Here is a 114,179-nt window from a genome sequence, read left to right on the forward strand (position 1 = left end):
CGCAGTCGTGCCGTGGTCAACAGCGGCAGTCTAGGGGCGTTTGGCATGGTGTCCGTCTCCGGGCAGGTGAGGATGACTTTGTCGAATATCTTCAGCCTATCAATGAGTTATCGCCAAGAGAAGGGGGCCTGCTCAGTTCCTGAACTGTTTTGGTCGCCTTATCGCAGGGACTCCAGATGAATGACGTAGGAACAGAGGATGGCGAAAACGTGGTGGCTGGCAGCCGCGCTCTCTTTCGGGCTGACAGGCTGCGGCAATGCCGAGCAGCAACGACTGGCCATGGCGGTAACCCAGGGCGATTTGGTGGCGATCCAGGCCTCGGAGCTGAGCGGCAGTGAGGTGCTCAATGCGGCCGGTGAGACCGGCCTGCACCTGGCGGTGCAGCAGGGCAACGCTGAGGCGCTGCAGTTGCTGATGGCGACCAGCCATAACCTGGACCGTGCCGATGCCGCCGGGCGCACCCCGCTGGCCCTGGCGCTGCAGTCCCAGGTTGAGCTGGTGATCCCGCTGCTGCAAAACGGCGCCGATCCTTATGCCGGCGTGGCCCCTCATGGCACGATGGCGTTGGGGCTGGCCCACAGGGATGCTCGGATCCAGAGCTGGTTTGCCCAGCGACGGGCGCAGGATGAGCCGCGCCACCAGGCCGCGTTAACGGCCCTGCTGGCAGGGGATATTGATGCCCTTGAAGTGCTTCGCACTGAGGGGCTGCAGCTGGACAGCACCGACTTACATGGCGCCAGCTGGCTGCATCGGACGGTGCAGGCGCAGCAGGCCGCGTCGCTGGACTGGTTGCTGAAGCAGGGGGCGGATCCGACCCAAACGGATCACAAAGACCGGGTGCCACTGGTGCTGGCACTGAGTCAAAGCGATAACCTCAAGCGCGACCCCCTGCTCAAGACATTTCGACGTCACCCCGCCACCCTGGAGGCTCCAAATCAACAAGGTCAGACTCCTCTGATGGTGGCTGCTGAGCTGAATGACGGTGCCGAGGCACTGCGCTGGGCCAACTGGCTGCTGGATTCCAAGGTGGCGCTTTCGGCCCGGGACCGCGGCGGCCAAACCGCTCTCCATCTTGCTCTTGAGAACAATCATCACCAGTTGGCCGGCCGGTTGCTGGCCAAAGGGGCGCAGGTCAATCCGGCGGACCGGCTGGGCCAAACCCCGCTGCTGGCCGCGTTGGCCGCCCACCGACTGGACGATGGGCTGATCAGCAAGCTGATCCGCCAGACCCAGGCGCTGGATCAACAAAACTACCAGGGCCAGACCGCCCTGGCGTTGGCGGTAAGCCGCAGTCGCCCGGACTGGGTCGCGCAGTTACTGCAGCGGGGCGCCAACCCAGCGATCGGCAGTCGCGATCTGAGCCTGCTGCACCTGGCCGCACAGGGGCTGGACCCGGAACTGGGCCACGCCGGCAGCGACTGGAAGAACCGCGAGGTGGTAGCCCAGCTGGCCGGCCGAGGCCTGGCGCTGGATGCCCAGACCCACGACGGCTTCAGCCCCCTGATGCTGGCGGTACAGCACCGCTATCCGGAAACCGCCAAGCAGCTGCTGCAGCTGGGCGCCGATCCTAACCTCATCAGCCGCTATGACGTTACCGCCCTGAAACGGGCACTAGAGCTGCAGCAGGATGATCTGGCCCTGGCGTTGCTTGAGCAGGGCGCCGATCCCAACCTGGCCGGTTCACAGCAGGTTACCGCGCTGCATGTGCTGGCACAGAGCAGCGATCTGCCTGCCGCAGACACCGAGCAGCTGATCTCAGCGTTGGTGGCGGCGGGGGCGGACCCCAATGCCACCACCCGGCCGCAACGATTCACCCCACTGCACCTGGCGGTCTATGGCCGTAATGCGGTGATGGTGGAGAGTCTGCTGGTGCAGGGGGCGGATCCCCACCAGCGGGATGCAGATGGTCACAGCGCGTTGGCGCTGGCCCAACGCCAGGGCAACGAGGCCCTGCTGGCGCTGCTGCAAAACGCTGCCATTGTAGCGATGCAGTGAGGGAATAGGCCGGGCTGAGCCCGGTCAATGCGCCAAAGGTCGGATCTACTTCCGTGGCCCAAGGCCGTATCTTGTTGTTCCATCCAGGGAGGGAAGGGACGATGAGTGACAGGTTGAAGCGCTGGTGGCTGGGCTTGCCCGCCCATGAGCGCTCACCCCTGAAGGTGCTGGCGGCGATCCTGGCTGGGATCGCGCTGATGGTGCTGGGGGTTGAGCTGGGGATGGCCCTGAACTAAAAAAAACGCCGCTGAACTCAGCGGCGTTTTTTGTTGCTTGCTAATCAGGCTGCCTGCAGTCGGGCGGCGCACACCTTGAATTCGGGGATCTTGGCATCCGGGTCCAGGGCGGCGTGAGTCAGCACGTTGGCCGCAGCCTCAGCGAAGTGGAACGGCACGAACACCAGCCCCTGCTGCATCCGCTTGGTGATGAACACCGGCAGCTGGATCTCGCCGCGGCGAGTCGCCAGCTTGGCCATCTGGCCGTTGTGCAGGCCCAACGCCTGGGCGTCGTCTACCGAGATCACCACCACCGGCTGAGCCATCTCATCCAGTCCCGGGGTCTTGCGACTCATGGTACCGGTATGGAACTGGGCCAGCTGACGGCCGGTGGACAACACCAGCGGATACTCGTCACAGGGCAGCTCGGCGCTGGCCCGGTAGGGCACGGCGGCGAAACAGGCCTGACCGATCTTCAAAAACTCCGATTGGTGCAGGATGGGGGTACCCGGGTGGCTCGGATCCGGGCAAGGCCATTGCAGGCTCTCCTGCTCGGTACGATCCCAGCGGATGCCGCCGTAGCTCGGGGTGACCTTGCAGATCTCCTCGGTGATCGCCGCAGTGTCGGAGAAGGCCCAGCTCTGACCCATGGTCGCCGCTACCTGCTGCAGGATCCACCAGTCTGGTTTGGCCTGACCCGGTGCAGTCAGGGCCGGACGCAGGCGCTGAACCCGACGCTCGGTGTTGGTGAAGTGGCCCTCTTTCTCCGCGTAGGCGAAGGCCGGCAGCACCACGTCCGCCAACTTGGCGGTTTCGGTGAGGAAGATGTCCTGTACGACCAAGAACTCCAGCTGGTCGAACGCCGCCAACACGTGGTGCTGATCCGGATCGGACAACACCGGGTTTTCGCCCATCACGTAGAGCCCTTTCAGCTGCCCCTCGGCCATGGCATCCACCATCTCGGTCAGCTTCAGACCCGGCTCGGCGGACAGGGCGGTTTGCCAGTGACGCTCGAACCGCTCGGTGACCTCGGCATTGGGCAGCTTCTGGTAGCCCGGCAGGTAGTTGGGCAGGGCGCCCATGTCACAGGCCCCCTGGACGTTGCTCTGACCGCGCAGCGGGTTGAGGCCGCCGCCACGGATACCGATGTTACCCAGCATCAGCTGCAGGTTGGCCAGGGAGCGGACGTTGTTGGTGCCGTTACTGTGTTGGGTGATCCCCATGGCGTAGTAGATGGCGGTGCGCTCGGCCTGACCCAGCATGCGGGCCAGGGTTTGCAGGGTCTCAGTGTCGACACCGGTGACGGCGGCGACGTTGTCCAGCTGGTACTCATCCCGCATCAGCTCGGCTTGCAGCTGGTCAAAGTCCTCGGTGCGCTGGTCGATGTAGTGCTGATCCTGCCAGCCGTTCTCCAGGATCAATCGCATCAGGCCGTTGAGCAGCATCACGTCGGTGCCGGGGCGCTGGGCCACGTACAGCTCGGCGTGGTTGGCCATGTCGATCTGGCGCGGATCAATCACCACCAGGCGGGCACTGCCCTGGGACACCACCTGCTTGAGGCGGCTGGCGATGATCGGGTGGGCGTTGCTGGTGTCGGAGCCGATCACCACAATCAGATCGGAATCGGCGATGCTATCCAGATCGTTGGTCATGGCGCCGCTGCCGACCGCCGGCTCCATGCCGGTCACCGTGGTGGCGTGGCACAAGCGGGCACAGTGGTCGACGTTGTTGCTGCCCAACGCGGTGCGGACAAACTTCTGGAACACGTAGTTGTCTTCGTTGGTGGTCTTGGCAGAGGAGAGCCCCGCCAGGGCCTGACCACCGTGCTGGGCCTTAAGCTGACCCATGCGCTCCGCCACCAGGGCGATCGCTTCCTGCCAGCCGGCAGGCTGCAGCTCGCCGTTACGGCGGATCAGCGGCTGGGTCAGGCGGGCCTGATCGCCCAGGAAGTCAAAGCCGAAGCGGCCCTTGACGCACAGCATACCCTGGTTGACCGGTGAGCCTTCGACGCCGGTGATCTTGACCACCTTGTTGGCCGCCCGGTCGACATGCAGACGCACGCCACAGCCGACGCCACAGTAGGTACAGATGGTATCGACAGCTTCCAGTTGCGGCTTCTGACCGTGTTGATGCAGGGTCTTCTCGGTCAGTGCACCCACCGGACAGGCCTGGATACACATGCCGCACTGGGCGCATTGCGAGGAGCTGAGCAGCTCACCCTGGCCCACCCTGACACGGTTTTGCGCATCCTGGTTTTCAAAGTTGAGGACATTGTGCACGCCCTGCTGGCGGCAGGCCTGGACACACTGACCACAGCTGATGCAGCGGTTGGCATCCAGACGAATAAAGGGGGTGGACTCATCCAGCACCCGCTGGGGCCGGTGTACCTGCTCCAGATCGCTGTCCTGGATGCGGTATTCGCTGGCGTAGTCGCGCAGATCGCAGCTTTGGCTCTTTTGGCAGCCGCAAGCGAGGCAGCGGGCCGCTTCCTCGATCGCCTGGGCCTCGTTGAAGCCCAGCTCGACCTCGTCAAAGCCGGTGATCCGCTCCTTGCTGTCCCGCTCCGGCATCACCAGGCGGTTTTTGAAGGGCACCTGGTCCAGGTAGCGGGCTTCCACATCCGCCAGATCCTTGGCCTTGCGGGCGTTGAACTGGGGGCTGGGGGCGGCCAGCTGACCGGTCTTAAACAGGGTCAGCATCGCCTCGGCACCGCGGCGACCTTCGCCGATCGCCTCGACGGCGGTGGCCGGACCCAGGCGGAAGTCACCGATGGCAAACAGGTTGCCCTGACCCAGCTGCAGGGTCTCCGGGCTGGCATCGGCGGTGTTCCAGCGGGTCAGCGGCAGGGTGTCCTTGGGCAGCACCGACAAGTCGGTCTGCTGACTGACCGCCGGGATCACGGTGTCAAAGGCGTACCACAGGGTCTCGCCGGTGGGCACCGGGCGTCGACGGCCGCTGTCGTCCGGCTCACCCAGGGTGAGGCGTTCGATCTTAACCCGGTTGACCCGGCCGGCGTCGTCCGCCTGGTTCTCCACCGGGTTGGCGAGGAACAGGAAGTGCACGCCCTCTTGCTCGGCCTCGTGGATCTCGTAATCCTCCGCCGGCATCTCTTCCTTGGTACGGCGGTAGATCAGGGTGACCTCAGCGCCCTGGCGCAGCGCGGTGCGGGCACAATCGATGGCGGTGTTGCCGCCGCCGATCACCGCTACCTTGCGGCCGGTGGCCATGGGTTCGCCGTGGTTGAAGGCTCGCAGGTAGTCGACCCCGAGGAACACCCCGTCCAGATCGGAACCGGGGTAGTGCATTGGCATCGCTTTCTGTACGCCGATGGCCAGGCACACCGCATCGTACTGCTGCTGCAGGCTCTCCAGCTGGATCTCACGACCCAACTTGACGTTAGTGTGGATGGTCATCCCCGCCCGGCACATCTGCTCGATCTCCTGGGCCAGGGTGGCCTTGGGCAGGCGGTACTCGGGGATGCCGTAGCGCAGCCAGCCACCGGCCTCGGGCATGGACTCAAACAGGTCCACCTCGACCCCGGCGTGGCTCAGGTAGTAGCCGGCGGACAGGCCGGCGGGTCCGGCACCGATGATCGCAACCCGCTTACCCATGGGTTCGGCGATGGGGGCCAGGTGAGGTTGTTCAGTGCTGTTATCAATGTCTGCCGCGTGGCGTTTGAGCTGACGGATCGCCAACGGTTCATCCACCAGGCTGCGGCGACACTGGGACTCACAAAAGGCGGGGCAAACCCGACCAATGGACAGCGGCATCGGCAGCCGCTCCTTGACCACCGCATTGGCTTTAACCGCGTCGCCTTGGGCGATGTGGTAGAGGTAACTTTGCACATCGACCTGGGCCGGACAGGCGGTGGAGCAGGGGGCCTCGCAATCGGCCGCATGGTCGGACAGGATCTTCTTCAGTGCGCTGCGACGATGCTCGGTGATCGCCGGGGTGTCGGTGCGCACGGTGATCGGCTGCGCCAGGGTCAACTCACAGCTGCGCTTGAGCTCACCATCCACCTCGAGCACACAGAGATCACAGGGGGTCTTGGGCCCGTCCGTGTTGTGTTGGCACAGCGCCGGAACGGTGATGCCTTGGGCCTGGACCCAGTCAATCAGCCGGACGCCGGGCGTGACTTGGTGCAGGGTCTCATCGAGTTGGACTTCAATCTTCATGGGGGATCCAGTTACGCGGGGAAACTTCACAAAACTTTACGGATGCTAACACTGCTGGACCGCTGAGGGGCCCAGAACCCCTGGGGATGTGATGGGTATCACGCCGAAATCGCGCTGGTCTGATGACCGGGCTCGAATCCGTCTCAGTGCCGTTGCGCAGGCCTTGCCAGTGGTGAGGAGGTGTGGGGAAAGCGGTTGGTTTCGGGGGCGAATTCGCCCTATCCGCGGGGCTAACGACCGAACAGGATGCAGTCGCGAGTGGGTGGGTCTAAATCGCCCATTATGGCGTCAATTTTCGCCCGGTCAAAGCAAAAAATTTTGATCGCAAAGAGAGGAAATTTTTGTTTTTAAACTGTCATTTGCCGCGACTATATTCTGCCGAAAATCGAACCTTTCGGGAGCGTAAGCAATGAGCCTAGCCATAACGGTAGAGAGCTTTCAGTGTAAAGGCATTTTCAGCGACCGCCGCTTTCCCCGCGGTCTGGCCAGAGCGGGCATGTTCACCCTGACCGAGGCGCAACTGCTGGAGCGCCATGGGCGGGCCTACCAGGCACTGTCTGAAGGGACCCAGGCGCCACAAGATGAGACCGAGCAACACTTTGTTCAGGTTGCCCACGGCGAAGCGGAGCCACAATCCATGCATGAGAAGGTGTGGCTGAAGTACCAGAAGTCATTGACTCGTCGCAGCTACTGCCTGACCTCGTCCAATCGCCAGGACGCTGAAGAGAGCCGCTACCAAAGCGAGCCGCTGGATCTGGACTGATCGCTACAGGCCGTCCAGGTTGTCCAGGCAGTGCTGGGCGTGGTCCAGTACTGCCTGGCGCTGTTCCGGCTCGCGGTTGTCCCAACCCCGATAGACCATGCGGGTGCGGGGATTGCGGTCCAGCACCTCACGGTGACGTACCATAAAGTGCCAGTACAGGCTGTTCCAGGGGCAGGCATGCGGGCCGGTTTTCTCCTGTACCCGGTAGCGACAGCTCTGACAGTGATCACTCATCTTGTTGAGGTAGTTGCCGCTGGCGGCGTAGGGCTTGGAGGCCAGCAGGCCACCATCGGCGTACTGGCTCATCCCCCGGGTGTTGGGTAGCTCAACCCATTCGATGGCATCCAGGTAGATCCCCAGGTACCACTGGTCGACCTCATCCGGATCGGCGCCGATCAACAGGGCAAAGGTGCCGGTCACCATCAGCCGCTGGATATGATGGGCGTAGCCCCATTCCAGTGACTGACCGATGGCCTGGCTAAGGCAGCGCATCTGGGTTTCGCCACTCCAGTAGAAGGCGGGTAGCGCTCGCTGGGCATTGAAGAAGTTGAGCCGCTCGTAGCCGGGCATATTGGCCCAGTAGATCCCCCGCACGTACTCCCGCCACCCCAGGATCTGACGAACAAAGCCCTCCACCTGGGCCAAAGTGATGGCCTCGTCTTGGCGGTATTGACCGATGACGGCCTCGATCACCTCCATCGGGTGCAGCATCTTGGTATTGAGAGAGAAGCTCAACCGGGCGTGAAACAGGCTCCAGCTGTGGGGCGACTGATCGGTCATGGCGTCCTGGTAGGTGCCGAAGTGTCGCAGCCGGTGCTGGCAAAAGTCCTCAAGCATCTGCAGCGACTGGTCCCGGTTGATGGGCCAGGCCAGCCGCTCTGGCGCCGCACCAAAGCGGGCCACCTTATGGCGATCCAGCCGCTGCAAGATATCCCCCACCGGGTTGTCAAAACACAGCGGCGCGGGCACCTGGGCCAGAGCCTCGGCATTGAGGGCATGGCGGTTGTCCTGATCGTAGTTCCACTTTCCTCCCTCGGGCTTGTCGCCAGTCATCAGCAGGTTGTAGCGCTGGCGCATACGCCGATAGAAGGGCTCCATGCGGTGGGCCTTGCCACGCTGAAACTGGCGCTCGATCTCCTCAAAGGGCAGCAGGAAGTGTTCGCTGTCGCACATGCTAATGGACACCGGCAGGGTCATATCGGCCAGCTGGGCCAGCAGGCGGTATTCATCAGGTCGTTGGCACTCGATGCGCGTCACCCGGTGCTGCTCGGCCAGGGCGGCCAGTAGGGCGGGCAGGTCAGGGTAGGCGGCGGTGTCATCCAGGGTCAGGTGCAGCACCCTATGCCCCTGCTGGGTCAGCTGCTGCGCGAAGGCCGCCATGGCGGCGAAGAAGGCGCAGAGTTTCTGGCTGTGATGGCGGACATAGCCGGTCTCCTGGTGCAACTCGGCGACCAGGTAAAGCACGCCGTCATCGACCTGCTGGAACCAGCTGTGCTGCAGATTGAGCTGATCCCCCAGGATCAATCGCAGGCAGTGAGTGTGGGGCATTGCCGGTTCCTCTGTTGTCGACATCGATGTGAACAGTAGCGTACCTCGTCCCAACAGCGGGCCCAACGGCGGCGCCAAAGAAAGGGGCGGCGGCACACCGGACAGGTCTTGCTGGGCCGCTCGCTGGGCTTCATCGCCTCACCCCACTGCCGGGATTGACGTGACGGGACAGGATCCGCTGGGCCTCATGCTGCACCGCGGGGCGCTGACGCCACTGCCACAGCCGCTCGCTGGCATTGCGGCCACTTTGCTGAGGGTCGAACAAGGGAGCTGGATAGCTCTGGCCCGGGGTGAAGCGATACCAGCTTTGCTCCATCGGTGTCAGGGTCCAGGGCTGGAGCATCAGTTCGGTGGGCAGATGACGCAGCTCCGGCAGCCAGCGCCGGACAAACTCACCCTTGGCGTCGTGCAACAGGGCCTGGCGGGTCGGGTTGTAGACCCGCAGCGCGTGGGTCCCCACCAGTCCGGCCTGCATCTGCACCTGGGGGTAGTGGATCCCCGGCTCGAAGTCGAGAAACAGCCGGGCAAGGTGTCTGGCGCCGGCCTGCCAGGGCAGGTTCAGGTGGTGGCACAACACGCTCACCAGCATCGCCCGCAGGCGAAAGTTGATGAAGCCGGTGTGTTGCAGGCAGCGCATCGCCGCATCCACCAGGGGCAGACCGGTTTGGCCCTTCTGCCAGGCGCGCAACAGGGCGTCGGCCTTAGTATCGTCACGGAACTGCCAGCCCAGGTAGCCCCGGTTGACCGGCCGGTGCTCCATGGCGCACTCGCTTTCGAACTTCTGGATAAAGTGGCTGCGCCACTGCAGGCGGTCGACAAAGGCCCGTCGGCCCGGGTGGGCAAAGGCGCGACTGGCCTGCACCAGCTGGCGCACGCTGAGATTTCCCCAGGCTAAATAGGGCGAGAGCCGGGAGCTATGACTGCGGCTGCTTTGTGGCGTACTCAGGGTGGCAGGGTAGGCCTGGCAGCGGTAGTGCTGAAACTCCCTCAGCCACTGGCGCGCCTGCAGTTCGCCGCCCTGCTGGAACTGACTATCGTTGCCCAGCTGCGGCAATGGCTGTTGCAGGGACTCAACTGGGGCCGGACGCAGTCGCCAAAGTGCGGGATGGGCCTGTGGCGCGTGCTGTACCTGCTGCCAGTGCTGGCGCCAGTGGCGCCGATGGCGCAGGCCTCGAACGACGCCATCGCTGGGCCACTCCTGCCAGGGGATCCCCTGCTGCTGGCACCAGCGGGCGACCTCACGGTCCCGCTGGAAGGTGACCGCCAGGCCGGTCTCCTGGTGGCTGAGCAGCCGTGCGATGCCAAGCCGCTGATGGAGCAGAGCGAGGGTGCGCAGGGCACTGTCGTTGCGCACCAGCAACTGGGCACCGAAGGGGGCTAACTGCTGCTGCATCTGCTGCAGCGATTGGCGGACGAAGCGCCAGTGGCGAAGGCTGTAGTGGGGATCGGCCAGCAACTCCGGCTCGAAGCAGTAGAGCAGCACCGTGGGCAGCTCGCTTTGGCAGGCTTGCCTCAGCGGTTCATGATCCGCCAGGCGCAGATCGCGCTTGAACCACACCACCTGGACCGCGCTCACTGGGCGGCGCTCCTTGGCCAGTCGGCGGCGTCCATTGAGTCCAGCTGTGGCGGCGCGATTTGCCCGGCCCAGCGGGCGACGAAGTCCCCGTCAGGGTCGTAGATCGCCTGCTGCTTATCCAAATCAAAGTGTCGCCAGCCACGGGGATCGGCCCCCACCCCGGCCAGGTACTGCCAGTTGCCCCAGTTGCTGCCCACGTCGTAATCGATCAGCTGCTGTTGGAAGAAGGCGGCACCGTAACGCCAGTCTAATCCCAACTCATGGACAAAGGCGCTGGCGGCCCACTGCCGACCGCGGTTGGAGAGGTAACCGGTCTGGTTAAGCTGACGCATGCAGGCGTTGATCACCGGATAGGGGGTCTGGCCCTGGCACCACTTGGCAAAGCGCTCCGGGTAGAAGCTGGAGGGGGGCGCCGAGGCTTTCAGCCCGCGCTTTCGAAACAGCGCAGCACCGTGGCGCAGCGCATACCACTGGAAGTACTCCCGCCACAGCAGCTCAAACCGGATCCATTGGGTCGATTCGTTCTGGCCCTGGTCCTGCTCGTGACGCTGCAGTGCCTGCTGTACCTGGACAGGGGAGAGGCAGCCGTGACTCAGCCACAGCGACAGCTTGGTGGAGTTGTGCCAGCCCAGCAGGGCATTACGGGTTTCTTTGTAGGTTTGTGGCTGGGGGCCGGTGAAATAACGATTGAGCTGCAGCAGGGCAGCGCCTTCCCCGCCCCGGGGGCCGTCACCCTCGGGATTGAACGCCTGATAGCTTGGCAGCGGCGGTGGTGGTGGCAGTACCGACACCGGCACCGCCCGGGCACGATCCGGCCAGTCCTGCGTGCGGCGGCGGAACTTACTGAAAGTATCGGGCAGTTGTTCCAGCTCAAACGGCAGGTTGTCGAACAGGCCGCGACCGGGCACCTCGAGCCACTGCACATCCGGCCAGCGAGCCGTCAGCCGCTGCCACAGCTGTTGTTCATCCCAACCCACCGCCTGGGTGCGTACCACCCGGGAAACCCGGTGTTCGGCAATCAGCTTGTCGAGTGCGTGCTCTAGTGGCTGTGGGCACAACAGTAGGCGTTGGCCGCGGGTCTCCAGCCTCAGTGCCAGGTCATCCAAACACTGCTGCAGGAAGCGGCGACGATGGGGCCCGATAGACTGCAGGCCATAGCGGTTGGGTCGGGTTGTTGTGGCGGGGGAGGGGGCGACACACAGTAGCTGATCGGTACGCTGTATCGCCTCGACCAGGGCCGGATTGTCATCCAGCCTCAGATCTTCGCTGAACCAGAATAGGGTGGTGTGTGCCATAGCTGCTCCTGTTGCCTCTGCCCCTGTTACGCGGTGGCAGGGGGTTTGGCTCAGGCACACCCACCCGGGTGCGAGTTTTGCGGTTACAGGGCGCGGATGATGCCACCTTCTACCCGCAGCCCCTGGCCATTCATGGCGCGGTTGCTGGTCAGGTAGACAGTGGCGCTGGCCACCTCGTCAGTGGACACAAAGCGCTGCAGCAGCGAGGTGGGCTCATGGTCGGCAAAGTAGTTTTCCATCAGCGCCTCCACCGGCTTGCCCTCTTTTTCCGCCAGGGTATCGAAGTAGTTTTCCACCCCTTCGGTCCAGGTCGGTCCCGGCAGCACGGAGTTGACGGTGACGTTCTTGCCCTTGGTCAGCTCGGCCAGGGCACGGGACAGGCTCAGCAGCGCGGTCTTTGTGACCGAGTAATGCACCATCTGACCCAGCGGCTTGATCGCACACTCGGAGGAGATGTTGACGATACGGCCGAAATCACGCTCCAGCATCTTCGGCAGCAGGGCACGGGACAGGCGTACCGCAGAGAGGATGTTGACGTTGAAGTAGTGCATCCACTCGTCGTCGCTGATCTGCTCAAACGCCTTAACCTCGAAGATCCCGGTGTTGTTGATCAGGATGTCGATGCCCCCCTCCTGCTCAAGCCGGGCGACCAACGCCTCGGTTTGCGGCCCGTCGGACAGATCCGCCGCAGCGGCTCGGGCGTCACCGGCGGTGGCCTGGGCCAGCTCCTGGGCAATCGCCTCACAGCGCTCTTCAGAGCGGCCATTGATGTAGACCACCGCGCCTTCGCGCAGGTAGTGCTCGGCCAGGGTCTTGCCGATGCCGCCGGTGGAGCCGGTAACCAGTACGCGCTTGTCTTTCAGTTGCAAATCCATGGTGTTGTCCTCTGGGAATGGCGTCGTTGGGCTTCAGTGTAGTGAGCCAGAGTGAGATGAAAAATGATGTCTGGTGATGATTTTCATAACGTGAAGTTATCTAAAGGCTGGGGTTTGAGCCCTTTGCGTTGATACAGCGGGTGCAGCGGCTCGCCCACCGCCGTCATCCCCAGGCAATAAAGCGGGGCTAGGTTGGCTCGCAACCAGCTTGAGCGGTGTTGCCAGGCGCCATGATTGCCCCAGGCGGCCAGGCTGAGATCGCAGCGTTGATGCAGTGCCCGCAACCAGGCGTCGTTGTCCGGCCCGCAAGGCTGGGATTGCTGTTTCAAGATATGCGGGCTGACGGTCCGAAAGGCAAACAGGTTGGCCAGCACCAGGCCATGAAAGCCCCAGTCCCGGGCATAGCCGATACAGCGCCGCACCGTGGGATCGTCTTGCTGGCCATCCGCCCGGGAAGGGTTGAGGCCGATCACCAGCAACAGCGGGCCACCCGGCTGCCAGCGCCGCCACAGGGCGTAGCGGTAGCCCTGGCAGGGTGAGAGATGGGCGTGGCCCCGTACCGGGGATGATCTGTCTTTGACCAATGGTGCGTATCCGAAACGGGATTAACTTGAGGGAAAGCGTAGATGAGTGCTCGATTGACGGTGTTTTATGACAGCCACTGCCCACTGTGCGTCAAGGAGATGCGCCGCCTGGCCCAGCGTGACCGCAAGGGCTGGATCGCTCTGCAGGACATCAACCAACCGGATTTTTCCCGCCACTTCCCACATGTGGATCCGGTGCTGGCTAACAAGGTGCTGCACGGGGTGACAGAGGACGGCAGGATGTTGCTCGGTCTGGACGTCACCCACGCTGCCTGGCGCCTGGTTGGCTTGGGCTGGCTGGTGGCGCCGCTGCGCTGGCCTGTGATCCGTCCGCTGGCGGACCGCGCCTATCTCTGGTTTGCCGCCAATCGTTACCGGGTATCCCGCTGGTTGACCGGCAGCGCCCGCTGTCGAACCTGCCGCATTGAGCACGACCCCGGATGAGGCCTCATGCCTGGGTTGTTGGGGCCAGCGGTGGTCTCGGCCGCGCCACGGTTGAGGCACTGGTAGCCTCCGGTCGGTTTGAACAAGTGGTGGCGGTCTCCCGCCAACGACCGGCGGGGGAGGTGACCGACTCGGCCCAGACCGCTGTCCGATATCGGCTGTGTGACCACAGCGAGCAGCAGATAGCACAGCTGGCTGACAGCGAGAAAGACAGCCTGGCACACACCACCCACCTGGTGATCTGCAACGGCATCCTGCACCGCCCGGAACTGCAACCCGAGAAGCGGCTGGAGCAGTGGAGCTGGGATGCCATGGCCCAGGTGATGGCGGTTAACCTCGGTGTCCCTTTGGGCTACCTGCAGCAGCTACTGCCCAGGCTGCCATCCAAAGCCCACACTTCGTTGCCTACATACCAGTTTGGTGTTGTCGCGGTACTGAGCGCCCGTGTTGGCTCCATCGGTGACAATGGACTGGGGGGCTGGTACAGCTACCGGGCCAGCAAGGCGGCGCTGAATATGGCGCTGCAGACTGCCGCGGTGGAGTGGGGGCGACGCAATCCCAGCCTCAAGTTGATGGCCTTCCACCCGGGCACCGTCGAGACCCCACTGTCCGAGCCGTTCCGCACCAACCTGGCACCGGGCCAGTTGCGCCAGCCCAGCGAGGTGGCTCAGGGGTTGGTGGCTTTAATGGGCCGTCAGCGCCCCGACGGCCAGCTTAGCTACCTGGACTGGCGAGGCGACACCATCCCTTGGTGATGCACAGATGCCAGCCTAAGTAAGAAGAGCATTGTCGAGATTTCCGTAAACACTCCATAGGTTCTTTGGCATTTTGCTAAATCCGAACGGACTAGTGTATTTAGCCCTCATGGGTATGGTGAACCACCGGCTCTTGTACCGACTTTGAGGTGCCCGAGTAAAGACGTCATCGGTAAGGTTGAAGGCCAGGATGGCCTGAGTGACCAGCGGAGACAGGGATGTCGACTCTGGTCTGTGCCGCTAGCCGATGCCGTCGGAGCGAGGAACCAGCACCGATGGGAGGTAACGGGGGTTCCAAGGGGGCGGAACGCCCCTTTGGTTGTTGTCGCCAACGCGACAAAGCTACAAAGCCAAGATTGGCAACTCTCACTAGTGAGAGTTAAACCCGCAAATTTGCGAAGAACAAAACAAAAGGGGCATCCAATCTGGATGCCCCTTTGATTTGCGCTGCGCTGCGTCACGCGCGACTAGTAACCCGCGGCCATACCATCCTTGCGACTTTCCGACGCGCCGATATAGGTCTGATTGGCCTCGTCCCACAGGATCGCCTGGTAGCCGCCATAGGCTCCCAGGCTGTCTTGCAGGGTGTGACCGCGCGCCATCAACTGGCGACGGATCAGGTAGGGCAGGCCGGACTCCAGGCTGACCACACCGCCATCGGTCATCTGCTCACCGGTGGGCTGGCTAGAGCCGGTATGCAGGATCCGTGGTGCGTCGCCGGTCTCTTGCAGGTTAAGACCGAAATCCACCAGGTTGATGATGATCTGGGCGTGAGCCTGGGGCTGGGTCGCGCCGCCCATTACGCCAAAGCTAAGCCAGGGCTTGCCGTCCTTGGTGGCGAAAGCAGGGATGATGGTGTGGAAGGGGCGTTTACCCGGGGCGTAGCTATTGGCCTCTCCCGGTGTCAGTGAGAACAGCTCGCCCCGGTCTTGCAGCACAAAGCCCAGACCTGGTGGGGTCATGCCACTGCCCATGCCGCGGTAGTTGCTCTGGATCAGTGACACCATGTTGCCGTCGCTGTCGGCGGTGGTCAGGTAGATGGTGTCACCGTGATAGAGCGCCGGATTACCGGCATCCAAGCGCTTGGCGGCCTTAGGCCCGATCAACGCCGCCCGCTCTTTAGAGTATTCATCGCTGATAAGCCCAGCCACCGGCACCTCGACAAAATCGGGGTCGGCGTAGTAGCGGGCCCGATCCTCAAACGCCAGCTTCTTGGCCTCGACAAAGGTGTGAACGTACTCGCTGCTCTCTCGCCCCATGGCGGCCAGGTCGTAGCCCTCCAGCATCTTCAGGATCTGCAACGCGGCGATCCCCTGGCCCGGAGGCGGCAGCTCCCACACGTCGACACCCCGGTAGTTGACGCTGACCGGGTCAACCCATTCGCTGGTGTGGGCGGCCAGGTCGGCCTTGGTCAGGTAGCCGCCCTGTTCGGCCATGTACTGGTCGATGCGCTCGGCGATCTCACCACGATAGAAGGCATCCCGGCCCTGTTCTGCCAGCAAACGGTAGCTGTAGGCCAGCCCTGGGTTTTTGAAGATCTCGCCGGTTTTGGGCATCTGGCCATCGGGCATAAAGGTCTCCTTGAAGCCGGGGTATTGCCCCAGTCTGGAGACACTGCGATCCAGGTAGTAGGCGATCAGATCCGATACCGGGAAGCCCTGCTCGGCGTAGCCGATGGCCGGGGCCAGCAGGGTCGCCATCGGCAACTTGCCAAAGCGCTGATGCAGTTCGAACCAGCCATCCACCGCACCGGGGACGGAGACCGGCAGGGGGCCATAAGGGGGAATACTGTCCAATCCCTGTTGCTGGAACACCTCCATGGTGAGGCTCTGCGGGCTGCGTCCGGAGGCGTTGAGGCCATGCAGGCGCTGGTCCTTACTGTCCCAAACAATGGCGAACAGGTCGCCACCGATACCACAACCGGTGGGCTCCACCAGGCCGAGCACAGCGTTGGCGGCAATGGCAGCGTCGACCGCCGAGCCCCCTTGTTTGAGGATATCCAGGGCGACCTGGGTCGCCAGGGGTTGGCTGGTGGCGGCCATGCCATTTTGGGCATAAACCGGAGAACGGGAGGCGAAGGGTTGACCGGAGACACGATCAAAGGCCTGAGTGGTGAAACTCAGGCCGGCGAACAGTGCGGTCAGGATAAGTTGTCGAGTGCGAGCCATGGCTTCCTGCCTATTTTTATTAACAAACTGCAGGTTACCACGGTTTAACTGGTCGTTGGCTAGTCGCTGATCAGGTAGGGCTGGGTCAGGCTGATACGTTGCAGATCGAAGTCGATGCTGGCCTCCACCCCCAAAGGCAGGGTGAACATCGGATGGGTATGGCAGCAGTCGAAGCCGTTGACGATGGGCAGGGCCTGGCCATCGAGCACCTCCAGCAGCACATCCAGTGGCGTCCGACCGGTGGCCATATCATTGAACAGCTCATGCTTGCCCAGGATCACCGCTTTAACCCGATCAAACACGCCGTTGAGCTTGAGGAAGGCGAAGCTACGCTCCACCGTGGCGATGTCCTTCAGACTGTCTTCGATAAACAGCAGATCGCCCTGTTCTATGCTGGGCATATAGGGGCTGCCCCAGATCCCACCTATGGTATTGAGGTTACCGCCAATCAGCCGGCCGCGGATTAAGCCGCTGCCCAGGTAGTCGCAGGCATTGTCGTAGAGTGCCTTAGCCCGGGTCTGCTGCTCCCAGTCGATCCGTTCATCGGTCCAGTAGGGCAAGCGGGGGTAGTCGTAGGGCAGGGCAGGCGGCTGACACAGGATCTGTTCAAAGCTGGCGTAGGTTTCATCCACCAATGGCGCCATCTCGCCGAAGGAGGCCACCAGGGCGGGGCCGTAGAAGGTGACCAGCCCGGTTTGTGCCTGGATCCCCAGCAGCAGTGCGGTGACGTCGGAGTAGCCAACGATGATCTTAGGATCGGCTCGCAGGGCATCGTAATCCAGGTAGGGCAGCAGCGCGTTACTGTTGGAGCCGCCAATGGTGGAGATGATGCAACGCACCTCGGGATCCCTGGCCAGGGCGTTGAACTCCTCAGCCCGGGCCTGAATGCTGCCGGAGCGGTAGCCGTCGCACTGTCCTGTCAGTTGGCCGGCTTTGAGACGAAATCCTTTCTGTTGCAAAAAAGCCTTGGCGCGGGCAAAGCGGCCAGGGGCATAGACCGTCGCGGGGGATGAGGGTGAAAAGAACCCGATGGTATCCCCGGGGGATAGAGGGGCAGGGTGCAGCAAGCGTGCTCTCCTTGTCGTACGCATTCTTGTTGTCGGTGAGCGGTAAAACGCTGTCCTTGACCTGGTGTCGTTGCCAGTGGCTCCAAAAGGGGAGCCTAAGGGGCTTACCTTCTTCATTTTACGATCCGCTGTCAATGGTTGTTTTGCTTTATTTATTAGTGACTAATAGTGAAAGCCGTGGGCAATTATGCCAGTGTGATGAACACACCAAGAGCAATAGGGTGAGAGCCAATGAAAAGGATTGGACTGCTGGTGCTGGGTGGCTTGCTGTTGTCCGGCTGCCAACCGCAGCACGGGTCGATGGCACTGGGCACGCTGGAGCGGGAGCGGGTGACCCACCCGGCGACCGTCAGTGAGGTGGTGGTCGCCCTGCCTGTGGCCCAGGGCAGCCAGGTCACCGAAGGCGAGGTTCTGGCTAGGTTGGACGACCGCCAACAACAGGCGGTGGTCGCCCGCTCCCGGGCCGATGTGGCCAGGGCCGAGGCCCAGTTGGATAAGCTGCGCAACGGCGCCCGACCTGAGGAAGTGGCAGCGGCCCAGGCCGAGGTGGCTGGCAACCAGGCCTCATTGCTGGAGGCGGAGAAGAGCTTCAGTCGGGCGCAAAACCTGCTGGATCGCAAGCTGGCCAGCCAGGCGGACCTGGACAGTGCCCTGGCCAATCGGGATGCCGCCAGTGCCCGGCTTCGCAGCGCTCAGCAGCAGCTGGCGGAGCTGACCAACGGCACCCGGGAGGAGGATCTTCGCATCGCCGAGGCGGAGCTGGAGGCAGCCCAGGCGGTGTTGGCCAGCGAACAGAAACGGCTGGCGGATTTGACCATCACCGCCACCCGATCCGGCCGGCTGGATAACCTGCCCTGGAACCTCGGTGAGCGGGTGCAGGTGGGCAGCCCGGTGGCAGTACTCTTAGTCGGTGATGCGCCCTATGCCCGGGTGTATGTGCCGGAGCCGGTGCGGGTCCGGATCGCCACCGGCGATGCCCTTACCGTCTGGGTGGACGGCATTGAGAGTTCCTTCCAGGGCCAGGTGCGCTGGATCGCCGCCGAGCCCTCCTTCACTCCTTATTATGCCCTCAATGAAACCGACCGAAGTCGCCTGATGTACGTGATGGAGGTGCAGCTGCCGGATGAGGCAGCCACTCTGCCCAACGGGGTGCCGGCCCAGGTTGTGCTGCCATGAACACAGCGGTGATCTCGGCCCAGGGCCTGGGCCGGCGCTTTGGCGAGCATTGGGCGGTCAGGCAACTGGACCTGTCGGTGCAGGCGGGCATGATCTATGGCTTTCTCGGCCCCAATGGCTGCGGCAAGACCACCACCATCCGTATGTTGACCGGCCTGCTGACCCCCAGCGCCGGCGAGGTGGAGGTGCTGGGTCAGGCATTGCCGGCAGGGGCAGAACCCTTACGCCAGGCTATCGGTTACATGACCCAGAAGTTCTCCCTGTACGGCGATCTGACGGTAGCAGAGAACCTGCGTTTTATTGGTCAGATCTATGGCCTCAGTGGCAAAGGATTGCGCCAGCGTGTCACCGAGCTGTTGTCGCAATACTACCTTGAGGCGCAGGCAAACCAGTTGGCGGGCAGCATGAGCGGCGGCCAGCGTCAGCGCCTGGCCCTGGCCGCTGCGGTGATCCATCGCCCGCAGCTACTGTTTTTGGACGAGCCCACCTCGGCGGTAGACCCGGAATCCCGCCGCAGCTTCTGGGAGCAGTTGTTTGACCTCAGTGCCGAGGGCACCACCATCCTGGTTTCCACCCACTACATGGACGAAGCGGAGCGTTGCCACCGCCTGGCGATCCTGGAGCAGGGCCAGAAGCGAATCGATGGCGAGCCGGAGCAACTGATGGGGGCACTGGATGGCCGTGTTGTTGAGTTGGAAGGGCCGGACCTGCGCCGATGCAAGAGTACCCTGGTGGCGCTGGATGAGGTGCAGTCTGCTGCTCAGCAGGGTACCCGCTTACGGGTGCTGGTACAGCCGGGCCTGGCGGATCCTACAGCGACGATAAAGCGCGCCTTGCCGGTGGGTTACCCGGGCCAGCTTCGCCTGGCTCGGCCCAGCCTGGAGGATGTGTTCGTCAGTTGCACCCAGGGGGGCGCTTCATGACGGCATTGCGACGAGTTTGGGCAATCCTGGGCAAGGAGTGGATCCAGCTGAAGCGGGACCGGATGACCTTTGGCATGGTGGTGATGATCCCGCTGATCCAGCTGTTGCTGTTCGGCTACGCCATCAACACCAACGTTCGCCATATCCCGGTGGCGGTGGTAGACCAAAGCAACACCGGGCTGTCCCGGGTATTGACCCAGATGATCACCGCCACCCAGGTGGTCAGCTTTACCGAGCGCCACCAAACCCTGGAACCGGCCCAGCAGGCCCTGGTTAGTGGTCGGGTACGGGCGGTGCTGGTGATCCCGCAGGACCTGGCCCAACGCCTGGCCCGTCACCCGGCGGTGGGCCTGGGTACACCCCGTTCCAGCGATGAGGAGCTGGCCAGGCCGCTGGCGCAATGGCTGGTGGATGGTTCCGATACCGTGGTGGCCTCGGTGATCAAGGGGCTGCGCACCATGCCGGTGGGCGAGCTTCTGCGGCAAGACAGCAACCAGGCGGTGGCCACCTTTGAGGTAGCGCTGTTCTATAACCCGGAGCAGCGCTCGGCGGTGAACATTGTGCCGGGCCTGGTGGGGGTGATCCTGACCATGACCATGATCCTGTTCACCGCCCTCGCCATCGTGCGGGAGTATGAGCGGGGCAACATGGAGCTGCTGATAACCACGCCGGTGCGGCCGCTGGAGCTGATGCTGGGCAAGATCCTGCCCTACGTGCTGTTTGGCCTTATCCAGGTGGGCATTATCCTGGGGTTGGGCCATTGGGTGTTTGCGGTGCCACTGGCCGGGGCCTGGCATGACGTGCTGGGCCTGACCCTGTTGTTTATCGGTGCCAGTCTGTCGCTGGGGCTGGTGCTCTCTACCCTGGCCCGAAGCCAGCTGCAGGCGATGCAGATGACCATCTTTATCCTGCTGCCTTCAATCTTGTTATCGGGCTTTATGTTTCCCTACGAGGGGATGCCGAAGCCGGCGCAGTGGCTGGCGGAGCTGTTGCCCGCCACCCACTTTATCCGGGCGATCCGCGGCGTATTGCTGCGGGACGCCGATCTGGCAGCATTGGCACCGGATCTCATCTGGCTGGGGCTGTTTACCGCAGCGGGCCTGTTGCTGGCCACACTGCGGTTCAAGAAATCCCTCGACTAGGGACTGACCTCCAGGTTCAACTGCTGGGATTCCTCTCCCTCGGCAAAGACAACGGTGATCGTCAGCTGATGGTTGCCGCTGCCCAGGGCATCGAAGTCGAAGGGCAGGGCATCCCGGGCGGTGTTCTTGGCGGTACCGCCAAGGTCCCAGGGGGCCTTGCGCTCGGTCTGCACCAGACTGCCATTCACCTCGAAACGCACCTCTGTGACGTCACCTTGTGGCTCGACGAAGACGTAGCCACTACCGCTGAGGGGGCGGCTGCCGAGCAGCTGCGGCATGCTCCGGTCCGGCTGTGCCGACCACCAAACCGGGGTGGCGGTCACTTTCGGCAGCAGGGTGAGATCCACTAACAGCTCACTGTCGCCGTCACTGGTGGTGGCAATGATGCGGCCCTGGTAGCTTCCGGGTGTCAGGGCGCTGGCATCGATGGACAGGGACAGGGTCGCTGGTGTCTGCGTTGCGGTCGGGGCGACGGTCAGCCAGGGCACATCGCTGGCCAGGGTCACCGCCACGCTCTCGTTGGCACTGACGTTGCTGCTCAACACCAGCTGACTTTCTGGCGCTGCCAACTGCGCCCGCAGCGGCCCGGGGGCAAACTGGGCCAGGTTGGTGTCGACCACGTTATCGACTACCAGCTGGGCTTCGATCGGCAGTGTGCTGTTGTCCGCCAGGCGCAACATCGCCTGCAGTTGGTGCGGCCCTTCGCTAAGGGTGGTGGTGTCGAAGGGGCGCGCGCTGCGATCCGATTCGGTGCCACCGAGATCCCAGGGAGCCCGGTTCTCCTGTTGTATCTGTACCCCGTCCAGGCTGAAGACCACCTGGTTCAGCTCCTCCTCAGGCAGCACAAAGGCGTAGATGTTGCCTGCCACGCTTTGTCCATTGGCGCCCTTGGCCAGGCTGCGATCCGGCGAATCGGACAGGTAGATGCGGTATTGGTCTGTGGTGACGTTGAGGGTCACCGGAACCGAACGATTCAGGCCGGTGTTGCTGCTGATCTCTACCGAACCCAGGTACTGGCCCGGCTCCAGCCCGGTGCTGTCCACTACCACATTGAGGGAAAACTGCTCAGAGCCGCTTTCCGGCTGGACGCTGATCCAGCCTTGCTCGCTGCTGGCGATCAGCACCCCCACGCCTTCGCTCAGGCTGGCTTGCAGCGGCAGGGACAGGGTCTGATCCGGCTCCAGGCTGGCGCTGAGGCTGACCGGGTTGGTAAGGATCGCCGGGCCACAGGCCTGGGCGATGGTGAACTGGTCGACAATACGCAATGGTTGGCCGGCATTGATGCCATAGGTAGTGATCTGGATATCCCCCTGGGCATCGAAGGCGAGCTGGCTGATGTGATGGGCGTCGTTGTTACGCACCGCGGTCCAGCTGGGGGCGGGATCGTTCAGCCAGTCTGAGAAGCTGCCATTGCGGTTACTGATCTTGCCGCCGGGGCTGATCTTCATGTAGGTAGTGCCGGGCTGGTCGTAACAGGTCAGATCCTCGGTTACGGCCCGGTTGGTGGCGGGCACGTCCACCAGCGGCAGGGTGCGCTCATAGGACTGGTCGTGAGCGGTCAGCACCAGGCGAATGTCGTGCTCTTCAAACAGCGGCCCGATCTGGGCTCTGAGTTTCTCCGCCGAAGGGTGGTTGCTGCCGTCGGAGAACGGCGGGGCGTGCATAAAGGGGATCACCCAGCGGTAGTTGAGATCCTTGATGGCATCGAGGTGATCGCTGAGCCACTCCAGCGCCGAACCGCGCATCTGCTCATCTTCGTTAAAGGCGTAGACCTCGATAAAGTGCACGTCACCCACATCAAAGGCGTAGGCCTGCCCGTCACGGTAGCCGGAGGGCACAGGAAAGCGTGCGACCCAGGGTTCAAACCCTTCACCGAGCTGGATCTCGTGGTTACCCCAGGCCGGCATCATCGGTACCGTGGCCAGGGGGGCCATCTGATCAAACCAGGCGTCGATGGAGCGCTCCAGGGTGCCGTAGCGCTTGTCGGTGTTGAAGTAGGCGTAATCGCCCCCCAGTAGTAACAGGTCCGGGTCCAGCCCCACCATGGCGTCGATCACCGCCTGGGTCCCTGTAGCCAGGCCATCCTCACGGCCCACCAGGCCAGTATCGGCCACATAGAGCAGCGACCAGGGCTGACCAACGGCCGGGGCGGAGCGGGTGGTGTAGATCTCGCTGAAGGCACCGGGCTGGATCTGTACCCGGAACTGGTACTCGGTACCGGGCGTCAGAGCGTCGGTGGTGGCCTGATGGTAATCGCCATCGTCGTTGCTATGGCGCACCTCACCAATGGCCTGCTGCCAGGCCTGGGTGCCTGCCGGGCGGTACTCCAGCAGCGAGCCGGTGCCGCCAACGTCGCTGAACCACACGGCGGTGAAGCGGTCATCCCCCTGGTCCCAGGCCAGGTGAAGCTGGCGCGCCACCAGGTCGTTGACCTCTCCGCCCACCGTCAGCTCTATGGGGATGGTTAAATCGTCGTAGCCATCGGCACTGACCACCAGCTTGCCGCTGTGGCTGCCTGCGCTCAAAGAAGCGGTATCCACCTGCAGGTTCAGTTCGCTCGGGGTGGTGGTGTTGGTCTGGGTCAGAGACAGCCAGTTGTGGTTCTCGGCCAGGGCCACCGCGATGGCGGCGTTGTCACTGCTGCTGAGGCTCAGGTTAAATCGGCTCTGGCTTTGCGGCTGCAGTGACAGTGACAGGGCCGCGGGCGTGGCCACCAGGCTGGTGCGGTCGTTCTGGATGGTCACCGTGGCGGCCAGTTCCGTTTGCTGACCGTTACTCAGGCGTACCTTGGCGACCAGCTGATGAACGCCGTCGCCAAGGGTGGTGGTGTCCCATGGGTAGGCATCCAGCGTGCTGTTCTTCGCCGTGCCGGCCAGATCCCAGGGCGGCTTGTTCTCTTCCTGCACCTCTTTGCCATTGACGAAAAAGCGCACCTGGGAAATGCTGGGATCTTCCGCCACAAACACAAAGCGGTCCCCAGAGAGGACCGCTTGTTCAATCGCCGTTGCGCCGCTGCGGTCGTCCCGTGAGGCGACCTTAAGTTCGAGCGCGGAGGCAACAAAGGAGCAGAAACAGAGGATTACGCAGGCAAGCTTGGGACCCATGGTACACCTTCCTTCGAGTCGTCGTTGGCGTTGTCACTCCCTGTACTCCGTGGGAGGCTTTCACCAATGTAGACCTTCATCGGAAGGTTGCCAGTCAGTTGGCGCCGACCGCCAAACTCACCTCGATCACCACAGGATCGTAGCCCTGGGCAGTGACGTAAACCTCGGCGTCATAGAGGCCCGGGGCCAGACCGGACGGATCCACTTCAAAGGTAAGGATATCTGGGGTGGTATCCTGTTCGGTATCGATCACCAGCCAGTCGGCATAGTAGTCAAGCTCGATGGGGTGAGCGGCGCCATTGGACTCGGAGATCAGGATCTCTTCCTGAACCGGCTCCTCGCTGAAGGTGTTGAAGAACACCACGGTGTCAGAGACCAGCAGTTGGGCATCTTCATTGGCCACCAGTACGTCGGCGTGCAGCGGGATGGAGTCGCCGTTGTGCAGGTTAACCGTGGCAGCGATGCTATGACGGCCATCCTCCAGGCTCAGGGTATCGAAGGCGAAGGCATTGCCGTCGTCATCGGTGCCGGCCAGATCCCAGGGCGGGAACTCTTCGGTTTGCAGCGGGCGGCCATCCAGGGAGAAGTCGACACTGGCGATGTCCGCCTGGGCATCAACAAATACGTAGATCTCACCGTCGACCTGTTGTCCATCCAATGGCAAAGCAGGAGCCCGTTGCGCGCTGTGGGAAAGCAGCAGTTCAACGGCAGACGCAGCGGTGGTTAGGCCGCACATCAGGGTGAGCAGAATCAACAATCGTGACATGGTTACCTCATCGTCACCGCCCCTGCTGCACTTAGCTACAGCCTAGCAAGGGGGTGCGTTATTGTATTGTCGGCACCGTGGTCGGTGCGCCTTGTTATTCGATGGGGCTGCGACGTGGCGTCAGCCCGGGTCCCTTAATCACCCTGCAATTTATCTCGCTCCTCTTGGTGACAATGTCACCGGGAAGCAACCTGTTAGCGTTTGGAATGTGTGTGCAGGGTGGGGCGACTGGCAGGGCCAGTCTCAGAGGAGATGGAGCTGATCGTTGGCTTGAGTCAAAGCGTGGGTCATGGTTTCGTTTCTCCTCATGGTTCCGGTCAACGGCGAGCCATTCTAGGAAGGCAAATTCGCTTTGCATAGACCCATATCTGATAGGATTTTGTTCTAAGGGCGGATGGGAAACTGTACAAAGAGGGCAAAAAACACACTAATTGAGTTGTTTATCTCGGCAGTGTGGTTTCAGGACGAGAAGCGAAAAATGTGAACTGACTGGTGAAAAAATGGGCACCTGATGGTGCCCATTGGTCTTGAAGCTATTGAGATTGTTCCCCAATCGGCTGCTGAGTCGCGAAATACTCCCGGGTCATACGGAACACCACGGGGCTGAGCAGCAACAGCGCAATCAGGTTGGGGATCGCCATCATGGCGTTGAGGGTATCTGCCAGCAACCAGACAAAGTCCAGGGTGGCCACCGCGCCCACCGGTACCGCCAGGGTAAACACCAGGCGGAACGGCATGACCGCCTTAACCCCGAACAGGTACTGGACGCAGCGCTCGCAGTACACGCTCCAGCCCAGGATGGTGGTAAAGGCAAACACCACCAGGGAGAGAGAAACGATGACGTTGCCGTAGGGCAGGGTGGACCCGAAGGCCGAGGTGGTCAGTGCCGCGCCGCTCTCGCCGGTGGTCCACACCCCGGTGAGGATGATGGCCAGGCCGGTGATGGAGCAGACGATCAGGGTATCGATAAAGGTACCCAGCATGGCGATCAGGCCCTGGCGCACCGGATCATTGGTCTTAGCCGAGGCGTGGGCGATGGGAGCACTGCCCAGGCCCGCCTCGTTGGAGAACACGCCCCGGGCGACACCAAAGCGGATGGCGGCCCAGACTGCGGCACCGGCAAAGCCCCCTTGGGCGGCAACCGGGGTATAGGCGCTCTCTACCACCAGTGCAATAGCGGAGGGGATGGCGCTGGCGTGGAAGGCCAGCACCACCAAGCCGGCGGTGACGTAGAACACCGCCATCAGCGGCACCAGCTTACCGGCCACCACGGCGATGCGCTTGATACCGCCCATCAATACTGCGCCAACCAGCAGCATCAGCACGATACCGGTGAGCAGGGGATCGATGTGGAAGTTGGTCTCCAGCGCCTGGGCTACGGAGTTGGATTGGGTACCGTTGCCGATGCCGAAGCCGGCAATGGAGCCGAACAGGGCAAAGGCGGTGGCCAGCCAGGCCCAGCGCTTGGACAGGCCGTTCTTGATGTAGTACATCGGGCCGCCGACAAACTGGCCCTTGTCATCCACCTCACGATACTTCACCGCGCAGACCGCCTCGGCGTATTTGGTAGCCATCCCGACCAGGGCGGTACACCACATCCAGAACAGCGCACCCGGGCCGCCCATGGCGATAGCGGTGGCCACACCGGCGATGTTACCGGTGCCGATGGTGGCCGACAGTGAGGTCATCAGGGCGTTAAAGGCACTGATGTCCCCCTTGTCGTCGGTCTCTTTGCGCCCTTGCGACAACAGGCGAAAGCCCAGGCCGAGCTTGCGGATCGGCATCATCTTGAGGCCGATGGTTAAAAACAGGCCGACCCCCAGGATCAGCACCAGCATGGGTACACCCCATACCAGGCCATTCAGCCAGTTCACTGCGCTTGTCACCCACTCCATCCCTGATCTCCTTGTGTTGTTTTGCTTTGGGATCCTTATGTAAACAAGGCGTTAGCTTACACGCTATTGGCATTCATGGGGGTTATCTTTTTATCTTCGCTGCGATTGGCCAGGCACTCCGGCTTGCTGCACTCAACCAGCAACTGGGCGAAACGCTGGGCGGCGGGGCCGAGGCAGTCCGGGCTGGGGATCACCAGGTAGGTGGGGATCACCGTGGTGTGCATCTGCGCCTGGACCAGGTGATGCAGTCGGCCTTGGTCCAGCAGCGGCTGGGCGATGTGTTGGGGAACCCAGCAGAAGCCGACCCCCTGCAACAGGATCTCGATCGCCTCGTGGAAGTTGGAGAAGGTCCAGCGCTGTTCCGCCTTGAGCCACCCCAGATCCTTGTCAGCGTCACTGCCGGTGTCGCGGATCACCAGTTGCAGCTCCTGGGCCAGCCGTTTCTCATCGATCTCACCCTCCTGGCTGAGCGGGTGTTGAGGATGGCAGACCAGCAGCAGCTGGGCGTTGCCCAGGTGCTCGCCCCGGTAGCCCGGGGGAATACGACCGGAGATCACCAGGTCAAAGCTGCGTTCGGTGATCGCCTCGGTGGTGCCGCTGAGCACGTTGTCCAATACCGTTAAGCGGGTGCCGCGGCTCTCGGGGTAGAACTGCTGCATCGCATGGTAGAGCGGGGCGGTGGGGAACAGGATCTCCCGGGATAGCCGGATCTCCGGCTCCCAACCCTGCTCCAAGTTGTTGGCCAGCAGCTCCAACTGCTCGATCTCCTGGGTCAGCACCCGGGAGCGGCGCAGCATCACCCGGCCCTGGGCGGTCAGCTCGGCCTTGCGCCCCTTAACCTCAAGCAGCTGAACCCCGAGCAGCTGCTGTAGCTTGGCCACAGCGTGATTGAGCGAGGACTGGCTTTTGTTCAATGCCTGGGCGGCGTGGGCATAGCCACCATGATCAACCACCGCCTGGAGGATGCGCCACTGCTCCAGTGTAGTGTGGGGACGGTACATATCAATCACCAAAATCGAAAGGAATGTGCAGAATTATGCGGTTTAATTTCGCAATGGTGCAAGTAATCTTGGGTTGTCGATTCAATCAAGGAGAACCCTCATGACCAGCTTGCTCATCATCAACGCCAGCCCCAACCCTACTGACAGCGCCAGCCGCCAACTGGCACAGCACTTTGAACAGCAGTGGCGCGACCGTCACCCCGGCGGCAAGGTGGTCCATCGTGATCTGGCCAACACCCCGCTGCCGCACCTGGATCAGGCCACCATCGCCGCCTTCTACACCCCGGCTGAGGCTCGCTCGGAGCAACAGCAGCAGCAACTGGCGCTGTCCGACCAGCTGGTGGCGGAACTGCGCCAGGCGGATCAGGTGGTGATTGCCGCACCGATGCACAACTTCTCCATCCCCAGCAGCCTCAAGGCCTGGATCGACCAGATCTGTCGCGTTGGTGAAACCTTCCAGTACGGTGCCAACGGTCCGGAAGGGCTGCTGAGTGGACGTCAGGCCACCTTGCTGCTTACCCGCGGTGGCGACTACTCCAATCCCGCCATGGCGGCACTGAATCATCAGGACTCGGTACTGGCGACGGCAATGGGTTTCGTCGGTATCGAGGTGGTGGCCAGTATCGCTGCCGAGGGCACGGCAAAGGGGCCAGAAGGCATGGCGTTGGCCAAGCAGCAGATCAGCGCGCTGTTTCCCCAGGCTGAGCCGGCACTGGCGTAAGCCAGTCCAGTAGCAGATCGCCGCTGAGCTGGTCCTCGACCCACTGTTGGGCCAGGTAGCGGTGGTAGATAGGCAGCAGCAACTGGCCGCCGTGCAGCAGGATGCCGCTGTCGCTTTGCCAGGACAGGATGTCGGGGCGCGGCCGGTCATAGTAGTGGCGGTAGAGGGCATCCTGGCCTTGGATCAGCGCCTGGCCGGATTGGCTGGGGTAGCGCCAAAGCTGCAGCGCCAGGCGAGCTCGCAACAATTCCGAGGCGGGGTAGCGCGGCTGCTTATCCAGCGACTGGCCAAGCAGCTGTTGCTGCAGTAACGGCTGGCGGGCCCACTCCTGACCCAGGGCCCTGGCCTGCTGCAGCGACGCTGCGCCCTGCTCGATGGTCTGGCCCTGGGCGCCGACCAGGGCCTGGGTTACCAGCCCCATCCATTGCAGCCAGTGGCGCTGGCGCCAGCTGGACTGCCGATAGGTCAGGGTAGACTGGTTGGGGGTATGGCCGATCCAGTGGCGCTGGGCAATGCGCAGTCGACTGTCTGGCCCGGCTTGTAACCGAAGCTCGCCCAGGTAGCGCTGTCCGCGCCACAGTTGCCAACTTTGCTCATCCAACGGCTTCAGGGTCATTTCCAGTTGCGCCGCCTGCCAATGCAAACTGTCTGATGCCACGCTGGCTGGCTCGATGGCCAGTGGTGGCGACAGTGCAGGCTGCCAGGGCAGGCTGTCATCGTCGGTTGTCAGGTTGGCCAGGAACTGATCAGCTGGCTCGGGCTCCTGCCAGGGCAGGCTTGACAGCTGTGATGCTAAGGCATGGTGATGGCCCTGGCGCTGAGCCTGCTCGTGGCTGAGCTGCAGCCACAACTGGACTGGCGCTCCCTCCAGCGATCGTCCTCGATTCTGATGATGTTGCCACACCGCCTGACGACAGCCTGGGTGCTCGGCCTGGCGCAAGTAGCCCTGTACCGACGGACGGTTCAGGCTCAACACCAAAGGCGGCGTGGCATCCAAGCCATCCAGACAGCGAGCATCAGTGAGGGTGAGTTGACCGCCGCTGTCGCTCAGCTGGTGTTCCAGCTCGGCGCGCAGGGCCAGCCAGCGGGGATCGGTGAGATCGGTACCGGTTTGTTGCTGCAAACGATGGCGCAGCAGCAGGGCACACTGGCCCAGCTCGGCGCTGTCGCCCTCGGCGGCGGCCAGTTGAAGTTGGTCCTGCAGCAGGCGCAGCTTGAGCAGGGATTGGCGGTTGGGTTGGGACGGGATTGCCTCCAGCTGGTGCAGGCAGTATTGCAGCAGCTTGGCACTGCTGGGGGCCGAAAGCAGCAACGCCCCAGCAAAAACCAGGGCGTTGAACAGGGACAGACGGCGGTTAGGCACCGCCACCAAACCACTCCTTGGCCATGGCGATGCGCTCCTCCACCGGGTATTGCTGCTCGCCAAGGGACTCAACCTTACGCAGCCGGGGCAGCAGCCCCTGGTTGTTGGCGATCTGGATCGCCAGACCGGGGCGGGCGTTGAGCTCCAGCAGCAGCGGGCCGCGCTCGCTGTCCAAAACCATGTCGGTGCCGAGGTAGCCCAGGCCGGACATCTCGTAGCAGCCAGAGGCCAGGGTCAGCAGGCGGTCCCAATGGGGCACCTGCACCTCGTGCAGGTTGCGCCCGGTGTCCGGGTGTTCGCTGACCGGCTCATCGTACTGTACTGCGCGAATGGCCTGGCCGGTGGCGATATCGACGCCGATCCCTACCGCCCCCTGGTGCAGGTTGGCCTTGCCGTCGGAGGCGTGGGTCGAGCAGCGCAGCATCCCCATCACCGGGAAGCCTTTGAAGATGATAAGCCGGATGTCCGGTACACCCTCGTAGGAGATCCCCTCAAACACCGGGTCGAAGCGGATCAGCGACTCGATCACCGCCACATCGTTCTTACCGCCCAGACTGAACAGGCCTGCGAGGATGTTGGAGCAGTGACGCTCCATCTCGATAGCACTGACCTCGTCGCCGGAGGGCTTGAAGTAGCGACCGTCCTCAACCTTGGTGATCACCAGGATCCCCTTGCCACCAGAGCCCTGGGCAGGCTTGATGCAGAAGCCGGTCTGACCGGCCAGGCGCTGGCTCAGCTCGCTGATCTCATGTTGCTCGGAGATCACCGAGATGAGATCCGGGGTGGCGATCTCGGACTTAAGCGCCAACTGCTTGGTGATCAGCTTGTCGTCCACCTGCTTGTAGAGGCTACGGGGGTTATAACGCCCGATGTAGGAGATGTTCCGTTGGTTCATCCCCATGATGCCGCGGTTACGGAGTCGACGTGGATCGCAAAACAGCATCACTTATCCTCAGCCAGGGGGCGGAAGCGGCGCAGCTCGAGCAGACGGTAGCCGGTGTACTGGCCCATCAGCAGGATGCAGGCAACGATGATCAGGTGGATACCCAGGAAGTTGAAGGCCCAGTGGCGCACCAGGTCGTTGTCCATCGCCAGGTAGGTGATGACCGCCACCAGCAGCGAACCACCGCCCTGGATCATCACCTCTTTGGGACCTTCCTCCTCCCACAGGATCGACATCCGCTCGATGGTCCAGGCCAGGATGATCATCGGGAAGAAGGTGATGGTCAGACCCTCTGTCAGGCCCAGGTTAAAGGCCAGCAGGGTAAAGCCGGCGATGATCCCCAACACCAAGATCACCACGGCACTGATCCTGGAGATCAGCAACAGGTTGAGATTGGACAGGTAGGAGCGGATCACCAAACCACAGGCGACGATCAGCAGGAAGCCAATCAGGCCGGTGAGCAATTTGGTCTGGATGAAGGCCAGGGCGATCAGCACCGGCATAAAGGTCCCTGAGGTCTTGAGGCCAATCAGCACTCGCAGGAATACCACCACCAGTACACCGATGGGGATCAGGAACAGGCCACGCAGCAGGCTTTGCTCTTCCAGTGGCAGGTTGTACAGCGACAGGCCTCGACCGTGGCCGGCCATCATGTCGATGGCGGTGGCCAGGGCAGGGCGGCTGTCTTCAATCATGGAGAAGGTGACGTTGGAGTTGCTGCCGCCGCTCAGGTCCAGTACCGAGTTACCGTGACGCTGCCACAGCAGCACGTTGTCATCGCGCCCTTCGGCCCCGGTACGAGGGTTGAACAGGTAGCTCTTATCGCCCTCCTGTACCTCTACCCAGGGCTGCAGCTGCTGACGGCGACGACCGTCTTCCAGGTTCAGGGCGTAAACCAGCTTGGAGGGCACCTTAGCGCTGTGCAGCAAGCGGTTGAGCAGCGGGCCAGACTCGTAACGGCCCAGCAGCAGGGCCACATTCTGTTGCTGATCCGGGTTGGCCACCATCTGGGCCAGCTGACGGGCAAAGGAGCGGTTGTTGGCGCTCTGCTCCCAGGCCTTCTCGATCACGGCAGTGGCGGCGGTATCCAGCCCCTCATCCCAGACCACGTTCGGCACGGTCATGGTTTCGCTGCGGTCATTGAGCTTGTAGTTGGCGTTGGGCACCAGGTTGGCGGTGTAGTACAGCTCCTGCCGGCCCTGGGCATCGCGGGTGGTCCAGGTGGCGCGACGGGCGCCGGCCTCTTCGGTCATCGCCAGGCCGTAACCCGGGGACGCCGCAGACTCGGACAACAGAGTAAAGGCAGGATCCGAGGGCAGGGCCAGGGAGGCCTCCACCGCGCCGGAGGCGGTGTAGGTGACCCGGGCCTCAACGGTCCAGGTGGTCTGGACGCTGCCGGGGAACAGCGGAATGCCGTCGGTATGATGGCGATAGATGTTGTAGCTCAGGCCACTGGCGAAGAGCAGGAAAATCAACAGGTAAAAGGGTTTTTTAGACACGTTGCTTCCCTTATTTGTCGCCGGACAGGATGTACTGGCCGCTTACGTCCACGACGGCGATGTCTTTGAAGAACTTGCGACCCAGCAGCAGGGGGTACTCCATGTGGCTGCGGTCGGTCAGGTTCAGCTCGGTCTCAGCGACAAAGTCGCCGATCTTCAGTCGCGCCATGATCACCGGGCGTCGCTCGGACTCGGCCGCAGAAGCGCGCTTGATCAGAACAAAGCGGGCTACCTTGGCTTCGATGGTGGAGTTGGCCGGACCGGCCTGCTTAGCCTGTTCGGTCTGTTCTGCGGCGGCTTCCGCTTCACCTTCGCCATTCTCGCTGACCTCAACCGGGGCATCGGCGCCCGGCAGTGGCACGTCGAAGCGAACCCATTGATCGCCATCGCGCTCAAACAGACGGATGTTGGCAGCAGAGATGGAGGAGCTGGCGGCGCCGGTATCAACCCGGGCTTCAAACGCCTCGCCCACCTCCTGGACATAGACCCGCTCCACTTCACCCAGCACCAGCTTATCGCTGAGCGGGTCCGCGGTGACCTCAGGGCAGACCGGCACCGGGGTGGTGGTGTTGCTGTCCACCTCCGCCAGGGTGGCGTTGATGGAACGAAGTTCGGTGATCACCACCTGCTGCTGTTCCAACTGTTCCTGGTAGACCTCTTGCTGTTGGTCACAACGCTGGGCCATCAGGGTTTCCATCTTCGCCAGCTGAGCGTCCATTGCGTTATTGAGCTCATCCTGTGTGGCCGCCGGCGGGGTGGAAACACAGCCACTGAGCAGTGCGGCAGTGGTCAAGGCGAGCAGGGTTCGGCGATTCATCTGTGTTGGGTCCTTTGTTGTGATTCGGCTTTTTCTGCGATGACAATGGCCCGTTTGGGGGCCGGGTAGCCTTCAACGGTTTTGGTCTCGTCGTTGGGGTCAAGATAGTCTTTCAACGACTCATTGCCCATCCATTCGGTACTGCGCTGCTCCGCCACCGTGGTGTCGCCCTCGTCGACCACACGGACATTAATGAAGCCGCATTTTCTCAGCCAGAGCATCAAGGCTCTACTGGAAGGAATGTACCAGACATTGTTCATTTTCCCATAACGAGATTCTGGCACAAGTACCTGATTTTCATCTCCTTCAATTACCAGCGTCTCCAAAACTAATTCGCCACCGGGCTTGAGTTGCTCCTGCAACTGGTATAGGTGATCGATGGGCGAGCGGCGGTGATAGAGCACCCCCATGGAGAACACGGTATCAAAGGCGTGCAGTGGTGGCAGTTGTTGGATCCCCAGCGGCAGCAGGTGCAGGTCCTGGGGATCTCCGGCCAGCTTGCGTACCGCTTCGAACTGGGCCAGGAACAGATCCGAGGGGTCGACCCCGATCACCAGCTCAGCGCCTTCCCCCAGCATCCGCCACATGTGGTAGCCGCTGCCGCAGCCCACATCCAGTACGGTGCGGTGCTTGAGCGGGCTGATGTGGGGCAGCAGCCGGTCCCATTTCCAGTCGCTGCGCCACTCGGTGTCGATGTGGATGCCATAGAGATCGAACGGCCCCTTGCGCCAGGGCTGCAGACACTTGAGCAGGTTGTGCAGCTTTTTCTGTTCGCCGGGGGAGAGGGCCTCGGCGTCGCCGACGGTGACGCTGTGTTTCAGCTCCAGGGTCTCCGGCTGGCGCTGGGGCAGCTTGGCCAGCACCTTTTCCCACTTGGGGAAGTCGCCGTTCTTATGGAAGCGGCTCCAGTGAGCCAGCTGGGCCGGTGCGCTTTCCAGCCAGTGGTTTAGCCGGGTGCCGGCAATGCGTTTGTAGAAGGCGCTGAAATCCATCACTTGATCGCTATCATCGAGGCAAAGTTGTAACACTGGAACCAGAGCGTTGATTCCTCAAAGCCGGCCCGGGCAAAGCGGGCCTGGTGCTCCTGCCAGCTGTCGGGGCGCATCACGTTCTCCAGCGCGGTGCGCTTCTGGCTGATCTCCAGTTCGGAGTAGCCGTTGGCCCGTTTGAAATCCAGGTGCAGATCATCCAGTAGCTTGTGCAGACGGGGCTGGGGGAACACCAGCTTCTCCGATACCACCAGGATGCCGCCGGGCAGCATGCCCTGGTAGATCTTACGGATCAGCCGGTCGCGGTCGTCCGGGTTGAGGAACTGCAGGGTAAAGTTGAGCACCACCATGGAGGCGCGCTCGATCGCCACATCGCGGATGTCGGCGCATACCAGGTCAACCTCCACCGGGCTGACAAAGGCATCCAGATGCTCCTTAGCTCGCTTGATCATCGCCTCGGAGTTGTCGATGGCCACCAGGCGGACCCCCTGGGCCGAGACTTTTCGCCGCATTGCCAAACTTGCTGCCCCCAGAGAGCACCCAAGGTCGTAGACATTGCTATTCTCTGAAACAAAGCGTTGCGCTATCTCGGACAGGGTATGCAGGATCTCGCCGTAACCGGGCACCGAGCGGGAGATCATATCGGGGAAGACCGATGCGACCTTATCATCGAAACGAAAGTCCGCCACGCTGGATTGTGGCGTTGAAAAAATGCGGTCTTGCTTTGCGCTCATAACCGGTTCCTGATTGACAAGGCGGCGATAGTAACGCCGCGGCCCAGCCAGCAGCAAGATGGGCCGTCAAAAAGCGGGTTTCATTGACTAATTTTGTACCGAATTTGGCCCAGTGTCAGGAATTTATCTTTAACAGCAGCCAGTTTAGTAACGGAGTCGCCCCCAACATGCCGTGTCATCTTCTCCCCTGCGCCCTCGGCCTTGTCGCCCTGCAACCGGTCTCGGTCTGGGCCGCCGGTGCCATCGCCTTCTCTCCGGTGTCGCTGATCGCCATGGTCAGCTCAGTGCTGGTGTTGACCCTGCTGGTGGTGTGGATGTGGCGACGGGAGCGCTGGCGGCGCAAGGCGCTGGAGCAGCAGCTGGGCCAGCCCGGCGGCTACGATGCCGCCACCGGTTTGCCCGGGCGCAACCTGTTTGATGACCGCTTCGCCCACGCCATCGCCCGTCACGGTCGCAACCAGACCCACCTGGGGTTGATGGTGATCCAGGTGGACAACTACCACCCACTGTGTCGACGGCTGGGGGCCCAGACCATCAACCAGCAACTGCGTGAGCTAGTAAGCCACTGGCGCCAGTGCATCCGCCGCTCCGACACCCTGGCTCGCACCGGCCCGGACCAGTTCACCGTGTTGCTGGATCCGGTGATGGACAGCCGCGGCGCTGGCATGGTGGCCAAGGCACTGGTGTCAGCCACCAACCGCCACAACGCCACCCGGGGGGAGGGCGAGCCGGTGTGCATCAATATCGGTGTCGCGCTCTATCCACAACACGGCGCCGAGGGCATCAGTTTGCTCAAACGGGCCCACGAAGTGGTGCAACGCAGCGGCCGCCGGGGCACCAGTGGCTACAAAGTGGCCTGATGTTGCTGGATGCCGCGCCGGATAACCCGGACTGTACTTCTGATTTCAGGCACTTTTCTTTATAATGCCGGCTTTGCCAAATTGTCGCGGATTGGCGTAGGCCGGTCCGTTGTAACGCATTAAGTAACAGGAACTGTCGATGCGCAGCCATTATTGTGGACATGTCACAGAGGCCCTGAACGGCCAAGAAGTTACCCTGGTGGGTTGGGTTAATCGTCGTCGCGACCTTGGCGGCGTAGTGTTCCTGGATCTTCGTGATCGGGAAGGGATCGTACAGGTAGTGTACGACCCGGATCTGCCGGAGGTGTTTGAGACCGCATCCAGCCTGCGTGCCGAGTACTGTGTACAGGTTAAGGGTCTGGTGCGCCTGCGTCCGGACAGCCAGATCAACAAGAACATGGCCACCGGTGCCATCGAGATCCTGGGTAAAGAGCTGACCATCATCAACAAGGCGGACGTGCTGCCGATCGACTTCAACACCGATGTGTCTGAAGAGCAGCGTCTGAAGTACCGCTACCTGGACCTGCGTCGTCCGGAGATGGCCCAGAAGATGAAGTTCCGTGCCAAGTTCACCTCCGAGGTGCGCCGCTTCCTCGATGGCGAAGGCTTTATGGATGTGGAAACCCCGATCCTGACCGCCGCCACCCCGGAAGGCGCCCGCGATTACCTGGTACCGAGCCGGACCCACAAGGGCCAGTTCTTTGCCCTGCCGCAATCCCCGCAGCTGTTCAAACAGCTGCTGATGATGTCCGGCATGGATCGCTACTACCAGATCGTGAAGTGTTTCCGCGACGAAGACCTGCGTGCCGACCGCCAGCCGGAATTCACCCAGATCGATATCGAGACCTCCTTCATGAGCGCCGATGAGGTGATGGCCACCACCGAGGCGATGATCCGCACCATCTTCAAGAAGATGCTCAACGTGGATCTGCCCCAGTTCCCGCACATGAGCTACGAAGAGGCGATGCGTCGCTACGGCTCCGACAAGCCGGACCTGCGTAACCCGCTGGAGCTGGTGGACGTGGCCGACCTGATGAAGGACGTGGAGTTCAAGGTGTTCTCCGGCCCGGCCAACGATCCGGAAGGTCGTGTTGCCGCTCTGCGGATCCCCACCGGTGCCAGCCTGTCCCGTAAGCAGATCGACGAGTACACCAAGTTCGTTGGCATCTACGGTGCCAAGGGTCTGGCCTGGATGAAGATCAACGAGGCGGGTAAGGGCATCGAAGGGGTACAGTCCCCGGTGGCCAAGTTCCTGTCTGACGACATCGTCAACGGCATCGTTGAGCGCACCGGTGCCGAAGCCGGTGACATCCTGCTGTTCGGTGCCGACAGCACCAAGGTCGTTGCCGATGCCATGGGCGCGCTGCGTCTTAAGGCAGGCGAAGACTTCAACCTGGTGGCCGAGGGCTGGGCTCCGCTGTGGGTGGTGGACTTCCCGATGTTCGAGAAGGCGGACGGTCGCTACTACGCGCTGCACCACCCCTTCACTGCGCCTCGCGACATGACCCCGGCGGAGCTGGAAGCCAACCCGGACGGGGCCCTGTCCGACGCCTACGACATGGTGCTCAACGGCTGCGAAGTGGGTGGCGGTTCCGTCCGTATCCACCGCGCCGAGATGCAGGCTGCGGCGTTCCGCGTGCTGGGGATCTCCGACGAAGAGGCCCAGGAGAAGTTCGGCTTCCTGATGGACGCGCTGAAGTACGGCACCCCGCCGCACGCCGGCCTGGCCTTCGGCCTGGATCGCCTGGTGATGCTGATGGTAGGCGCGGAGTCTATCCGTGAGGTGATGGCCTTCCCGAAGACCACCACTGCTGCCTGTCCGCTGACCAACGCGCCGGGCCATGCCAACCCGGAACAGCTGGTGGAGCTGGGGATCCAGCCGATCCCGCAGGCGGACAAGTCCGACGACGCCTAAGCCCACGCTTTTTTGGCGACGCGCTGAAAGATAAAGATAAACCCGGCCCTGGTGCCGGGTTTGTTTCCCTTGGGGCTCGGGTTACCCTTGGGAACGAATGGAAAGGAGAGAGTTATGGCTGGCCACAGTAAATGGTCCAACATCAAGCACCGCAAGGCGGCGCAGGACGCCAAGCGCGGTAAGATCTTCACCAAGCTGATCCGCGAGCTGACCGTCGCGGCCCGGGAAGGGGGCTCGGATCCGGACGCCAACGCCCGTCTGCGGGCGGCGATCGATAAGGCGCTGTCCAACAACATGCCGCGGGATACCGTGGAGCGGGCGGTTAAGCGCGGTGCCGGTGAGCTGGAGGGCCAGGCGCTGGAGACCATCGTCTACGAAGGTTACGGCCCCGGTGGCACCGCGGTGATGGTGGAAACCATGACCGATAACCGCAACCGTACCGTCTCCGGGGTGCGCAGTGCCTTCTCCAAGGCCGGCGGCAACCTGGGCACCGACGGCAGCGTGGCCTACCTGTTCACCAAGACCGGGGTGATCTCCTACGGCCCCGAGGTGGATGAAGACGCGGTGATGGAAGCGGCCCTGGAGGCGGGCGCCGATGACGTGGAAACCGCCGAGGATGGCAGCAGTGACGTGCTGACCAGCCCAGAGGCCTTTGGCGCGGTCAAAGACGCCCTGGACGCCGCCGGGCTGGAATGTGCCAACGCCGAGGTCACCATGCTGCCCTCCACCAAGGCGGAGCTGGATCTCAAGACCGCCGAGAAGTTTCTGCGTCTGATCGACGTGCTGGAAGACCACGACGACGTCCAGGAGGTCTACCACAATGCGGAGATCAGCGACGACGTTATGGCGCAACTGGGCTGATGGCAGGAGCGGCATAACGTGAGCATCATCCTGGGCATCGACCCCGGCTCCCGCCTGACCGGCTATGGCGTGATCCAGTTTACCGGGCGCCATTTCCACTACCTGGGCAGCGGCTGCATCCGCCTGCCGGAAGCAGATCTGCCGGAGCGGCTCAAGATCATCTACGACGGCGTGTCGGAGCTGGTGCGCCAGTTTCAGCCCGAGGAGTTCGCGGTAGAGCGGGTGTTCATGGGCCGCAACGCCGATTCGGCCCTGAAGCTGGGCCAGGCCCGGGGCAGTGCCATCGTGGCGGCGATGAACGCCGGCTTGCCGGTGTCCGAGTACAGCCCGACCCAGATCAAGAACGCGGTGGTGGGCACCGGTGGCGCCAAGAAGGAGCAGGTGCAGCATATGGTTAAGCATCTGCTTAAGCTGCCGGCGACGCCGCAGGCAGACGCGGCGGATGCCCTGGCCATCGCCATCACCCACGCCAATATGCAACGCGGCCTGGTGGCCATGGCTGGCAAAGCCACCAGCCGAGTCGGCGGTCGCTACCGCCCCTAGTCGGCCACCCCGATACCCGGCTGTTGATTGCCCGGCTGTGGATTGCTTGGCTGGGTCCACCCCAGCCGGCATGACTCATCGACTAAGATCAATCCGGCCCCTTCCGAACCATTAGATAACCGAGTTCCCATGACCTTTTCCCAACTTGGCCTGAGCGCCGCCCTGACCGATCCCCTCGCTTCACTGGGTTACCAGGCCCCGACACCGATCCAGCAACAGGCTATTCCGCTGGTGTTGCAGGGGCGTGACCTGATCGCCGCGGCTCAAACCGGTACCGGCAAAACCGCCGCCTACCTGTTGCCACTGCTGCAGCGACTCGACCAGCAGGGCCCGGTACGCCCCAAGCGGGTTCATGCCCTGGTGCTGGTACCGACCCGGGAGCTGGCACAACAGGTGGCCAATAGTGTCCAGGCCTATGGCAAGGGGCTGTCGCTCAGTGTGCTGGCGGCCTACGGTGGCACTGACACCGATACCCAAAGCCAGGCACTGAACAAAGGCGTGGATCTGCTGGTGGCCACCCCGGGGCGGCTGCGGGATCTGCTGACCCGCCGGGCGCTGCACCTGGATGCGGTGACCGCCCTGGTGCTGGATGAGGCGGACCGGATGCTCGACCTGGGCTTTATTGATGCCATCAACGCCATCGTCGACCGCCTGCCGGATGAGCGACAGACCCTGCTGTTCTCCGCCACCCTGGGCAACCAGGTACGGGCGCTGGGCCGCTCCGCCATGGTGGATCCGGCGGAGATCACCCTGGCCAAGCACAAGGCCTCCAAGGCCCAGATTGAACAGTGGCTGGTGACGGTGGATAAGGACAAGAAGTCGGCGTTGCTCAGCCATCTGATCCAGGATCTGCAGTGGCAACAGGCGCTGATCTTTGTCGAGACAAAGCACGGCGCCGCTAAGCTTGTGACCCAACTGGCTAAGCGCGGCATCGAGGCGGACTGCATCCACAGCGGCCGCTCACAGGCGGTGCGTGAGCAGGTATTGGCGCGGTTCAAAGCCGGCGAGCTGGCCTTCCTGGTAGCCACCGGGGTAGCGGCACGCGGATTGGATGTGGCGGGGCTGGAGCGGGTGGTGAACTACGACCTGCCGTACCCGCCGGATGACTATGTTCATCGCATCGGTCGTACCGGTCGGGCGGACGCCCAGGGGGAGGCGGTGGCTCTGCTGTCCAAGGACGACTTTAAGAACCTGTGCATGATCGAGAGCCGGCTGGGCCACCTGATTGAACGCCGGGTGGTGGAGGGCTTTGAGCCGCGCAAGCCGGTGCCGGTCTCCATCCTAAATTACGTGCCCAAGGCCCGTCGCAACGACAAGGCCAAGGGTAACTAACCCAGCGGCAGTGCAGCGAAATCTAGGGCTCGCTGCGTTGTACCACCAGCTTGTCCTGGGTCATGTCCGCCATGGTATGGCCAATGCCGCCGACGCCATAGCCAGAGTGGCGGCGCCCGGCAAAGGGCATCCAGTCGACGCGAAAGGCGGTGTGGTCGTTGATCATCACCGCACTGGCGTCGATCCCCGCCACCACCTGGTTTACCACCGCCACATCCTGGCTGAAACACGCCGCCTGGAAGGCATAGGGCAGAGCGTTGGCCTGCGCTATTGCCTGGGCTAAATCGCTATAGGGGAAAACCGCCACCACCGGGCCAAACACCTCGTTCTGGCTCAGGGTGGCGCTGGCCGGTGGGTCCCAGACAACGGTGGGGGCGTAGGCGGTAGCCTCGCTGACGCCCGAAGTGGTGATCACCTTGCCGCCACACAGCAGCTCGCCGCCCTGGTCGACCGCGTCGCTGACCCAACTGGCCACCCGCGCCACCTCCCGGGGTGTGATCAGCGGCCCCACCTCGGTATCCGCCTCGACCGCATTGCCCACCTTGAGAGCCTGGGCGGCGCTGGCCAGTTGTTCTGCCAGCTGTCGGGCGATGGTGTGATGGGCAAAGACCCGCTGAACCGACACACAGACCTGGCCTGCGTGGTAGAAACCGCCCTTGAGCAGGGCGGGCAGGACCGTCGCCAGATCGGCACTGGCATCGACGATCACCGGGGCCGCGCCGCCATGTTCCAGGGCACAGCGGGTACCCGGGGCGAGCTTGGAGCGCAGCATCCAGCCCACACGGGCGGAGCCGATAAAGCTAAAGAAGGCCACCCGGGGATCGGTTACCATCCGCTCGGCGGTGTCGTTGTCGCAGGGGGCATAAAGTAGCTCCTCCACGGCCAGACCGGCCTGGTGGGCAAATTGGACAAAGCGCTCGCAGCATAGGGGCGTGGTGGCGGCGGGCTTGACCACAATTGGGCAACCCACCGCGATGGCCGGTGCCACCTGGTGTACGATCAGGTTCAGTGGATGATTAAACGCCGAGACCGCTACCACCACACCGATGGGCTCCTTCAGGCTGTAGGCGCTGCGCCCGGCGCCGGCGGCGGTGCGATCCATCGGGATCTGTGCCCCCGCCAGATGGCCCAGCTCCTCGATGCACAACCGAACCCCGTCGATGGCCCGGGCCACCTCCACCTGGGCATCCATTAGCGGCTTGCCCCCCTCTGAGGCGATCAACAGTGCCAGCTCGCCCGATTGCCCCTGCATCTGTTTAATGATCGCCTCCAGGATGGCGATCCTCTGGTGCATTGGCCGTTTTGGCTGGACCTGACGCACCTGCTGATGAGCCTGCTCAAGCCAGGCGTCGATCTGCGCCCAGGGACGTTGTGCCACCCGACCTACCGGGCTGAGATCCCAGGGATTCACCACCTCGATCCATTGGCTTGTCATAGCAGGCAGACCTTCTGTTGCAGTTGATCGATCAGCACACGCTGGTTTTCGCTGTAGTCCACCGCCACATCCACCAGGTGCACGCCGCCTTGCTCGAAGGCTCGCTCGAGCACAGGTCGAAGCTGGGCGGCGCTGTTGGGACGGTGGCCCTGGGCGCCGTAGCTTTGGGCATAGAGCAGGAAGTCGGGATTGTTAAAGGTCAGACCCCAGTCGCTTAGCCCCTGCTGGGCCTGTTTCCAGCGGATCATGCCGTAGGCGCCGTCGTTAAGGATCAACACCACCAGGTTGAGACCCAGGCGCACGGCGGTCTCCAGCTCCTGGGAATTCATCATAAAGCCGCCGTCACCGCAGATCGCCATCACCCGCCGCTGTGGATAGAGCATGGCCGCCATCATCGCCGAGGGCAGACCGGCACCCATGGTGGCCAGGGCATTGTCCAGCAACACGGTATTGGCTCGGTAGGCCGGGTAGTTGCGGGCGAACCAGATCTTGTAGATGCCGTTGTCCAGGGCGATCACATCCTCTGGCCCCATGGCGGCACGAACCTCTGCCAGCAGCCGCTGCGGCACCACAGGGAAGCGCTCATCGTCGCTGCCCTCGCTGAGCTGGGCGCGGATCTCGTCGTGGATCCGGCCAAAGTAGGCGTTGTCGATGGTCAGGCCATCCAGCCGCTGGGAAAGGGCCTCGATGGTGGCGGCCACGTCCCCCACCAGCTCAAACTGGGGGAAGTAGACCGGATCCACCTGGGCAGAGCGGTAGTTGATGTGCACCACGGTCTTGCCGCCGTGCTCCATAAAGAAGGGGGGCTTCTCCACCACGTCGTGACCGACATTGATGATCAGGTCCGCCCGGTCGATGGCGCAGTGCAGGTAATCGCCAGCGGACAGCGCCGCGGTGCCCAGACAGCGGGGATGGGCCTCATCCACCACCCCTTTGCCCATCTGGGTGGAACAGAAGTAGAGCGGCACACAGGAGAGCAGGGTACAGAGCGCATCGCCAATCTCCTGGCGGTTGGCCCCGGCACCGAGCAGCAACAGCGGGTGTTTGGCCTGACGGATGGCGTCGGCCACCTGATCGATCACCTCCGGCGAGGGCTCAGCGTAGGCGCGAACGCTGCGTTGAAACACCTCTGCGTGAACTGGCTCGCGGGCGATGTCCTCGGGCAGCTCCAACAGCACCGCACCGGGTCGCTCCTCCTCGGCCTGGCGAAATGCCTCCCGCACCTGGCTGGGGATCCGGTCGCCATGGACGATCTGGTGGGACAGCTTGGTGATGGGCTTGAACAGGTTGACCACGTCCACCACCTGGAACTGCCCCTGTTTGGAGGTCTTGATCGGCTTTTGTCCGGTGATCATCACCAAGGGGAAGCCGCCCAGCTGTGCATAAGCCGCGCAGGTGGTGAAGTTGGTGGCGCCGGGGCCCAGTGTGGCCATGCAGACCCCGGCCCGCCCGGTCAGGCGACCATAGGTGGCGGCCATAAAGGCCGCGCCCTGTTCGTGCCGGGTCAGCACCAGTTCAATATCGGAGTCGTGCAGCGCCTGCAGCAGGTCGAGGTTTTCCTCACCGGGAACGGCAAAGATCTGTTTCACCCCCTCGGCTTGCAGCGCCTGCACCATCAGCTCGGCGGCATTGGTCTGCGGAGGGTGGCGATCGTTGGATGGGTCCGGGTTTACCATGTCGACTCCTGTTGCGGTTAGAAGGACTGCGGCGCAGTTAGGGTGCTGCAACAAGCGTAGTCATTCTGGTGGCAATCCGAGCCTGGGCTGGGGTGAGAGCGGACGGGCTAGTTTAGGCTGGCGGTGGCCGCGAGCTGTGCGTTTGCCAGCGTCGGGTAGGGTATTGGGAAGAGGGCGCAGGGGCGCGGTTGACCGCGCCCCGTTTAGCTTGGGTTGCTGTGATCAGCGATCCAGGATCAATACCGCGGTGGGTGCCAGCTGATAGTAGGTCAGCGGTTCCTGCACGCTTTGTGGGTCAAAGCTCTCCCCTTGCTCTTCGGCCTGGTGGGCATAGAAGCGGCGGGTGGTGTCCAGATCCATCTGCTGCTTCTGCAGTTGGCCGGTGGCCAGGGCAGGGCGGCCCTTGGCAGAGACCGGGAACTCCATCACCCCATCCTTGACCTTGACCCGCAGGCCTTCAGGGTCGGCCTCGGTTACCAGGGTCATCCAGCAGCCGCGCTTCTTACAGACCGCTTCGATGGTACCCTGCACTGTGATGGGATCCGCCAGGTAGGCATCGGGGTCGGCCATCACCTGGCTCATGGGCACCAAAGCGGCGGCATCAACGGGCTCACCAAAGGTGAGGGGGTCGGCGGCCAGGGGCAGGCTGCAACCGAGGGCGAGCATCAGGGTCCAACGACGAAGGGACATGGGATTCTCCATAATAGGCACAAAAAGGCTTAAGCATCAGCCTATGCCTTCCATTACGTGGGTGCAACTGGGCCGGTTCAACCACGCATTTTCCGCTCCAATGCGCACAAAGGGATGACGCTTGGGATAAAAACCGATAGGATCCAAAACACTGTAAATTTGGACAGTGGTTTTTGCCGCTGGCTGTTAAGGGGAGTACGCCTGTGATTGGACGCCTGCGAGGGGTGTTGGTAGAGAAGAGCGCACCTGAGGTGTTGCTGGAGTGCGGCGGTATTGGCTACGAGGTACAGATGCCGATGACCAGCTTCTACCAACTGCCGGAGATCGGCGCTGAGGCGGTGATCGTCACCCATTTCGTGGTGCGCGAAGACGCCCAGTTGCTGTACGGCTTTGCCTCCAAGGAGGAGCGTGCCCTGTTTCGCGAGCTGATCAAGACCAACGGCGTCGGCCCCAAGATGGGTCTGGCGATCCTCTCTGGCATGTCCGCTGAGCAGTTTATCGATGCGGTTCAGGCGGAGAACATTACCAGCCTGACCAAGATCCCCGGGGTGGGTAAGAAGACCGCCGAACGCCTGGTGGTGGAGATGCGGGATCGGCTGAAGAACCTCAGCGCGCCGCTGCTGACCCCCTACGCCGATCGCCTCGCGGGTGCTGATCTGGATACCCTGGCCAGCCAGGCGCCGGATCCGCAGGAAGACGCCATTGCGGCACTGGTGGCCCTGGGTTACAAGGCCAACCAGGCCGACAAGGCTGTGGCCAAGGTGATGGCACCGGGTTTGAGCTCGGAACAACTGATCAAAGACGCCTTGAAGGCGATGCTCTGAGGGTAACCCATGATTGAAGCGGATCGCCTGGTGGCGGCCCCGGTAGTAGACCGGGAAGAGGCGGTGATCGACCGGGCCATGCGGCCTAAGATGCTGACCGACTATACCGGTCAGGCCGAGGCAAAGGCGCAGCTGGAGGTGTTTATCCAGGCCGCCCGCAACCGGGAGGAGGCGCTGGATCACCTGCTGATCTTCGGCCCGCCGGGCCTGGGTAAGACCACCCTGGCCAACATTGTGGCCAACGAGATGGGGGTGAACATCAAGTCCACTTCCGGCCCGGTGCTGGAGAAGGCCGGCGATCTGGCGGCGCTGCTGACCAATCTCGAGCCCAACGATGTGCTCTTTATCGATGAGATCCACCGTCTGAGTCCTGCCGTGGAGGAGGTGCTCTATCCGGCGATGGAAGATTACCAGTTAGACATCATGATCGGTGAGGGCCCGGCAGCCCGCTCGATCAAGCTGGATCTGCCGCCCTTCACCCTGGTGGGGGCCACCACCCGTGCCGGTGCACTGACCTCACCGCTGCGGGCCCGCTTCGGTATCCCGCTGCGGTTGGAGTTCTACAACGTGCGCGACCTGACTGGCATTGTTGAGCGCAGCGCCGAGGTGCTGGCGCTGCAGCTGGACAAGGAAGGGGCGGTGGAGATTGCCCGACGCAGTCGGGGCACGCCACGGATCGCCAACCGGCTGTTGCGCCGGGTACGGGACTTTGCCGAGGTGAAGTTCGATGGCGCCATCACCGCGGAGGTCGCGTCCAAGGCATTGGATCTGCTGGACGTGGATTCCGAGGGCTTCGATTACCTCGACCGCAAGATGCTGACCACCATCATCGACAAGTTTGCCGGCGGCCCGGTGGGGCTGGAGAACCTGGCAGCGGCCATCGGTGAGGAGCGGGAGACCATCGAGGATGTGCTGGAGCCTTACCTGATCCAGCAGGGCTTTCTGCAGCGTACTCCGCGTGGCCGCATGGCGACGGATCGGGCCTACCAGCATTTTGGCCTGAGCCGACCTGAGCCGACCTGAGCAGGCCTAAGCGCGGCTATCTGCGGACCACCAAACAAAACGCCGGGGCTCAATGCCCCGGCGTTGTCGTTCTAGCTGGCCATGCTGGCCCCGGAGAGCCGGAAGCCCGGCCCCTGCCACTGGTACAGGCACCAGAAGGCAAAATGCAGGACGACGATGCCGTAGAGCACGGCAAGGTAGCGTGTCTTGCGCGACTTATGGCGAAACACCCGGGCAGCGACAAAGGCACCGGGCCAGCCGCCGAGCAGCTCGAAGGTATGCAACACCCGCTCGGGGATGCGGCGACTGCCACGCAGGGCAAAGCGTTTGTCCAGGCCAAACAGCAGCAGGGTCAGCATACTGACCATGGCATACACGGGCAGCAGCACCATCGGGCCAAACAGCAACAGCAACAGTAGCCAAACAATGGCCAGCAGGAATCCCACCACGGTTACTGGCCCAGCCCTTCGTTGGCCTGGCTGCGCTGGATCAACTCAATCTTGTAGCCGTCCGGGTCTTCCACAAAGGCGATGTGGGTGGAGCCGCCCAGCACCGGGCCGGGCTCGCGGGTGATCTTGCCACCGGCGGCACGGATGCGGTTACAGGCCTGGTAGATGTCCTCGAAGCCCAGGGCGATGTGGCCGAAGGCGGTGCCCATCTCGTAGTTGTCCACGCCCCAGTTGTAGGTCAGCTCGATCACCGCGTGACCGTCCTTCTCATCGCCATAGCCGACGAAGGCCAGGGTGTACTTGTACTCTTCGTTGGTGGATTGGCGCAGCAACGACATCCCCAACACCTCGGTGTAGAAGGCGATGGAGCGATCCAGTTCGCCCACGCGTAGCATGGTGTGCAGCACTTGAGACATGACTTTTCCTTTGGGTAACAGTGAAACACGCAGGGCTCAGCCTACCAGAAGCACGGGCCAGATACAGGTCTGACGGCTGTCCCGCTGTGCTACTGCTCAGCCCTTAAACAACCTTGGACCAGCGCATGTGTTGTGTCCGGTTTTTGCCCTTTAGGGTGTGATCCAGCTCACGCTGCGGTGAGGCCAGATCCCATTTCACCGGGGAGTTCCTTAATCTAGGCATCGGGGGGAGATAACAACAACAATAGGGAGAGTTACGCAGTGAATACTGACGTAAAATATGCTTTGGCCACCACCGTGGCCTCTTTGAGCGTGATCGTGTTCCTTGGAGCTATGATCTTCGCCTAAAGAGAACGCCGGCATCTGCCGGCGTTTTTTTTGTTCCGAATACGAGCCGATAGCGGCTCAGCGCTTCAATGCATAAGCGCCCGTTCTGGTGCGGGCTGCGCCTCTTCTTCCGGTTCCTCGTCGCCCTGGTAGACCACACCGAGGCGATTAACCTCCGCCGCCGCCTGGCCCATTTGATCCATGCAATCCTGAACAAAATAGAGGAACTGCGACTGACTCATGCCCGGCGAAAGCGCCAGGTTGTGGCACATCAGGATGCGGGGCAGGGACTCGTCCACCATCTCGATGAAGATCTTGAGAGTGGGGAAGTGGGTATTGAGCCGCGACATCTCGGCAAAGGCGGTCATCAGGCCGGCCGGTCGCACCTCGATGGAGGCGGACAGATAAAGGAAATCGCCCTCGATCTCCACCTTGGCATCGTAGATCCCCGGGCACTCTTGCAGTTGATTGAGGTGTAACCCCTGGCAACTGCCACACAGGTAGTAGGGGATCTGACCATGATCGAGCCAGGCTTTCAGGGTTTCGTGATCCGGGATCAGCAGTGCGGGCATGGATGTGGTGTCTCTGGTAACGCTTGGCCGCACAGGATACTCCGAAGATGGCGAGATTTCACCATCTGCAGGAAACTGGTAGCGTAATGGCTTACGGACAACAAACGGAGAGTTAGGATGACGACCTGGTTGATGTTGGCGATGCTCGCTGGCGAGGTACCCCTGGAGTGCGGATTGCACCCCAAGGCACGGGAGTTAGCGGTGGCCATCATTCAAGACAGCCAGCAGCAGCGACTGCGGTTACGCTGTGATGGAATGCTGGCGGTGGTGGCGCAACGTAAGGCCAGGGAGATGGCGCAGCGGGGCAGTGTCAGTCATATCGGCGGCGGTGGTGCCAACAGCCGAGTGGTGGCCGCGGGCTACCCACTGGATAAGCGCTACGGCATCGGCATTGCCAATCAGATTGAGGCGGTGGCCGGTGGCATCGCCGATGTGGATGAGATCTGGGACGCGTTCAAGGACTCACCGGGTCATCGTGCTCACCTGTTGGGGGAGCATCCGGTCTATCTGCAGCAGGATGAAATTGCGGTGGGCTACCACCACGATTGGGAGACCCCCCACGTGGATTACTGGGTGGTTTACGTGGCACGGCGGGAGGATGGAAACCAGCAGCCGGTGGTGTTGATCAGCAAGGAGTAGGGGGCACGCCGCCGTGCCCCCGGTACTATTACTTAGTTACTTACGGGCGCCTTCGATGATCGCCTGGGCCATGTGGTCGGCGACCTCGCCGGTGGTTTGACCGCTCTTGTCGGACTCGGCAAAGATCGCCAGCAGGGTGTCGTAAATCTTACGCACCTTGGCCTCGGATGCCGCAGCGTCGTAATCCCGCTCGAACGACACGTTGATGATACCGCCGGCGTTGATGACGTAATCCGGGGCGTAGAGGATGCCACGCTCCTTCAGAGCCTGACCGTGGCGAGGCTCCGCCAGTTGGTTGTTGGCACAGCCGGCAACGATGCTGGCCTTGAGCTGCGGCAGGGTGTGGTCGTTGATGGTGGCACCCAGTGCACAGGGGGCGTAGACGTCCACGTCCTGGCTGTAGATGGCGTCCAGATCCACCACCTCGGCACCCAATTGGGTCGCCGCGCGATCCAGCTGCTCGGGGTTGAGGTCGCACACCACCAGCTTGGCACCGGCCTGGTGCAGATGCTCACACAGGTAGTAACCCACGTGGCCCAGCCCCTGAACCGCGACGCGGATCCCCTCCAGCGAGTCCAGACCGCGCTGGTGCTTGATGGCGGCCTTGATGCCCAGGAAGGTTCCCAGGGCGGTGAACGGGGAGGGATCGCCACTCTTGCCTTCCAGACCCGCCATGTAGGGGGTTTCCTGGTGGGCCATCATGATGTCACCGGTGTTGATGCCGACATCTTCCGCTGAGTAGTAACGTCCACCCAGGGCATCCACCGCACGGCCAAAGGCGCGGAACAGCGCCTCGGACTTGTCGTGCTTGGGATCGCCGATGATCACCGATTTGCCGCCACCGAAATCCAGCCCTGCCAGGGCGTTTTTGTAGGTCATGCCGCGGGAAAGACGCAGCACGTCGTTAAGCGCTTCCTCTTCGTTGGCGTAGGGCCACATGCGGCAGCCGCCTACCGCTGGGCCCAAAGTGGTGTCGTGCACCGCGATGATCGCCTTCAGGCCAGATTCTTTATCGTTTACAAACAGCACCTTCTCGTGCTGATCAAATGAGGGGTGAGAGAAAAACGCCACCTTGCCTGCTCCATAATGCCTGGGCTGCGATTGCAGTCCCGTCCTTCCAGTCTTGCCGGCAACCATACCAGCGCCGGGGCGAGAGGCCAAAAACGCTTCCCTTGGTGTTTGTAATCACAATGGAAAGCTGTCTTGACAAAAGGGTTACGCTCGGCAAAAGTGGCGACCTGGAACAGGCAAAGGATGAGAACAAGATATGGCCGACGTAATGGATCAAGAACAACAACAAGCCTGGGTACGGGAACAGTTTCAAAAGGCCAATCGCCACCTGGCGGAAAAGGGGATCCTGCCCGGCCGTGTGCTGGAGAAGGAGAGCCGCTACCTGCCGCCGCTGATTGCGCTTTGGAAGATGGAAGATCAGAGCCCGCAGAAGCGCCGTTACTGGGTGCTTTCCGGCGATCTGCCGACGGATCTGGTGGCGGACAGTGCCGCCAAGGACGCCCGCGAGGCGCTGCGTCACTTCGCCCTGTCCTGGCAGCTCAAGGGTGAGAACTTGCGCAAAAGCCAGGACAAGACCCAGCAGGACCTGGCCCGTTTGCTGATTGGCCGGGCCGAGGGGTTGTCCCAGTTGCACCAGGATGAGCGCCTGTGGGTCAACGAGGCCTGAGTAACCAACAAGTAAAAAAGCCGCCCAAGGGCGGCTTTTTTGATCGCTTTAGTGCGGCGTTTGTATGACTAAAGCACGGCCTAGGCTCAGTCCAGGTACCAGTAGCCGGCGTTGACCCACTGCAGTAGGGCATCGGCGCTGTCTCCGTCGGCCAGCAGCGGCTCAAGCTGGGCACCATTGAGGCAGTCTTCATCGGCCAGCAGGGAAGCGATGGGGCGCAGCGGCTCTGGCAGCACCCAGCATTGGCCATCAAGGAACAAGCGGTTCTGCTGGTCTCCCTCCAGCTGCAACACCTTGAGACCGCCGATCCGCTGCAATGCCTGGCCTTGCTGCAACGCGGTGTGTAACTCATCAAGGCTCAGTGGCTGCTCTGGCGGCCACAGCGCCAACTCGAACCGATTCTGGCTCAGCAGGGTGCCCAGTAGGGTGGGCCAGGTACTGGCATCGTCGACCATGGCGTGGACCAGCTCGGCCATCCCCTGTTGATGCTGCTGGCTGATCTGAGCCGGGGCCTTGGGCTCTGATTGGCTGGTAAAGCGGGTCTGGCCCAGGTCCTGGTCCAGTAGGGTGTCGGCCAGGGCGGAGATCAGCTCCTGCTGGCTAGGCGCGCGAAAGCCGACGGAGTAGGACAGGGAGGGGCTGAGGGTCTGGCCGGCATGGGGGTAGCCCGGCGGGATGTAGAGCAGATCCCCCGGCTGCATCACCGCATCGATGATGGGGGTAAAGTCCTCCACCAGTGACAGGCCCTGGCTGTTATCACGACGCGCGTAGTTACCGCGGTCACCGACCTGCCAGCGGCGTTCACCACGGCCCTGGATGATGAACACGTCGTAGTTGTCGATGTGGGGGCCAACGCCACCACCGGGCACCGCAAAGGAGGCCATCACATCGTCAAAGCGCCAGTCCGGCAGGAAACGAAAGGCCTGCGCCAGGCATTGCGCCTCCGGCAGGTAGTGGTTGATCGCCTGCACCAGCAGCTGCCAGTTTTCGCTGCCGAGGCTATCGTACTCCTCCCGGGGGCCGGACTCACCGCGCCAGGCATCACCCTCCCGGATCACGATGCGACTGGCCACGCCCTCTTCCAGCGCCAACCCGGCCAGCTCGTCCGGCTCCAGTGGGTCAACAAAGTCTTGGAAGGCGCCGGGGATCAGCACAGGCTGCTGCTGCCAGTAGCGCTGAAGGAACTCTTGGGTGTCCAGTGAAAGGCGGTAGGTCATCAGTGTCTAGGGTCTTGGTATGGAGTTAAGCCCGGCAGTGTATCCCATATGGCCATCAAATGAATGGCCATTGCCATTGGCTTTAGCGCAGCCGTAGCCGTTGCCGCCCCTGCTGCTGCGAAGCCTATCGGCTCAGTGGGGCGCTGGGTTGCTTCAGACCCATGGGCCCGGGCTGGAACAGGCGTGCATCCATGGTGGTCAGCTCGGTACTGATGCTGGGAGCAAAGGCCATCTTGGCCAGAACGTCACGCTGTAGATCCACCCCGGGGGCGATCTCCACCAGCTCCAGGCCCTCTGCGGTCAGGCGAAAAACCGCGCGCTCGGTGATGTAGAGCACCCGCTTTTGCTGGCGCGCGGCCCGGGGACCACTGAAGGTAACCTGTTCCACCTGGGGGACGAACTTGAAGGTTTCGCCGTCCTGATGAATTACCAGCTCGCCATTGGTGATCTCGAGCTGCTGTGGGCCTGCGGTGAAGGTGCCGCAGAAGATCACCTCCCGGGTACTCTGGGTGATATTGATAAAGCCGCCGCAGCCGGGCAGGCGTTCCCCGAAGCGGGACACGTTGAGGTTACCACGGGCATCGCACTGGGCCAGCCCGAGAAAGGCCTGATCCAGGCCGCCGCCGTCGTAAAAATCAAACTGCTGATCCTGGGTGACGATCGCCTCAGGGTAAGCCGAAGCGCCAAAACTCAAACCACCGGCGGGGGTGCCACCAATGGCGCCGGGCTCTACGGTCAGGGTCAGTCGTTGCAGCTGCTCCTCTGCCGCCACTTCGGCCACCCGTTCCGGCAGGCCGATCCCCAGGTTGAGGATGGCACCGGGCTTGAGCTCCATCGCTGCCCGACGGGCGATCACCTTCTTGGCGTCCAGCGGACGAGTGCGGGGACACTCTTGCTGATGGTTCTTGCCGCGACCGCAGTACTGCTCGTTATGGGCCTCGCCAAAAGTCTGCATATGCTCGGTGGGGTCGTCGCAGAGCACCACGGTATCCACCAGGATCCCGGGGATCCGCACCTGTTGGGGATCCAGCTGGCCGCATTCGACCCTGCGTTTGACCTGAACAATGACATGGCCACCCTGGTTCTTGACCAGCTGGGCGATGGCCAGGTTCTCTACGAACAGGCACTCATCCTCCATGCTGATGTTGCCGTTGGCGTCGGCGCTGGTACCGCGAAGCAGCGCCACATTGGCGTCGATGCGCCGGTAGAACAGCTGCTCCTGGCCCTGCAGTTCCACCAGCTGGACCCAATCTCCTTGGGTGGCGGCGTTGATGCGGCCGCCCTCGATGCGCGGGTCAACAAAGGTCTCCAGGCCGATGTGGGACAGGGTGCCCAGCTTGCCGGCCGCCGAGTCGCGGTAGAGCTGAGCAATCACCCCCTGGGGCAGGTTATAGCCCTGGATCTTCTGCTCCCTGGCCAGCTTTTGCAGCTGCGGGATCAACCCCCAGTGACCACCCAGGGCAAAACGAACCAGTCCCTCCTGGGCCAGATGGTTGACCGAACGCTTGCCGCCATCGCCCTGACCGCCGGCAAAGTAGAGCGACAGGTCCCGCGGCCGACCGGTGCGCTCGAAGCGCTCGCCCAGGGCCCGCTCAAGCGCCTCCGGCACCACTGAGCCGATAAAGCCCCCGAGGATCAGGTGATCGCCATCCTGTATCAGTGCCACCGCTTCCGCCGTCGAGACAAAGTTGACCGCCATGGCGTGCCCTCCCAGCGCCAATCCCAAAGAATCCATTGCTGTTAAGTTGGGCCAAGCCAGAGGCTCAGACCAGACTACTTTGGTAGGTAGTCCGGCAGGTGTGATTGGTAACGACGATCTTCGGCAAGACCTGCTTACCCTCGGTAGGGATATTCCTTCGCCGATAGCCTCGGCGTTGATTTAGGCTCAGTCGCTAGGTGGCTTGTTGGAATGGTGGCTGAGGTGCGCAGGAGAATCCGCTTCTTACATCGGTAGAGGCGGTGCAGGCGTACGCAGCGGATAAGGTGGATGCCTGAGTGCAATTTCGTATGGCACATTGCCTCGAAACGCAACGGACAACGCTAAAGCAGGGCACCGCGTCAGAGCAGCGCCTGCGTCGCGATTGGGTTGTACCGCGGCCCGAGCTAAACCGGATCGCTAGTTGGGTTTGGCTTTGTCCTTGGAAGTGGTGAGCTTTGAGCCTGCGCCCTTGGCTTTGAGCAGCGCCACCATGGCCGGTTCCAGCTCATCCTCCGCCCACTTCTTTTGTTCTGTCGGCTTGCGCTGCGCACGCCAGGCGGCAATCAGGGCAACCGCCGCTGCCGGAACCGCCAGCAACACAAAGATTTCGAACATCCCTTCTCCTTAATACAAACGGCTAGCCTGACGGACACGTTAGCAACCGCGATTGGCGGTCGCCATGACCTGAGGGGCTTTGCAGGTTTGCTGATATCAGGTAGGGCCCGGTATGGCGGCATGAGCCTCTGTGAGAATTGTGCTGTCGCTCACTTGTTGTCTTGCCAATCGATAAAAGGTTCACGCCGATCTCCGGGGAGGAGATCTAATTGAAGCTTTGATAATCAACGAAGTCCTCACGACTCCGTTCGATTAGCCATCCAAGGCCTGATGAACCAATGGCCCTTGCGCCGACTTTGAGGTGCCCGAGCAGAGTCGTCATTGGCAAGGCTGAGGGCCAGGACGGCCTGAGTGCCCAGCGGAGGCATGGGTGAAAGCCAAAGGCTTGAACGCGTAAGCAGGGATGCTGGAGCCGGCCTTTGATGCGAAGCATGGATTGCGCAGCAGCAAAGCCGACTCTGGGCTGTGCCGCCAGTTGATGTCGTCGATGCGAGGATTCAGCACCGATTGGAGGCGACGGGGGTTCCAAGGGGGCGGGACGCCCCTTTGGTTGCTGTCGCCAACGCGACAAAATTTCCGAGAGAATGGCGATTGATCTCACTAGTGAGAATCAACCCCCGAAAATCTGCGAAGAACAAAAAAACCGCCCCTGACAAGGGGCGGTTTCTGTAGTCACTGAAGCGTTAAGGCTTACAGGGACTCCACGAACTCCACGGCACGGCCGATGTAGTTGGCGGGGGTCAGCTGCTTGAGCTCTACCTTAACGGACTCCGGCAGCTCCAGGTTGTCGATGAACTCGGCCATGATCTGCTGGTTAACGCGCTTACCACGGGTCAGCTCCTTGAGCTTCTCGTAGGGCTTCTCGATGCCGTAGCGACGCATCACGGTCTGGATCGGCTCAGCCAGCAGCTCCCAGTTGCTGTCCAGTTCGTCCAGCAGCGACTGCTCGTTCACCTCCAGCTTGGAGATCCCCTTCAGGGTCGCCTGGTAGGCGATGGAGGAGTAGCCCACACCTACACCCAGGTTACGGATCACGGTGGAGTCGGTCAGGTCGCGCTGCCAGCGGGAGATCGGCAGCTTGGCGGCCAGGTGCTGGAACAGGGCGTTGGCCAGACCCAGGTTGCCTTCGGAGTTTTCGAAGTCAATCGGGTTAACCTTGTGCGGCATGGTGGAGGAACCGATCTCACCGGCGATGGTCTTCTGCTTGAAGTGACCCAGGGCGATGTAGCCCCAGATATCACGGTCGAAGTCGATCAGGATGGTGTTGAAGCGGGCCATGGCGTCGAACAGCTCGGCGATGTAGTCGTGCGGTTCAATCTGGGTGGTCCAGGGGTTCCAGGTCAGGCCCAGGCTGGTGACGAAGCGCTCGGACAGCTGGTGCCAGTCAACGTTCGGGTAGGCGGACAGGTGGGCGTTGTAGTTACCAACAGCACCGTTGATCTTACCCAGCAGCTGCACCTCAGCGATCTGCTTCACCTGACGCTCCAGACGAATAGCCACGTTGGCCATCTCTTTGCCCATGGTGGTGGGGGAGGCCGGCTGGCCGTGGGTACGGGCCATCATCGGCACCTTGGCGTAGCGCTTGGCCAGCTCGTAGATGGCGTCAACCAGCTGTTGCAGCTGCGGCAGGATCTCCTGCTCGCGGGCGTTGTGCAGCATCAGCGCGTGGGACAGGTTGTTGATGTCCTCGGAGGTGCAGGCGAAGTGAACGAACTCGCCCACGGCAGCCAGCTCGGCGTTGCCTTCCAGGCGCTCCTTGATGAAGTACTCCACCGCCTTCACGTCATGGTTGGTGGTGCGCTCAATCTCTTTCACCCGGGCCGCATCGGCTTCGCTGAACTGGTCAACGATCTGGTCCAGGTGTGCCATGGCGGCCTCGCTGAAGCAGGGGACTTCGGCGATCTCGGGGCAGGCGGCCAGCAGCTTCAGCCAGGAAATCTCAACCTGGACCCGGTACTTCACCAGGCCAAATTCACTGAAGATGCTACGCAGGCCCAGGGTGCGGCTGCCGTAGCGTCCGTCCACTGGGGAGATGGCAGTCAGGGCGGAAAGCTCCATGATAGCTCCTTGATATAGGGTTTTTAATTATCGATTTTTACAGGTGTTGGTTGGCGGTCTGCACCAGCGCGCGGCGGGCCATCACCAGGTGGCGGCGTTTGCCCCCCAATTGGCGCCACAGCACGGCGGAGCGAATGGCCGCCAACAGTAGGGTTCGGATCTTGTATTGGTTGCTGGTCTGCTGCAGCTGCATCGGGGTGCCGACCACCTGGATACGACTGCCCAGCGGGCTGATCACGTCGCTGTAAACCGAGGCCAGGTTGGACAGCACCTGCTCATCGGTCAGCTCGAAATGGTGGGTCTGGCGCTTCACCTGGGTCAGGCGTTCAGCCAACATGGACATCGCCGCCGGCTTGGCCGCCAGCTTGCGCTCCAGTGCCAGCACGCCCACCAGGTAGCGGGTCAGGTCGACGTCTTTGCGGCTGCCATCGCCCAGTTGCTCCACCACCACCTGGTAGCCGGTGGTGAGATCCACATCGGCGAATACCTGGTCCGGGGTCTCGGGATCGGTCACCAGGATGGACTGGACGCTGCCGCGCAGCATCTCTTCTTCAACGTGACCGTGGCGGGCGATATCACGTACCTGATCGATCGCCTGGCAGATGCCGGCGAAGGCCATGGTACGAAGCTCGATAGATTGACTCATTAACCGTCCTGTTAGCGGATGATGCGTTCGATGACGCCGCCACCTAGGCAGACCTCACCTTGATAGAATACGGCAGACTGGCCCGGAGTGACCGAACTGACCGGATCATGGAAGCGCACTTCCAGTTCGCCGTTGTCCAGCGGGGTCACGGTGCAGGGCACATCCTGCTGGCGGTAACGGGTCTTCACCGTCAACTCGGTGGCCTGTTGCGGCCCATTGCGATCCACCCAGTGCAGCTGGCCGGCGATCAGGCCGTTGGAGAACAGGCGAGGGTGGTTGGCACCCTGGCCTACCACCAGCACGTTGCGCTCCACGTCTTTGTCGACCACGTACCAGGGCTCTGCACCGGCGTCCTTCATGCCGCCGATGCGCAGACCTTTGCGCTGGCCCAGGGTATGGTACATCAGACCTTCGTGTTGGCCGATCACTTCGCCTTCACTGGTCTCGATGTTGCCCGGCTGCGCCGGCAGGTACTTGGCCAGGAAGTCCTTAAACTTGCGCTCACCGATAAAGCAGATGCCGGTGCTGTCTTTCTTGCCGGCGGTGATCAGGTCCTGCTCTTCGGCGATGCGACGTACCTCAGGCTTCTCCAGTTCGCCAACGGGGAACAGGGTCTGGCCCACCTGGTCTTCACCCAGGGTGTAGAGGAAGTAGCTCTGGTCCTTGTTGCCATCGAGGCCGCGTAGCATCTCGACGCTGCCATCGGCGTTATCGCGGCGACGCACGTAGTGACCGGTGGCGATGTAGTCCGCGCCCAGCGCTTCGGCGGCGAACTCCAGGAACGCCTTGAACTTGATCTCCTTGTTGCACAGGATGTCCGGGTTCGGGGTCCGGCCGGCCTTGTACTCCGCCAGGAAGTACTCGAACACGTTGTCCCAGTACTCGGCGGCGAAGTTGACGCTGTGCAACTCGATGCCCAGCTTGTCACAGACCGCCTGGGCGTCGGCCAGATCTTCCGCTGCAGCGCAGTACTCGTCGGAATCGTCCTCTTCCCAGTTCTTCATAAAGAGCCCCTCCACCTGGTAGCCCTGCTGGAGCAGCAGGTAGGCTGAGACGGAGGAGTCGACGCCGCCGGACATGCCGACGATGACCTTTTTATCGCGGTTCAGTGACATAGCTTTCTATTCGCTTGGCAAATTAAATACGGTGATTTTTGGGGCCGGTATTCTAGCACGGCGGCAGGGCCTGCCGCCAATGGCGCTTAGCCCCGATGCAGCCGTTTGTCCAGTATGGCGTCGATTGGCAGCCGCCGTCCGGCCTGGTAATCGTCGATGGACTGCAGCACCAGCGGGCTGCGCAGCGGCCAAGCGGTAATCTCCTCGCGACTGAGCCAGTGGCAGCGCTGGATCTGCGGATCCTGGGGCTGGGCCGGCAGTGGCTGGTCGAGCTCACAGCCGAAGGTGAAGCGGACAAAGGGGGTGCCATCAGCGGCAACAAACTGGTACACCGCCACCAGTTCCTTGGGTGCCAGCTGCAGCCCGGTCTCCTCCTCCAACTCCCTTTGGCAGGCGGCGGTCAGGTTCTCCTCCGCCTCCAGGTGGCCGGCGGGCTGATTGAGCGTGGATGTGCCCGCGATCAGCTCCTCCACCAGCAGGTAGCGCCCCTGGCAATGCACCACACAGGCAACGGTAACGTGGGGTAGGAAGCGTGAGCTCATGGCTTAATCCGTTGACTCCAGTTGGCGGTATTGGCCCAGGTCTAAGCCGTCCAGAGTCCAGCTGCCGATGCGGTAGCGGATCAATCGCAGCGTGGGGTGACCAATATGGGCGGTCATCCGTCGGACCTGACGATTGCGCCCCTCCACCAGGGTGACCTCCAGCCAGGTAGTGGGGATGTTCTTGCGCTCCCGGATAGGGGGATTGCGCGGCCAAAGCCAGTGTGGCTCTGTCACCACCTTCACCTTGGCCGGCAGGGTGGGGCCATCTTTCAGGGTCACCCCCTGGCACAGCTGCTTGATCGCCTCGTCACTGGGCTGGCCCTCCACCTGGACAAAGTAGGTCTTGCTGGTTTTGCGACCGGGCTGGGTCAGCTTGGCCTGCAGTTGACCGTCGTTGGTGAGCAGCACCAGGCCCTCGGAATCCCGGTCCAGGCGACCGGCGGGATAGACATCCTGCACCGGGACAAAATCCGCCAGGGTCTGTCGCCCCTGGCCATCGGTGAACTGGGTCAGCACGTCAAAAGGCTTGTTAACCAACAGGATTTTTCTCGGGCCAACGGGTCTGCGTGGCTTGGTGTGGGGGCGGCCCTGACCGGAGTTTGGCCGGGTGTTACGCCCTCTAGTGTTTCTATTACGTTGATGCATAAGGGTATTTTAACTGGAAACCGCCAGGTCCGACTAGCCTAAGCGCCCATTTCACTGACAGTGTGATTGATCTATCATGGGCGCCGAATTTGCGACCTAAGACACGCACTTCGGGTTAAGGATAATAAGGACAACGAAAACCATGTCGAAAATCATCTACACCTACACGGACGAAGCGCCCGCCCTAGCCACCCATTCACTGCTGCCCATCATCCGGGCCTACACGGAGGCGGCGGAGATCCAGGTAGAGACCCGAGACATCTCCCTGGCCGGTCGGATCCTGGCGGCGTTCCCTGAGCGCCTGAGCGAGTCTCAGCAGGTGAGCGACGCCCTGGCAGAGCTGGGTGAGCTGGCCAAGACCCCGGACGCCAACATCATCAAGTTGCCCAACATCTCCGCCTCCATCCCCCAGCTGACCGCCGCCATCGCCGAGCTGCAGCAGCAGGGCTACGATCTGCCCGCCTACCCGGAAGAGCCGAAGAGCGAGCAGGAGCATGACGTTCAGGCCCGCTACGCCAAGGTACTGGGCAGCGCAGTGAACCCGGTATTGCGTGAGGGTAACTCCGATCGCCGGGTGGCGGATGCGGTTAAGCAGTACGCCAAGGCCAATCCGCACCGGATGGGTGCCTGGTCGAGCCAATCCCGCTCCCACGTTGCCCATATGAGCGACGGCGACTTCTACAGCAGCGAGCAGTCCTACCTGAGTGAGCAGGCCGACAGCGTCACCATCCGCTGGGTGGGTAGCGACGGCGAGACCAAGCTGCTCAAGCAAGACATCAAGCTGCAAGCGGGCGAGGTGATCGATGCCGCCCGGATGGACAGCCAGGCACTCAAGCGCTTCTTTGCCGAGCAGATCGCCGATGCCAAGGCCCAGGGACTGCTGTTCTCTCTGCACCTGAAGGCCACCATGATGAAGGTGTCCGATCCCATCATGTTCGGCTACTGCGTCGAAGCGTTCTTCGCCCCGGTATTCGACAAGCACCAGGCGCTGTTTGCCGAGCTGGGTATCGAAGCCAGCCACGGCCTGGGTGAGCTCTACCGCAAGGTCGCCACCCTGCCGGCGCCGCAACGGGAAGCCGTTGAGCAAGACCTGGCCGCGGCGCTGGCGGAGGGCCCCAGCCTGGCGATGGTGGACTCCGACAAGGGGATCACCAACCTGCATGTGCCCAGCGACGTCATCATCGATGCCTCCATGCCGGCGATGATCCGCGCCTCCGGCCAGATGTGGAATGCCCAGGGCCAGCAGCAGGACACCAAGGCGGTGATCCCGGATCGCTGTTACGCCGGGGTGTACCAGGAGACCATCCGTTTCTGTCAGCAGCATGGCGCCTTTGATCCGGTGACCATGGGTAACGTCTCCAACGTTGGCCTGATGGCTCAGAAGGCCCAGGAGTACGGCTCCCACGACAAGACCTTCAAGATTGCCCAGGCCGGTGAGGTGGAGGTGATCACTCAAGGCGGTGAGGTGGTGATGCGCCACAGCGTGCAGGCCGGTGACATCTGGCGTATGTGCCAGACCAAGGCGGCGCCGGTACAGGACTGGGTCAAGCTGGCGGTCAACCGTGCCCGCGCTACCGGTCAGCCGGCGGTATTCTGGCTGGACAGCCAGCGTGCCCACGACGCCAACCTGATCGCCCTGGTGGACCGTTACCTTAACGATCACGACCTGCGCGATCTGGAGCTGAAGATCCTGGCCCCGGTGGACGCGGTACGCTTTACCCTCGAGCGGGTTAAGGCCGGCCAGGACACCATCTCGGTGACCGGCAACGTGCTGCGGGATTACCTGACCGATCTGTTCCCCATCCTGGAGCTGGGCACCTCCGCCAAGATGCTCTCCATCGTGCCGCTGCTGGCCGGTGGCGGCCTGTTCGAAACCGGTGCCGGCGGCAGTGCGCCCAAGCACGTACAGCAGTTTGTCGAGGAGAACCACCTGCGCTGGGACAGCCTGGGGGAATTCCTGGCCCTGGCGGTGTCGCTGGAGGACCTGGCGGCCAAGACCGACAACCCCAAGGCCAAGGTGCTGGCGGAGGCGCTGCACGTGGCCAACGGCCTGTTCCTGGAGAACAACAAGTCGCCGTCACGCCGGGTTAACGGGCTGGATAACCGTGGCAGCCACTTCTACCTGGCGATGTACTGGGCCCAGGTGTTGGCGGCCCAGACCAGCGACAGTGAGCTGCAGGCACTGTTTGCCCCGCTGGCGGAGGCGCTGTCTGAGCAGGAGGCGCTGATCGTCGAGGAGCTCAACAAGGTGCAGGGCCAGCCGGTCAATATCGGTGGCTACTTCCATGCGGACGCCGAGCGCCTGGCCAAGGCGATGCGACCCAGCGGTCGCTTCAACCAGGCGCTGGCGGCGTTCCAGGCGGCGGTGAAGGACAGAGTTCGACTGTCTCAGCCGGCCTGATGCCTTAAGCGCTAACGCCAAAGCGCTAACACCAAAGCAAAGCGCAAACCGCTCCCTAGGGAGCGGTTTTTCTTTTTGTCATATCGGCGTTACCCTAAGAAAGCATTCACCCCCGTGATCAATGCATCGACTGACAAGGAGAGCCAGATGGAATCCAAGATCCACGCCCCTGCGGGCGGCCAAGTGATTGCCCTAAACGACAGTGGCGCACTGTCTGTACCCAACAACCCCATCATCCCCTACATCGAGGGCGACGGCATCGGGGTGGATGTCACCCCACCGATGAAGGCCGTGCTGGATGCGGCCGTGGCCAAGGCCTACGGTGGTGAGCGTCAGATCCACTGGATGGAGATCTACTGCGGTGAGAAGGCCACTGCCACCTACGGCGCTGACACCTGGCTGCCGGAGGAGACCCTCTCTGCCGTGCAGGAGTACAAGGTGGCGATCAAGGGGCCGCTGACCACACCGGTGGGCGGTGGGATCCGATCCCTTAACGTAGCGCTGCGTCAGCAGCTCGATCTCTATATCTGTCTGCGTCCGGTGCGCTACTACCAGGGCACCCCCAGCCCGCTGAAGCAGCCGGAGCTGACCGACATGGTGATCTTCCGCGAGAACAGCGAAGACATCTATGCCGGGGTAGAGTGGCAGGCAGGTACCGCCAACGCCGACAAGGTGATCCGCTTTCTGACCGAGCAGATGGGGGTGACCAAGATCCGCTTCGAGCAGGAGTGTGGCATCGGCATTAAGCCAATCTCCCGTGCCGGTACCGAACGTCTGGTCCGTGCTGCCATTCAGTACGCCATCGACAACGATCGTGACTCTGTGACCCTGGTGCACAAGGGCAACATCATGAAGTTCACCGAGGGGGCATTCAAAGACTTCGGCTACGAGCTGGCCCAGCGCGAGTTTGGTGCCGAGCCATTGGACGGTGGCCCTTGGTGCCAGCTGACCAACCCCAACACCGGCAAGCCTATCGTGATCAAGGATGTGATTGCCGATGCCTTCCTGCAGCAGATCCTGTTGCGCCCGGCAGAGTACGATGTGATTGCCACCATGAACCTCAACGGCGATTACATCTCCGATGCCCTGGCGGCCCAGGTGGGCGGTATCGGCATCGCCCCGGGGGCCAACATCGGCGACGGTGTGGCGCTGTTTGAGGCCACCCACGGCACCGCGCCTAAGTACGCCGGCCAGGACAAGGTTAACCCCGGCTCGCTGATCCTCTCCGGTGAGATGATGCTGCGCCACTTAGGTTGGCTAGAAGCGGCAGACCTGGTGGTTAAGGGGATGGAAGGGGCGATCGCCGCCAAGACCGTCACCTACGACTTCGAGCGCCTGATGGACGGGGCGACCCTGCTCAGCTGTTCTGACTTCGGTCAGGCGGTGATCGACAACATGTAAGTGAAGCGCCAAATGAAAAAGCCGCCCGAGGGCGGCTTTTTTGGTTTTGGTCGGCAACTATTTGTTAGTCGGCTGGATGTTTGACGCGTGCATGCCCTTCGGGCCTTTTTCCATCTCAAACTGCACTTCCTGTCCAGCTTTAAGAGTGCGATAACCTTCCATTTCAATGGTTGAATAGTGCGCAAAGACGTCTTCGCCGCCCCCCTCGGGGCAAATGAAGCCGAATCCCTTTGCATTATTGAACCACTTCACCGTTCCTTGAGCCATACCTCGACTTCCTTCTGCTGTGTCCTTCCCACGAATCTTGTATTCACCTTCCACTGCCCATATAACAACAACTGAGGCGTTGGAATGTGGCAGCGGTGAACGCTGTACATTACCAATTAACAAAAGGATAACATGGTAGTCAAGTTTTTATTGCATCCGTGTTCCACCCATAACACATTCAGAGTGGCTAAGCTTTTCCGATGAGCAAGCAATTTGAAACGGACCACGTCGCCGAAAAGGAGAAACAGGAACAGAAGCTGGAGCCTCCCAGGCTCTACAAGGTGATCCTGAACAACGACGACTACACCCCGATGGAGTTTGTGGTCGAGGTCCTGACGCGATTTTTCAATATGAATGAAGAAAAAGCGACGGAAGTGATGTTAACCGTCCATTATAAAGGTAAAGGGGTGTGCGGGGTGTTCACGTTGGACATTGCCGAGACCAAGGCGGCACAGGTCAATCGATATGCCCGTGAAAATCAGCACCCTTTGCTCTGTTCCACAGAGCAGGCGTGATCCATCACTGAGGGGGATAGGTAGCGAATATGCTGAATAAAGACCTTGAGGTAACGCTCAACCACGCGTTTCAACAAGCGCGGAGAAACCGTCACGAGTTCATGACCGTTGAGCATCTGCTGTTGGCGCTACTGGACAATCCGTCGGCCAAGGAGGCGCTACTGGCTTGTGGCGCGCGGCTGGAGTCCCTGCGCAATGAGGTGGAGGTCTTTATTGAACAGACCACGCCGCTGATCCCTGAGGATGACAGCGAGCGTGAGACTCAGCCCACCCTGGGCTTCCAGCGCGTACTGCAACGTGCTGTCTTCCACGTACAAAGCAGCGGTCGCAACGAGGTGTCCGGTGCTAACGTGCTGGTGGCGATCTTCTCAGAGCAGGAGTCCCAGGCGGTCTACCTGCTGCGCAAATCCGACGTTACCCGACTGGATGTGGTGAACTTCATCGCCCATGGCGTGGTGAAACGGGATCAGCAGGAGCCGGACATGGGATCGGACAGCGACAGCCACGACAGCCCGAACCTGGGGGCCGAGAAAGAGGAGGAGGGCGGTGAGCGTCTGGAAAACTTCGCCTCCAACCTCAACAAGCTGGCCAGCTCCGGCCAGATTGACCCACTGATTGGTCGCCAGGACGAGGTGGAGCGCACCATCCAGGTGTTGTGCCGTCGGCGCAAGAACAACCCGCTGCTGGTGGGTGAGGCCGGGGTGGGCAAGACGGCCATCGCCGAGGGCCTGGCCTACCGCATCACCCAGGAAGATGTGCCTGAGGTGATGGCGGACTGCACCATCTACAGCCTCGACATGGGCGCCTTGCTGGCGGGCACCAAATACCGCGGTGACTTCGAGAAGCGCTTTAAGAACGTGCTCAAGCAGCTTCAGAAGGACCCTCACGCCATCCTGTTCATCGATGAGATCCATACCATCATCGGTGCCGGCGCCGCCTCAGGCGGGATGATGGACGCCTCCAACCTGCTCAAGCCGCTGCTCTCCAGTGGCAAGCTGCGTTGCGTCGGCTCCACCACCTACCAGGAGTACCAAGGGATCTTCGAGAAAGACCGGGCCCTGGCCCGTCGCTTCCAGAAGATCGACGTGGTGGAACCCACCGTGGCGGAAACCACCCAGATCCTGATGGGTCTGAAGAGCCGCTACGAGGAGCACCACCAGGTACGCTACACCCAGTCGGCCATCAGCGCCGCCTCCTCGCTCTCTGCCAAGCACATTAACGAGCGTCAGCTGCCGGACAAGGCGATCGATGTGATCGATGAGGCTGGCGCCCGGATGGCGATGTTGCCGATGTCCAAGCGTAAGAAGACGGTGTCGGTCAGCGACATCGAAGAGATCGTGGCCAAGATCGCCCGGATCCCCACCAAGTCGGTATCCGCCACCGACAAGGAGATCCTGGAGAACCTCGACCGCAACCTGAAGATGGTGGTGTTCGGTCAGGACCCGGCCATCGATGCGCTGGCGGCCTCCATTCGCCTGGCCCGCAGTGGTCTGGGCTCGGAAGGCAAGCCGGTGGGCAGCTTCCTGTTTGCCGGCCCCACCGGGGTGGGTAAGACCGAGGTGACCCAGCAGCTGGCCCGCGCCATGGGCGTAGAGCTGGTGCGCTTCGACATGTCCGAGTACATGGAGCGCCACAGCGTTTCCCGATTGGTGGGCGCGCCTCCGGGCTACGTTGGCTTTGACCAGGGCGGCCTGCTCACCGATGCGGTGATCAAGCAGCCGCACTGCGTGGTGTTGCTGGATGAGATCGAGAAGGCCCACCCGGACGTCTACAACCTGCTGCTGCAGGTGATGGACCACGGCACCCTGACCGACAACAACGGCCGTAAGGCGGATTTCCGCAACGTCATCCTGGTGATGACCACCAACGCCGGTGTGCAGGAGACGGTGCGTAAGTCCATCGGCTTCAAGCAGCAGGATCACAGCCTGGATGCGATGAGCGAGATCAACCGCACCTTCACCCCGGAGTTCCGCAACCGGCTGGACGGCATCGTCTGGTTCAACCATCTGGATATGCAGGTGATTGCCAAGGTGGTGGACAAGTTCCTGGTGGAGCTGCAGGCGCAGCTGGATGGCCGTGGTGTGCACCTGGAGGTCAGCGCCGAGGCGCGGGTCTGGTTGGCGGAGAAGGGCTACGACCGCAATATGGGGGCCCGCCCCATGGCCCGTGTGGTGCAGGAGCAGATCAAGAAGCCGCTGGCTAACGAGATCCTGTTCGGTGAACTGCAGAAGGGCGGTACCGCCGAGGTGGATATCCGCAACGGAGAGCTGGTGTTTGAGTACCGCAGCGACAAGGCGGAGGTGGTGTCAGACTGACCGCTAGGCCCTTGCCCAAAGCAGGGGCCGGCTTTAGCACCGGCCCAAACACAAAAAACCCCGCATCAGCGGGGTTTTTTGTGGGACGTTCGGATTAACGCGCGCGGAATACGATGCGACCCTTGGTCAGATCGTAAGGGGTCAGCGCCACGGTTACCTGGTCACCGGTGAGGATGCGGATATAGTGCTTACGCATCTTGCCGGAGATGTGGGCGGTAACCACATGTCCGTTTTCCAGCTCCACGCGGAACATGGTGTTGGGCAGAGTCTCCAGGACTGTGCCCTGCATCTCGATACTGTCTTCTTTTGCCATCGAGGAAATCATCCCGTTATGTAATAAAAAAATCGCGCGTATCATGCCGCAAAAGCGGTACGCTGTAAAGCGATCAGAGGGTGACCGGCTGCCAGCTTAGGCCGGTAAATCGTTCAGCGGGTTGAAATTGACGCTTGTAAGCCATCTTTTGGCATTGATCTATCTGGTAACCCAGATAGAGGTGCTGTCGGTTCAGGGCCTGGGCCAGTGCCACCTGTGCCAGTATAGCGCGGGTGCCAAGGGAGCGGGACGACAACGACGGCTGAAAGAAGGTGTAGGTGGCAGACAGGCTCTCGCCAAGCAGGTCCGTCACCGCCACCAGCACCAGCTCCTGATCCAACCAGGCCTCCAGAAACACCACCTCCAGCCAGGGGCTGAGCAGGAAGCGGTCAAACTGGGCGTCGGAGGGCGGATACATGGCACCGTCGGCATGGCGCTGGCGGATGTAGTCCTGGTACAGGGTGCGATGACGAGGCAGGGGACGCAGGCTGACCCGCCACTGAAGGTCGCGGTTCTTGCTCAATACCCGCTTCTGCGAGCTGCTGGGTTTGAACTGCTGCACCGGCAGACGCACCGGGATGCAGGCCCGGCACTGCTGGCAATGGGGCCGGTACACCTGGTTGCCGGAACGGCGAAAGCCCAGCGCCAGCAGCTGTTCGTACTGCTGCACATCGATGGGCTCGCAATTGAGCAGCAGCTGCTCCTTTTGATCCGGCAGGTAGCTGCAGGGAAAACTCTGGCTTAGCCCCAGTTTCAGGTTTTGGATCTCAGACATCCCACTCTCCCTGTTCCGTCCGCCATTGCGCCCAGGCCACCTCGCTGTCCCGGTGCCGCTGCAGTTGCGACAGGAACGCGTCTCTGCCCAGTACCTGGGCTCCCAGGCTGCGCAGGTGGTCGTTCTCAATCTGGGCGTCGATCATCGCCACCCCAAGGCGACGAAGCTCGCTACTGAGGGCGAAGAAGGCCGCCTTAGAGGCGTCGGTCCGGCGGTGAAACATCGACTCACCACAGAATACCGCGCCTATCCCCAATCCATACAGGCCGCCGATCAGCTCCTGCTCCTGCCACACCTCGATGGAATGGGCAAAGCCCAACTGGTGCAGGTGCAGATAGGCCTGGCGCATCGGTGCGCATATCCAGGTGCCCTGTTCGCCGCCCCGGGGCGCGGCACAGGCGCTGATGACCTGCTCGAAGGCCTGGTTCACACTGAAATGCCAGCCGTTTCTGCGAATGCTCCGGCGGGTGCTTTTCGAGACCTGATACTGATCAGGATAGAACACGGCCCGGGGATCCGGGCTCCACCACAGAATGGGGTCGCCGTCGTTAAACCAGGGGAAGATGCCATTGCGGTAGGCCCGAACCAGGCGTTTGGGGGAGAGATCACCGCCGATGGCCAGCAACCCGTTGGGTTCCTGCAGAGCCTGCTGCGGGGGCGGGAAGGGGGCATCACGGTAGTCGAGATACTGTACGGCGTTGAGCATGGTACCCTAAAAGACGAAGCCAACAATTGATGTTCTAGTGATAGAGGATGGCACGGTGATGAAAGCTTTGTCGACACTGCTGATGGCCCTGGTGCTGGTGGCCCCGCTGCAGGCGAACTACAACCGCAACAGCGCCGTCCCGGTACAGCAGGTGGTGTACGGGGATGTGGAGTCAGTGCGGGAGATCCAGCGTGAAGAGCTGGTGGAAGATCGTAACCGCGGCTGGAAGGTATTTGGCGGTGCCCTGCTCGGTGGGGTGATAGGCCACCAGTTCGGTGGCGGCTCGGGCCAGGATGTGGCCACTGTCTTGGGGGCCTTGGCCGGTGCCGGGGTGGCGGACCGACGTTCGCCGGCTTACCAGACCCGACAGTACCGGTTGATCGAGATGATGATCCTGACCGAGCCCGGCGACCGGGTGATGGTGGTGCAGGACCGGGATCCTGGCATGCTGTTCTCCGCCGGCGACAAGGTTCGGGTGGTTTACCTGCAAGGCGATCAGGTTCGGGTCGACAAGGCGTACTGACCGCTAGTAGAAGGAGCAGTAGCCCGACTCGACATCGTAATATTTGAGCTGGTTTAACCCGACCAAATATTGTGAACCACCCGTTCTTGAGCCGACTTAGAGGTGCCCTAGCGTAGGCGACACCGACCAGGCAGAGGGCCAGGATGGCCCGAATGACCAGCGGAGACATGGATGTCGACTCTGGTCTGTGCCGCAAGTCGGTGACGCCGGTGCTAGGGGTCAGCACCGATGGGAGGCAGCGGGGGTTCCAAGGGGGCAACCTGCCCCTTTGGTTGCCGTCGGCAATCCGACACAAAAAAGCGGCTTTAAAGCCGCTTTTTTTGTGGGTTATGCCGGACTGAGGCGTCCCGCTTCCATCTGGTAGACCCGGTCCATCTGCGCCAGTGCCGCCCGCTTGTGGGTGACGTAGAGCATGGCACGGCCGGTTTGCGCCATCAGGGCGGCGATCACCTCCTGTTCGGTGGCGTCGTCCAACCCTTCGGTGGGCTCATCCAGCAACACCAGATCGGCCGGGTGCAGCAAGGCACGGGCAATGCCCAAGCGGCGTCGTTCCCCGCCGGACAGCTGTCGGCCGCCTTCCCCCAGCCACTGGTTCAGGCCATCGCCCTTGAGCAGGGCGTCCAGTTTGACCTGTTGCAGCGCCCACACCAGCTGGCCATCGTCTGCCTCTGGCGCCGCCAGGCGCAGGTTGTTGGCCAGAGAGTCGTTAAAGACGTGAACCCGCTGGCTTACCAGGCAGAAGCGCTGACGCAGCTCCGAGGCCAGGAGGGTAGGCAAGGCGGCGCCGTTCCAGCTCAGGCTGCCTTGTTGTGGCTGGGCCTCACCGCAGATCAGCTGCAGCAGGGTGGATTTGCCGCAGCCGGTCTTACCTAGCAGGGCCACCTTTTCACCGGCCTGGATCTGCAAGCTGGTGCCGTTAAGCACTGAGTCCAGTGCACCGGGGTAGCGGTAGTGCACATCCTCGATATCCAGGGTGGACAGTGCCGGTACTGCAGCCTCGCCGTCGGCTTGCTCCGGCTTGGCCTGAAGGATCGGGTTGAGGCGACGTGCTGCGCCCAGGCAGTGGCTCAGGTGCTGGAAGGCGTTGGTCACCGGCGACAGGGCCTCAAAGCTGGCCAGGGTGGCAAAGGCCACCAGCGCCAGCAGCGGGCCGCTGTCGAGGCTGATCAGCTGGCTGGCCAGCACCAGCATCCCCAGCAGCAGCCAGCCGTTGAGGGTGACCATCAGGCCTTGGGAGAAGCCGGTCAGCGAGGCCATGCGGCCCTGCTGCTTCACCAGTTGCTGTTCGCGCTGACGGATCTCCTCGCGCTTTTGCGCCTCGGCATCAAACACCAGCAGCTCGGTTTGTCCCTCGATGTACTCCAGCAGCGACAATCGCAGCGCGCCCTGGGCCCGGCCCAGTTGCTCACCGGGCTGCTGACCCAGGCGATAGAACAGCGGTGGCAGCAACAGCAGCAGCGTCAGCAGCACCGCGGCCAGCACCAGCCCTAAGGTCGGATCGATGAAGTAGAACAGGGCGGAGACCATCAGGATCGCCAGTGCACCGGCCACCATGGGCGTGACTAAGCGCAGGTAGAGGTGATCCAGCGCATCGACGTCAGAGACCATGCGGTTGAGCAGATCGCCCTGACGCAGTCCTTGCAGCTGGGTCGGGGTGAGAGGCCCTAAGCGGCGGAAGAACCAGCTACGCAGGGTGGCCAGCAGGCGGAAGGTGGCGTCGTGACTAACCACCCGTTCGGCCCAGCGGGACACGGTACGGGTCAGGGAGAAGGCACGGACGCCGCCGGCGGGCATCATGTAGTTGAAATCGGCACTGCGGGCGATCACCAGGCCGGCCACCGCACTGGCGGCGATAAACCAGCCGGAGAGGGAGAGCAGGCCGATGCTGGCGATCAGGGTCAGCAGCGCCAGCAGGGTGCCAGCGCTGAGGCGGCCCCAGTGCTGACGGTACAGCTTGAGGAAGGGCAACAGATCACGCATGGTCGCGGTCCTCCATCGGCAGCAGGGTGATCACCTTGTCGCCTTGCTGTTGTTGCTGCTGGCGGTGGGTGATGGTGATGCAGCTACGGCCCTGGGCAAACTGGACCAGCGACTGCTGGACCCATTGCTCGCTCTGGCTGTCCAGGCTGGCGGTGGGCTCGTCCAACAGCAGCAGTGGCGCAGGCTTAAGCAGGGCACGGGCCAGAGCCAGGCGTTGGGCCTGACCGACCGACAGACCACCAGCGCCGTCCTGGATGCGATACTCCAGGGTGCCCGGCAGGCGGTCGACGAACTCACTGGCGTAGGCCTGTTGCAGCGCCTGGTTCAGTTGGGCATCGTCTGCGTCGGGCTTGGCCAGTTGCAGGTTGTCCCGCACCGTCCCCTCCACCAGCATCGGGTTTTGTCCCAGCCAGGTCAGGTGGGCCAGCCAGTGGCCGCGGGGCAGGGCGCTGAGCTCCTGGCCATTGACGCGGATGGAGCCGGAGTAGGGCAGCAGGCCCATCAGCGCCTGCATCAGTGAGGTCTTACCGCTGCCGGTGGCACCGGCCAGGACCAGATGCTCACCTGGGGCCAGGGTAAAGCTGACCGGGGCGCACAGCGGCACCCCCTCGGCGGAGAGCGCCTGGGCCTGCTCAACCTCCAGGGTCAGCTGCTTCCAGGGCTCTGAGCTTAAGGGCGCTTCGGCTTCCGGACGTTTCTGCTCCATCACCTTGCACAGGCCCTCGGCTGCACCCACAGCTTCCGCCTTGGCGTGGTAGTAGGTGCCAAGATCCCGAAACGGCTGGAAGAAGTCCGGAGCCAGCATCAGCACCAGCAAGCCGGAGAACAGTGAGACGCCGTAGCCGTAGTGACCAAAGTTGAGCTCACCGAGGTAGCTGAAGCCGAAGTAGACCGCGATCACCGCGATGGAGACCGAGGCGAAGAACTCCAGCACCGCGGAGGAGAGGAAGGCCATGCGCAGCACCTCCATGGTGCGGCGACGGAACTGATCGGTGGCGTGGTCCATCCGCTGGGCTTCGCTCTCCATCCGATCAAACAGGCGGATGGTGGCCAGCCCCTTGAGACGGTCAAGGAAGTGGCCGGACAGACGGGCCAGGGCGAGGAAGTTGCGCTTGTTGGCATCGGCGGCGCCCATCCCCACCACCACCATAAACAGCACGGTCAGTGGTGCGGTAACCACAAACACCACGGCGGCGGCCCAGTTGATTGGCAGCACCACCAGCAGGATGGTCAGCGGAATGAGCATTACCAGCCGGGTTTGTACAAGGTACTTGCTGTAGTACTCCTGTACCTGCTCGATCTGCTCCATCAGCAGGCTGGTCCAGGCGCCGCTGGCCTGCTGTTGCAGGTGGGCCGGACCCCGGTCGGCCAGACGGCTGAGGATCCCCTGGCGTAGGTGCTGACGTACCGCGGCACCGGCGCGGAAGCCACAGCGCTCCTTGAGCCAGAGTAGGGCACCGCGAAGGGGGAACAGCAGCGCCAGGGCCGTCAGGTGGGGGTAGAAATCGGAGAGGGGTTCTTGATCGATGATCTGGCCGTGCAACAGGCTGGCCAGGATCCAGGCCTGCAGGATCAGCAGCAGGGCGTTGCCATAGCCGGCCAACACCGCGGCGATGGCCCAGTGGCGACCCACGTGGGCGGCCTTTCGCAGCCAGTTAAGGCTTTGTTTTTCTGTCATTGGACTCACAGATGTAAAAACGGGGCCAGATGGCCCCGAGAGCTAGCAGTGTGCGATTAGGACTGGCCCAGCGCATCCAGGTAGCGTTCCGCATCCAGGGCGGCCATACAGCCGGTGCCTGCGGAGGTGATGGCCTGGCGGTAGATGTGGTCCATCACATCACCGGCGGCGAAGACGCCGGGTACCGAGGTCTGGGTGGCGTTGCCTTCGGTGCCGCTTTGCACCTTCAGGTAGCCGTCCTTCATCTCCAGCTGTTCCTTGAAGATGTCGGTGTTTGGGCTGTGGCCGATGGCGATAAATACGCCGTCTACCTTGAGCTCCTCAGTGGCATCGCTCTTGGTGTCCTTCAGACGGGCACCGGTAACGCCCATGGGATCGCCCAGCACTTCGTCCAGGGTGCGGTCAGTGTGCAGCACGATGTTGCCGTTCTCGACCTTGTCCATCAGGCGCTTCACCAGGATCTTCTCGGCGCGGAAGCTGTCGCGACGGTGCACCAGGTGAACCTCGGAGGCGATGTTGGAGAGGTACAGCGCCTCTTCCACGGCGGTGTTACCGCCGCCAACCACAGCCACAGGCTTGTTGCGGTAGAAGAAGCCGTCACAGGTGGCACAGGCGGACACGCCCTTGCCCTTGAACGCCTCTTCCGAGGGCAGGCCGATGTACTTTGCGCTGGCGCCGGTGGCGATGATCAGGGCGTCACAGGTGTACTCACCGCTGTCACCCTTGAGGCGGAACGGACGCTCGTTGAGGTCGACCTCGTTGATGTGATCAAACAGGATCTCGGTCTCAAACCGCTCTGCGTGGGCGTGCATACGCTCCATCAGGTTCGGGCCGGTCAGATCCTGGGCATCGCCAGGCCAGTTTTCCACTTCCGTGGTGGTGGTGAGCTGACCGCCCTGTTGCATCCCGGTCACCAGGACCGGATTGAGGTTGGCGCGGGCTGCATAAACAGCGGCGGTGTAGCCGGCCGGCCCAGACCCCAGGATCAACAGTTGGCAGTGTTTCACTTCGCTCATCAGTAACTCCGAGTTGTGCTATCGCGTAGCGGCGATTGTAAGGAAATAGGCGGGCAAAAGAAACGGGGGCTGCATGCCCCCGTTGACGGTAATTCCGATTGCCTCTATCAGGCTTTCACCAAGCCGTAGGGATCGTGGAAGGGGTAGTTGAGCGCTTCAGCAACCTCTTCGCAGGTGATCTTGCCGTCTATGACGTTCAGACCCTTCATCAGGTGGGCGTCATCCAGCAATGCCTGAGCGTAGCCTTTGTCTGCCAAAGCAATGATGTAGGGCAGGGTGGCGTTGTTGAGGGCAAAGGTGGAGGTACGCGGCACTGCGCCGGGCATGTTGGCCACGCAGTAATGCACCACGTCGTCTACCAGATAGACCGGGTCCTGGTGGGTGGTGGGCTTGGAGGTTTCTACACAACCACCCTGGTCGATGGCCACATCCACGATGGCAGCACCGGGCTTCATCTTGGCGATGTGCTCGCGGGTCACCAGCTTGGGCGCGGCAGCACCGGGGATCAGCACCCCGCCGATCACCAGATCCGCCTCCAGCACGTGACGCTCCAGCGCCTCTGCGGTGGAGTAGATCACCTTGGCGCGGTTCTCGAACTGGTTGTTCAGATCGCGCAGTACGTTAACGCTGCGATCCAGGATGGTGACATCGGCACCCATGCCAACGGCCATCAGGGCGGCGTTACGACCGACCATGCCACCGCCAATAACCACGACCTTGGCCGGCTCTACGCCAGGAACCCCACCGAGTAGCATGCCGCGGCCCTGGTTGGATTTTTCCAGTGCCTGGGCACCGGCCTGGATCGACATGCGACCGGCCACTTCAGACATGGGCGCCAGCAGCGGCAGGCCGCCACGGTGGTCGGTGACGGTCTCGTAGGCGATGCAGATGGCACCACTTTTAACCAAATCTTCGGTTTGCTCCGGGTCCGGGGCCAAATGCAGATAAGTGAACAAGATCTGGCCGGGGCGCAACATAGCACGCTCCACTGCCTGGGGCTCTTTCACCTTTACAATCATCTGCGACTGTTCGAACACAGCTTCGGCACTATCGAGGATGGATGCACCGGCATCAATGTAGTCTTGATCGCTGCAGCCAATTCCAATACCTGCTTGAGTTTGAACCAAAACTTGGTGACCGCGCTGGGTCAGCTCCCGTACACTGGCGGGCACCATGCCCACCCGGTACTCATGGTTCTTAATCTCTTTAGGTACCCCTATAATCATTGTTATCCCTGCCTTTACTCTGTGTTGTATCCCGATTGCGTAGGTGTAAACACACGCACGAAGTTTTGCTTGGCATCAGCCACAAAATTAGTATATTCTGCGACTGGGAGCATTTCCCTCACTTTATTTGGGTGCAAATGGAAGAAAATCCCGCTAAAGACGGGAATAAAGGAAGTAAACATGGCATATAACAAGAAAAAGCCGCTTAAAGAACTTGATCGGATCGACCGGAACATCCTGAATGAACTGCAGCGTGACGGCCGTATTTCCAACGTTGAGCTCTCTAAGCGGGTTGGTCTGAGCCCCACTCCTTGTTTAGAACGTGTTAAGCGTTTGGAGCGTCAAGGCTTTATTCTCGGCTACACCGCTCAGGTGAACCCCCATTACCTGGGTGCCTCGCTGCTGGTTTACGTTGAGATCTCTCTCAACCGCGACTCACCGGACGTGTTCGATGAGTTCAACCGCGCGGTGATGGAGCTGGAAGACGTCCAAGAGTGTCATCTGGTTTCCGGTGATTTCGATTACCTGCTCAAGACCCGGGTGAGCGACATGACGGCCTACCGTCGTCTGCTGTCCGAAACCCTGCTGAAGCTGCCCTCTGTAAAAGACACCCGCACCTACGTGGTGATGGAAGAAGTCAAACAGACCAGCCGTGTGCAGATCGCCTCGCCTGTCGTGGCCTAAAACCCGACCTGCGAGAACAAAAGGTGCCCAAGTGGCGCCTTTTTTGTTGCCTAAACGCCGCCAGCGGGCTGCGAGCGATGCAAGGACTTGAGGACTTTGCTAAGGTAGCCGCATATAACAATTGTAATTTGCTCAGCTATTTGGGGTTCGCTTGTCCAAGACCAAACTTGACCCGCTGTCAGGTTGGCAACGGCTGCTCGAGGGCGGCTTGATCCTGACCACCTTGACCGCACTCTTCACCCTCTTTGCCATTGCTACTTACCATCCTGCGGATCCCGGCTGGAGCCAGGTGGCGTTCGACGGCGAGGTTCGCAACGCCATGGGCATGGTGGGCGCCTGGCTGGCCGACGTGCTGCTGTTTGTCTTCGGCGTCACCGCCTACCTGATCCCTATCGTGGTGGCCCTGGTGGGCTGGCTGGCCTTTCACCAGGCCTACCACCTGGACGAGCTGGATTACTTCTCCATCGGACTGCGCCTGATCGGCTTTCTGATCACCTTCCTCAGCCTGTCGACCCTGGCGTCGATGAACGCCGATGACATCCACTACTTCTCCGCCGGTGGCGTTATCGGTGACGTGATGGCCTCGGCGATGCTGCCGATCTTCAACTTCATCGGCACCACCCTGATCCTGCTTTGCTTTATCGCCGCTGGTTTTACCCTGATGACCGGCATCAGCTGGATCTCCCTGGCAGAGTGGCTGGGGGCTGGCATCGTCGCCATCGGTCAATGGCTTTGGGCACTGCCCAAGCGCGAGCGCCCCCAGGCCAGCGAAGACACCCAGGGCTTTATGGCGGTGGCAGAGCGGTTCAAGGGGCCGCAGCCGGCGCTGGAGGCCGCATCCCTGCCGGAGCCCTCGGTGGATCTCACTGCCAGCCGTATCGAGCCTGAGCTGGTGGCGGACCTGCCTTCCGAGCCGGAACCGCTGCCGGAGGCCTCGGTAACCCCGCCATGGCAATCCGATGAGCCGGAAGACGCCAACGAGCTGGAGCCCTACCTGGAGACTGCGCTGAAGAAGGAGCGTCGTCAAAAAGGGCTGCCAGAGGATCTGCCGGTGGCCGTGCCCACCGCGCCGATGCCGACCCTGGAGCTGCTCGATCGCCCCAACAAATCGCAAAACCCCATCTCCCGTGAGGAGCTCGATGGCATCGCCCGCTTGGTGGAGGCCAAGCTGCTGGACTTCAACATCCAGGCCACCGTGGTGGATGTTCACCCGGGCCCGGTGATCACCCGCTTTGAGCTGGACCTGGCTCCGGGGGTTAAGGTCTCCAAGATCACCAACCTGGCCAAGGACCTGGCCCGGGCACTGTCCGCCGTGTCGGTGCGGGTGGTGGAGGTGATCCCCGGGAAGTCGGTAATCGGCCTGGAACTGCCCAACAAACACCGGGAGATCGTTTACCTGCGTGACGTGTTGGGCTCGCCTAACTTTGAATCCTCCGCCTCTCAGCTGACCATGGTGCTGGGCCAGGATATCTCCGGTCAGGCGGTGGTGGTGGACCTGGCCAAGATGCCACACCTGTTGGTGGCCGGTACCACCGGCTCCGGTAAGTCTGTGGGGGTCAACGTGATGATCCTCAGCCTGCTGTACAAGTCCACGCCGGAAGATGTGCGCCTGATCATGATCGACCCCAAGATGTTGGAGCTGTCGGTCTACGAGGGGATCCCGCACCTGCTGTGTGAGGTGGTTACCGATATGAAGGAGGCCTCCAACGCCCTGCGCTGGTGTGTGGGTGAGATGGAGCGCCGCTACAAGCTGATGTCTGCCCTGGGGGTACGTAACCTCAAGGGCTACAACGCCAAGGTGACCGAGGCGATCGAGCGGGGCGAGCCCATCACCGATCCCTTCTGGCAGCCGGAGCAGTCGATGGAAACCGAAGCGCCGGTACTGGAGAAGCTGCCCTCCATCGTGGTAGTGGTGGACGAATTTGCCGACATGATGATGATCGTCGGTAAGAAGGTCGAGGAGCTGATCGCCCGTATAGCCCAGAAGGCGCGGGCCGCAGGGATCCACCTGATCCTGGCCACCCAGCGTCCGTCAGTGGATGTGATCACCGGCCTGATTAAGGCCAACATTCCTACCCGGATGGCGTTCCAGGTTTCCAGCCGCGTCGACTCCCGCACCATCCTGGATCAGCAGGGCGCCGAGCAACTGTTGGGGCAGGGCGACATGCTCTACCTGCCGCCGGGTACCGGTGTGCCTATCCGTGTCCATGGTGCCTTCGTGGACGATCACGAGGTGCACAAGGTGGTGGCGGATTGGAGCGCCCGAGCTAAACCCCAGTACGTGGATGAGATCCTCTCCGGTGAGAGCGCCGGTGAGGTTGTGCTGCTGCCTGGCGAGGCGGCCGATAGCGACACTGAGAAGGACGCCCTCTATGATGAAGCGGTGGCCTTTGTGTTGGAGTCACGTCGCGCTTCCATCTCCAGCGTGCAGCGCAAACTGAAGATTGGCTACAACCGCGCTGCCCGTCTGGTCGAACAGATGGAGCACAGCGGGCTGGTGAGCCCGCCGGGCCACAATGGCAACCGAGAAGTATTGGTACCAGGACAAGATTGATGAACAAACCCTTTTACGCAGCTGCCCTGATGGGGCTGGCTGCCATGCCGCTGACCGCCAATGAGGCGGATGCGCTACAACAGCGCCTGGCCGCCTTAAGCCAGTTCAGCGCCGAGTTCGAACAGCAGGCCTTCGATTTTGATGGCCAGCTGGTACAGGAAAGTCAGGGCCTGATCGCCCTGCAGGCGCCGCTGCGTTTTGCCTGGGAGCAAAGCGAGCCGGAGCCGCTGACCCTGGTCTCCGACGGCGAGGCGGTCTGGTACTTTGATCCCTTCGTTGAGCAGGTCACCGTCACCCCGGTAGAGCAGGCACTGGCCCAAACCCCGCTGGCGCTGATCTCCAGTCAGGACAGCGCGCTGTGGGCCCAATGGCAGGTCAGCAAGGTCGATGGTTGCTACCAGCTGGTGCAGAAGGAGCAGCCGGAGATCACCATGGGGATCTGCTTCTCCGGTGAGGCCATTGAATCCCTGACCCTGACCGATGCCCAGGGCACCAAGACGGTGATGTCTTTGAAGGCGTTCAGCGACCAGCCCGTGGCCGCGGAGCGCTTTGTGTTTGAACCCGCCGACGGCGTCTTTATCGACGATCAGCGATGAGCAGCCTGACCCTGGACTTTGCCCCGGACTTTCGCCCCTTGGCGGCCCGGATGCGGCCGCGCACCGTGGCGGAGTACATCGGCCAGGATCATCTGCTGGGGGAGGGCAAGCCGCTGCGCCAGGCACTGGAGGCAGGCCGTGCCCACTCCATGCTGCTGTGGGGCCCGCCGGGCACCGGCAAGACCACCCTGGCGGAGCTGGTGGCCAGCCACTGTAACGCCCACGTTGAACGCATCAGTGCGGTCACCTCCGGGGTGAAGGAGATCCGCGCTGCCATCGAGAAGGCCAAGCAGGTGGCGCAAAGCCACGGACGACAGACCCTGCTGTTTGTCGACGAGGTGCACCGCTTCAACAAGTCGCAGCAGGACGCCTTTCTGCCCCACATCGAGGATGGCACCGTCATCTTTATCGGCGCTACCACCGAGAATCCCTCGTTCGAGGTCAACAACGCGCTGCTCTCCCGCGCCCGGGTTCACCTGATCAAGAAGCTTGATGACGAGGCGATCCAGCAGATCCTGTTCCAGGCCCTCAACGATAAGGAGCGGGGACTGGGAGAGCGTGATCTGACCCTGCCCAACGAGGTGGCCGAGGCGCTGGCACGTCAGGTGGACGGCGATGCCCGCCGCGCATTAAACCTGCTCGAGCTAATGGCGGAGCTGGTAGGCGAGGGCACCTTGACCCTGGCCCACCTGACCGAGGTGGCCGGGGTACCGGTGGCCCAGTTCGACAACAAAGGCGACAAATTTTACGACCTCATTTCTGCAGTGCATAAGTCGGTACGCGGCAGCGACCCCGACGCGGCACTTTACTGGTATGCCCGTATCCTGGAAGGCGGTGGCGACCCTCTCTATGTGGCTCGTCGTGCCTTAGCCATCGCCTCGGAGGATGTGGGCAACGCCGATCCTCGGGCGATGGAGGTGGCGCTCAATGCCTGGGACTGCTTCCACCGGGTTGGCCCCGCAGAAGGGGAGCGGGCCATCGCCCAGGCACTGGTTTACCTCGCCTGTGCACCAAAGAGCAATGCGGTCTATGTGGCCTTCAAGGCCGCACGGGCGTTAGCCCGGACCACCCCGGATCAGGAGGTGCCGGTGCACCTGCGCAATGCCCCTACCGCCTTGCTCAAGGAGATGGGCCACGGCGCCGAGTACCGCTACGCCCACGACGAGCCAGGTGCCTTTGCCGCTGGCGAGTGCTACCTGCCGGAGGCGCTCAAGGACACCCGGCTCTACCATCCCACCGAGCGGGGCCTGGAGAAGAAGATCTCCGACAAGCTTGAACAGCTGCAGCGGATGAACCAGCAAAGCGGGAAGCGTCGCTATGATTGAGTTCCTGGCGGTGGCCCTAGGCGGCGCGCTGGGCGCCATGCTGCGCTACGCTACCTCCTTGCTGGCCCTGAAGTGGTTCGGTGCCGGCTTCCCCATCGCCACCTTGATGGTTAACTGCGCCGGCAGCTTTGCCATGGGCGCGCTCTATACCCTCAGCCTGGCGGTGACCGTCTCACCGCTGTGGAAAGGGCTGATTGGCGTGGGCTTCCTTGGCGCACTGACCACCTTCTCCACCTTCTCCAACGAGACCCTGCTGCTGATGCAGGAGGGACTGCACTGGAAGGCGCTGCTTAACGTCCTGCTCAATGTCGGCCTCTGCCTGTTCATGGTTTACCTAGGCCAGCAATGGATGGCGTCACAGCAGTAGACTGAACGTTAACTGTACCTTAACTCACCATTAACTGGCCTCGGCCTGCCCGCATCGGCATAGTAGGCCTCAACAGGGCAGGGTTGAATCGTCACCTTAGGGGTGACCAGCGACGGGCAGCAGCAGGGCGAGGGGATTGACCTGGGCACTCGGTGAGAGGGTGACATGTTCAAGATTACGGTATTGTGGATGGCAGTCAGTGTGATGACGGTACTGGCGGTGGTGGTCGGCGCCGGTGGGCCGCTGGATGACTGGAGCATCATGGCAGTGGTGCTGGGCACTATTTTGGCGCTGGGTACCCCGCTGATCGCCGCCTTCGACTGGCTGTGTGAACGGGCGCTGAAGCTGGGTGAGCCCACCCCAGAACATCAACGGCCGTTCTAACCTGACGGATAAGCCAAAGCCCCAGTCCTACGCTGGGGCTTTTTTGTGCCGCTTGGGCAAGGTGATGGCCAATTATGGCGCCGCCCTGGCTTTGGTGTTGGCCTGCCGGTGGGTTTCACTCAGGTACCCTCTAGAAACCGGCCGTACCGTCGGGTAAATGCCTGAGTACGGCTTTGTTCGACCGCGTGCCATTCGGCAGCGCGCTCGCGCATGAACAGGCCGACCACCACCAATGTGGCACCCACTCCCAGGCTGAACAGGCCAATGGCATCACTCAGCAACGAGATAACCAGCGTAATGGCACCTATCCAAAACAGCAGAGTGTGGTCTTCACTGGGTTGGTCCATGCCATGGGGATTCGGAGCCAGGGCTTGAGCGGCAAACTCGACAGCCCCCGGGTGTAGGGGATGACTTAGCTGAACAAACGGCATGGCGCCGTCCGGGATCAGATGGTTGTTGCACGGCTTATTAAGGCCGGTCATGTGGCACAGTGTCTCTGGGTACATGCTTTTCTCCTCTGTCCATTGAGCCTGCTGAGGGACTTTTCATAGGGCTCGGTTTCTCTGGGGTGTGAGCGCAAGGCTTTAGCCAGCTCACTACCCCCAGTCAGGTGGGCGGTGAGTGCACGGCTGCCGTCGTTGAGCCCTTCCTAATAGTGGGAGGGCTCACGCATTTTCGGTGGCCTGTTACTCACCGGAATCACTGTCTTGCTCCTCCGTTTGCCTTGCCATTTTGTGCCATGCCGCATTGGCCTGCGCACGGCGATAGATCTTGGCGCGTAAGCGCGCTCTGTCGGTGTGATAGCCAAACTTATGCAGGTGCGCGTAGGTGACATCCACGGCGGCCTCAAGCACTTGCTCACTGCTGATGTTGTCTTCAGGGGTTGGGATGGGTGTTGGCATTCTGGTTTCCTGTTGTGGGTAGTGGGAAGGCCGGCTCATCTTCAATGTCTTCGCTGCTGTATTCCGTGTGGCAAATCGCCATCGTTAACATCCAGCCGACGATGGGGGTCGACATCATGCTGATGCAGAAAAATCGGATACCCGATTGCCCGTTGTACCGTGCGTAGAGACCGGCGAGCAGGGACAGGGATAACCAAAGCCCCAGCAGGATTGGCAAAGATTTAGGCATTACGTGCTTCCAGGTTTGGTTTAATTTCAACTTGGAGCGCATCTAAAGGGATCTGATTCTCGTCTGCACTGAATTTCAGAAATGCCTTTTTGCCTCATCGCATTGTGCGGCTTTGGCGACGGTCAGACCCAAATAGCCCACCAGGACCCGATGCAGTGCGGCTCTCATTAGTTGGGGTGGGGCAGTTTCTATCCGGATGAGGAAGAGCAACAGGGTGAGAGGTATCACAAAACTAGGCTTGGTAAGTCGATGCAGGCGGATGTATTCACTGCGGCCTCTCTGATACACTGACTGCTCTGCCATCTCAACAGCCTCCAATCAGCGCAAATCGTTGATGTACGGGGCTCAAACTATAAAACTGAGCGATATGTTAGACAGCAAATTCCTGCGCGCCGAGTTGGCGCAAACCGCTGAACGTCTGGCCACCCGTGGCTTTATCCTGGATGTCACCCGCCTGACCGAGCTGGAGGAGCGCCGTAAGTCGCTTCAGGTGGAAACCGAGCGTTTGCAGGCAGAGCGTAACAGTCGCTCCAAGTCCATCGGCCAGGCCAAGGGCCGTGGCGAAGACATCGCGCCGCTGCTGGCCGAGGTGTCCCAGTTGGGTGAACAGCTTGATGCCAAAAAGGTCGAGCTGGCCAGCCTGCTGACCGAGCTGGACGACATTGCCGCCAGCGTGCCGAACCTGCCGCACGAATCTGTGCCGGCCGGTGCCGACGAAGACGAGAACGTGGAAGTGGCCCGTTGGGGTGAGCCGCGTCAGTTCGACTTCGAGGTAAAGGACCACGTTGACCTGGGCGAAGGCATGAACGGCGTGGATTTCGCCGTGGCAGCCAAGCTGTCCGGCTCCCGCTTCGTAGTGATGCGTGGCGAGGTAGCCCGCCTGCACCGTGCCCTGGCTCAGTTCATGCTGGACCTGCACACCACCGAGCACGGCTACAGCGAGATGTACGTGCCTTACCTGGTGAACCCGGACAGCCTGTTCGGTACCGGTCAGCTGCCTAAGTTTGGTGAAGACCTGTTCCACACCCAGCCGCTGTCCGAAGACAGCGACCGTAAGCTGTCGCTGATCCCCACCGCTGAGGTGCCGCTGACCAACTTCGCCCGTGACGAGATCCTGGACGAAGCCGACCTGCCGGTGAAGATGACCGCCCACACCCCGTGCTTCCGCTCCGAGGCTGGCTCCTCCGGTCGTGATACCCGCGGCCTGATCCGTCAGCACCAGTTCGACAAGGTAGAGCTGGTTCAACTGGTGAAGCCGGAAGACTCCATGGCGGCTTTGGAAGAGCTGACCGGCCACGCCGAGAAGGTACTGCAGCTGCTGAACCTGCCTTACCGTAAGGTGGTGCTGTGCACCGGCGACATGGGCTTTGGCGCTACCAAGACCTACGATCTGGAGGTCTGGGTACCGAGCCAGGAGAAGTACCGTGAGATCTCCTCCTGCTCCAACGTGGGCGATTTCCAGGCCCGTCGCATGAAGGCCCGTTTCCGCCGTGCTGGCGAGAAGAAGCCGGAGCTGCTGCACACCCTGAACGGTTCTGGCCTGGCCGTGGGCCGTACCCTGGTGGCTATCCTGGAGAACTACCAGGAAGCCGATGGCCGCGTTGCCATCCCGGAAGCGCTGCAGCCCTACATGGCAGGCAAGACCCACATCGGGTAATCGCTATTGATAGAGAAAAGGCCGGCATTGCTGGCCTTTTTTGTGCCCATTGATCAGGGGACAGGTTGGATTCGGCTCTTTCGGAAGTGTGTTGAGTGATGAGTTAGAGCTGGCTCAATTCATATGAAAGGTGTCAACAGAAGGCACTGGGTTCTGGGAACGCTGGGCTGTTAGGAGCTAGGTGAGATCAAGAGCGGATGGCTGCCTCGAGCCATATAGCTTCGGTTACTTCTTAATCCATCCGAGTAATAAAAGTCTGCTCGTCATCCACAAAAGCCACATAGCCGCCGTGATAGATAAACACCCGACCTCGTCCTTCTACCAGACACGCTAGCTGCGGGTACAGGTCTTCCTCTATCGCCGGGCTTTGGTAAGTGCCAGTATCCGTCACCCGGCCGGTAAATTTTGGTAGGTGCCCATAAGCGCGCTTAGCCTGATCAATCAGGCTTAGCTCACTGTCAGCCGAAAAGTAAGTCGGTATAACCCCGGCGTCTTCAATGAACATGGTCTTTAGCTCTTCATAGGCGGTAATCACCAGCCAGTCGATGCCGTTAACAGGGTGGATATACATAAGGTTCTCGATGGTTCAGAAGCCGAGATTGTATCATTTGCTGGCCAGAGCGCTGAGGGTAGTTTAGCTAGCAAGTGGAGCGCCTCTGGGTCATGTGCTGTCGGTGGTTTCCTTTGCGGCCAGTAGAAGGTGCTGGGTGCTAAGGATGCTGGGCTTATAGGTGCCAAGAGAGCGCAAGCGCGGATGGCTGCTTCGGCGCCAAAAGCGGCCATTCGAGTCCGTAAACAGATTTAATCCACTTTGATGCATTGGTTCACCTTGAACACTGGACCCTTAAACCGCTATAGATGAACAAAGACCTGAACGATCTTCGATCACAACTTAAAAGGTAAACTAGTCTCCACGTCACAATTTGACGGCCTAAACAAGGAAGATCGCGGATGGAGCCCGTAGGCTGGTAACACAATACCAAACCACAAGGAAGTGCCGATTATGAGCAACAGCGAGAACGACAAAATGCCCGAGTCCTGGTACTGGATGGGGGCAGCCATGGCCCTGGGCATCGTGTTTATGATCGCTCACAAAAATGGAGAGTGGAAGCGGGACGAACTAGCAAAAGAACTGGGCGCCATCCGTTACTGCACTGAAGTTCAAACCGATGACGTACGCTACAGCCGAATGATTGGCATGCTTGAAAACGCCGCGTACATGCAAGGGGAGGTCAACGAGGATCATGTTGATGCCTGGATTGAACACCACCGCAATGAAAGTGGCCTAGGCCCTGACTCCTGCGCACTCATGCTTTACGACATATTCCAAGGGTAAGCACAACGAAACAGGCCCTAAGCAAATCAAAGGAGTTCAAGGGGACAGAGTGATCGAAATAAGGTACTTGTGGCGGGAGAGTGCTTCCCTTCGGCGACTGCAATGAGGCATCATGAGGCACCTGGTAGCAGTTCCTTCTACGCGGATAAAATGAATACAGTGGATGTAATGCGCGAGTACAATGAGTTTGAACGCAAGCTTATTCACTCGTTTAATGGCGTAATGAAGTCAGATAGTAACCTAACTAAATTTGTATCTAAAGAACGTCATGGCAGTTATATTTCGTTCTTTGACTTTGATGAAAGCCTTGCTGAATCGATAGTTAAAGAGCAGCTTGCATATTTTAGCCAACGCAAATTATGCTTTGAGTGGAAGACATATAGTACCGACAAACCAAATAATATCGGCAGTGTATTAGTCGCTAATGGTTTTGATCAAGAAGATACTGAATCGTTTATGGTTTTAGACCTTTCTAAAGCAGCTAACGAATTTTTCGATGAATCTCAGATTACAGAAGTTTTCGATAGCCAAGGCATTAGTGATGCAATAAAGGTTCAAGAACAAGTTTGGGGTGGCGATTTCAATTGGCAATACAACTACTTAATGTGCCTCAAAGAGCAATCTCCAGATTCGGTATCCATTTATGTTGTGTACGTAGATGGACAGCCAGTAACTTCTGCTTGGTTAACATTTAATGGGAACAGCCCATTTGCAGGTATTTGGGGTGGAAGTACAATCAAAGAGTTTCGAGGCAATGGTTATTATAGCATGCTCCTAAATAAGCGTATCGCTGAAGCCAAATCGAAAGGTGTTAAATACCTAATAATCGATGCCTCAGATATGAGTAAACCGATAGTGTCAAAACGTGGTTTTAAAGTAATTGCGACAACAACGGGATACACTTCGCCAAATAGCAAACAAGTCGCTTAACTGGGACTCCTAACTCTTGGCCACTGTTATACAAATCGGCTTCAGAGTCTAGAGCACAGATTTCAAACTGGCTGGTATAGCGTTATCGCCCGTTAGCAAGGCGTTATGTTTTTAGGAGAAAAGTTGGATATCGGTATAAAAGTTGCGCTAGCTCAAATCCCAGTTGTAAGGGGAGATATGAGTGTAAATTTATCTCATCATCTTACTAAGATAGAACACGCGTCGGCTATCGGAGCTGACGTAGTTGTCTTTCCTGAGTTGTCATTGACTGGTTATGAGCTGGATCTTCTTGGTGAATTGACAGTCACAGAGAGTTCAAGTGTAGTGAAATCGTTATCAAAAGCTTCAATTGATAACGATATTATCGCCATCGCTGGGTGTACAAGAAATGTTATTGGTGCTCAAAAACCCATGATAAGTGCAGTGATTTGCTTTCCTGATGGTGAAATAAACTTTTACGCCAAGCAGCATTTACATGAAGGCGAAAATCAATACTGCTCGAGTGGTGCAGTTGACTACTATTTTGAGGTCAAAGGGTATCAAGTAGCTTTAGCTATTTGCGCAGATTTTGTCGAACCAGCACACTCAAAAAAGGCACGAGCTCATGGAGCAGATATTTATATTGCTAGTGCGCTAATATCAGAAGCTGGCTTTGAAACGGATGCTGAAATACTAGCTAACATCGCTGCGACAAACTGCTTCCCTGTTCTCCTATGTAACCATATTTCCAAATCAGGTGGGTGGTCAACTTGTGGGAATAACTCTGTTTGGAGTTCAACTGGAGAACATGTGTTCAGTTCAGAGTCGAAAGATAGTTGTTTGGTGATCTGCTCTATCTCTGGCACCAGGGTAGAGGCCAGCAAAACATAACAAAGCATTTAAGAGCGATTCCGTAACGTGTGCCGATTTTCGCTTCGCTCTAAGTTTGGCACACGTTACTTCACGCCTTAATGCGGCGTTATGACCCACAGTCCCAATGACCGCAATGGGGCGATCGCTGTCAGTGCTAGTGAGTATCGGTCAGGGCGTTTTGGCGCCTATCCCCTCTGATTACTGATCCTACTGGAGGCAGAACAGCAGGGTTTTCATATCGAGCGGCCTACTAAGGGCTTCGCGAGTGTGCGGAAGAGCAATATCCAAAATGAGCAGCATTCTAATGATCCGATGGAGCAAATAGAGCTGTTGGATCAGCGCTGCACCGGGATGCTTCTCAGCATGGACATCAACACGGTGGAAATGATGCTGGCGACCTACGATACCTTCACCGAGAAGTTGGCGCAGTTCAGCCTCAACCTCGCAGCGTGCTATTCCGCCCAGCTCGCGCTGCCCCAATGTTCCTCGGCAGTCGGTAAACTTATACAAACCTCCAGTTTTCACGACTGCGGCGTTTCTTTTTCACCCTTACAACATCCGCCTCTGTCGACTCTCTCAAGCTGAACCGAACCTGTGCGACTGTTCGCAATTCCAGCAAATGCACCTGTGCGTAACCCTCAGCACAGCGGTACCGTAACCTCGATTTTCACCAACTAACACAATCACAAATGAAGAAATTTCTGCTTATCGGCGCTCTGGCTGCCACTCCGGTTCTGGCGGAGGATACCGCCCCTGAGACCAGCTACTGGCATCCGGCGGACACCGCAATCACCTTCAACCTCAACTCCTTTGATGGTGCCAACTCCTACGGTCTGGGCGTTTATGGCCTGAACGGTGAGGGGCGCTTCTCGAGTGCAGTCCAGATGGACTACTACAGCGATTCCGGCAACGACTTTGGTGTGGGCTGGAGTGAGCGTTTTCTGCGGACACACTTCGGCTTTACATACGGCATTACCGACGACTTCTACCTCATGCCCATGCTGGGCCTGACCAGCGCCACCGTCGAAATCGACCGCTGGGGCAGTGACGGCGACAACTCCTTGTCCTACACCGTGGCGGGCCTGTACAAGATGGATCGACTGGCGGTAAAAATTGGTGTCGGCAACGCATCCTTCTTCGACGCCAATGAGACCGCGCTAGAGTTTGGCTTCGGTTTCACGTTTTAAGACCCAGCATCCAAAGCATCTTGGCGGCTTGCCCATTCCAGGCAGTGCTTCACCATGATGTCCGGCGATCCACACAAAAACCGACATCGCGAGTATAGAGCTAAAAACGCGTACTTCTGGCGGTTGAGTAAGTGAATGCCTTGATGCACGAGGCTTTGCGCCGATAACAGGAAACGTACATGCTCTGTATTTAGGCATGTACGTTTTTTTGTGCTTGCCTACAGGGTTAGATACAGAGGTGATTTGATATGGAAATGAAACGAGGTGACTACTTAGTTGGTGCAGTAATTGGCTTTTCTTTCATGATCGCCTTTGCTATGGGGGCCCCTGTTCCTCGGACGTCTGGAGATGATGTCTTTATTCGGGGTGTGCTCATCGTATTTTTCGCATATCTCGGCTTTGTGAGTGCCTTGGACTATGTGAAAACTAAGCCAGAAAAAGGCGGGAAAGATGCGGCTGCTGGTGAAGCTGAAGATAGCCTTCCTGGAGCTTATTGGTTCAAGAAAGCCTTAACAATACTAGGCTTTGTATTGCTTTACTTGTTCCTCTCTCGCTAGGTGGATATCAATGAACGGCTTATGCCCTAAGGGACTAGATTTGAAGACCAAAAGGGTCAAAGTGGATTAAAAGCAATTCACCCTGATCCCTTTGACGCATCACTGTACACCACAAAAACAAGGCCTGAAGCATTGCATTGCTTCAGGCCTTGATCATTAATTGGTGGTTCGAGCAGGTGGGGTCAGCCCGGCGTATCGAAACCTAGACTGCCCAAGCGCTCAGTGCGCGATTTAATTACCTCGCGATGTGAGAAGGGTAAGTTGGAATATCGACCAATTCCTCACTGTTGAACTCACCTTTTTCAAACAGCAGCGGGTAAAAATACACTCGCAACGCTTGATGGTGGTCTCGAACACTTTGCTCATAAGCCAGTGATGCTGCCACGTTGGTCTCTGCGAGCGATGACATCAGTCTCTGCACCGACATGGGTGGCGAGAGCAATGAAAGCATGCCTGCTGCCTGGTCCTTTTGCGCAATCGCATCACGATAGGATTGCGACAGCTCAGCTGCTTGTTGGTCGCCTGCCTGTTGGAATGCGTAATACCACTTCCAGTGGAACGACGATTCCATTTCAGTGTGTTCTGCCCACTCCGGATGCGCTTTCAAGAACTCATCCCATGTCGCTGAGTACGGTTTATCCCATGCGTCATTCACCGCTTGTCGTTGCAACAGAACAATCTCGCCACCTTTGGGGCTATCGACGATTTGATTGATCACCGTTTCACCGACAACCGGCACGATTACCGTTAATACCAACCATCCGGCCAGCAAAGCCGAGGCGATGCGAGGGGAGCTTTGCCCACGGGCCATCATCACACGCCCGACCACCATGGTCAGTACTACCCAGAACAGTAAATGGCCCAGAGCGATCAGCGCCATTAGTGCCGTTTCCAGCAGGGGCGCTTGCATCACGACGGCCCCGACGAGGAAGGGTAAAAGCATGGCCGCAGCGAGGAAAGCAGAAAGCACCAGTGCCCGTGCCGTCCAGAGCTTGTATTGATTCTTGGCCGTCACTACCAGGAGATCGTACCGCCCAGCTTCTCGCTCAGCAGAGCGTAAATCATGCAATAGAAGAATCACGAAGATGGGCAGCAAAACGCTGATGATAAACGCAAAGTCGAATCGACCTAGTAGCGATAACTCAGGGTTTTCAGCATCGGTTTCATGGATCTGTCCTTCCAGTGCCAGCATGCGGATGCGATGTTTCCAAGGGTACACATCGCGCTGGCCCATGGCCGCAAAAGCCAGGGACGACGGCTCATCATAGGTAAAATGAAAGCTGTAATATGCGGCATCGCCGTAATCAACCTGCTTGGCCAATACACTATGTCTATCGACCGCGTCCTTCTCCAGCAAACGTTCAATCGTCATTTGCTGTTGTCGGGAGTCAGCCACACCGCTCCATACGGCAAAGACAGAGAGCAAAAGAACCGCGAATAGAAACAGAACGACGGAACGCTGTTTTGAGAGGAATCGACACTCTCGAACTAAATCGGAAAATAGGACCATTACAGTATTCTTCTGCTTGCTTGCTTTACGAGTAACAAGATAAGCCCCAACCAAAACAACAGTTGGAGGGAGTAATACAGGCTGTGACTCAATCGGAAGGTGCTGGATTCCGGCTCAAATGAGAATTCCGACAGTACATCCCAATGACTCGCATCAACACGCGCGGTCTTAGCTGTTTCATCGTTCTTATAGCGGTTGATATCCGCCTCGTAATCCAGGTCATGTTCATGAACGTGGTTGAGCGCCTGGACAAAGTCGTACCTGAGGGTTTCTGCTTCCCGTAAAAACCGATGATGGGTTTCCAGGTTTGTGCCGGAGATCATCATCGACAAGGTACGCATTGAGACCATCGGGGAGAGCCAGCCAAACTGGCGAGCGATCTCCGCCTGCGACAGCTCCTCTTCCATGCGTGCCTCTGCATACTTGTTAAGGACGTCCGTTAGCTTTTTCTCTGAATAGGTCGCCACCACACCACGGAAGTTGACGGGCAGATCAGCGACGTCATCAACGCCATATTGCTCCAACAGGTCCTGCTTCAGCTTCACAAAGGCCGGGTCGGACGCATCATGCCCATTACCCAAGGTGCGCAACTCTTCTCGAACGGCGAAATCCGTTTCAAGCTTGCCTGCCGATGCAACCAGGGTGGCTGCCGTTGAGCTACCAATCCGTGGAATCAGAATGCAGAAAACAACCCATAAGCCAATCAGGGCTGCAAAGCTGACATTACTTCGTGGGCTTATGCTCGATACCCACAGGACAATCGCACTCCAAACCAGGATATAAAGGAGATATCCCAGGACAAAGCTGGCGGTGATCGCCACTGACTCACCGCTCACACTCGCCCAAAGACTGGCAAGGACAAGCGGTAAGAGCATTAGCATGCCGCTGCCCGCGATGGAGAGAAATTTGCCGGCCAGGATATCCTTGACCTTCACCCCTTGAGTGATCAAAACGTGCAAGGTGCCGGCTTCCCGTTCGCGGGTAATGCTGGAGTAGCCCACCATAATCAGCATCAACGGCACGATGACCTGCAGCATAAATGCAGGTGATAGGCTGCTGAAGCGCGTCATGCCACTGGATTGGCGCTGATCAGCAAACATGGCGCTGTTCTGTTGGTGGCCTTCCAGAAAAATGGCGGTTCCGGTATAGGCATCAACGCCGGGATCAATGATGCTAAGCGGGGAGGGCGCTCTGAACACGTAATGGCCGTAATGGACCATACGGTGCGGATGTTTGTCCGGTTGGTCGACGAAATTGGCTTCTGATGTGCGTTGCAGTTGCGCTCGCTCAGTGCCAGCCTGATGCATCTCAATTGAGTTGATCACCACTGATGCGAGAGACAGCATAACGCCAATCAAAATGACGGTGGCTGCCACCCTTGTTCGCTGCCAGTACCGCCATTCGTCACGCATGACCAGTTTGACGATGTTCATTACACTGTTCTCTTGGCAAAGGCGGTGTGAACCTCTTCGGTATCGATCGGTTGATTGCCATTGCGCTCAAACACGCCAACAATCTTCCCGCTGTCCAGCAGGCCGATGCGATGCGCAACCTGACATGCACCATACACATCGTGCGTCACCATAAAGACGGTTGCACCGCCTTGAGCCAGATCGGTGACCAGCTGGTTGAATTCATCAATGGCACTTGGATCCAAGCCCGAGGTGGGCTCGTCTAAGAAAAGAACCGGCGCTTCGCGCAGCAAGGCTAGCGCAATGGCCGTTTTCTGACGCATCCCTTTGGAATATTCCGACATCTTTTTATGCCAGGCGGTGGGCTGCAACGCCACGCGCGTTAACGCCGCTTCGACATGAGCGCGCGTTTGGTTTAGACCCGAGAGCGACAGGAAGTATTCGATATTCTCAATGCCGGTCATATGGCCATAGAGCATGACGGACTCAGGCAGATAGGCGATCTTATTCCGAATGGCACCGTTGTCAGAGCCAACCGAATGTCCCATCACCGAGGCATTACCAGCAGAGGGAGTCACTGTCCCGAGGAAGGACTTCAAGGTGGTCGACTTGCCAGCACCGTTGCCACCTAAAAGCGCAAAGACTTCACCTTGATTGACTGCAAAACTGACGTCATCAAGCACATTGTTATCGCCAAACTTCACACACAGTGACTCTGCGACAACGACAGGGTTAACCATAGTAACTCCCTAGATCTGTAAAAATACGACGAAAAATTTTTGGCTCGGCTGAGGTGAATGCATTCGCTGTCACACTGAATCAACCGAGGCGAGGATCTACCCAGAACTGCGGGTGGAGAGATCCATAAACACTGATAACTAGAGCGCCTCCAAGAAAGCGGAGGCGCTGTGATATCTCATCCTTTTTAGAAGCGGTATTGCAGCGTCAATTGCGCGTTACGAGGCTCGCCTGGTTGAACCCAGAGTCGGGCATAGGAGGACACCAGGTATTCGGTGTCGAACAGGTTCTCGATCCGAGCACGCAGCAGCAAAGAGTGGCTTAACTCCACGCTGGCGAACAGGTCCACGCGCTGGTAGGACGGCAGCCAGAAATCCGGGTCAACCGTGTCACCCAGTCGTTCCCCCACGTAGTGGTAGGTACCGCCTACTTCCAATGGGCGACCAGAGAGATGTGCGTTGTGGCGCAGGTTTACGAAGCCGCTGTGCTCAGCGATGTTCAGCAGCGGACTGCCTTTGGGGATCTCGATCCCCCAATCAGCGTCGGTCACGGTGTTGCGGGTCTCCGCATCGATCCAGGCGTAACTGAGATCCAACTGGGTTGAGGCCCCGAGCAGGGCGGTGATGTCCAGCTCCACCCCTTGGCTCCGTGCCTTACCGATGGCCGCCATGAAGGTGGGATCGATGGGGTCGCCGGTCAGTACGTTGGTTTTATTGGCTTGGAATACGGCCAGAGAACCTACCAGGTATTCGTTCTCCCACTTCACCCCAATCTCACTGGCCTTGCTCTCCTCCGGCTCAAAACCCTCGTTGTTGCGGTCGGTGTTGGAGTTGGGGTTGAAGCCCTCTGAGTAGCTGGCGTAGAAGCTCAGGCCCTCGATGGGCTGATACACCACACCAGCCCGGGGGCTGACCCGGGATAGATCCAGCTTCTGGTAGTGGCCCTCGTCGGAGGGATCGAGCAGGTGATCGGTGATCCCCTGCTTAAGATGATCAAAGCGTGCGCCAATCAGTACCTGCCATTGATCGGTTAGCTCGATCATATCCTGCAGGTAGAAACCGATGGCCTGGTGGTGCTCGGTACGGTCAGTCACCGGCGAGACGTCCGGCGCGACCTGGCCATAGATGGGGTTGTAGATGTTGATGGAATAGGTTGTTTCGCCCGGATCCGGACGCCAGCGACTCATTTTGTTGTCGTAGGTGAAGTCGTAGATGTCGGCACCGGACAGCAGATTGTGGCGCACGCCCAGCCAGTCCATCTCACCGCTGAGCTCAAAGCGGGCGGAAAGATCTTCGGTGCTGTGGTTGCGGTTGCGTTGCTGGCGGCTCAAGGTCTCGCCGTCTTCAAAGATCAACTGGCGGCTGGGTGACAGCTCGGCGTCGCTGGATTGCCCCACTAAAGAGGAGGTACGGTAGCCCAGGCCAGCGGAGAATCGCCAGTTATCGGCGAGATCATGGAACAGGGTCAGCTGGTGGCCTTGAGCATCAACCTCGTGGTCGCCGTCGCCAGGCTCCCCCAGGTAGACGTGGCGATCCAGTGGCTCCTGTCCTTCCAACACCACGATGCCGCGGTCGAAAGGCTTGCTTTGTCGCTGGAACTCACCCTCGTACAGCACCGAGGTATCGTTGTTGAGGTGCCAGTGCAGGGAGGGGGAGATTGCCAGTGCTTCGGTCTCTACCGTATCCCGGAAGCTGCCACTGTCGATGTAGCTACCGTTGATCCGAAACGCCAGATCGTCGGTCAGGCCCGTGGTGAAGTCGCCTTCAAAGCGGTAGTCGTCATAACGACCCGCGCCCATCTGCAGCATCCCTTCGGTGGTGAACTGCGGTTTCTTGGTGACGATGTTGACCGTACCACCAGGCTCGCCGCGGCCATAGAGCGCGGAGCCTGGCCCCTTCAACACCTCGATGTATTCCACACTTGCGGTATCACGAATGCCACTGAAGCCACGGCCAGCGCTGAAGCCGTTAATCAGGTAGGCCGACGGCAGGTTTTCATCCCCGCTGAAGCCACGGATGGCAAAGGCATCCCATAAACCACCTAGGTTTTGCATCGGCACAATGCCGTTTACCTGAGACAACGCGGTGTGCAGATCGGTGATCCCCATCGCCTCCAGATCCGCCCCGTCTAGTTCAACCACGGCCTGCGGCAACTCATCCGGAGACACGTTGCCGCGGTAGGGCTGCGGTACGTGACGGATCTGCAGCACTTCAATGTCTTGGTTCAACGAAGCGTCTGCCGCTGTGGCAGCGCGTTCATTCGTTTTCTGTTCGGCAGCGAACGTCGTCGGGAGGCCCAGGGTGGCGGCGATAGCCACACTTACAAGTGTTGGTTTTGTCATTATTGGATTTGTCTTTTTGCAATAAACACAGCCGTTCTGATGCGGGGCAGCCATGCGCCAAACAACACCAGATCGGTACAGCGGTTGCTGCCGTTGTGACCTCATTCGCCAATAGGCGAATCCCTTAGCCCATCGATAAATACATCGGCATACATCGGACAGACACGGGGCCTTTGCTCACTGAAATGCCGGCGCAACGGTGCACCGAGGCGTCAGGGAACAAAACGACAGCAAGGGGTGGTTAAGGTTTACGCAGGAAAGACGGGGGGACCACGACTGGAAGGCTCCAACGCAGGGAGCCGCGAGATGGGCGCGGTAATAGGGCGGTAAACTACGGTTTCAGGCCGTTGAAGCGGCAACACAAAGACAAACGCGACCGTGCTATCGCGGCAGTAATCCACCAGCAAGCCAGCCAAACAGGCGTTATCAGCGTGGGAGTGATGGTCGTGGCCATCGATGATGTGGTGATTACCGTATTCCAGCCCCAACCCATGGAGGTATTCTTCAAACGCCACTGCGCGCACTGTCTGGCTGACCAGGACAGTCCATAGGATGAGCAGGATTGACAGCGTTCGAGAAAACAACATTCGTGGGCTTTGGGCAGATTAGGCCGACATTTGATACCTAAAACCCAAAAAAATCAATCCGACTTCAAAGTTAATCTGTGCTGGTGTGGCCATTGAACTGATTTGAGGGCTGACAACTTATCTTCGTTTTAGGGCCGACATTCTAAGATCGCTCGGCTAACGCTAACCCCTTTAAGACTGGTAACAAGACCAAACAAAAAAGCCCCCATTGCTGGGGGCTTTTCTAGTACTCGACAACGTTAGCTGACGGTGACGATCTTACAGGTGTTGGTGCCACCAACGGTTTCCATCATGTCGCCTTTGGTCAACAGGATGGTGTCGCCCACCACAATCAGACCGGATTGCTTGGCACACTCGATAGCAGCCTTGATCACCGTGTCTTCTGTGTGGGTGCTGGAATCAAACTGCAGCGGGGCCACGCCGCGGATCAGCGCCATCCGGTTCAGTGCAGACTGGTGACGGGACAGGGCGATGATCGGCAGGTTGGAGGTGATACGGCTCATCAGCAGTGGAGTAGTACCGGACTCAGTCAGTGCCACGATGCCTTTGATGCCCTCCAGGTGGTTGGCAGCGTACATGGTGGCCATGGCGATGGTTTCTTCCACCGAGCTGAACACGTCGGTCAGGCGGTGGCTGGAGGTACGGGCGCTGGGGTGCTTCTCGGCACCGAGACAGACGCGGGCCATGGCTTGTACGGTCTCTTCCGGGAAGTCACCGGCGGCGGTTTCGGCGGAGAGCATCACTGCATCGGTGCCATCCAGTACCGCGTTGGCGACGTCCATCACCTCGGCACGGGTCGGCATCGGGCTGGTGATCATCGACTCCATCATCTGGGTGGCGGTGATCACCACCTTGTTGTGGTGACGGGCACGGCCGATCAAGCGCTTCTGTACGCCCACCAGCTCGGGGTCACCAATCTCAACACCCAAGTCTCCCCGGGCCACCATCACTACGTCGGAGGCCTTGATGACGTCGTCCATCGCTTCGTCGTTGGCAACAGCTTCGGCACGCTCCACTTTGGAGACGATGTGGGCGGTCAGGCCAGCCTGCAGCGCCAGCTCACGGGCGTAATCCAGGTCCGCACCAGTACGGGGGAAGGAGACTGCCAGGTAATCCACCTGGATCTTGGCGGCGGTGATGATGTCCGCCTTGTCTTTGTCGGTCAGTGCCGGCGCGGAGAGGCCACCGCCGAGCTTGTTGATGCCCTTGTTGTTGGACAGCGGGCCGGCCACGGTCACCTTAGTGTGCACCGCGTTGCCCTGTACGGACTCAACCTGCAGCTGCACACGACCATCGTCCAGCATCAGGATGTCACCGGGGCCCACATCCTTAGGCAGCTCTTTATAGTCCAGTCCTACGCGTTCCTGGGTGCCTTCACCCTTGGGCATGTCACTGTCGAGGATGAAGTGATCGCCGATGGCCAGATGGATCTTGCCGTCTTTAAAGGTAGAGACCCGGATCTTGGGGCCCTGGAGGTCGCCGAGGATCCCCACCTGCAGGCCGTGTTTCTTGGCCAGGGCGCGGACCTCGTCGGCGCGCTTGATGTGGTCTTCCGGGCTGCCGTGGGAGAAGTTCATCCGTACCACGTTGGCGCCGGCAAGCAGGATCTTTTCCAGGTTGCCGTCCCGGTCAGTCGCGGGGCCCAGGGTGGTGACGATCTTGGTTCTTCTGAGCATGTGTTGCTCCATCTGTGTGCTGCTAAGGATAAAGGCGTAATTTATTCAACGACTTTGAAATAAATTTACAATCAATTCAAGTGACTAATTCAAGTCAGATGTATGAATACGTTTGGACTGGGGTAATTTTAGCCGTCAGCAGGGGGGCGAGCAGGGGCAGGAGGCAAGAAACTGAACGGCCCACCATGATGGTGGGCCGTTTTTGAGTGGGGTTACAGGCCTTGTGGCTTCTCGAAGCGCGACTCTTTCAGCGCCTCTTTTACCCGTTTGAGGTTCTCGCGGAAGCGCGGGCCTCGGCGCAGGGTGAAGCCGGTGGCCAGTACGTCTACCGCCACCATCTGGGCCAGTCGGGAGGCCATCGGCATGTACAGGTCGGTGTCTTCCGGTACATCCATGGTCAGCGCCAGGGTGCACTCCCGGGCCAGGGGACTGTCCTTGGCGGTCAGGGCGATCACCTGGGCGTGGTTCTCACGGGCCAGGCGAGCTACCTCTACCAGCGCCTTGGTACGCCCGGTGTGGCTGAACAGTACGATCACTGTGCCTTCACGGGCGTTGATGCAGCTCATCCGCATCATCAGTACGTCGTCGAAGCAGGAGACCGGGATGTTAAAGCGGAAGAACTTGTTTTGGGCATCGTGGGCCACAGCGGAGGAGGCGCCCAGGCCAAAGAAGGAGATCTGATCCGCCTGGGTCAGCATATCCACGGCGCGGTTGACCGCGCTGGCATCGATGGACTGCTTGGCAGAGTCCAGAGCCGCCATGGAGGATTCGAAGATCTTGGCGGTGTAGGCCTCGGCGCTGTCGTTGGCTTCAACGTGGCGTGACACATAAGGGGTGCCATTGGCCAGGCTCTGGGCCAGGTGCAGTTTGAAGTCCGGGAAGCCTTTGGTATCCAGGCGGCGGCAGAAGCGGTTGACCGTGGGCTCACTGACGTCGGCCATCTTGGCCAGGGTGGCAATGCTGCACTGAATGGCCAGTTGCGGATCAGCTAAAATTACCTCGGCCACTTTGCGTTCGGACTTGCTGAAATTGGCAAGGCTTTTTTGAATCTTATCAATCGTATTCATAAACCGGGTATGACTCTGTTCTGTAGATAACTTTGACTTGAGCCGTGCGCTCACAACTGGCCAAGTGGCTCTATTTTGTTGGGTTACCAGAAGGAATCTATGGCGCTGATCCCATTTCAGGTATCTTACTGCCAGAATTGTAATTTAGCCAGAGTAGCGGGGTCCGGTTTCCCTTGCATAAGTGGCAAAATTTCATTCTAATGTAGCTAAATTACAAAACTCGGGTGGGGCACCCACCCGCATGAGGAGACGGTAGTGGCTGTTAAAAGTGATTCATCAGTCCAGTCCTGCGATTTTGTTCTGTTCGGTACCCTGGGTGATCTGGCGCGACGTAAGCTGTTGCCGGCCATGTACCAGCTGGATAAGGCAGGGTTGCTTCACGCGGATACGCGTATTCTGGGCATCGCCCGCAAAGGGATGCCACAAGAAGAGTACGTGGCAGCAGTAAAGGAAGCGCTCAGCACTTTCCTGAAGGAACCGCTGGACGAGGGCACCTGGACTGACTTCCAGCAGCGTCTGACCTTCTACAGCACGGACTTTACCGACCCTGCTGGTTACGCTGGACTGAAAGAGGTGTTGAACCCCAACAGCGTAATGGTGAACTACTTCGCTACTCCCCCCTCCATCTACGGCGACATCGGCCGTTGTTTGCAAGAAAATGACCTGATCCAGCCCAACACCCGCGTGGTACTGGAAAAGCCCATCGGTCACGACCTGGCCTCCAGCCAGGTGATCAACGACCAGGTGGCAGCCTACTTCGAAGAATCCCAGATCTACCGTATTGACCACTACCTGGGTAAAGAGACGGTTCAGAACCTGGTAGCCCTGCGCTTCGCCAACTCCCTGTTTGCCTCTAAGTGGGACAACCGAACCATCGACCATGTGCAGATCACCGTGGCCGAAGAGGTGGGCATCGAAGGCCGTTGGGGCTACTTCGACAAAGCCGGCCAGATGCGCGACATGATCCAGAACCACCTGCTGCAGGTGCTGTGTCTGGTGGCCATGGACCCGCCGGTCAACCTCAACGCCGACTCCATCCGTGATGAGAAGGTGAAGGTGCTCAAGTCGCTGCGTCCGATCAACCAGGACAACGTGTTTGAGAACACCGTCCGTGGTCAGTACACCGGTGGCTTCCTCAAGGGCAACACTGTACCGGGTTACCTGGATGAAGAGGGCGCCAACCTCGATTCCGACACCGAGACCTTCGTGGCGATGCGGGTCGACATCGATAACTGGCGTTGGGCCGGCGTGCCGTTCTACCTGCGCAGCGGCAAGCGGATGCCCACCAAGCATTCCGAGATCGTGGTGCACTTTAAGAACCCGCCCCACAACCTCTACCGTGACCACTACCGTCAGCTGCCTGCCAACAAGCTGACCATCCGTCTGCAGCCTCACGAAGGGGTTGAAATCCAGATGATGAACAAGGTACCGGGTCTGGATTCTTCCACCCGCCTGCAAACCACCAAGTTGGACCTGTCGTTCTCTGACACCTTCAAGAACGAGCGCATCGCCGATGCCTACGAGCGTCTGCTGCTGGAGTGCATGCTGGGCAACCAGGCACTGTTCGTACGCCGCGATGAAGTGGAGCAGGCCTGGACCTGGTGTGACTCCATCATCAACGCCTGGGAAAACTCCAACGAGCCGCCGAAGAGCTACCCGGCCGGCAGCTGGGGCCCGGTGGCGTCCGTGGCCCTGATCACCCGCGATAACCGCGCCTGGGAGGAGTAAGATGACTGCCATTGCCCTACCGGTTATGAAAACCTTCGCCCGCTCCGATGAGCTGGTGGCCCAACTGGCCAAACGGATCTGCCAACAGCTGCAGGATTCCGTTGACCAACGTGGCAGCGCCTCGCTGTTCGTCTCCGGTGGCAGCACCCCGCTGCCGCTGTTCCAGGCGATGAGCAAGATCGGCATCGACTGGCAGGAGGTGTGCATCTCCCTGGTGGACGAGCGCTGGGTTGGCCCGGAGCACGCCGACAGCAACGAGCGCCTGGTGCGCGAGCATCTGCTGCAAAACCGCGCTGCCGGCGCCAAGTTCGTTGGCCTGGTCACCATGCATGCCACCCCGGAAGAGGGCGTGGCCATGGCGACTGACCGTCTGTCCCACTTCCCCCGTCCTTACGATGTGGTGATCCTGGGCATGGGCGGCGACGGCCACACTGCGTCGCTGTTCCCCTGCTGCGAGCAGCTGGAGGAGGGCTTCAACACCGAAGCGACCCTGCTGGCGACCCATCCGACCAAGGCACCCCATGGCCGTATTTCGCTGTCCCTTAAGGCGATCCTCAATGCCCGTCAGATCTACCTGCACATCGGTGGGGTAGGGAAGAAAGAGGTATTGGATGCGGCGCTGGCGGGCACCGATGCCAAGGAGCTGCCGATCCGTGCGGTTCTGGCTCAGAGCCAAACCCCCATCGACGTTTACTGGAGCGAAGCGTGATGCTGAACCCGAAGATCAAAGCGGTTACCGATCGCATTATCGAGCGAAGCAAGGACACCCGTGCCGAGTACCTGGCCAACATGGCTGCCCAACAGGAGAAGGGAGTACTGCGTGGCAAGCTGGGGTGTTCCAACCTGGCCCACGGCTTTGCCGCCTGTGGCAAGGAAGACAAGGCCGATCTGAAGTCACTGAACAAGTCCAACATCGGCATCATCACCGCCTACAACGACATGCTGTCGGCGCACCAGCCCTATGAAACCTACCCGGAGCAGATCAAGGCCGCCTGTCGTGCCGCCGGCTCCGTGGCCCAGGTGGCTGGCGGTGTACCTGCCATGTGTGACGGTGTAACCCAGGGTCAGCCCGGCATGGAGCTGTCGCTGCTGAGCCGTGAGGTGATCGCCATGGCCACCGCGGTCGGCCTGTCTCACAACATGTTCGATGGCACCCTGCAACTGGGTGTGTGCGACAAGATTGTTCCCGGCATGGTGATGGGCGCGCTGAGCTTCGGTCACCTGCCCACCGTGTTTGTTCCCGCTGGCCCGATGCCCTCTGGCCTGCCCAACAAGGAAAAGGCCCGGGTGCGTCAGAAGTACGCCCAGGGTGTGGTGGATGAAGAAGCGCTGCTGGAAGCGGAATCCGCCTCCTACCACAGCCCCGGTACCTGTACCTTCTACGGCACCGCCAACTCCAACCAGCTGGCGATCGAGACCATGGGCCTGCAACTGCCCGGTTCCTCCTTCGTTCCGCCGTCTGGCGATCTGCGTGAGCAGCTCACCGACGCCGCCTCGCAGCTTGTGTGCCGCAATGCCCAGAACGACAAAGGGCGGATGGCGGACATCTACAGCGAGAAGAACGTGGTGAACGGCATCGTTGGCCTGCTGGCTACCGGTGGCTCCACCAACCTGACCATGCACCTGGTGGCCATGGCCCGCGCTGCCGGCGTCATCGTGACCTGGGAAGACTTCGCTGAGCTTTCCGCCGCTACGCCGCTGCTGGCTCGGGTTTACCCCAACGGCCACGCCGACATCAACCACTTCCACCAGGCCGGTGGTATGGCCTTCTTGATTGCGCAGCTGCGCAAGGGCGGCATGCTGCACGAGGACGTGGAAACCATCGTTGGTCACGGCCTGGAGATGTACACCCAGACTCCGACCCTGGTGGACGGCAAGCTGCAGTGGGTCGACGGCCCTGAGCAGTCTGGCGACGAAGAGGTGCTGCGCCCCATCGACAATCCGTTCCAGCCTACCGGTGGCATGCAACTGCTGACCGGCAACCTGGGCAACGCGGTGATGAAGGTGTCTGCTGTGGCCGAAGCCAATCAGGTGGTGGAAGCCCCGGCGGTGGTGTTCGAATGTCAGTACGAGCTGGACGCCATGTTCAAGGCCGGCGAGCTGGATCGCGACTGCGTCGTGGTCGTGCGCTATCAAGGCCCGAAAGCCAACGGCATGCCGGAGCTGCACAAGCTGACCCCGCCGCTGGCGGTATTGCAGGACCGTGGCTTCAAGGTGGCGCTGGTCACCGACGGCCGTATGTCCGGCGCCTCCGGTAAGGTACCGGCTGCCATTCACGTCACCCCGGAAGCGATGGACGGCGGTCTGCTGGCCAAGGTGCAAAGCGGCGACCTGGTTCGGGTTAACGCCCTGACCGGTGAGCTGAGCCTGCTGGTAGAGGAGGCTGAACTGGCCGCCCGTACCATCCCGGCCAAGGACCTCACTGGCAACGACGTCGGCACCGGCCGCGATCTGTTCGCCAAGTTCCGCACCATGCTGGGTCGCCCCGAGCTGGGTGCTTCTGCCCTGCTCAAATAAGGAAAGGCTATGAACAATCAATGGCAAATTCAGCCCGATGAGGTGTTCGCCCGCTCCAAGGTGATCCCGGTGATGGTGATCAACAAGCTGGAAGAGGCGGTCCCCCTGGCCAAGGCCCTGGTGGCTGGCGGCATCGGCATCCTGGAGGTGACCCTGCGTACCGAGTGCGCAGTGGAAGCGATCCGGGCCATCCGCGAAGCCGTGCCGGAGGCCCTGGTGGGCGCCGGTACCGTGCTCACCGCCGAGCACCTGGACCAAGTGATCGAGGCCGGCGCCCAGTTCGCCATCAGCCCCGGCGCCACCCCGGCGCTGCTCAAGGCCGCCCAGGCCAAGAGCATCCCGCTGATCCCGGGTGTCGCCTCGGTCTCCGACGCGATGCAGGCCCTGGAGCTGGGCTACGACCACCTCAAGTTCTTCCCGGCGGAAGCCAACGGCGGAGTGAAAGCGCTTAAGTCTATCCTCGGCCCGTTGCCGCAGCTGACCTTCTGCCCCACCGGCGGGATCAGCCTGAGCAACTACCAGGACTACCTGGCCATTCCCCAGGTGAAAGCCTGTGGCGGCAGCTGGGTTGCTCCGGTGGATGCGGTGACCAACGGCGATTGGGACCGCATCACCCAGCTCTCCAAAGAGGCGCTGGACGGCGTACAGTAACGCTGACCCGCCAAAAAGGCCCCAACCGCTCAGCGGCTGGGGCCTTTTTTGTACCTATGACCAATTTTATCCCGGTCATAGCTTGAGGGTAGTTTGTGCTGTGGTTGGCAAAAAGCGGCGGGTGGGGTAGTCAGGCTTTACCCCGGATAACCACGGGGGTTGATGGTTAACGCAATCCGCAAATACTCCCTTATAAAGCCGAAACTTAGCGAACTTTCATTGTTCCAATACCAGGTAACACCTCTGTTTATCTTGGAGAAACAATGCTTCGCCCCTTTATCCTTCTGTTGGCCCTATTGAGCCCGCTGTTCCCCGCTGTCGCTCAGGTCGAGGCCGACACTGCCCCTGGCGTCACCCTGGATTACTTCTTTTCGCAAACCTGCCCCCACTGCTCTGAGGCTTCGCCCTTTGTGCAGCAGCTGGCGGATCACTATCCCTGGTTGACCCTGGTGAAGCACGATGTCGCCGATGGCTCTGTACGCCAGCACTGGCAAAGCTTGGCTGCGCGCACCGGCGTGGCGGCCAACTCGGTGCCCTACATGGCGGCGTGTGACCGTGCCATCGTGGGCTTTAACGGGGTAGGGGACACCGGCCAATACCTGTTGGCGCAGCTCAAGGCCTGCTACCGCAGCCAGGGCGGCGAGCCCGGTGCCGATCCGGCCTTTATGGCGGAGATGAGTGGTACTTCCATGGCGATGATCGGCAGCTGTGACCAGGGTGCCGCACCCGGTGCCTGTGACCTGTCCGAGCCCCAGCGCCAGGTCAACCTGCCGCTGCTCGGTAGCGTCAGCCCCGAGGCGATGTCATTGCCACTGCTGACCGTGGTACTGGGCGGCGTCGATGCTTTTAATCCCTGTGCCTTTTTCGTGCTGCTGTTTTTGCTGTCGGTGATGGTCAACGCCAAGAGCCGTAAGCGGATGCTGCTGGTGGGCGGGATCTTCGTGTTCTTCTCCGGCTTTATCTACTTCATCTTTATGGCCGCCTGGCTCAACCTGTTCCTGCTGCTTGGCGATGTGGGCAACGGTATCATCATGACGGCGGCGGGGATACTCGCCCTCAGTGCCGGCTTCATTAACGTCAAGGAGTACGTCACCACCAAAGGGGAGGTGTCGCTCTCCATGTCGGCGGAGAACCGCTCCAGCCTGATCAAGCGCATGGGTAAGCTGACCAAGGCCGACAACCTGGGCACCATGGTGTTTGGCAGTGTGGTACTGGCGATCCTGGCAAACGCCTACGAGCTGCTGTGCACCGCCGGCTTCCCGATGATCTACACCAGCGTGCTGTCGATGCACGACCTGACCAACACCGAGTACTACCTCTACCTGGTGGCCTACAACGTGGTGTACGTCATTCCGCTGGCGGCTATCGTTATCGCGTTCGCCTGGAGCATGGGCAAACGTAAGCTGACCGAGAAAGAGGGCCAGACCCTCAAGCTGATGTCCGGCCTGATGATGCTGGGGATGGGTCTGACCCTGATCCTCGACCCCAACGCCCTGCAATCGGCAGTGGTGGCCATTGGCCTTATCCTCGGCTCCATCCTGCTGACCCTGGTCATCACCACGGTTCGAAAGCTCAGGGCGAGACAGACCGACAGCTAAGGCTAAATTGACGAAGTAAGGCACCGCATGGCGGTGCCTTTTTGTTGGGGTGCAGAAAACGGCGGATCGTGTTTGTTGTAAGGCACCTGACATTCAAACCACTCTGACCCCTTTGGTTCCTTCTAATCTCTTTGGTCCTTCATTTCCTGACCTCTTTAGCGGCCAACCCCGTATGATAAGGTTTGCTCAAACGCCAACAGGGAGTAAGACCGGCATGAACCCAGGCACACAGGCTGATAAGGTCAGCAGCCAAGCGCACCCTGATTCTCAGGGCATTACCACCCTAGCCGGGCTGGCAAACCTGGCAGATTTTTCTCTGCGCGAGCAGCTTACCTGCGATCCCGACGCTAGCCCGGAAGGCGAAGACTGGCAGCCGCGTCAGGTGTTCTCTGGCCATTATGTGCCGGTCAAGCCCACCCCCATTGAGTCGCCCGTTTATGTCGCCCACAGCTCAGCGCTCTTTGCCGAGCTGGGGCTGGATGACAGCCTGGCACAGACCCCGGAGTTTACCCGGGTGTTCTCCGGCGATCTCAGTCAGGTCCCCGAGCCGATGCTCAGCACCGGCTGGGCCACCGGTTACTCCCTGTCGATCTTCGGCACTGAATACATCCAGCAGTGCCCGTTTCAGACCGGCAACGGTTATGGCGATGGCCGCGCACTGTCGGTGTTGGAGTTGGTCAGTGGTGAACGGCGCTGGGAGCTGCAACTCAAAGGCGCCGGGCCCACCCCATATTGCCGCGGTGGCGATGGTCGGGCGGTGCTGCGCTCCAGCGTGCGCGAGTTCCTGGCCCAGGAGTTGATGCATGCCCTGGGCGTGCCCACCTCCCGCTCCTTTAGCCTGTTTGCATCCCAGACGGAAACCGTCAACCGGCCCTGGTACATCGAAGGCTCGCACTCCGAGGACCCGGATACCCTGGTGGCTAACCCAGTAGCGATCACCACTCGGGTGGCTCCCTCCTTCTTGCGCGTAGGCCAGCTGGAGCTGTTCAGCCGGCGGGCCCGCACACAGGCTCACCCCCAAGCCATGGCAGAGTTGGAGCAGATAACCCGGCACATCATCGCGCGGGAGTATGGCGACGAGATCGACAGCGATTCGGCGCTGGAGGAGCAGGTCTTAGCGCTTGCCACGGCCTTTCGGGGCCGACTCACGAGCTTGGTTAGCCACTGGATCCGTGTCGGTTTCTGCCAGGGCAATTTCAACAGCGACAACTGCGCCGTCGGGGGCTTTACCCTGGACTACGGACCCTTTGGCTTTAATGAGCTCTTTGATCCCTACTTTCAGCCCTGGACCGGCGGCGGTCGGCATTTCTCTTTCTTCTTTCAGCCCCAGGCGGCGGAGAAAAACTTCCATACCTTTTGCGATGCCCTTAAGCCGTTGCTGACCGAGAGCGACGCACGGCTCCGATTGGCGGAGGTCCGCAACGGTTTCGAAGACAAGATGCAGCAGAGTCTTAAGGCGATGTGGGCGGCAAAGTTGGGGCTGGCGGAGTTTGATGGCGAACTGCTCAATGAGCTATTGCGCCTGATGATGGAGACGGAGGTCGATTACACCCGGCTATTTCGCCTGCTGTCTGAGTTACCCAGTGAGCCCGAGTCGTTGATCCCAAGCTTTTACGGCAAACCAAGCGAGGCCATGCTGGGTCAGTGGGGAAACTGGTTGACCCAGTGGCGCAGGCACTGGGATGCCAACATTGGTGATAAGCAACGCTCGGCACAGATGAAGGGGGTCAACCCCAAGTACAGCTGGCGCGAATGGTTGGTGGTGCCAGCCTACCAGCGGGCAGAGCAGGGCGATTACAGCCGGATCCACGCGCTGCAAGCCCTGTTTGCCCAGCCCTATCAAGAGCAATCCGACGAAGTAAGTGAGGTATACGACCGTCTACGACCCCCACAGTTTTTCCACGCCGGCGGCGTGTCGCACTACAGTTGCTCTTCCTAGGTTGCTCCTTCTGGGTTGCGACGATTGCTGGAGCAACCCGCCCGAGGTTGCTTCGGCTGGATTCAACGACTTTGGCCCCTTGAAACTGGAGCCGGTCGGTAAGGCTCTAGTCAGCTGGTGTGAGTTCACAATTTGAGCAACGGTCCACTCCATTCGATAACCCGGCTGGCTTTGTTCTTTAGCCTTGCGGCCTTCAGTATCTCGCCGGAGCCGTCATGCACAATCGTATCAGCGACACCCAGGTCCTCATTCAGCTTGCCCACGACATTGGTTTCGACCAACCCGAATTGGCAGAAGCCGCCATTCGTCTTGGTCAGTTCGCTCGCAAGGAATTGGCTGTTTATTCCATCACCGCTGACGGACAGGGCCATAGCCGAGACAGGGATACTGAGGCTTTGATCCAGCTGGCCTGCACTCAAGGGTTTGATGAACCGGAGGTGATGGAGGCCGCGAATCGCCTTGCGGCTGCACTGGCTAACTCGCTGTAGGAGCTCGTCCTCGAACCGGTGTACCGCCGAGCTCAACGTACATTGCAGTCGGCTTTGGCAGTCAGTTGAGCGGGAGCAAATAAAAGGGGCAGAGTAGCTTGGTCTAAGCCAATAAAGCCAAAACATTGTCTGGCACCAAAAGGCCTGAGGGCACTTTAAATCTGCTATGACCCCTATGCTCCCTCTACAATGAGCGGATTGAGCTCTAAAAATTCGCGATCATGGTGAACAGACCCCAGAAGGGGATTATAAAGGACATGAATACGTCCGACTTGTCGCCGTAGATGTAGGCAAGAATCGGACTGATCGGGAAGTAGCCACACATGAACAGAACCACTAGGCAGCCACCGCCGAGGTTTTCGAAAAACTGTTTCATTGGTTTGCCTCTTATTCTGCCAGCTTCATCAGTTCAGGGCTCACATAAGCGAGACTGATCCCCGCCTCACCCGCTTCGGGGTTGCCTTCAATGATCGACACAAAGCCTTTCAATTTGGTTGAGCGGTACATGGTTATCGTCTGGATCCCTTGGTCTTCCTTGTGTAACTCCGTCAGGTCGTAAACCTTAACCATCCGCGCCTTGATCCCTTGGTCGGTATGGTCTGGGATGTTCACGCCGCAGTTAAACGGGTGGCCAATGGCAGCGGTGATGAATTCTTCGCCGTTGCGGTAAACCACAAGGCGCGACTCCTCAGACATTGGTGATCCCACCATTGCCTTGATAGCCTCGTCTTCAATTTCCTTCATCTTCGCTTCGCCGTTCTTGTTCAACGCGATAGCAGCCATCATTCCGTCCAGGGCTAACTGAGCGCCCTGATAATCCATTGGGACTGCACACAGCCCGCCGAACGCACGAAAGGCCTTGTCTTCAACGCTGCGGCTTACAGCATTGGCGGTAAATGTCGTGGCTATTAAGGCCAGGGCAGTCAGAGTCTTCTGCATGGGGGTCTCATATTGGTCAAGGTAGAGCGGACTATCAGACTCGTCTGATTTGTGGCACATGTTAGCGCCATTGATTGAAGGGACAAGGGTCGATGAGCGACAGAGAGTGTCAGAAAATGACTAATAAGCAGGGATTAATGGTGAGGTCGAAAAAACACCTGGACATGTGATCCAGAGCCTGAAGGCCGTGCGTCTCGCTGCACTTCAGACTTGTTGCCTCGGGTACTATCGCCAGTTTAGTGAGTAAAGGGGCTAGACTGGATTGAAAGCTATGAGCCGGTGAACTGTGATGGCTGACGCCCCATTCTCTGTTAATGAAAAGGCTTTAAACTTGGGTACTTATCCGGTGAACAAACTGTATAGGCTGCTTTGAGGTGGTAATTGATGTCACTCAGCATTCTGCTGTGTCTACTTGCTTTGTTTTCGCTGAGAGCAATCGTCTTGCTAACTTCTTCCATGAATGGCCTATTGGCCCCAACTGCACTTTGCAGGCCATAACACACTTGGGTAAGGTCGAGACTGTCATCTGCCCATTTGGCAATCTCTAAGGTAGTGTTTACCGCGCCTTCAATAAAGCCGACAGAACTTGCTATATAGCTTTCATTGAATGCATTACTGGCCATTGCTGGATTGCTGATAAGGACAATTAACACACCTAGCAAGTGTTGCTTTTTCATCCAATGTACCCATTTAAATGAGGTTCTGTTGTTTAACCGTAAAACGACCAGTTCAGTTTCACGGATGACTGGAACTGGACTTTTAGAGCCGTTCAAAGATGGCAAAGGGAAGGCGCCTTGAACGATGGGTCTATAGCGTCTGTCGTCCAAGGCCATTTTTATACAAAACTCAATGCCAGGTAGCCGGTGAGTATGACCGCTACCCACATCACCATGGAGCTGGTCAACCGGGTTCGGGAGAGCTGCGCTTCCGGCAGGTGCAGTGCCAGGAAGTCCAGGGTGCGACGAATCATGGCTATAAAGCCTTGTCGCAGTCGCCCGTCCCAATGCACCACCAACTCCGTGCCTCGCTGAGCCACGCTGGGGAACAGCCGACGGTAGAACCAGTCGAAGTCCAGGCTGATGGTCAGGGTGCGTTTCATCATCGGCAGCAACACAAAGAACGCCGCGCCGGCAAACAGCAGCAGCTGGAATTGGGTAACCAGGTGATCCAGAGTATAGGGCTGGTAGCTGACCGGGTAGGGCAGGATCTGATAGAACCACTGCGGTACCAGGCCAATCACGATACATAGCGCGGAAAACAGCGCCATGGCCCAGCGCATGGTAGCGGGCGGATCTTTAGGGCGCAGGCCGGAGTCCTTTTGAAAGAACACAAACCAGGGGAACTTGATGCCTGCGTGCAGGAACACCCCGGCGGAGGCGGCCAGCAGCAGGAACCACACCCAGGTTTCAACCACTCTGACCCCTTAAAACTCTACGAATTGAACCACTGCAGCAGCTGAGCATACACACTGCGGCTGCTGAGCAAGCCATTGTGTCCGCATGGCTGGGCAATCCAGCAGCCAGATGAAGGAAAGGCGAGATCATATTTCGGCAAACGATGCCGGCCCAGTGCACTATTGAGCGTTACCAAGCCATCTCCGACGATCTGCTCAGTGCGGAAACTGCTGCGCTCTGAGCACACCGCAGCCACGGCATAGCATTCAACCCCTGAGGTTAGCGGGACGGACAGGCGCTGATCCAGATTGAATTGGAAGCGATCTGTAGAGGACCAGTCATGCTCGGTAATATGGCCGTAGCGCAGGTCGGTGATCCCACAGCTGCGCAGCTTCGCCAATCGCGCAAAGGGCGCGGAGTAGGGGCTTTTCGGCAACACCGTATCCACGAGGTTTCCGCCTTTTTCCAACAAGGCACCGTGATGGGGCGTCCCCAAAAAGGCGATCTTTTGCAATGAAGCCAGCCAGTCTGCGCTGTGTTTTTTGCCATAGTAGGCAGCACTGCGGGCCACCAGGCCGCCCATGCTGTGGCTGACGATCTGCAGTTGCAGCGGCACCATCATCTGTGAAGAGAGTGTGCCAAGCATCTCATTAAGCTGTTGGCCGTTATCGGAGATATGCCGGCCGGTGTTGTAAAACAGGTAGACCGGTGTCATACCCAGTGCTTCGGCTAAAGCCAGTCCGTGGTTGTGTGTTTCCTGCTGCCAAAGGTGATCGTTCATGCAAAGCCCATGGATCATCAGCAACATGCGGCCTTGATTGGCATCCAACTGCGCTGCCAGTGCCGTTTCGTCGACCGCCTCGCCCTGTTGTCGCCACTGCATTCGGATAGCCAATGGACTGTCCCGCGCTTCAAGGTGATCGCCTAATACCCCATTTAGAATGGAAACCAGTCGTTCGCGCTGCGGAGAACGGTCCTGTGCATCGATAAGTTGGCCCAGTTTGGCTAAGGGTTTGTCCAACTGTTTGCCCACCCACTGGGTCGTGGAGCGAATACTGCGATAGACCAAGCGACTGATCCCACGAGTCTGCCTTTGCTCTGCCGCTTGAGGCGTCAGCCCCAAGGTCGCAATGGTGTGGTGCATAGACTCAACGATCTCACTGACCGCGATGATCGCATCAATGGTCAGACGGGAACTGGCCTGCAGATCGCGCGAGGCGTCGTTATCGCTGGCGGTCTTATTGTTCGGTTCCACATTGCTCACGGCCGCCTCCACTGCGAATGGCCAGGGACCAAAGGGGTCAGAAAGGATTGAAACTCTCATGGACCGCTTCAGGTCGATTAATGACTGCTGATGAGGTTATTGCAGTTCAAGGCTCCTTCCCTAAACAAAGCTCAATGCCAGGTAGCCGGTGAGTATGACTGCCACCCACATCACCATGGAGCTGGTCAGCCGGGTTCGGGAGAGCTGCGCTTCCGGCAGGTGCAGTGCCAGGAAGTCCAGCGTGCGACGAATCATGGCTATAAAGCCTTGTCGCAGTCGCCCGTCCCAATGCACCACCAACTCCGTGCCGCGCTGAGCCACGCTGGGGAACAGCCGACGGTAGAACCAGTCGAAGTCCAGGCTGATGGTCAGGGTGCGCTTCATCAGCGGCAGCAACACAAAGAACGCCGCACCGGCAAACAGCAGCAGCTGGAACTGGGTCACCAGGTGATCCAGGGTGTAGGGCTGGTAGCTGACCGGGTAGGGCAGGATCTGATAGAACCACTGCGGTACCAGGCCAATCACGATACATAGCGCGGAAAACAGCGCCATGGCCCAGCGCATGGTAGCGGGCGGATCTTTAGGGCGCAGGCCGGAGTCCTTTTGGAAGAACACAAACCAGGGGAACTTGATGCCTGCGTGCAGGAACACCCCGGCGGAGGCGGCCAGCAGCAGGAACCACACCCAGGCCAGCCCTTCATGGGCCGCGGCGGCGGTTTCCAGAGACTTGGTGACAAAGCCAGAGGTGAAGGGCACGGCGGAGATTGCCAGTGCGCCTATGGTGCCGTACAAGGTGGTCAGAGGCATCGACTGGAACAGCCCGCCCAGGTCAGAGCATTTGCGCTTACCGGTCTGGTACAGCACGCTGCCGGCGGCCATCAACAGCAGGCCCTTATAGATGATGTGGGCAAAGGCGTGGGCTGCGGCGCCGTTCAGGGCCAGTTCGCTGCCGATGCCGATGGCGGTAATCATAAAACCCACCTGGTTAACGATGCTGTAGGCCAGGATCCGGCGCATGTCGTTTTCCAGCAGGGCGTAGATGATGCCGTAGAACACCATGTAGAGGCCGATGTAGATCAGCGCCGTGGTGCCAGCAAAGCACACCATCAGGGTGAAGACGGCGGTCTTGGTGGTGAAGGCGGACAGGAACACGCTACCGCTGGGGCTCGCTTCCGGGTAGGCATCGGCGATCCAGGCGGAGAAGGGCGGGGCACCGGCGTTCACCAAGAAGCCAGCCAGGATAAAGTAGCTGCTCCAGTGGGTCAGGGCGATGGGGCCAAACTCGATGCTGCCGCTGGCATACACATGGGCGACGATGCCCACCATCAACACCACACCGCCAAACAGGTGCACCATCAGGTAACGGAAGCTGGCCTTCCAGGCGGCGTCTGTGCCCGCGGCCCACAACACCAGGGTAGAACCCAGGGTCATCAACTCCCAGAACACAAACACACTGAACAGATCGCCAGAGAGTGCCACGCCGATGGCGGAGCCGGCGTACACCATAGCGGCCGCCAGCTCCAACGTCTTGGCCTGGTTAAGGGCATAGAGCGCCCCGGCAAAGGCCATCAGGGCGAACACGGTAGCAAACACCCGTCCAAGGGCGGTGATCTCCAGCGGCGTCAGCTGGTAGTGCAGGAACATCAGATAGGCGCTGCTGCCCAGTGGCAGTGACCATATCAGCGCCAGCACGGCGACAGGGCCAGCCAGTACCAGTACCCGTTGCCACAACTTGGGAACGAAGGGCAGCAGCAGACCGATGATGACCAGCAACAGGCCCGGTGGGAAATGCTCAATCATGGTAGTAGCTGTCCTTGCGCTTCAACAGAAAACCCAGGCCCTTGGCGACGATCACCATCAGGGCACAGGTGATAAAGCCGTACCAGGCATAGAATCCCGGGCTGCTGTCCAGTGTGATCCCCTCTGACTCCAGGTAGCCATGGTGGTGGATAAACAGCTCCGGCAGCAGCGCCAGTGCCAGCACCAGCCAGAGGCCGCGCCACAGCTTGGGCTTGTTCTCCGGTCGGTAGAGCCAGTGAAGCTCGGATGACGGGGTTTTATTGGATTGATCAGTCATCACAGTCCCTTATGACAGCGCCGCGACAAGGCGGATCTGCTCAGCAAGCTCAAACAAACGGTTGGGGAAGGCAAACAGCAGCAGTGTCATAGCGGCGGTGATCCCCAGTGCCGTCACCATTACCGTCGGCGCCTCTTTGCGCACTGCCGGCATGGTGTCGGCGGGTTTGAAGTAGGCGGCGTAGATCACCGGTACGAAGTAGGCGGCGTTGAGCAGGGTGGAAAGCAGGATCACCACGATGGCCAGTTGCTGCTCGGCCTCGATGGCCCCCATCAGCAGGTACCACTTGGAGATAAAGCCCACCGCCGGCGGCAGGCCAATCATCGACAGCGAGCCGATGGTAAAGGCCGCCATGGTGATCGGCATCTGATGGCCGATGCCATTGAGCTGGCTTATCTCGGTCTTCTTGGTGGCGGTGTAGATGGAGCCGGCTGCAAAGAACAGGGTGATCTTGCCAAAAGCGTGGGCGGCGATGTGCAGGCTGGCCCCCAATATTGAGATTGGCGCCAGCATCACCGCGCCAAGCACCACGTAGGAGAGCTGGCCGATGGTAGAGAACGCCAGCCGACGCTTGAGGTTGTCCTGTCGCAGTGCCACCACCGAGGCGCTGATAACGGTAAAGCCGGCAAGGTAGAGCAGTATCTCGCTGCCCGGTGCCTGTTGCAGCAGCTCCAGGCCAAACACATAGACCACCACCTTGATAACGCAGAACACCCCGGCTTTGACCACCGCTACGGCATGAAGCAGGGCGCTGACCGGCGTCGGCGCCACCATGGCGGCTGGCAACCAGCGATGTACCGGCATCACTGCCGCCTTACCGATCCCCAGAAGGAACATCAGCGCCAGCACAGTGACCAGCGGGCCATCAAGGTGCTCGGCCAAGATCCCGGCGCTGGCAAAATCCGTGGTGCCGGTGAGCATCCAGGTCCAGATGATCGCCGGCAGCAGCAGGCCCACCGAGGTGAACAGCAAGATACCAAGGTAAACCCGGCCCGCCTTCATGGCGTTCTCGTTGCCCTTGTGAGTGACCAGCGGGAAGGTGGAGAGGGTCAATACCTCGTAGAACACGAACAGGGTGAACAGGTTAGCGGAGAAGGCGATGCCCAGTGCCGCCGAGATGGCCAGGGCGAACAGCATGTAGAAGCGGGTCTGGTGTGACTCGCCGTTGCCGCGCATGTAGCCGATGGCATAGAGGCTGGTGATCAGCCAGAGAAAGCCGATGATCAGGGCAAACAGCACCCCCAGTGGCTCCAGCTCAAAGCTCATCGCCAGGCCCGGCAGCAACTCAAACCACACCAGGGAGGCACTGTCGCCAGCCATGTAGCCCTGGTAGAGCTGGAGCATCAGGATAAGTTGCACCGAGGCACCCACCAGGGTGATGGCATCCCGGGCATCGGGATTGCGACGGCACAGGGCGATCCCCACCATCACCAGCAGTGGCAGCAGCAGGGTCAGTTGTAAGGTCATAGCACCACTCATCCTTGCACCCCAAACAGACCTTGTGCGGTCATCTCTGCGATCCCGACGGTAAAGCGGGTATCAATCCCCAGATAGATATTGGCGAACACCAGGATCCACACCGGCAGCAGGAAGCCCATTGGCACCTCCTCCCGTTGTGTACCGGGCTCCGGTGGCTGGAAGTAAGCCACCTCGACAATGCGCCACACATAAATCACCGCCAGCATAGAGCTGAGCAGCACCAAAACCACCACCGGCCACCAGCCTTGCTCCAGCAGGGCCAGCACCAGGTACCATTTGCTGACAAAGCCAACGGTGAGAGGAACACCGATCAGGCTTAAACCGCCCACCACGATGGCCGCCATGGTCAGTGGCATCCGCTGGCCCAGGCCCTTGAACTGGCTCAGCTCGGCACTGCCGATGCGGTACACCACCGCCGCCAGGGCCAGGAACAATGCCCCCTTCATCAGGCCGTGGTTGAACATGTGCAGCAGGGTGGCTACCAATCCCAGCTCACTGGCCAGGCTGAAGCCGAGGATCATGTAGCCGATCTGCGCCACGCTGGAGTAGGCCAGCAGTCGCTTGACGTTGGTTTGGTAGATGGCGATCAGCGAGCCGGCGAAGATCCCCGCCAGACCCAGCATCAGGTGGATCTTCTGCAGCGGCAGATGCTCAAACGAGAAGGTGACCCCGTAGATGTCGAACACGAACCGCAGCATTACGTAGAGCGCCACCTTGGTGGCGGTGGCCGCCAGGAAGGCGGTCACCACCGAGGGCGCGTAGGCATACGCATTGGGCAGCCACAGGTGCAGCGGGAACACCGCCAGCTTGAGGCAGACACCGACGGAGAAGAACGCGAAGGCGGTAAACAGGGTGCGGGTGTGGGCGACTTCCGGCAGGCGCTGGGCCAGGTCGTGCATGTTCAGCGTGCCGGTCATCATGTACATCAAGCCGATGCCGATGAGGATAAAGGTGGCGCCGATGGTGCCCATGATCAGGTACTGATAGGAGGCCCAAAGTGCCCGGCGGTCCTTACCCAGGCCCACCAGGGTGTAGGTGGCCAGGGAGGAGATCTCCAGGAAAACGAACACGTTGAAGGCATCGCCGGTGGCCAGAATGCCCATCAGGCCGGCCATGCAGAGCAGGTAGGCGATGTAAAAGTAGAGCTGGCTCTGTTCCGGCAGTTCTCGCTCGATGCTGTACTGCGCGGCCCAAAGCACCAGGGTTCCGACACCGGAGACCAGCACCAGCAGGAAGGCGTTGAGGGCATCGATGCGGTATTCGATCCCCCAGGGTGCCTGCCAGCCGCCCAGTTGGTAAACGATGGGGCCGCTGTCGATCACCTGGGCGATCAGCAACAGGCTGATGGCAAACGCCAGGCCACAGGCCATCATACAGAACAGCCACAACAGTCGGGTGGGCCGTAAAAGAAGACAGGCCGGTGCCGCCATCAGCGGAACGATCACCTGCAATATGGGAAGGTGGGCTAACACGATTTAACTGTCCTTGTTTCCAACTTTGCGCTGAGGTTCACCCTCTAGCTGCGGTTGCGGCTCTAATTGCACCACCTCTGCAGGTGTCACACTGGCCCCATTGTCGATGGTCTGGATCTCGTCCTCCTCCACCGTGCCGTAGGCTTCGCGGATCCGCATCACCAGGGCCAAACCCACTGCAGTGGTGGCGATCCCCACCACGATGGCGGTGAGGATCAACACGTGGGGCAGGGGGCTGGAGAAGCTCTGGTAGCCCTCGGCCAGGATCGGGGCGGTGGCGCCATCGACGTTGCCCATGCTGATGTAGAGGATGAACACCGAGGTTTGGAAGATGCTC

105 protein-coding genes (2 of these 105 cut by a window edge) are annotated in these 114,179 nt (G+C 60.5%); 43 read left to right on the forward strand and 62 right to left on the reverse strand.

What is annotated here, in order from left to right:
- On the reverse strand, positions 1 to 47 hold the 5' end (the start) of the coding sequence (gene rimJ, locus BUC04_RS01050) for a ribosomal protein S5-alanine N-acetyltransferase (RefSeq protein WP_067654270.1). It extends 517 nt beyond the left edge of the window; the window shows 47 of its 564 coding nt (coding positions 1–47); its start codon is at positions 45 to 47; the stop codon falls past the left edge of the window.
- A gap of 151 nt (positions 48 to 198) precedes the next feature.
- On the opposite strand from rimJ, the gene BUC04_RS01055 reads away from it, so the two are divergent.
- Both BUC04_RS01055 and BUC04_RS24185 read left to right on the forward strand, forming a co-directional pair.
- Complete coding sequence (locus BUC04_RS01055; protein WP_067654272.1) at positions 199 to 1,995, forward strand: ankyrin repeat domain-containing protein; 1,797 nt, start codon at positions 199 to 201, stop codon at positions 1,993 to 1,995.
- Between the two features lie 101 nt (positions 1,996 to 2,096).
- Positions 2,097 to 2,231: a hypothetical protein gene (locus BUC04_RS24185; protein ID WP_268762503.1), complete on the forward strand. Its 135-nt coding sequence runs from the start codon at positions 2,097 to 2,099 to the stop codon at positions 2,229 to 2,231.
- Between the two features lie 44 nt (positions 2,232 to 2,275).
- Here BUC04_RS24185 and fdhF read toward each other — a convergent pair whose 3' ends face one another.
- Positions 2,276 to 6,385, reverse strand: coding sequence for a formate dehydrogenase subunit alpha (fdhF, locus tag BUC04_RS01060; protein WP_067654274.1), 4,110 nt, complete (start codon positions 6,383 to 6,385; stop codon positions 2,276 to 2,278).
- A 409-nt stretch (positions 6,386 to 6,794) separates the two neighbouring features.
- Here fdhF and maoP point away from each other — a divergent pair, with 409 nt between their 5' ends.
- Positions 6,795 to 7,148 (forward strand): MaoP family protein, encoded by a 354-nt coding sequence (gene maoP / locus BUC04_RS01065; protein WP_067654275.1) that lies wholly within the window; start codon positions 6,795 to 6,797, stop codon positions 7,146 to 7,148.
- 3 nt (positions 7,149 to 7,151) lie between these two features.
- On the opposite strand, the gene BUC04_RS01070 is transcribed toward maoP, so the two are convergent.
- The 6 genes from BUC04_RS01070 to BUC04_RS01095 form a co-directional block, all read right to left on the reverse strand.
- The gene (locus BUC04_RS01070; RefSeq protein WP_067654277.1) at positions 7,152 to 8,696 is read right to left on the reverse strand and encodes a cryptochrome/photolyase family protein; all 1,545 of its coding nucleotides are present in this window, start codon (positions 8,694 to 8,696) and stop codon (positions 7,152 to 7,154) included.
- Entirely contained in the window at positions 8,669 to 8,830 is a 162-nt protein-coding gene (locus BUC04_RS01075) for a DUF2256 domain-containing protein (RefSeq protein WP_073325503.1), read from the reverse strand. Before BUC04_RS01075 ends, BUC04_RS01070 begins: the two co-directional genes overlap by 28 nt.
- Positions 8,827 to 10,272: a cryptochrome/deoxyribodipyrimidine photo-lyase family protein gene (locus tag BUC04_RS01080; protein WP_067654279.1), complete on the reverse strand. Its 1,446-nt coding sequence runs from the start codon at positions 10,270 to 10,272 to the stop codon at positions 8,827 to 8,829. Before BUC04_RS01080 ends, BUC04_RS01075 begins: the two co-directional genes overlap by 4 nt.
- Positions 10,269 to 11,567: a DASH family cryptochrome gene (locus tag BUC04_RS01085; protein ID WP_067654281.1), complete on the reverse strand. Its 1,299-nt coding sequence runs from the start codon at positions 11,565 to 11,567 to the stop codon at positions 10,269 to 10,271. Before BUC04_RS01085 ends, BUC04_RS01080 begins: the two co-directional genes overlap by 4 nt.
- 83 nt (positions 11,568 to 11,650) lie before the next feature.
- The gene (locus BUC04_RS01090) at positions 11,651 to 12,442 is read right to left on the reverse strand and encodes an SDR family NAD(P)-dependent oxidoreductase (RefSeq protein WP_067654283.1); all 792 of its coding nucleotides are present in this window, start codon (positions 12,440 to 12,442) and stop codon (positions 11,651 to 11,653) included.
- A gap of 83 nt (positions 12,443 to 12,525) precedes the next feature.
- Entirely contained in the window at positions 12,526 to 13,026 is a 501-nt protein-coding gene (locus BUC04_RS01095; RefSeq protein WP_067654286.1) for a DUF1643 domain-containing protein, read from the reverse strand.
- 42 nt (positions 13,027 to 13,068) lie between these two features.
- Between BUC04_RS01095 and BUC04_RS01100 the strand changes: the two genes are divergently transcribed.
- Positions 13,069 to 13,470, forward strand: a complete 402-nt coding sequence (locus BUC04_RS01100; RefSeq protein ID WP_067654288.1) for a thiol-disulfide oxidoreductase DCC family protein — start codon at positions 13,069 to 13,071, stop codon at positions 13,468 to 13,470.
- Positions 13,467 to 14,225, forward strand: a complete 759-nt coding sequence (locus BUC04_RS01105; RefSeq protein WP_067654290.1) for an SDR family NAD(P)-dependent oxidoreductase — start codon at positions 13,467 to 13,469, stop codon at positions 14,223 to 14,225. The genes BUC04_RS01100 and BUC04_RS01105 overlap by 4 nt, the downstream gene beginning before the upstream one ends.
- 467 nt (positions 14,226 to 14,692) lie before the next feature.
- On the opposite strand, the gene ggt is transcribed toward BUC04_RS01105, so the two are convergent.
- Complete coding sequence (ggt, locus tag BUC04_RS01110) at positions 14,693 to 16,393, reverse strand: gamma-glutamyltransferase (RefSeq protein ID WP_067654292.1); 1,701 nt, start codon at positions 16,391 to 16,393, stop codon at positions 14,693 to 14,695.
- 59 nt (positions 16,394 to 16,452) lie between these two features.
- Positions 16,453 to 17,460 (reverse strand): S66 family peptidase, encoded by a 1,008-nt coding sequence (locus BUC04_RS01115; protein ID WP_200804644.1) that lies wholly within the window; start codon positions 17,458 to 17,460, stop codon positions 16,453 to 16,455.
- 231 nt (positions 17,461 to 17,691) lie between these two features.
- Between BUC04_RS01115 and BUC04_RS01120 the strand changes: the two genes are divergently transcribed.
- The 3 genes from BUC04_RS01120 to BUC04_RS01130 are packed head-to-tail and all read left to right on the forward strand — an operon-like array spanning position 17,692 to position 20,701.
- Entirely contained in the window at positions 17,692 to 18,636 is a 945-nt protein-coding gene (locus tag BUC04_RS01120) for an HlyD family secretion protein (RefSeq protein ID WP_067654295.1), read from the forward strand.
- Positions 18,633 to 19,559 carry an ABC transporter ATP-binding protein gene (locus BUC04_RS01125; RefSeq protein WP_067654297.1) on the forward strand — a complete coding sequence of 309 codons (927 nt, stop codon included), beginning with the start codon at positions 18,633 to 18,635 and terminating at the stop codon, positions 19,557 to 19,559. Before BUC04_RS01120 ends, BUC04_RS01125 begins: the two co-directional genes overlap by 4 nt.
- Positions 19,556 to 20,701: an ABC transporter permease gene (locus BUC04_RS01130; protein WP_067654299.1), complete on the forward strand. Its 1,146-nt coding sequence runs from the start codon at positions 19,556 to 19,558 to the stop codon at positions 20,699 to 20,701. The genes BUC04_RS01125 and BUC04_RS01130 overlap by 4 nt, the downstream gene beginning before the upstream one ends.
- On the opposite strand, the gene BUC04_RS01135 is transcribed toward BUC04_RS01130, so the two are convergent.
- From BUC04_RS01135 to BUC04_RS01150, 4 genes are all read right to left on the reverse strand, one after another.
- Positions 20,698 to 23,805, reverse strand: a complete 3,108-nt coding sequence (locus BUC04_RS01135) for a metallophosphoesterase (protein WP_067654301.1) — start codon at positions 23,803 to 23,805, stop codon at positions 20,698 to 20,700. The genes BUC04_RS01130 and BUC04_RS01135 overlap by 4 nt on opposite strands.
- A 94-nt stretch (positions 23,806 to 23,899) precedes the next feature.
- Positions 23,900 to 24,571, reverse strand: a complete 672-nt coding sequence (locus tag BUC04_RS01140) for an Ig-like domain-containing protein (RefSeq protein ID WP_067654303.1) — start codon at positions 24,569 to 24,571, stop codon at positions 23,900 to 23,902.
- A 533-nt stretch (positions 24,572 to 25,104) separates the two neighbouring features.
- The gene (locus BUC04_RS01145; RefSeq protein ID WP_067654305.1) at positions 25,105 to 26,466 is read right to left on the reverse strand and encodes an alanine/glycine:cation symporter family protein; all 1,362 of its coding nucleotides are present in this window, start codon (positions 26,464 to 26,466) and stop codon (positions 25,105 to 25,107) included.
- Between the two features lie 56 nt (positions 26,467 to 26,522).
- Entirely contained in the window at positions 26,523 to 27,467 is a 945-nt protein-coding gene (locus tag BUC04_RS01150; RefSeq protein ID WP_082766523.1) for a LysR family transcriptional regulator, read from the reverse strand.
- A gap of 100 nt (positions 27,468 to 27,567) precedes the next feature.
- Here BUC04_RS01150 and BUC04_RS01155 point away from each other — a divergent pair, with 100 nt between their 5' ends.
- The gene (locus BUC04_RS01155) at positions 27,568 to 28,188 is read left to right on the forward strand and encodes an FMN-dependent NADH-azoreductase (protein ID WP_067654307.1); all 621 of its coding nucleotides are present in this window, start codon (positions 27,568 to 27,570) and stop codon (positions 28,186 to 28,188) included.
- On the opposite strand, the gene BUC04_RS01160 is transcribed toward BUC04_RS01155, so the two are convergent.
- The 6 genes from BUC04_RS01160 to cmoA are packed head-to-tail and all read right to left on the reverse strand — an operon-like array spanning position 28,148 to position 34,533.
- Positions 28,148 to 29,557, reverse strand: coding sequence for a hypothetical protein (locus tag BUC04_RS01160; protein ID WP_067654309.1), 1,410 nt, complete (start codon positions 29,555 to 29,557; stop codon positions 28,148 to 28,150). The two genes, BUC04_RS01155 and BUC04_RS01160, sit on opposite strands and share 41 nt — an antisense overlap.
- Positions 29,544 to 30,494 (reverse strand): alpha-L-glutamate ligase-like protein, encoded by a 951-nt coding sequence (locus tag BUC04_RS01165; RefSeq protein ID WP_067654311.1) that lies wholly within the window; start codon positions 30,492 to 30,494, stop codon positions 29,544 to 29,546. The genes BUC04_RS01160 and BUC04_RS01165 overlap by 14 nt, the downstream gene beginning before the upstream one ends.
- Entirely contained in the window at positions 30,494 to 31,993 is a 1,500-nt protein-coding gene (locus tag BUC04_RS01170) for an inactive transglutaminase family protein (protein ID WP_067654313.1), read from the reverse strand. The genes BUC04_RS01165 and BUC04_RS01170 overlap by 1 nt, the downstream gene beginning before the upstream one ends.
- Before the next feature lie 10 nt (positions 31,994 to 32,003).
- Positions 32,004 to 32,810 carry an ATP-dependent zinc protease family protein gene (locus tag BUC04_RS01175; RefSeq protein ID WP_067654315.1) on the reverse strand — a complete coding sequence of 269 codons (807 nt, stop codon included), beginning with the start codon at positions 32,808 to 32,810 and terminating at the stop codon, positions 32,004 to 32,006.
- Positions 32,807 to 33,805 carry a tRNA 5-methoxyuridine(34)/uridine 5-oxyacetic acid(34) synthase CmoB gene (gene cmoB / locus BUC04_RS01180; protein WP_067654317.1) on the reverse strand — a complete coding sequence of 333 codons (999 nt, stop codon included), beginning with the start codon at positions 33,803 to 33,805 and terminating at the stop codon, positions 32,807 to 32,809. Before cmoB ends, BUC04_RS01175 begins: the two co-directional genes overlap by 4 nt.
- Positions 33,802 to 34,533 carry a carboxy-S-adenosyl-L-methionine synthase CmoA gene (gene cmoA / locus BUC04_RS01185; protein WP_067654319.1) on the reverse strand — a complete coding sequence of 244 codons (732 nt, stop codon included), beginning with the start codon at positions 34,531 to 34,533 and terminating at the stop codon, positions 33,802 to 33,804. Before cmoA ends, cmoB begins: the two co-directional genes overlap by 4 nt.
- Before the next feature lie 167 nt (positions 34,534 to 34,700).
- On the opposite strand from cmoA, the gene BUC04_RS01190 reads away from it, so the two are divergent.
- The 5 genes from BUC04_RS01190 to BUC04_RS01210 all read left to right on the forward strand — a co-directional run bounded on the left by BUC04_RS01190 (position 34,701) and on the right by BUC04_RS01210 (position 40,044).
- Positions 34,701 to 35,393: a GGDEF domain-containing protein gene (locus BUC04_RS01190; protein WP_143165489.1), complete on the forward strand. Its 693-nt coding sequence runs from the start codon at positions 34,701 to 34,703 to the stop codon at positions 35,391 to 35,393.
- Positions 35,394 to 35,532: 139 nt separating this feature from the next.
- A complete protein-coding gene (aspS, locus tag BUC04_RS01195) occupies positions 35,533 to 37,308 on the forward strand; it encodes an aspartate--tRNA ligase (RefSeq protein ID WP_067654323.1) in 1,776 nt (591 codons plus the stop codon).
- A 114-nt stretch (positions 37,309 to 37,422) separates the two neighbouring features.
- Positions 37,423 to 38,169 carry a YebC/PmpR family DNA-binding transcriptional regulator gene (locus BUC04_RS01200; protein ID WP_067654325.1) on the forward strand — a complete coding sequence of 249 codons (747 nt, stop codon included), beginning with the start codon at positions 37,423 to 37,425 and terminating at the stop codon, positions 38,167 to 38,169.
- An 18-nt stretch (positions 38,170 to 38,187) separates the two neighbouring features.
- The gene (gene ruvC, locus BUC04_RS01205; RefSeq protein WP_067654327.1) at positions 38,188 to 38,712 is read left to right on the forward strand and encodes a crossover junction endodeoxyribonuclease RuvC; all 525 of its coding nucleotides are present in this window, start codon (positions 38,188 to 38,190) and stop codon (positions 38,710 to 38,712) included.
- A 129-nt stretch (positions 38,713 to 38,841) separates the two neighbouring features.
- Positions 38,842 to 40,044: a DEAD/DEAH box helicase gene (locus tag BUC04_RS01210; RefSeq protein WP_067654329.1), complete on the forward strand. Its 1,203-nt coding sequence runs from the start codon at positions 38,842 to 38,844 to the stop codon at positions 40,042 to 40,044.
- A 22-nt stretch (positions 40,045 to 40,066) separates the two neighbouring features.
- Here the strand turns inward: BUC04_RS01210 and BUC04_RS01215 are convergent, their stop codons facing one another.
- The 3 genes from BUC04_RS01215 to BUC04_RS01225 all read right to left on the reverse strand — a co-directional run bounded on the left by BUC04_RS01215 (position 40,067) and on the right by BUC04_RS01225 (position 43,845).
- Entirely contained in the window at positions 40,067 to 41,479 is a 1,413-nt protein-coding gene (locus tag BUC04_RS01215) for an aldehyde dehydrogenase family protein (protein ID WP_067654331.1), read from the reverse strand.
- Positions 41,476 to 43,155: an acetolactate synthase large subunit gene (locus BUC04_RS01220; protein ID WP_067654333.1), complete on the reverse strand. Its 1,680-nt coding sequence runs from the start codon at positions 43,153 to 43,155 to the stop codon at positions 41,476 to 41,478. The genes BUC04_RS01215 and BUC04_RS01220 overlap by 4 nt, the downstream gene beginning before the upstream one ends.
- A gap of 222 nt (positions 43,156 to 43,377) precedes the next feature.
- Positions 43,378 to 43,845, reverse strand: coding sequence for a DUF4920 domain-containing protein (locus tag BUC04_RS01225; RefSeq protein ID WP_067654335.1), 468 nt, complete (start codon positions 43,843 to 43,845; stop codon positions 43,378 to 43,380).
- Between the two features lie 203 nt (positions 43,846 to 44,048).
- Here BUC04_RS01225 and ruvA point away from each other — a divergent pair, with 203 nt between their 5' ends.
- Both ruvA and ruvB read left to right on the forward strand, forming a co-directional pair.
- Positions 44,049 to 44,669: a Holliday junction branch migration protein RuvA gene (ruvA, locus tag BUC04_RS01230; protein WP_067654337.1), complete on the forward strand. Its 621-nt coding sequence runs from the start codon at positions 44,049 to 44,051 to the stop codon at positions 44,667 to 44,669.
- A gap of 9 nt (positions 44,670 to 44,678) precedes the next feature.
- Positions 44,679 to 45,692 carry a Holliday junction branch migration DNA helicase RuvB gene (ruvB, locus tag BUC04_RS01235; RefSeq protein WP_067654339.1) on the forward strand — a complete coding sequence of 338 codons (1,014 nt, stop codon included), beginning with the start codon at positions 44,679 to 44,681 and terminating at the stop codon, positions 45,690 to 45,692.
- Positions 45,693 to 45,763: 71 nt separating this feature from the next.
- Here ruvB and BUC04_RS01240 read toward each other — a convergent pair whose 3' ends face one another.
- The 3 genes from BUC04_RS01240 to BUC04_RS01250 form a co-directional block, all read right to left on the reverse strand.
- On the reverse strand, positions 45,764 to 46,117 hold the full coding sequence (locus tag BUC04_RS01240; RefSeq protein WP_200804645.1) for a DUF1294 domain-containing protein: 354 nt from the start codon (positions 46,115 to 46,117) through the stop codon (positions 45,764 to 45,766).
- Positions 46,118 to 46,122: 5 nt separating this feature from the next.
- Positions 46,123 to 46,536 (reverse strand): lactoylglutathione lyase, encoded by a 414-nt coding sequence (gene gloA / locus BUC04_RS01245; RefSeq protein WP_067654343.1) that lies wholly within the window; start codon positions 46,534 to 46,536, stop codon positions 46,123 to 46,125.
- 413 nt (positions 46,537 to 46,949) lie between these two features.
- Positions 46,950 to 47,435, reverse strand: coding sequence for a YbjN domain-containing protein (locus BUC04_RS01250; RefSeq protein ID WP_067654345.1), 486 nt, complete (start codon positions 47,433 to 47,435; stop codon positions 46,950 to 46,952).
- A gap of 117 nt (positions 47,436 to 47,552) precedes the next feature.
- On the opposite strand from BUC04_RS01250, the gene BUC04_RS01255 reads away from it, so the two are divergent.
- A complete protein-coding gene (locus BUC04_RS01255; protein ID WP_067654347.1) occupies positions 47,553 to 48,074 on the forward strand; it encodes a CAP domain-containing protein in 522 nt (173 codons plus the stop codon).
- A 36-nt stretch (positions 48,075 to 48,110) separates the two neighbouring features.
- Here BUC04_RS01255 and BUC04_RS01260 read toward each other — a convergent pair whose 3' ends face one another.
- Positions 48,111 to 49,145, reverse strand: a complete 1,035-nt coding sequence (locus BUC04_RS01260) for a Glu/Leu/Phe/Val dehydrogenase dimerization domain-containing protein (protein WP_067654349.1) — start codon at positions 49,143 to 49,145, stop codon at positions 48,111 to 48,113.
- A 196-nt stretch (positions 49,146 to 49,341) separates the two neighbouring features.
- On the opposite strand from BUC04_RS01260, the gene BUC04_RS01265 reads away from it, so the two are divergent.
- Positions 49,342 to 49,752, forward strand: a complete 411-nt coding sequence (locus BUC04_RS01265; protein ID WP_067654351.1) for a DUF4826 family protein — start codon at positions 49,342 to 49,344, stop codon at positions 49,750 to 49,752.
- Positions 49,753 to 49,838: 86 nt separating this feature from the next.
- Here the strand turns inward: BUC04_RS01265 and BUC04_RS01270 are convergent, their stop codons facing one another.
- The 8 genes from BUC04_RS01270 to rluE all read right to left on the reverse strand — a co-directional run bounded on the left by BUC04_RS01270 (position 49,839) and on the right by rluE (position 58,289).
- Positions 49,839 to 50,969 (reverse strand): ribosomal protein uL16 3-hydroxylase, encoded by a 1,131-nt coding sequence (locus tag BUC04_RS01270; protein WP_067654353.1) that lies wholly within the window; start codon positions 50,967 to 50,969, stop codon positions 49,839 to 49,841.
- A 124-nt stretch (positions 50,970 to 51,093) separates the two neighbouring features.
- On the reverse strand, positions 51,094 to 52,668 hold the full coding sequence (locus BUC04_RS01275) for an acyl CoA:acetate/3-ketoacid CoA transferase (RefSeq protein ID WP_067654355.1): 1,575 nt from the start codon (positions 52,666 to 52,668) through the stop codon (positions 51,094 to 51,096).
- Between the two features lie 417 nt (positions 52,669 to 53,085).
- Positions 53,086 to 53,283: a hypothetical protein gene (locus BUC04_RS01280; RefSeq protein ID WP_067654357.1), complete on the reverse strand. Its 198-nt coding sequence runs from the start codon at positions 53,281 to 53,283 to the stop codon at positions 53,086 to 53,088.
- A gap of 690 nt (positions 53,284 to 53,973) precedes the next feature.
- Complete coding sequence (gene purB, locus BUC04_RS01285) at positions 53,974 to 55,341, reverse strand: adenylosuccinate lyase (protein ID WP_067654359.1); 1,368 nt, start codon at positions 55,339 to 55,341, stop codon at positions 53,974 to 53,976.
- Positions 55,342 to 55,378: 37 nt separating this feature from the next.
- Entirely contained in the window at positions 55,379 to 55,987 is a 609-nt protein-coding gene (hflD, locus tag BUC04_RS01290; RefSeq protein WP_067654361.1) for a high frequency lysogenization protein HflD, read from the reverse strand.
- Positions 55,988 to 55,998: 11 nt separating this feature from the next.
- The gene (gene mnmA, locus BUC04_RS01295) at positions 55,999 to 57,102 is read right to left on the reverse strand and encodes a tRNA 2-thiouridine(34) synthase MnmA (protein WP_067654363.1); all 1,104 of its coding nucleotides are present in this window, start codon (positions 57,100 to 57,102) and stop codon (positions 55,999 to 56,001) included.
- An 86-nt stretch (positions 57,103 to 57,188) separates the two neighbouring features.
- Positions 57,189 to 57,644 carry an NUDIX hydrolase gene (locus BUC04_RS01300; protein WP_067654365.1) on the reverse strand — a complete coding sequence of 152 codons (456 nt, stop codon included), beginning with the start codon at positions 57,642 to 57,644 and terminating at the stop codon, positions 57,189 to 57,191.
- A gap of 3 nt (positions 57,645 to 57,647) precedes the next feature.
- A complete protein-coding gene (gene rluE / locus BUC04_RS01305; protein ID WP_073325504.1) occupies positions 57,648 to 58,289 on the reverse strand; it encodes a 23S rRNA pseudouridine(2457) synthase RluE in 642 nt (213 codons plus the stop codon).
- Between the two features lie 142 nt (positions 58,290 to 58,431).
- Here rluE and BUC04_RS01310 point away from each other — a divergent pair, with 142 nt between their 5' ends.
- Positions 58,432 to 60,690 (forward strand): NADP-dependent isocitrate dehydrogenase, encoded by a 2,259-nt coding sequence (locus BUC04_RS01310; protein WP_067654367.1) that lies wholly within the window; start codon positions 58,432 to 58,434, stop codon positions 60,688 to 60,690.
- Between the two features lie 147 nt (positions 60,691 to 60,837).
- On the forward strand, positions 60,838 to 62,091 hold the full coding sequence (gene icd, locus BUC04_RS01315) for an NADP-dependent isocitrate dehydrogenase (RefSeq protein WP_067654369.1): 1,254 nt from the start codon (positions 60,838 to 60,840) through the stop codon (positions 62,089 to 62,091).
- Between the two features lie 57 nt (positions 62,092 to 62,148).
- On the opposite strand, the gene cspD is transcribed toward icd, so the two are convergent.
- The gene (gene cspD, locus BUC04_RS01320; protein ID WP_067654371.1) at positions 62,149 to 62,358 is read right to left on the reverse strand and encodes a cold shock domain-containing protein CspD; all 210 of its coding nucleotides are present in this window, start codon (positions 62,356 to 62,358) and stop codon (positions 62,149 to 62,151) included.
- 200 nt (positions 62,359 to 62,558) lie between these two features.
- Here cspD and clpS point away from each other — a divergent pair, with 200 nt between their 5' ends.
- Together clpS and clpA are read left to right on the forward strand one after the other, a co-directional pair.
- A complete protein-coding gene (clpS, locus tag BUC04_RS01325) occupies positions 62,559 to 62,873 on the forward strand; it encodes an ATP-dependent Clp protease adapter ClpS (protein ID WP_067654373.1) in 315 nt (104 codons plus the stop codon).
- A gap of 29 nt (positions 62,874 to 62,902) precedes the next feature.
- Entirely contained in the window at positions 62,903 to 65,188 is a 2,286-nt protein-coding gene (gene clpA, locus BUC04_RS01330) for an ATP-dependent Clp protease ATP-binding subunit ClpA (RefSeq protein WP_067654375.1), read from the forward strand.
- Positions 65,189 to 65,282: 94 nt separating this feature from the next.
- On the opposite strand, the gene infA is transcribed toward clpA, so the two are convergent.
- The 3 genes from infA to aat form a co-directional block, all read right to left on the reverse strand.
- Complete coding sequence (gene infA, locus BUC04_RS01335; protein ID WP_028115266.1) at positions 65,283 to 65,501, reverse strand: translation initiation factor IF-1; 219 nt, start codon at positions 65,499 to 65,501, stop codon at positions 65,283 to 65,285.
- A 73-nt stretch (positions 65,502 to 65,574) separates the two neighbouring features.
- Entirely contained in the window at positions 65,575 to 66,276 is a 702-nt protein-coding gene (locus BUC04_RS01340; protein WP_073325506.1) for an arginyltransferase, read from the reverse strand.
- Positions 66,269 to 66,982 (reverse strand): leucyl/phenylalanyl-tRNA--protein transferase, encoded by a 714-nt coding sequence (aat, locus tag BUC04_RS01345; protein ID WP_067654377.1) that lies wholly within the window; start codon positions 66,980 to 66,982, stop codon positions 66,269 to 66,271. Before aat ends, BUC04_RS01340 begins: the two co-directional genes overlap by 8 nt.
- Positions 66,983 to 67,040: 58 nt before the next feature.
- Here aat and BUC04_RS01350 point away from each other — a divergent pair, with 58 nt between their 5' ends.
- On the forward strand, positions 67,041 to 67,505 hold the full coding sequence (locus tag BUC04_RS01350; RefSeq protein ID WP_067654379.1) for an outer membrane lipoprotein: 465 nt from the start codon (positions 67,041 to 67,043) through the stop codon (positions 67,503 to 67,505).
- 327 nt (positions 67,506 to 67,832) lie between these two features.
- Here the strand turns inward: BUC04_RS01350 and cydC are convergent, their stop codons facing one another.
- From cydC to ald, 4 genes are all read right to left on the reverse strand, one after another.
- Entirely contained in the window at positions 67,833 to 69,485 is a 1,653-nt protein-coding gene (gene cydC / locus BUC04_RS01360) for a heme ABC transporter ATP-binding protein/permease CydC (RefSeq protein WP_067654383.1), read from the reverse strand.
- Positions 69,478 to 71,163 carry a heme ABC transporter permease/ATP-binding protein CydD gene (gene cydD / locus BUC04_RS01365; protein WP_067654385.1) on the reverse strand — a complete coding sequence of 562 codons (1,686 nt, stop codon included), beginning with the start codon at positions 71,161 to 71,163 and terminating at the stop codon, positions 69,478 to 69,480. The genes cydC and cydD overlap by 8 nt, the downstream gene beginning before the upstream one ends.
- Before the next feature lie 56 nt (positions 71,164 to 71,219).
- On the reverse strand, positions 71,220 to 72,179 hold the full coding sequence (gene trxB / locus BUC04_RS01370) for a thioredoxin-disulfide reductase (protein WP_067654387.1): 960 nt from the start codon (positions 72,177 to 72,179) through the stop codon (positions 71,220 to 71,222).
- Positions 72,180 to 72,286: 107 nt separating this feature from the next.
- Positions 72,287 to 73,405, reverse strand: coding sequence for an alanine dehydrogenase (gene ald / locus BUC04_RS01375; RefSeq protein ID WP_067654389.1), 1,119 nt, complete (start codon positions 73,403 to 73,405; stop codon positions 72,287 to 72,289).
- A gap of 180 nt (positions 73,406 to 73,585) precedes the next feature.
- Here ald and lrp point away from each other — a divergent pair, with 180 nt between their 5' ends.
- The 6 genes from lrp (at position 73,586) to BUC04_RS01405 (ending at position 79,315) form a co-directional block, all read left to right on the forward strand.
- Positions 73,586 to 74,089, forward strand: a complete 504-nt coding sequence (lrp, locus tag BUC04_RS01380; RefSeq protein ID WP_067654391.1) for a leucine-responsive transcriptional regulator Lrp — start codon at positions 73,586 to 73,588, stop codon at positions 74,087 to 74,089.
- A 151-nt stretch (positions 74,090 to 74,240) separates the two neighbouring features.
- Positions 74,241 to 76,643: a DNA translocase FtsK gene (locus tag BUC04_RS01385; protein WP_067654393.1), complete on the forward strand. Its 2,403-nt coding sequence runs from the start codon at positions 74,241 to 74,243 to the stop codon at positions 76,641 to 76,643.
- Positions 76,643 to 77,239, forward strand: coding sequence for an outer membrane lipoprotein periplasmic chaperone LolA (lolA, locus tag BUC04_RS01390; protein WP_067654395.1), 597 nt, complete (start codon positions 76,643 to 76,645; stop codon positions 77,237 to 77,239). The genes BUC04_RS01385 and lolA overlap by 1 nt, the downstream gene beginning before the upstream one ends.
- Positions 77,236 to 78,564 carry a replication-associated recombination protein A gene (locus tag BUC04_RS01395; RefSeq protein WP_067654397.1) on the forward strand — a complete coding sequence of 443 codons (1,329 nt, stop codon included), beginning with the start codon at positions 77,236 to 77,238 and terminating at the stop codon, positions 78,562 to 78,564. The genes lolA and BUC04_RS01395 overlap by 4 nt, the downstream gene beginning before the upstream one ends.
- Complete coding sequence (crcB, locus tag BUC04_RS01400) at positions 78,557 to 78,931, forward strand: fluoride efflux transporter CrcB (protein WP_067654399.1); 375 nt, start codon at positions 78,557 to 78,559, stop codon at positions 78,929 to 78,931. Before BUC04_RS01395 ends, crcB begins: the two co-directional genes overlap by 8 nt.
- 165 nt (positions 78,932 to 79,096) lie before the next feature.
- Positions 79,097 to 79,315, forward strand: coding sequence for a hypothetical protein (locus BUC04_RS01405; protein ID WP_067654401.1), 219 nt, complete (start codon positions 79,097 to 79,099; stop codon positions 79,313 to 79,315).
- A 119-nt stretch (positions 79,316 to 79,434) separates the two neighbouring features.
- Here BUC04_RS01405 and BUC04_RS01410 read toward each other — a convergent pair whose 3' ends face one another.
- From BUC04_RS01410 to BUC04_RS01420, 3 genes are all read right to left on the reverse strand, one after another.
- The gene (locus BUC04_RS01410; RefSeq protein ID WP_067654403.1) at positions 79,435 to 79,821 is read right to left on the reverse strand and encodes a hypothetical protein; all 387 of its coding nucleotides are present in this window, start codon (positions 79,819 to 79,821) and stop codon (positions 79,435 to 79,437) included.
- Positions 79,822 to 80,001: 180 nt separating this feature from the next.
- Entirely contained in the window at positions 80,002 to 80,217 is a 216-nt protein-coding gene (locus tag BUC04_RS01415; protein WP_067654405.1) for a hypothetical protein, read from the reverse strand.
- Entirely contained in the window at positions 80,192 to 80,446 is a 255-nt protein-coding gene (locus BUC04_RS01420) for a hypothetical protein (protein WP_067654407.1), read from the reverse strand. Before BUC04_RS01420 ends, BUC04_RS01415 begins: the two co-directional genes overlap by 26 nt.
- Before the next feature lie 367 nt (positions 80,447 to 80,813).
- Here BUC04_RS01420 and serS point away from each other — a divergent pair, with 367 nt between their 5' ends.
- Positions 80,814 to 82,103 (forward strand): serine--tRNA ligase, encoded by a 1,290-nt coding sequence (serS, locus tag BUC04_RS01430; RefSeq protein WP_067654411.1) that lies wholly within the window; start codon positions 80,814 to 80,816, stop codon positions 82,101 to 82,103.
- Between the two features lie 232 nt (positions 82,104 to 82,335).
- Here serS and BUC04_RS01435 read toward each other — a convergent pair whose 3' ends face one another.
- Positions 82,336 to 82,674, reverse strand: coding sequence for a cytosolic protein (locus BUC04_RS01435; RefSeq protein WP_067654413.1), 339 nt, complete (start codon positions 82,672 to 82,674; stop codon positions 82,336 to 82,338).
- A 432-nt stretch (positions 82,675 to 83,106) separates the two neighbouring features.
- Here BUC04_RS01435 and BUC04_RS01440 point away from each other — a divergent pair, with 432 nt between their 5' ends.
- The 6 genes from BUC04_RS01440 to BUC04_RS01465 all read left to right on the forward strand — a co-directional run bounded on the left by BUC04_RS01440 (position 83,107) and on the right by BUC04_RS01465 (position 86,965).
- Complete coding sequence (locus tag BUC04_RS01440) at positions 83,107 to 83,439, forward strand: hypothetical protein (RefSeq protein WP_067654415.1); 333 nt, start codon at positions 83,107 to 83,109, stop codon at positions 83,437 to 83,439.
- A gap of 168 nt (positions 83,440 to 83,607) precedes the next feature.
- Positions 83,608 to 84,369 carry a GNAT family N-acetyltransferase gene (locus tag BUC04_RS01445; protein WP_200804646.1) on the forward strand — a complete coding sequence of 254 codons (762 nt, stop codon included), beginning with the start codon at positions 83,608 to 83,610 and terminating at the stop codon, positions 84,367 to 84,369.
- A gap of 105 nt (positions 84,370 to 84,474) precedes the next feature.
- Complete coding sequence (locus BUC04_RS01450; RefSeq protein ID WP_073325509.1) at positions 84,475 to 85,239, forward strand: carbon-nitrogen hydrolase family protein; 765 nt, start codon at positions 84,475 to 84,477, stop codon at positions 85,237 to 85,239.
- 249 nt (positions 85,240 to 85,488) lie between these two features.
- The gene (locus BUC04_RS01455) at positions 85,489 to 85,806 is read left to right on the forward strand and encodes a hypothetical protein (RefSeq protein ID WP_143165492.1); all 318 of its coding nucleotides are present in this window, start codon (positions 85,489 to 85,491) and stop codon (positions 85,804 to 85,806) included.
- 104 nt (positions 85,807 to 85,910) lie between these two features.
- Entirely contained in the window at positions 85,911 to 86,408 is a 498-nt protein-coding gene (locus BUC04_RS01460; RefSeq protein WP_067654419.1) for a hypothetical protein, read from the forward strand.
- Between the two features lie 248 nt (positions 86,409 to 86,656).
- The gene (locus BUC04_RS01465) at positions 86,657 to 86,965 is read left to right on the forward strand and encodes a hypothetical protein (protein ID WP_143165493.1); all 309 of its coding nucleotides are present in this window, start codon (positions 86,657 to 86,659) and stop codon (positions 86,963 to 86,965) included.
- Positions 86,966 to 87,200: 235 nt separating this feature from the next.
- Here BUC04_RS01465 and BUC04_RS01470 read toward each other — a convergent pair whose 3' ends face one another.
- The 6 genes from BUC04_RS01470 to BUC04_RS01500 form a co-directional block, all read right to left on the reverse strand.
- Complete coding sequence (locus BUC04_RS01470) at positions 87,201 to 88,475, reverse strand: DUF3526 domain-containing protein (protein ID WP_067654423.1); 1,275 nt, start codon at positions 88,473 to 88,475, stop codon at positions 87,201 to 87,203.
- A complete protein-coding gene (locus BUC04_RS01475) occupies positions 88,475 to 89,908 on the reverse strand; it encodes an ABC transporter permease (protein WP_067654424.1) in 1,434 nt (477 codons plus the stop codon). Before BUC04_RS01475 ends, BUC04_RS01470 begins: the two co-directional genes overlap by 1 nt.
- Complete coding sequence (locus tag BUC04_RS01480; protein WP_067654426.1) at positions 89,908 to 90,627, reverse strand: ABC transporter ATP-binding protein; 720 nt, start codon at positions 90,625 to 90,627, stop codon at positions 89,908 to 89,910. Before BUC04_RS01480 ends, BUC04_RS01475 begins: the two co-directional genes overlap by 1 nt.
- Positions 90,628 to 90,812: 185 nt before the next feature.
- Complete coding sequence (locus BUC04_RS01485) at positions 90,813 to 92,852, reverse strand: TonB-dependent receptor (RefSeq protein ID WP_067654428.1); 2,040 nt, start codon at positions 92,850 to 92,852, stop codon at positions 90,813 to 90,815.
- A gap of 940 nt (positions 92,853 to 93,792) precedes the next feature.
- Entirely contained in the window at positions 93,793 to 95,229 is a 1,437-nt protein-coding gene (gene pyk / locus BUC04_RS01495) for a pyruvate kinase (protein ID WP_067654431.1), read from the reverse strand.
- A 212-nt stretch (positions 95,230 to 95,441) separates the two neighbouring features.
- Complete coding sequence (locus BUC04_RS01500) at positions 95,442 to 96,296, reverse strand: MurR/RpiR family transcriptional regulator (RefSeq protein ID WP_067654433.1); 855 nt, start codon at positions 96,294 to 96,296, stop codon at positions 95,442 to 95,444.
- A 255-nt stretch (positions 96,297 to 96,551) separates the two neighbouring features.
- On the opposite strand from BUC04_RS01500, the gene zwf reads away from it, so the two are divergent.
- From zwf to BUC04_RS23500, 7 genes are all read left to right on the forward strand, one after another.
- Complete coding sequence (gene zwf, locus BUC04_RS01505; RefSeq protein ID WP_067654435.1) at positions 96,552 to 98,024, forward strand: glucose-6-phosphate dehydrogenase; 1,473 nt, start codon at positions 96,552 to 96,554, stop codon at positions 98,022 to 98,024.
- 1 nt (position 98,025) lies between these two features.
- On the forward strand, positions 98,026 to 98,733 hold the full coding sequence (gene pgl, locus BUC04_RS01510) for a 6-phosphogluconolactonase (RefSeq protein ID WP_082766525.1): 708 nt from the start codon (positions 98,026 to 98,028) through the stop codon (positions 98,731 to 98,733).
- A 2-nt stretch (positions 98,734 to 98,735) separates the two neighbouring features.
- Positions 98,736 to 100,541 carry a phosphogluconate dehydratase gene (gene edd, locus BUC04_RS01515; protein WP_067654863.1) on the forward strand — a complete coding sequence of 602 codons (1,806 nt, stop codon included), beginning with the start codon at positions 98,736 to 98,738 and terminating at the stop codon, positions 100,539 to 100,541.
- Between the two features lie 9 nt (positions 100,542 to 100,550).
- The gene (locus BUC04_RS01520) at positions 100,551 to 101,192 is read left to right on the forward strand and encodes a bifunctional 4-hydroxy-2-oxoglutarate aldolase/2-dehydro-3-deoxy-phosphogluconate aldolase (protein WP_067654437.1); all 642 of its coding nucleotides are present in this window, start codon (positions 100,551 to 100,553) and stop codon (positions 101,190 to 101,192) included.
- A gap of 263 nt (positions 101,193 to 101,455) precedes the next feature.
- Positions 101,456 to 102,790, forward strand: a complete 1,335-nt coding sequence (locus BUC04_RS01525) for a cytochrome C biosynthesis protein (RefSeq protein ID WP_067654439.1) — start codon at positions 101,456 to 101,458, stop codon at positions 102,788 to 102,790.
- Between the two features lie 214 nt (positions 102,791 to 103,004).
- Positions 103,005 to 104,729: a protein adenylyltransferase SelO gene (locus BUC04_RS01530; protein ID WP_067654441.1), complete on the forward strand. Its 1,725-nt coding sequence runs from the start codon at positions 103,005 to 103,007 to the stop codon at positions 104,727 to 104,729.
- A gap of 215 nt (positions 104,730 to 104,944) precedes the next feature.
- Positions 104,945 to 105,217: a hypothetical protein gene (locus BUC04_RS23500; protein ID WP_143165494.1), complete on the forward strand. Its 273-nt coding sequence runs from the start codon at positions 104,945 to 104,947 to the stop codon at positions 105,215 to 105,217.
- Positions 105,218 to 105,604: 387 nt separating this feature from the next.
- On the opposite strand, the gene BUC04_RS01540 is transcribed toward BUC04_RS23500, so the two are convergent.
- The 9 genes from BUC04_RS01540 to BUC04_RS01575 form a co-directional block, all read right to left on the reverse strand.
- Positions 105,605 to 106,156, reverse strand: a complete 552-nt coding sequence (locus BUC04_RS01540; RefSeq protein ID WP_143165495.1) for a hypothetical protein — start codon at positions 106,154 to 106,156, stop codon at positions 105,605 to 105,607.
- Positions 106,157 to 106,467: 311 nt separating this feature from the next.
- Positions 106,468 to 106,833 carry a hypothetical protein gene (locus tag BUC04_RS23505; RefSeq protein ID WP_143165496.1) on the reverse strand — a complete coding sequence of 122 codons (366 nt, stop codon included), beginning with the start codon at positions 106,831 to 106,833 and terminating at the stop codon, positions 106,468 to 106,470.
- 158 nt (positions 106,834 to 106,991) lie between these two features.
- Positions 106,992 to 107,570 carry a hypothetical protein gene (locus BUC04_RS24075; protein WP_067654447.1) on the reverse strand — a complete coding sequence of 193 codons (579 nt, stop codon included), beginning with the start codon at positions 107,568 to 107,570 and terminating at the stop codon, positions 106,992 to 106,994.
- A gap of 17 nt (positions 107,571 to 107,587) precedes the next feature.
- Positions 107,588 to 108,814 carry an esterase/lipase family protein gene (locus BUC04_RS01550; protein ID WP_067654449.1) on the reverse strand — a complete coding sequence of 409 codons (1,227 nt, stop codon included), beginning with the start codon at positions 108,812 to 108,814 and terminating at the stop codon, positions 107,588 to 107,590.
- A 120-nt stretch (positions 108,815 to 108,934) separates the two neighbouring features.
- The gene (locus BUC04_RS01555; protein WP_067654451.1) at positions 108,935 to 110,614 is read right to left on the reverse strand and encodes a Na(+)/H(+) antiporter subunit D; all 1,680 of its coding nucleotides are present in this window, start codon (positions 110,612 to 110,614) and stop codon (positions 108,935 to 108,937) included.
- Positions 110,607 to 110,891 (reverse strand): hypothetical protein, encoded by a 285-nt coding sequence (locus BUC04_RS01560; protein ID WP_067654453.1) that lies wholly within the window; start codon positions 110,889 to 110,891, stop codon positions 110,607 to 110,609. The genes BUC04_RS01555 and BUC04_RS01560 overlap by 8 nt, the downstream gene beginning before the upstream one ends.
- Positions 110,892 to 110,900: 9 nt before the next feature.
- Positions 110,901 to 112,358, reverse strand: a complete 1,458-nt coding sequence (locus tag BUC04_RS01565) for a monovalent cation/H+ antiporter subunit D family protein (protein WP_234977301.1) — start codon at positions 112,356 to 112,358, stop codon at positions 110,901 to 110,903.
- Positions 112,359 to 112,366: 8 nt separating this feature from the next.
- Positions 112,367 to 113,842 carry a monovalent cation/H+ antiporter subunit D family protein gene (locus BUC04_RS01570; protein WP_067654457.1) on the reverse strand — a complete coding sequence of 492 codons (1,476 nt, stop codon included), beginning with the start codon at positions 113,840 to 113,842 and terminating at the stop codon, positions 112,367 to 112,369.
- Between the two features lie 3 nt (positions 113,843 to 113,845).
- Positions 113,846 to 114,179 carry the 3' portion of a cation:proton antiporter subunit C gene (locus tag BUC04_RS01575; protein WP_082766527.1) on the reverse strand. It continues 107 nt past the right edge of the window, so 334 of the gene's 441 nt are visible here — the last part of the coding sequence; its start codon lies beyond the right edge, outside the window — the gene reads right to left on this strand; its stop codon occupies positions 113,846 to 113,848.

This window comes from Ferrimonas marina (assembly GCF_900129905.1).
Taxonomy (GTDB): Bacteria; Pseudomonadota; Gammaproteobacteria; order Enterobacterales; family Shewanellaceae; genus Ferrimonas; species Ferrimonas marina.

Coding starts and splice junctions, on each gene's coding strand:
- BUC04_RS01055 (WP_067654272.1), top strand. CDS start 199: ATGGCGAAAACGTGGTGGCTGGCAGCCGCGCTCTCTTTCGGGCTGACA.
- BUC04_RS24185 (WP_268762503.1), top strand. CDS start 2,097: ATGAGTGACAGGTTGAAGCGCTGGTGGCTGGGCTTGCCCGCCCATGAG.
- fdhF (WP_067654274.1), bottom strand. CDS start 6,385: ATGAAGATTGAAGTCCAACTCGATGAGACCCTGCACCAAGTCACGCCC.
- maoP (WP_067654275.1), top strand. CDS start 6,795: ATGAGCCTAGCCATAACGGTAGAGAGCTTTCAGTGTAAAGGCATTTTC.
- BUC04_RS01070 (WP_067654277.1), bottom strand. CDS start 8,696: ATGCCCCACACTCACTGCCTGCGATTGATCCTGGGGGATCAGCTCAAT.
- BUC04_RS01075 (WP_073325503.1), bottom strand. CDS start 8,830: ATGAAGCCCAGCGAGCGGCCCAGCAAGACCTGTCCGGTGTGCCGCCGC.
- BUC04_RS01085 (WP_067654281.1), bottom strand. CDS start 11,567: ATGGCACACACCACCCTATTCTGGTTCAGCGAAGATCTGAGGCTGGAT.
- BUC04_RS01090 (WP_067654283.1), bottom strand. CDS start 12,442: ATGGATTTGCAACTGAAAGACAAGCGCGTACTGGTTACCGGCTCCACC.
- BUC04_RS01100 (WP_067654288.1), top strand. CDS start 13,069: ATGAGTGCTCGATTGACGGTGTTTTATGACAGCCACTGCCCACTGTGC.
- BUC04_RS01105 (WP_067654290.1), top strand. CDS start 13,467: ATGAGGCCTCATGCCTGGGTTGTTGGGGCCAGCGGTGGTCTCGGCCGC.
- ggt (WP_067654292.1), bottom strand. CDS start 16,393: ATGGCTCGCACTCGACAACTTATCCTGACCGCACTGTTCGCCGGCCTG.
- BUC04_RS01120 (WP_067654295.1), top strand. CDS start 17,692: ATGAAAAGGATTGGACTGCTGGTGCTGGGTGGCTTGCTGTTGTCCGGC.
- BUC04_RS01125 (WP_067654297.1), top strand. CDS start 18,633: ATGAACACAGCGGTGATCTCGGCCCAGGGCCTGGGCCGGCGCTTTGGC.
- BUC04_RS01130 (WP_067654299.1), top strand. CDS start 19,556: ATGACGGCATTGCGACGAGTTTGGGCAATCCTGGGCAAGGAGTGGATC.
- BUC04_RS01135 (WP_067654301.1), bottom strand. CDS start 23,805: ATGGGTCCCAAGCTTGCCTGCGTAATCCTCTGTTTCTGCTCCTTTGTT.
- BUC04_RS01140 (WP_067654303.1), bottom strand. CDS start 24,571: ATGTCACGATTGTTGATTCTGCTCACCCTGATGTGCGGCCTAACCACC.
- BUC04_RS01145 (WP_067654305.1), bottom strand. CDS start 26,466: ATGGAGTGGGTGACAAGCGCAGTGAACTGGCTGAATGGCCTGGTATGG.
- BUC04_RS01150 (WP_082766523.1), bottom strand. CDS start 27,467: ATGTACCGTCCCCACACTACACTGGAGCAGTGGCGCATCCTCCAGGCG.
- BUC04_RS01155 (WP_067654307.1), top strand. CDS start 27,568: ATGACCAGCTTGCTCATCATCAACGCCAGCCCCAACCCTACTGACAGC.
- BUC04_RS01165 (WP_067654311.1), bottom strand. CDS start 30,494: ATGCTGTTTTGCGATCCACGTCGACTCCGTAACCGCGGCATCATGGGG.
- BUC04_RS01175 (WP_067654315.1), bottom strand. CDS start 32,810: ATGAATCGCCGAACCCTGCTCGCCTTGACCACTGCCGCACTGCTCAGT.
- cmoA (WP_067654319.1), bottom strand. CDS start 34,533: ATGAGCGCAAAGCAAGACCGCATTTTTTCAACGCCACAATCCAGCGTG.
- BUC04_RS01190 (WP_143165489.1), top strand. CDS start 34,701: ATGCCGTGTCATCTTCTCCCCTGCGCCCTCGGCCTTGTCGCCCTGCAA.
- aspS (WP_067654323.1), top strand. CDS start 35,533: ATGCGCAGCCATTATTGTGGACATGTCACAGAGGCCCTGAACGGCCAA.
- BUC04_RS01200 (WP_067654325.1), top strand. CDS start 37,423: ATGGCTGGCCACAGTAAATGGTCCAACATCAAGCACCGCAAGGCGGCG.
- BUC04_RS01210 (WP_067654329.1), top strand. CDS start 38,842: ATGACCTTTTCCCAACTTGGCCTGAGCGCCGCCCTGACCGATCCCCTC.
- BUC04_RS01215 (WP_067654331.1), bottom strand. CDS start 41,479: ATGACAAGCCAATGGATCGAGGTGGTGAATCCCTGGGATCTCAGCCCG.
- BUC04_RS01220 (WP_067654333.1), bottom strand. CDS start 43,155: ATGGTAAACCCGGACCCATCCAACGATCGCCACCCTCCGCAGACCAAT.
- BUC04_RS01225 (WP_067654335.1), bottom strand. CDS start 43,845: ATGTCCCTTCGTCGTTGGACCCTGATGCTCGCCCTCGGTTGCAGCCTG.
- ruvB (WP_067654339.1), top strand. CDS start 44,679: ATGATTGAAGCGGATCGCCTGGTGGCGGCCCCGGTAGTAGACCGGGAA.
- gloA (WP_067654343.1), bottom strand. CDS start 46,536: ATGTCTCAAGTGCTGCACACCATGCTACGCGTGGGCGAACTGGATCGC.
- BUC04_RS01250 (WP_067654345.1), bottom strand. CDS start 47,435: ATGCCCGCACTGCTGATCCCGGATCACGAAACCCTGAAAGCCTGGCTC.
- BUC04_RS01255 (WP_067654347.1), top strand. CDS start 47,553: ATGACGACCTGGTTGATGTTGGCGATGCTCGCTGGCGAGGTACCCCTG.
- BUC04_RS01265 (WP_067654351.1), top strand. CDS start 49,342: ATGGCCGACGTAATGGATCAAGAACAACAACAAGCCTGGGTACGGGAA.
- BUC04_RS01270 (WP_067654353.1), bottom strand. CDS start 50,969: ATGACCTACCGCCTTTCACTGGACACCCAAGAGTTCCTTCAGCGCTAC.
- BUC04_RS01275 (WP_067654355.1), bottom strand. CDS start 52,668: ATGGCGGTCAACTTTGTCTCGACGGCGGAAGCGGTGGCACTGATACAG.
- BUC04_RS01280 (WP_067654357.1), bottom strand. CDS start 53,283: ATGTTCGAAATCTTTGTGTTGCTGGCGGTTCCGGCAGCGGCGGTTGCC.
- purB (WP_067654359.1), bottom strand. CDS start 55,341: ATGGAGCTTTCCGCCCTGACTGCCATCTCCCCAGTGGACGGACGCTAC.
- hflD (WP_067654361.1), bottom strand. CDS start 55,987: ATGAGTCAATCTATCGAGCTTCGTACCATGGCCTTCGCCGGCATCTGC.
- mnmA (WP_067654363.1), bottom strand. CDS start 57,102: ATGTCACTGAACCGCGATAAAAAGGTCATCGTCGGCATGTCCGGCGGC.
- BUC04_RS01300 (WP_067654365.1), bottom strand. CDS start 57,644: ATGAGCTCACGCTTCCTACCCCACGTTACCGTTGCCTGTGTGGTGCAT.
- rluE (WP_073325504.1), bottom strand. CDS start 58,289: ATGCATCAACGTAATAGAAACACTAGAGGGCGTAACACCCGGCCAAAC.
- BUC04_RS01310 (WP_067654367.1), top strand. CDS start 58,432: ATGTCGAAAATCATCTACACCTACACGGACGAAGCGCCCGCCCTAGCC.
- icd (WP_067654369.1), top strand. CDS start 60,838: ATGGAATCCAAGATCCACGCCCCTGCGGGCGGCCAAGTGATTGCCCTA.
- cspD (WP_067654371.1), bottom strand. CDS start 62,358: ATGGCTCAAGGAACGGTGAAGTGGTTCAATAATGCAAAGGGATTCGGC.
- clpS (WP_067654373.1), top strand. CDS start 62,559: ATGAGCAAGCAATTTGAAACGGACCACGTCGCCGAAAAGGAGAAACAG.
- clpA (WP_067654375.1), top strand. CDS start 62,903: ATGCTGAATAAAGACCTTGAGGTAACGCTCAACCACGCGTTTCAACAA.
- infA (WP_028115266.1), bottom strand. CDS start 65,501: ATGGCAAAAGAAGACAGTATCGAGATGCAGGGCACAGTCCTGGAGACT.
- BUC04_RS01340 (WP_073325506.1), bottom strand. CDS start 66,276: ATGTCTGAGATCCAAAACCTGAAACTGGGGCTAAGCCAGAGTTTTCCC.
- aat (WP_067654377.1), bottom strand. CDS start 66,982: ATGCTCAACGCCGTACAGTATCTCGACTACCGTGATGCCCCCTTCCCG.
- BUC04_RS01350 (WP_067654379.1), top strand. CDS start 67,041: ATGAAAGCTTTGTCGACACTGCTGATGGCCCTGGTGCTGGTGGCCCCG.
- cydC (WP_067654383.1), bottom strand. CDS start 69,485: ATGCGTGATCTGTTGCCCTTCCTCAAGCTGTACCGTCAGCACTGGGGC.
- cydD (WP_067654385.1), bottom strand. CDS start 71,163: ATGACAGAAAAACAAAGCCTTAACTGGCTGCGAAAGGCCGCCCACGTG.
- trxB (WP_067654387.1), bottom strand. CDS start 72,179: ATGAGCGAAGTGAAACACTGCCAACTGTTGATCCTGGGGTCTGGGCCG.
- ald (WP_067654389.1), bottom strand. CDS start 73,405: ATGATTATAGGGGTACCTAAAGAGATTAAGAACCATGAGTACCGGGTG.
- lrp (WP_067654391.1), top strand. CDS start 73,586: ATGGCATATAACAAGAAAAAGCCGCTTAAAGAACTTGATCGGATCGAC.
- lolA (WP_067654395.1), top strand. CDS start 76,643: ATGAACAAACCCTTTTACGCAGCTGCCCTGATGGGGCTGGCTGCCATG.
- BUC04_RS01395 (WP_067654397.1), top strand. CDS start 77,236: ATGAGCAGCCTGACCCTGGACTTTGCCCCGGACTTTCGCCCCTTGGCG.
- crcB (WP_067654399.1), top strand. CDS start 78,557: ATGATTGAGTTCCTGGCGGTGGCCCTAGGCGGCGCGCTGGGCGCCATG.
- BUC04_RS01405 (WP_067654401.1), top strand. CDS start 79,097: ATGTTCAAGATTACGGTATTGTGGATGGCAGTCAGTGTGATGACGGTA.
- BUC04_RS01410 (WP_067654403.1), bottom strand. CDS start 79,821: ATGTACCCAGAGACACTGTGCCACATGACCGGCCTTAATAAGCCGTGC.
- BUC04_RS01415 (WP_067654405.1), bottom strand. CDS start 80,217: ATGCCAACACCCATCCCAACCCCTGAAGACAACATCAGCAGTGAGCAA.
- BUC04_RS01420 (WP_067654407.1), bottom strand. CDS start 80,446: ATGCCTAAATCTTTGCCAATCCTGCTGGGGCTTTGGTTATCCCTGTCC.
- serS (WP_067654411.1), top strand. CDS start 80,814: ATGTTAGACAGCAAATTCCTGCGCGCCGAGTTGGCGCAAACCGCTGAA.
- BUC04_RS01435 (WP_067654413.1), bottom strand. CDS start 82,674: ATGTATATCCACCCTGTTAACGGCATCGACTGGCTGGTGATTACCGCC.
- BUC04_RS01440 (WP_067654415.1), top strand. CDS start 83,107: ATGAGCAACAGCGAGAACGACAAAATGCCCGAGTCCTGGTACTGGATG.
- BUC04_RS01445 (WP_200804646.1), top strand. CDS start 83,608: ATGCGCGAGTACAATGAGTTTGAACGCAAGCTTATTCACTCGTTTAAT.
- BUC04_RS01450 (WP_073325509.1), top strand. CDS start 84,475: ATGTTTTTAGGAGAAAAGTTGGATATCGGTATAAAAGTTGCGCTAGCT.
- BUC04_RS01460 (WP_067654419.1), top strand. CDS start 85,911: ATGAAGAAATTTCTGCTTATCGGCGCTCTGGCTGCCACTCCGGTTCTG.
- BUC04_RS01465 (WP_143165493.1), top strand. CDS start 86,657: ATGGAAATGAAACGAGGTGACTACTTAGTTGGTGCAGTAATTGGCTTT.
- BUC04_RS01470 (WP_067654423.1), bottom strand. CDS start 88,475: ATGGTCCTATTTTCCGATTTAGTTCGAGAGTGTCGATTCCTCTCAAAA.
- BUC04_RS01475 (WP_067654424.1), bottom strand. CDS start 89,908: ATGAACATCGTCAAACTGGTCATGCGTGACGAATGGCGGTACTGGCAG.
- BUC04_RS01480 (WP_067654426.1), bottom strand. CDS start 90,627: ATGGTTAACCCTGTCGTTGTCGCAGAGTCACTGTGTGTGAAGTTTGGC.
- pyk (WP_067654431.1), bottom strand. CDS start 95,229: ATGCTCAGAAGAACCAAGATCGTCACCACCCTGGGCCCCGCGACTGAC.
- BUC04_RS01500 (WP_067654433.1), bottom strand. CDS start 96,296: ATGAATACGATTGATAAGATTCAAAAAAGCCTTGCCAATTTCAGCAAG.
- pgl (WP_082766525.1), top strand. CDS start 98,026: ATGACTGCCATTGCCCTACCGGTTATGAAAACCTTCGCCCGCTCCGAT.
- BUC04_RS01520 (WP_067654437.1), top strand. CDS start 100,551: ATGAACAATCAATGGCAAATTCAGCCCGATGAGGTGTTCGCCCGCTCC.
- BUC04_RS01525 (WP_067654439.1), top strand. CDS start 101,456: ATGCTTCGCCCCTTTATCCTTCTGTTGGCCCTATTGAGCCCGCTGTTC.
- BUC04_RS01530 (WP_067654441.1), top strand. CDS start 103,005: ATGAACCCAGGCACACAGGCTGATAAGGTCAGCAGCCAAGCGCACCCT.
- BUC04_RS23500 (WP_143165494.1), top strand. CDS start 104,945: ATGCACAATCGTATCAGCGACACCCAGGTCCTCATTCAGCTTGCCCAC.
- BUC04_RS01540 (WP_143165495.1), bottom strand. CDS start 106,156: ATGCAGAAGACTCTGACTGCCCTGGCCTTAATAGCCACGACATTTACC.
- BUC04_RS23505 (WP_143165496.1), bottom strand. CDS start 106,833: ATGAAAAAGCAACACTTGCTAGGTGTGTTAATTGTCCTTATCAGCAAT.
- BUC04_RS01555 (WP_067654451.1), bottom strand. CDS start 110,614: ATGATTGAGCATTTCCCACCGGGCCTGTTGCTGGTCATCATCGGTCTG.
- BUC04_RS01560 (WP_067654453.1), bottom strand. CDS start 110,891: ATGACTGATCAATCCAATAAAACCCCGTCATCCGAGCTTCACTGGCTC.
- BUC04_RS01565 (WP_234977301.1), bottom strand. CDS start 112,358: ATGACCTTACAACTGACCCTGCTGCTGCCACTGCTGGTGATGGTGGGG.